This window comes from Nonomuraea sp. NPDC049129 (assembly GCF_040648495.1).
Taxonomy (GTDB): Bacteria; Actinomycetota; Actinomycetes; order Streptosporangiales; family Streptosporangiaceae; genus Nonomuraea.
The window spans coordinates 56,575-171,917 of record NZ_JBEZDU010000012.1 but is presented as its reverse complement, the minus strand read 5'-3'; the positions used below and the strand labels follow the sequence as shown (position 1 = coordinate 171,917).

Annotated in this window: 101 protein-coding genes and 1 pseudogene (2 of these 102 only partly in view); 48 read left to right on the top strand and 54 right to left on the bottom strand. The window is 70.5% G+C overall.

Features of this window, described 5'->3' with window-relative positions; all coding sequences use genetic code 11:
- Together AB0B64_RS34165 and AB0B64_RS34160 are read left to right on the top strand one after the other, a co-directional pair.
- On the top strand, positions 1–34 hold the final stretch of the coding sequence (locus tag AB0B64_RS34165) for a cupin domain-containing protein (RefSeq protein WP_357953334.1). The gene continues 407 nt to the left of window position 1, outside the view; only the last 34 of its 441 coding nucleotides appear in the window; the start codon falls outside the window, past its left edge; it ends in the stop codon at positions 32–34.
- An 11-nt stretch (positions 35–45) separates the two neighbouring features.
- The gene (locus AB0B64_RS34160; protein ID WP_357953335.1) at positions 46–357 is read left to right on the top strand and encodes a LuxR family transcriptional regulator; all 312 of its coding nucleotides are present in this window, start codon (positions 46–48) and stop codon (positions 355–357) included.
- A gap of 96 nt (positions 358–453) precedes the next feature.
- On the opposite strand, the gene AB0B64_RS34155 is transcribed toward AB0B64_RS34160, so the two are convergent.
- The 3 genes from AB0B64_RS34155 to AB0B64_RS34145 form a co-directional block, all read right to left on the bottom strand.
- On the bottom strand, positions 454–1,047 hold the full coding sequence (locus AB0B64_RS34155; RefSeq protein WP_357953337.1) for a hypothetical protein: 594 nt from the start codon (positions 1,045–1,047) through the stop codon (positions 454–456).
- Positions 1,044–1,808, bottom strand: a complete 765-nt coding sequence (locus AB0B64_RS34150) for a hypothetical protein (protein ID WP_357953338.1) — start codon at positions 1,806–1,808, stop codon at positions 1,044–1,046. Before AB0B64_RS34150 ends, AB0B64_RS34155 begins: the two co-directional genes overlap by 4 nt.
- A gap of 137 nt (positions 1,809–1,945) precedes the next feature.
- A complete protein-coding gene (locus AB0B64_RS34145) occupies positions 1,946–2,989 on the bottom strand; it encodes an alcohol dehydrogenase catalytic domain-containing protein (RefSeq protein WP_357953340.1) in 1,044 nt (347 codons plus the stop codon).
- Positions 2,990–3,278: 289 nt separating this feature from the next.
- On the opposite strand from AB0B64_RS34145, the gene AB0B64_RS34140 reads away from it, so the two are divergent.
- Positions 3,279–3,623 carry a hypothetical protein gene (locus AB0B64_RS34140; RefSeq protein ID WP_357953342.1) on the top strand — a complete coding sequence of 115 codons (345 nt, stop codon included), beginning with the start codon at positions 3,279–3,281 and terminating at the stop codon, positions 3,621–3,623.
- A gap of 64 nt (positions 3,624–3,687) precedes the next feature.
- On the opposite strand, the gene AB0B64_RS34135 is transcribed toward AB0B64_RS34140, so the two are convergent.
- Positions 3,688–4,323: an Lrp/AsnC family transcriptional regulator gene (locus AB0B64_RS34135; RefSeq protein WP_357953344.1), complete on the bottom strand. Its 636-nt coding sequence runs from the start codon at positions 4,321–4,323 to the stop codon at positions 3,688–3,690.
- Positions 4,324–4,430: 107 nt separating this feature from the next.
- Here AB0B64_RS34135 and AB0B64_RS34130 point away from each other — a divergent pair, with 107 nt between their 5' ends.
- The 7 genes from AB0B64_RS34130 (at position 4,431) to AB0B64_RS34100 (ending at position 12,308) form a co-directional block, all read left to right on the top strand.
- The gene (locus AB0B64_RS34130) at positions 4,431–6,008 is read left to right on the top strand and encodes an ABC transporter substrate-binding protein (protein WP_357953346.1); all 1,578 of its coding nucleotides are present in this window, start codon (positions 4,431–4,433) and stop codon (positions 6,006–6,008) included.
- 2 nt (positions 6,009–6,010) lie between these two features.
- Positions 6,011–7,078 (top strand): ABC transporter permease, encoded by a 1,068-nt coding sequence (locus AB0B64_RS34125; RefSeq protein WP_358182423.1) that lies wholly within the window; start codon positions 6,011–6,013, stop codon positions 7,076–7,078.
- The gene (locus AB0B64_RS34120) at positions 7,075–7,950 is read left to right on the top strand and encodes an ABC transporter permease (protein WP_358182420.1); all 876 of its coding nucleotides are present in this window, start codon (positions 7,075–7,077) and stop codon (positions 7,948–7,950) included. Before AB0B64_RS34125 ends, AB0B64_RS34120 begins: the two co-directional genes overlap by 4 nt.
- Positions 7,947–8,738 carry an ABC transporter ATP-binding protein gene (locus AB0B64_RS34115; RefSeq protein WP_358182417.1) on the top strand — a complete coding sequence of 264 codons (792 nt, stop codon included), beginning with the start codon at positions 7,947–7,949 and terminating at the stop codon, positions 8,736–8,738. The genes AB0B64_RS34120 and AB0B64_RS34115 overlap by 4 nt, the downstream gene beginning before the upstream one ends.
- A complete protein-coding gene (locus AB0B64_RS34110; RefSeq protein WP_357953355.1) occupies positions 8,735–9,643 on the top strand; it encodes an ABC transporter ATP-binding protein in 909 nt (302 codons plus the stop codon). The genes AB0B64_RS34115 and AB0B64_RS34110 overlap by 4 nt, the downstream gene beginning before the upstream one ends.
- Positions 9,644–9,654: 11 nt before the next feature.
- Positions 9,655–10,632 carry a M24 family metallopeptidase gene (locus tag AB0B64_RS34105; protein ID WP_358182414.1) on the top strand — a complete coding sequence of 326 codons (978 nt, stop codon included), beginning with the start codon at positions 9,655–9,657 and terminating at the stop codon, positions 10,630–10,632.
- Between the two features lie 89 nt (positions 10,633–10,721).
- On the top strand, positions 10,722–12,308 hold the full coding sequence (locus AB0B64_RS34100) for a Na+/H+ antiporter (RefSeq protein WP_358182411.1): 1,587 nt from the start codon (positions 10,722–10,724) through the stop codon (positions 12,306–12,308).
- Positions 12,309–12,408: 100 nt separating this feature from the next.
- On the opposite strand, the gene AB0B64_RS34095 is transcribed toward AB0B64_RS34100, so the two are convergent.
- The 4 genes from AB0B64_RS34095 to AB0B64_RS34080 form a co-directional block, all read right to left on the bottom strand.
- Entirely contained in the window at positions 12,409–12,834 is a 426-nt protein-coding gene (locus AB0B64_RS34095) for a hypothetical protein (protein ID WP_358182408.1), read from the bottom strand.
- Positions 12,831–13,109 carry a CopG family transcriptional regulator gene (locus tag AB0B64_RS34090; RefSeq protein ID WP_358182405.1) on the bottom strand — a complete coding sequence of 93 codons (279 nt, stop codon included), beginning with the start codon at positions 13,107–13,109 and terminating at the stop codon, positions 12,831–12,833. Before AB0B64_RS34090 ends, AB0B64_RS34095 begins: the two co-directional genes overlap by 4 nt.
- Entirely contained in the window at positions 13,091–13,318 is a 228-nt protein-coding gene (locus AB0B64_RS34085) for a hypothetical protein (protein ID WP_358182402.1), read from the bottom strand. The genes AB0B64_RS34090 and AB0B64_RS34085 overlap by 19 nt, the downstream gene beginning before the upstream one ends.
- A gap of 393 nt (positions 13,319–13,711) precedes the next feature.
- Entirely contained in the window at positions 13,712–13,903 is a 192-nt protein-coding gene (locus tag AB0B64_RS34080) for a hypothetical protein (protein ID WP_358182400.1), read from the bottom strand.
- Between the two features lie 691 nt (positions 13,904–14,594).
- On the opposite strand from AB0B64_RS34080, the gene AB0B64_RS34075 reads away from it, so the two are divergent.
- Positions 14,595–15,413 (top strand): helix-turn-helix domain-containing protein, encoded by an 819-nt coding sequence (locus AB0B64_RS34075; protein WP_358182397.1) that lies wholly within the window; start codon positions 14,595–14,597, stop codon positions 15,411–15,413.
- Between the two features lie 9 nt (positions 15,414–15,422).
- Here AB0B64_RS34075 and AB0B64_RS34070 read toward each other — a convergent pair whose 3' ends face one another.
- Both AB0B64_RS34070 and AB0B64_RS34065 read right to left on the bottom strand, forming a co-directional pair.
- Complete coding sequence (locus AB0B64_RS34070) at positions 15,423–15,794, bottom strand: DUF4345 family protein (protein ID WP_357953371.1); 372 nt, start codon at positions 15,792–15,794, stop codon at positions 15,423–15,425.
- A 670-nt stretch (positions 15,795–16,464) separates the two neighbouring features.
- On the bottom strand, positions 16,465–16,893 hold the full coding sequence (locus AB0B64_RS34065; protein WP_357953373.1) for a hypothetical protein: 429 nt from the start codon (positions 16,891–16,893) through the stop codon (positions 16,465–16,467).
- A 172-nt stretch (positions 16,894–17,065) separates the two neighbouring features.
- Between AB0B64_RS34065 and AB0B64_RS34060 the strand changes: the two genes are divergently transcribed.
- Genes AB0B64_RS34060 through AB0B64_RS34050 form a run of 3 tightly spaced genes read left to right on the top strand, consistent with a single transcriptional unit; the run spans position 17,066 to position 21,524 of the window.
- Positions 17,066–17,428 (top strand): hypothetical protein, encoded by a 363-nt coding sequence (locus AB0B64_RS34060; RefSeq protein ID WP_357953375.1) that lies wholly within the window; start codon positions 17,066–17,068, stop codon positions 17,426–17,428.
- An 11-nt stretch (positions 17,429–17,439) separates the two neighbouring features.
- A complete protein-coding gene (locus tag AB0B64_RS34055; RefSeq protein ID WP_357953377.1) occupies positions 17,440–18,036 on the top strand; it encodes a hypothetical protein in 597 nt (198 codons plus the stop codon).
- 5 nt (positions 18,037–18,041) lie between these two features.
- Entirely contained in the window at positions 18,042–21,524 is a 3,483-nt protein-coding gene (locus tag AB0B64_RS34050; protein ID WP_358182394.1) for a CHAT domain-containing protein, read from the top strand.
- On the opposite strand, the gene AB0B64_RS34045 is transcribed toward AB0B64_RS34050, so the two are convergent.
- The gene (locus tag AB0B64_RS34045) at positions 21,508–22,434 is read right to left on the bottom strand and encodes a helix-turn-helix domain-containing protein (protein ID WP_358182391.1); all 927 of its coding nucleotides are present in this window, start codon (positions 22,432–22,434) and stop codon (positions 21,508–21,510) included. The two genes, AB0B64_RS34050 and AB0B64_RS34045, sit on opposite strands and share 17 nt — an antisense overlap.
- A 71-nt stretch (positions 22,435–22,505) precedes the next feature.
- Between AB0B64_RS34045 and AB0B64_RS34040 the strand changes: the two genes are divergently transcribed.
- Together AB0B64_RS34040 and AB0B64_RS34035 are read left to right on the top strand one after the other, a co-directional pair.
- The gene (locus AB0B64_RS34040; RefSeq protein WP_358182388.1) at positions 22,506–23,396 is read left to right on the top strand and encodes an NAD-dependent epimerase/dehydratase family protein; all 891 of its coding nucleotides are present in this window, start codon (positions 22,506–22,508) and stop codon (positions 23,394–23,396) included.
- A gap of 63 nt (positions 23,397–23,459) precedes the next feature.
- Entirely contained in the window at positions 23,460–24,065 is a 606-nt protein-coding gene (locus AB0B64_RS34035) for a PepSY domain-containing protein (RefSeq protein WP_357953384.1), read from the top strand.
- A gap of 31 nt (positions 24,066–24,096) precedes the next feature.
- Here the strand turns inward: AB0B64_RS34035 and AB0B64_RS34030 are convergent, their stop codons facing one another.
- Complete coding sequence (locus AB0B64_RS34030) at positions 24,097–24,906, bottom strand: IclR family transcriptional regulator (RefSeq protein WP_357953386.1); 810 nt, start codon at positions 24,904–24,906, stop codon at positions 24,097–24,099.
- 293 nt (positions 24,907–25,199) lie between these two features.
- Here AB0B64_RS34030 and AB0B64_RS34025 point away from each other — a divergent pair, with 293 nt between their 5' ends.
- The gene (locus AB0B64_RS34025) at positions 25,200–25,949 is read left to right on the top strand and encodes a hypothetical protein (RefSeq protein WP_357953388.1); all 750 of its coding nucleotides are present in this window, start codon (positions 25,200–25,202) and stop codon (positions 25,947–25,949) included.
- Between the two features lie 89 nt (positions 25,950–26,038).
- Here AB0B64_RS34025 and AB0B64_RS34020 read toward each other — a convergent pair whose 3' ends face one another.
- Positions 26,039–27,385 (bottom strand): discoidin domain-containing protein, encoded by a 1,347-nt coding sequence (locus AB0B64_RS34020; protein WP_358182385.1) that lies wholly within the window; start codon positions 27,383–27,385, stop codon positions 26,039–26,041.
- A 434-nt stretch (positions 27,386–27,819) separates the two neighbouring features.
- On the opposite strand from AB0B64_RS34020, the gene AB0B64_RS34015 reads away from it, so the two are divergent.
- The 3 genes from AB0B64_RS34015 (at position 27,820) to menC (ending at position 32,390) form a co-directional block, all read left to right on the top strand.
- A complete protein-coding gene (locus tag AB0B64_RS34015; RefSeq protein WP_358182382.1) occupies positions 27,820–30,321 on the top strand; it encodes a glycoside hydrolase family 3 C-terminal domain-containing protein in 2,502 nt (833 codons plus the stop codon).
- Positions 30,322–30,528: 207 nt separating this feature from the next.
- Positions 30,529–31,293 carry a GNAT family N-acetyltransferase gene (locus AB0B64_RS34010; RefSeq protein ID WP_357953394.1) on the top strand — a complete coding sequence of 255 codons (765 nt, stop codon included), beginning with the start codon at positions 30,529–30,531 and terminating at the stop codon, positions 31,291–31,293.
- Complete coding sequence (menC, locus tag AB0B64_RS34005; RefSeq protein WP_357953395.1) at positions 31,290–32,390, top strand: o-succinylbenzoate synthase; 1,101 nt, start codon at positions 31,290–31,292, stop codon at positions 32,388–32,390. Before AB0B64_RS34010 ends, menC begins: the two co-directional genes overlap by 4 nt.
- 28 nt (positions 32,391–32,418) lie before the next feature.
- Here menC and AB0B64_RS34000 read toward each other — a convergent pair whose 3' ends face one another.
- The 10 genes from AB0B64_RS34000 to AB0B64_RS33955 form a co-directional block, all read right to left on the bottom strand.
- On the bottom strand, positions 32,419–33,099 hold the full coding sequence (locus AB0B64_RS34000; RefSeq protein WP_358182379.1) for an ATP-binding cassette domain-containing protein: 681 nt from the start codon (positions 33,097–33,099) through the stop codon (positions 32,419–32,421).
- Positions 33,096–34,907: a dipeptide/oligopeptide/nickel ABC transporter permease/ATP-binding protein gene (locus tag AB0B64_RS33995; protein WP_358182376.1), complete on the bottom strand. Its 1,812-nt coding sequence runs from the start codon at positions 34,905–34,907 to the stop codon at positions 33,096–33,098. Before AB0B64_RS33995 ends, AB0B64_RS34000 begins: the two co-directional genes overlap by 4 nt.
- A gap of 56 nt (positions 34,908–34,963) precedes the next feature.
- Entirely contained in the window at positions 34,964–35,956 is a 993-nt protein-coding gene (locus AB0B64_RS33990; protein WP_358182373.1) for an ABC transporter permease, read from the bottom strand.
- The gene (locus tag AB0B64_RS33985) at positions 35,957–37,546 is read right to left on the bottom strand and encodes an ABC transporter substrate-binding protein (protein ID WP_358182370.1); all 1,590 of its coding nucleotides are present in this window, start codon (positions 37,544–37,546) and stop codon (positions 35,957–35,959) included. It abuts the gene before it with no gap.
- Between the two features lie 99 nt (positions 37,547–37,645).
- A complete protein-coding gene (locus AB0B64_RS33980) occupies positions 37,646–39,334 on the bottom strand; it encodes a helix-turn-helix domain-containing protein (protein ID WP_358182367.1) in 1,689 nt (562 codons plus the stop codon).
- 2 nt (positions 39,335–39,336) lie between these two features.
- Positions 39,337–40,647 carry a serine hydrolase domain-containing protein gene (locus AB0B64_RS33975; RefSeq protein ID WP_357957114.1) on the bottom strand — a complete coding sequence of 437 codons (1,311 nt, stop codon included), beginning with the start codon at positions 40,645–40,647 and terminating at the stop codon, positions 39,337–39,339.
- Positions 40,611–42,575, bottom strand: a complete 1,965-nt coding sequence (locus tag AB0B64_RS33970) for a S9 family peptidase (RefSeq protein ID WP_358182364.1) — start codon at positions 42,573–42,575, stop codon at positions 40,611–40,613. Before AB0B64_RS33970 ends, AB0B64_RS33975 begins: the two co-directional genes overlap by 37 nt.
- Positions 42,576–42,696: 121 nt before the next feature.
- A complete protein-coding gene (locus AB0B64_RS33965) occupies positions 42,697–44,199 on the bottom strand; it encodes a protein kinase (protein WP_357957117.1) in 1,503 nt (500 codons plus the stop codon).
- Positions 44,199–45,698 carry a protein kinase gene (locus AB0B64_RS33960; RefSeq protein WP_358182361.1) on the bottom strand — a complete coding sequence of 500 codons (1,500 nt, stop codon included), beginning with the start codon at positions 45,696–45,698 and terminating at the stop codon, positions 44,199–44,201. Before AB0B64_RS33960 ends, AB0B64_RS33965 begins: the two co-directional genes overlap by 1 nt.
- Before the next feature lie 99 nt (positions 45,699–45,797).
- Entirely contained in the window at positions 45,798–47,081 is a 1,284-nt protein-coding gene (locus tag AB0B64_RS33955; protein ID WP_358182358.1) for a SpoIIE family protein phosphatase, read from the bottom strand.
- Between the two features lie 294 nt (positions 47,082–47,375).
- Between AB0B64_RS33955 and tuf the strand changes: the two genes are divergently transcribed.
- The 4 genes from tuf (at position 47,376) to AB0B64_RS33935 (ending at position 50,951) form a co-directional block, all read left to right on the top strand.
- Positions 47,376–48,554 (top strand): elongation factor Tu, encoded by a 1,179-nt coding sequence (gene tuf / locus AB0B64_RS33950; RefSeq protein WP_357957123.1) that lies wholly within the window; start codon positions 47,376–47,378, stop codon positions 48,552–48,554.
- Positions 48,551–48,889 carry a hypothetical protein gene (locus AB0B64_RS33945; protein ID WP_357957125.1) on the top strand — a complete coding sequence of 113 codons (339 nt, stop codon included), beginning with the start codon at positions 48,551–48,553 and terminating at the stop codon, positions 48,887–48,889. The genes tuf and AB0B64_RS33945 overlap by 4 nt, the downstream gene beginning before the upstream one ends.
- A gap of 65 nt (positions 48,890–48,954) precedes the next feature.
- Positions 48,955–50,175: an FAD-dependent monooxygenase gene (locus tag AB0B64_RS33940; RefSeq protein WP_357957127.1), complete on the top strand. Its 1,221-nt coding sequence runs from the start codon at positions 48,955–48,957 to the stop codon at positions 50,173–50,175.
- 56 nt (positions 50,176–50,231) lie between these two features.
- On the top strand, positions 50,232–50,951 hold the full coding sequence (locus tag AB0B64_RS33935) for a helix-turn-helix domain-containing protein (protein WP_357957129.1): 720 nt from the start codon (positions 50,232–50,234) through the stop codon (positions 50,949–50,951).
- A 309-nt stretch (positions 50,952–51,260) separates the two neighbouring features.
- On the opposite strand, the pseudogene AB0B64_RS33930 reads toward AB0B64_RS33935, so the two are convergent.
- The 8 genes and pseudogenes from AB0B64_RS33930 to AB0B64_RS33895 form a co-directional block, all read right to left on the bottom strand.
- A pseudogene (locus AB0B64_RS33930) lies at positions 51,261–52,090 on the bottom strand (Tn3 family transposase).
- Between the two features lie 444 nt (positions 52,091–52,534).
- Positions 52,535–53,650 carry an FAD-dependent oxidoreductase gene (locus AB0B64_RS33925; protein WP_358182355.1) on the bottom strand — a complete coding sequence of 372 codons (1,116 nt, stop codon included), beginning with the start codon at positions 53,648–53,650 and terminating at the stop codon, positions 52,535–52,537.
- Positions 53,647–54,780 carry an ABC transporter ATP-binding protein gene (locus tag AB0B64_RS33920; protein WP_358182352.1) on the bottom strand — a complete coding sequence of 378 codons (1,134 nt, stop codon included), beginning with the start codon at positions 54,778–54,780 and terminating at the stop codon, positions 53,647–53,649. The genes AB0B64_RS33925 and AB0B64_RS33920 overlap by 4 nt, the downstream gene beginning before the upstream one ends.
- Entirely contained in the window at positions 54,777–56,066 is a 1,290-nt protein-coding gene (locus tag AB0B64_RS33915) for an ABC transporter substrate-binding protein (protein ID WP_357957135.1), read from the bottom strand. Before AB0B64_RS33915 ends, AB0B64_RS33920 begins: the two co-directional genes overlap by 4 nt.
- Positions 56,067–56,092: 26 nt before the next feature.
- Positions 56,093–56,908, bottom strand: coding sequence for a carbohydrate ABC transporter permease (locus AB0B64_RS33910; protein WP_357957136.1), 816 nt, complete (start codon positions 56,906–56,908; stop codon positions 56,093–56,095).
- Positions 56,905–57,867 (bottom strand): sugar ABC transporter permease, encoded by a 963-nt coding sequence (locus AB0B64_RS33905; protein ID WP_358182349.1) that lies wholly within the window; start codon positions 57,865–57,867, stop codon positions 56,905–56,907. The genes AB0B64_RS33910 and AB0B64_RS33905 overlap by 4 nt, the downstream gene beginning before the upstream one ends.
- The gene (locus AB0B64_RS33900) at positions 57,864–58,925 is read right to left on the bottom strand and encodes an aminotransferase class I/II-fold pyridoxal phosphate-dependent enzyme (RefSeq protein ID WP_358182346.1); all 1,062 of its coding nucleotides are present in this window, start codon (positions 58,923–58,925) and stop codon (positions 57,864–57,866) included. The genes AB0B64_RS33905 and AB0B64_RS33900 overlap by 4 nt, the downstream gene beginning before the upstream one ends.
- A gap of 80 nt (positions 58,926–59,005) precedes the next feature.
- The gene (locus AB0B64_RS33895; protein ID WP_357957142.1) at positions 59,006–60,334 is read right to left on the bottom strand and encodes an alkaline phosphatase family protein; all 1,329 of its coding nucleotides are present in this window, start codon (positions 60,332–60,334) and stop codon (positions 59,006–59,008) included.
- Positions 60,335–60,503: 169 nt separating this feature from the next.
- Here AB0B64_RS33895 and AB0B64_RS33890 point away from each other — a divergent pair, with 169 nt between their 5' ends.
- The 5 genes from AB0B64_RS33890 (at position 60,504) to AB0B64_RS33870 (ending at position 65,300) form a co-directional block, all read left to right on the top strand.
- Positions 60,504–61,352, top strand: coding sequence for a MurR/RpiR family transcriptional regulator (locus tag AB0B64_RS33890; protein ID WP_357957144.1), 849 nt, complete (start codon positions 60,504–60,506; stop codon positions 61,350–61,352).
- Positions 61,349–62,029 (top strand): HAD family hydrolase, encoded by a 681-nt coding sequence (locus AB0B64_RS33885; protein ID WP_357957146.1) that lies wholly within the window; start codon positions 61,349–61,351, stop codon positions 62,027–62,029. The genes AB0B64_RS33890 and AB0B64_RS33885 overlap by 4 nt, the downstream gene beginning before the upstream one ends.
- Before the next feature lie 109 nt (positions 62,030–62,138).
- Positions 62,139–62,960, top strand: a complete 822-nt coding sequence (locus AB0B64_RS33880) for a 6-phosphogluconolactonase (RefSeq protein WP_357957148.1) — start codon at positions 62,139–62,141, stop codon at positions 62,958–62,960.
- Between the two features lie 40 nt (positions 62,961–63,000).
- Positions 63,001–64,302: a hypothetical protein gene (locus tag AB0B64_RS33875; RefSeq protein ID WP_358182343.1), complete on the top strand. Its 1,302-nt coding sequence runs from the start codon at positions 63,001–63,003 to the stop codon at positions 64,300–64,302.
- Between the two features lie 2 nt (positions 64,303–64,304).
- On the top strand, positions 64,305–65,300 hold the full coding sequence (locus AB0B64_RS33870; RefSeq protein WP_357957152.1) for a BadF/BadG/BcrA/BcrD ATPase family protein: 996 nt from the start codon (positions 64,305–64,307) through the stop codon (positions 65,298–65,300).
- A 110-nt stretch (positions 65,301–65,410) separates the two neighbouring features.
- Here the strand turns inward: AB0B64_RS33870 and AB0B64_RS33865 are convergent, their stop codons facing one another.
- Positions 65,411–66,148: a GntR family transcriptional regulator gene (locus AB0B64_RS33865; RefSeq protein ID WP_357957154.1), complete on the bottom strand. Its 738-nt coding sequence runs from the start codon at positions 66,146–66,148 to the stop codon at positions 65,411–65,413.
- Positions 66,149–66,446: 298 nt separating this feature from the next.
- On the opposite strand from AB0B64_RS33865, the gene AB0B64_RS33860 reads away from it, so the two are divergent.
- Genes AB0B64_RS33860 through manD form a run of 4 tightly spaced genes read left to right on the top strand, consistent with a single transcriptional unit; the run spans position 66,447 to position 70,757 of the window.
- Entirely contained in the window at positions 66,447–67,784 is a 1,338-nt protein-coding gene (locus AB0B64_RS33860; RefSeq protein WP_358182340.1) for an extracellular solute-binding protein, read from the top strand.
- Positions 67,785–67,791: 7 nt separating this feature from the next.
- On the top strand, positions 67,792–68,736 hold the full coding sequence (locus tag AB0B64_RS33855; RefSeq protein ID WP_358182337.1) for a sugar ABC transporter permease: 945 nt from the start codon (positions 67,792–67,794) through the stop codon (positions 68,734–68,736).
- A complete protein-coding gene (locus tag AB0B64_RS33850) occupies positions 68,733–69,545 on the top strand; it encodes a carbohydrate ABC transporter permease (protein WP_357957160.1) in 813 nt (270 codons plus the stop codon). The genes AB0B64_RS33855 and AB0B64_RS33850 overlap by 4 nt, the downstream gene beginning before the upstream one ends.
- Before the next feature lie 24 nt (positions 69,546–69,569).
- Positions 69,570–70,757, top strand: a complete 1,188-nt coding sequence (manD, locus tag AB0B64_RS33845) for a D-mannonate dehydratase ManD (RefSeq protein WP_357957162.1) — start codon at positions 69,570–69,572, stop codon at positions 70,755–70,757.
- Between the two features lie 282 nt (positions 70,758–71,039).
- Here manD and AB0B64_RS33840 read toward each other — a convergent pair whose 3' ends face one another.
- The 5 genes from AB0B64_RS33840 to AB0B64_RS33820 all read right to left on the bottom strand — a co-directional run bounded on the left by AB0B64_RS33840 (position 71,040) and on the right by AB0B64_RS33820 (position 80,817).
- The gene (locus AB0B64_RS33840) at positions 71,040–71,849 is read right to left on the bottom strand and encodes a methyltransferase domain-containing protein (protein WP_357957164.1); all 810 of its coding nucleotides are present in this window, start codon (positions 71,847–71,849) and stop codon (positions 71,040–71,042) included.
- 139 nt (positions 71,850–71,988) lie between these two features.
- Positions 71,989–74,808: a glycoside hydrolase family 2 TIM barrel-domain containing protein gene (locus tag AB0B64_RS33835; protein WP_358182334.1), complete on the bottom strand. Its 2,820-nt coding sequence runs from the start codon at positions 74,806–74,808 to the stop codon at positions 71,989–71,991.
- A gap of 129 nt (positions 74,809–74,937) precedes the next feature.
- Entirely contained in the window at positions 74,938–76,167 is a 1,230-nt protein-coding gene (locus AB0B64_RS33830) for a M20 family metallopeptidase (RefSeq protein ID WP_357957168.1), read from the bottom strand.
- Between the two features lie 52 nt (positions 76,168–76,219).
- The gene (locus tag AB0B64_RS33825) at positions 76,220–77,341 is read right to left on the bottom strand and encodes an amidohydrolase family protein (protein WP_357957170.1); all 1,122 of its coding nucleotides are present in this window, start codon (positions 77,339–77,341) and stop codon (positions 76,220–76,222) included.
- A gap of 89 nt (positions 77,342–77,430) precedes the next feature.
- On the bottom strand, positions 77,431–80,817 hold the full coding sequence (locus tag AB0B64_RS33820; RefSeq protein ID WP_358182331.1) for a phosphodiester glycosidase family protein: 3,387 nt from the start codon (positions 80,815–80,817) through the stop codon (positions 77,431–77,433).
- Between the two features lie 274 nt (positions 80,818–81,091).
- Here AB0B64_RS33820 and AB0B64_RS33815 point away from each other — a divergent pair, with 274 nt between their 5' ends.
- Positions 81,092–81,769, top strand: coding sequence for a hypothetical protein (locus AB0B64_RS33815; RefSeq protein WP_358182328.1), 678 nt, complete (start codon positions 81,092–81,094; stop codon positions 81,767–81,769).
- Between the two features lie 211 nt (positions 81,770–81,980).
- Positions 81,981–82,703 (top strand): VIT1/CCC1 transporter family protein, encoded by a 723-nt coding sequence (locus AB0B64_RS33810; RefSeq protein WP_357957176.1) that lies wholly within the window; start codon positions 81,981–81,983, stop codon positions 82,701–82,703.
- Between the two features lie 22 nt (positions 82,704–82,725).
- On the opposite strand, the gene AB0B64_RS33805 is transcribed toward AB0B64_RS33810, so the two are convergent.
- The 7 genes from AB0B64_RS33805 to AB0B64_RS33775 form a co-directional block, all read right to left on the bottom strand.
- On the bottom strand, positions 82,726–83,361 hold the full coding sequence (locus AB0B64_RS33805; protein WP_358182325.1) for a LysE family translocator: 636 nt from the start codon (positions 83,359–83,361) through the stop codon (positions 82,726–82,728).
- Positions 83,362–83,391: 30 nt separating this feature from the next.
- Positions 83,392–83,745: a spore germination protein GerW family protein gene (locus tag AB0B64_RS33800; protein WP_357957179.1), complete on the bottom strand. Its 354-nt coding sequence runs from the start codon at positions 83,743–83,745 to the stop codon at positions 83,392–83,394.
- Between the two features lie 24 nt (positions 83,746–83,769).
- Positions 83,770–85,869: an alpha-galactosidase gene (locus AB0B64_RS33795; RefSeq protein ID WP_357957181.1), complete on the bottom strand. Its 2,100-nt coding sequence runs from the start codon at positions 85,867–85,869 to the stop codon at positions 83,770–83,772.
- Between the two features lie 66 nt (positions 85,870–85,935).
- Positions 85,936–87,309: a glucose-6-phosphate dehydrogenase gene (gene zwf, locus AB0B64_RS33790; RefSeq protein ID WP_357957183.1), complete on the bottom strand. Its 1,374-nt coding sequence runs from the start codon at positions 87,307–87,309 to the stop codon at positions 85,936–85,938.
- 1 nt (position 87,310) lies between these two features.
- The gene (gene pgi, locus AB0B64_RS33785; protein ID WP_358182319.1) at positions 87,311–88,942 is read right to left on the bottom strand and encodes a glucose-6-phosphate isomerase; all 1,632 of its coding nucleotides are present in this window, start codon (positions 88,940–88,942) and stop codon (positions 87,311–87,313) included.
- 70 nt (positions 88,943–89,012) lie between these two features.
- Positions 89,013–90,719, bottom strand: coding sequence for an IlvD/Edd family dehydratase (locus tag AB0B64_RS33780; protein WP_357957187.1), 1,707 nt, complete (start codon positions 90,717–90,719; stop codon positions 89,013–89,015).
- A 162-nt stretch (positions 90,720–90,881) separates the two neighbouring features.
- Positions 90,882–92,765, bottom strand: coding sequence for a hypothetical protein (locus AB0B64_RS33775; protein ID WP_358182316.1), 1,884 nt, complete (start codon positions 92,763–92,765; stop codon positions 90,882–90,884).
- A gap of 187 nt (positions 92,766–92,952) precedes the next feature.
- Between AB0B64_RS33775 and AB0B64_RS33770 the strand changes: the two genes are divergently transcribed.
- The 4 genes from AB0B64_RS33770 (at position 92,953) to AB0B64_RS33755 (ending at position 98,686) form a co-directional block, all read left to right on the top strand.
- Positions 92,953–95,256 (top strand): phosphoketolase family protein, encoded by a 2,304-nt coding sequence (locus tag AB0B64_RS33770; RefSeq protein WP_358182313.1) that lies wholly within the window; start codon positions 92,953–92,955, stop codon positions 95,254–95,256.
- Positions 95,232–96,419 carry an acetate kinase gene (locus tag AB0B64_RS33765; RefSeq protein ID WP_358182310.1) on the top strand — a complete coding sequence of 396 codons (1,188 nt, stop codon included), beginning with the start codon at positions 95,232–95,234 and terminating at the stop codon, positions 96,417–96,419. The genes AB0B64_RS33770 and AB0B64_RS33765 overlap by 25 nt, the downstream gene beginning before the upstream one ends.
- A gap of 270 nt (positions 96,420–96,689) precedes the next feature.
- Entirely contained in the window at positions 96,690–97,634 is a 945-nt protein-coding gene (locus AB0B64_RS33760; RefSeq protein WP_357957194.1) for an acyl-CoA desaturase, read from the top strand.
- Positions 97,635–97,666: 32 nt separating this feature from the next.
- Entirely contained in the window at positions 97,667–98,686 is a 1,020-nt protein-coding gene (locus tag AB0B64_RS33755) for a hypothetical protein (protein WP_357957196.1), read from the top strand.
- 142 nt (positions 98,687–98,828) lie between these two features.
- On the opposite strand, the gene AB0B64_RS33750 is transcribed toward AB0B64_RS33755, so the two are convergent.
- From AB0B64_RS33750 to AB0B64_RS33730, 5 genes are all read right to left on the bottom strand, one after another.
- Positions 98,829–100,250: an NAD(P)/FAD-dependent oxidoreductase gene (locus tag AB0B64_RS33750; protein WP_358182307.1), complete on the bottom strand. Its 1,422-nt coding sequence runs from the start codon at positions 100,248–100,250 to the stop codon at positions 98,829–98,831.
- Positions 100,251–100,453: 203 nt separating this feature from the next.
- Complete coding sequence (locus AB0B64_RS33745) at positions 100,454–100,873, bottom strand: hypothetical protein (protein ID WP_358182304.1); 420 nt, start codon at positions 100,871–100,873, stop codon at positions 100,454–100,456.
- Positions 100,874–100,929: 56 nt separating this feature from the next.
- Complete coding sequence (locus AB0B64_RS33740; protein ID WP_357957201.1) at positions 100,930–101,274, bottom strand: nuclear transport factor 2 family protein; 345 nt, start codon at positions 101,272–101,274, stop codon at positions 100,930–100,932.
- 51 nt (positions 101,275–101,325) lie between these two features.
- A complete protein-coding gene (locus tag AB0B64_RS33735; RefSeq protein WP_358182301.1) occupies positions 101,326–101,757 on the bottom strand; it encodes a MarR family winged helix-turn-helix transcriptional regulator in 432 nt (143 codons plus the stop codon).
- A gap of 100 nt (positions 101,758–101,857) precedes the next feature.
- Entirely contained in the window at positions 101,858–102,496 is a 639-nt protein-coding gene (locus tag AB0B64_RS33730; RefSeq protein ID WP_357957205.1) for an SDR family oxidoreductase, read from the bottom strand.
- Positions 102,497–103,046: 550 nt separating this feature from the next.
- On the opposite strand from AB0B64_RS33730, the gene AB0B64_RS33725 reads away from it, so the two are divergent.
- On the top strand, positions 103,047–103,325 hold the full coding sequence (locus AB0B64_RS33725) for a hypothetical protein (protein WP_358182298.1): 279 nt from the start codon (positions 103,047–103,049) through the stop codon (positions 103,323–103,325).
- 201 nt (positions 103,326–103,526) lie between these two features.
- Here AB0B64_RS33725 and AB0B64_RS33720 read toward each other — a convergent pair whose 3' ends face one another.
- Together AB0B64_RS33720 and AB0B64_RS33715 are read right to left on the bottom strand one after the other, a co-directional pair.
- Entirely contained in the window at positions 103,527–104,147 is a 621-nt protein-coding gene (locus AB0B64_RS33720; protein WP_358182295.1) for a pentapeptide repeat-containing protein, read from the bottom strand.
- On the bottom strand, positions 104,144–104,284 hold the full coding sequence (locus tag AB0B64_RS33715; protein ID WP_357957212.1) for a hypothetical protein: 141 nt from the start codon (positions 104,282–104,284) through the stop codon (positions 104,144–104,146). The genes AB0B64_RS33720 and AB0B64_RS33715 overlap by 4 nt, the downstream gene beginning before the upstream one ends.
- A gap of 174 nt (positions 104,285–104,458) precedes the next feature.
- Here AB0B64_RS33715 and AB0B64_RS33710 point away from each other — a divergent pair, with 174 nt between their 5' ends.
- Entirely contained in the window at positions 104,459–105,211 is a 753-nt protein-coding gene (locus tag AB0B64_RS33710) for an NUDIX domain-containing protein (RefSeq protein WP_358182292.1), read from the top strand.
- A 69-nt stretch (positions 105,212–105,280) separates the two neighbouring features.
- Here AB0B64_RS33710 and AB0B64_RS33705 read toward each other — a convergent pair whose 3' ends face one another.
- A complete protein-coding gene (locus tag AB0B64_RS33705) occupies positions 105,281–105,946 on the bottom strand; it encodes a lytic polysaccharide monooxygenase (protein WP_357957216.1) in 666 nt (221 codons plus the stop codon).
- Positions 105,947–106,510: 564 nt separating this feature from the next.
- On the opposite strand from AB0B64_RS33705, the gene AB0B64_RS33700 reads away from it, so the two are divergent.
- On the top strand, positions 106,511–108,994 hold the full coding sequence (locus tag AB0B64_RS33700; RefSeq protein ID WP_358182289.1) for a glycoside hydrolase family 3 N-terminal domain-containing protein: 2,484 nt from the start codon (positions 106,511–106,513) through the stop codon (positions 108,992–108,994).
- 141 nt (positions 108,995–109,135) lie between these two features.
- A complete protein-coding gene (locus AB0B64_RS33695) occupies positions 109,136–110,206 on the top strand; it encodes a PQQ-dependent sugar dehydrogenase (protein ID WP_358182286.1) in 1,071 nt (356 codons plus the stop codon).
- A 3-nt stretch (positions 110,207–110,209) separates the two neighbouring features.
- Here AB0B64_RS33695 and AB0B64_RS33690 read toward each other — a convergent pair whose 3' ends face one another.
- Positions 110,210–110,428: a hypothetical protein gene (locus tag AB0B64_RS33690; RefSeq protein WP_357957222.1), complete on the bottom strand. Its 219-nt coding sequence runs from the start codon at positions 110,426–110,428 to the stop codon at positions 110,210–110,212.
- An 85-nt stretch (positions 110,429–110,513) separates the two neighbouring features.
- On the opposite strand from AB0B64_RS33690, the gene AB0B64_RS33685 reads away from it, so the two are divergent.
- Positions 110,514–111,080, top strand: coding sequence for a hypothetical protein (locus AB0B64_RS33685; RefSeq protein WP_358182283.1), 567 nt, complete (start codon positions 110,514–110,516; stop codon positions 111,078–111,080).
- Positions 111,059–111,706: a copper resistance protein CopC gene (locus AB0B64_RS33680; protein ID WP_358182280.1), complete on the top strand. Its 648-nt coding sequence runs from the start codon at positions 111,059–111,061 to the stop codon at positions 111,704–111,706. Before AB0B64_RS33685 ends, AB0B64_RS33680 begins: the two co-directional genes overlap by 22 nt.
- 48 nt (positions 111,707–111,754) lie before the next feature.
- On the opposite strand, the gene AB0B64_RS33675 is transcribed toward AB0B64_RS33680, so the two are convergent.
- Positions 111,755–113,401 carry an L-lactate permease gene (locus AB0B64_RS33675; RefSeq protein ID WP_358182277.1) on the bottom strand — a complete coding sequence of 549 codons (1,647 nt, stop codon included), beginning with the start codon at positions 113,399–113,401 and terminating at the stop codon, positions 111,755–111,757.
- Positions 113,402–113,488: 87 nt separating this feature from the next.
- On the opposite strand from AB0B64_RS33675, the gene kduI reads away from it, so the two are divergent.
- The 3 genes in view from kduI to AB0B64_RS33660 are tightly spaced (at most 14 nt apart) and all read left to right on the top strand, a layout consistent with a single transcriptional unit that may run on beyond the window.
- Positions 113,489–114,295, top strand: a complete 807-nt coding sequence (gene kduI, locus AB0B64_RS33670) for a 5-dehydro-4-deoxy-D-glucuronate isomerase (protein WP_358182274.1) — start codon at positions 113,489–113,491, stop codon at positions 114,293–114,295.
- 3 nt (positions 114,296–114,298) lie between these two features.
- Positions 114,299–115,030, top strand: a complete 732-nt coding sequence (locus AB0B64_RS33665) for an SDR family oxidoreductase (protein ID WP_358182271.1) — start codon at positions 114,299–114,301, stop codon at positions 115,028–115,030.
- A 14-nt stretch (positions 115,031–115,044) separates the two neighbouring features.
- A protein-coding gene (locus AB0B64_RS33660) for an IclR family transcriptional regulator (RefSeq protein WP_357957234.1) crosses the window boundary here: on the top strand, positions 115,045–115,343 show its 5' portion. Its footprint extends 469 nt past the window's final position; only the first 299 of its 768 coding nucleotides appear in the window; it begins with the start codon at positions 115,045–115,047; its stop codon lies off the right edge, out of view.

Sequence of the window (115,343 nt, the reverse complement as noted above, 5' to 3'; positions counted from 1 at the left end):
AGCTCGGCGAGACCGTCGCGCCCCACAGTCATGACCAAGGTCTCGTTGACTGCCCTCGTTCGCGATCAGCTCACGCTTGCCCGCGAGGCGGACAGCGGCCGCAGCGCCACCACTGTCCACGGGGGACACGATCGTTCGCTGCGGCAGACCGTCATGGCGTTGCGGCAGGGCGAACACCTACACGAGCACGAGCATCCTGGCGAGGTCACGGTGCACGTACTGCACGGGCGGATGCGGCTTGTCGCCGGGCCCGACTCTTGGGACGGGATGCCCGGCGATCTGCTGGTCATGCCCGAACGCCGCCACCGCGTGGAGGCCGTACAGGATTGCGCGTTCCTGTTCACCACCGCACGTTGAAAGCCAAGAAGGCGGGAACCGGTTTCGGTTCCCGCCTTCAGCGTCGCCAGACGGTTATCAGACCAGCTTGCCGATGGTGAGACCCGGGTACCGGTTTTATCTCACGGACGCGAACGCCACAGCCGTGGTGGACGCGATGGCCGTCGTGAGGACCACCATCAGGAGCACGGTGCCCAGCGGGTTCTTCCGCGGGCGCGGTGGCGGGGCGCGATGGGCGCGTACGTAGGCGACCGGGGGCTTGGGCGTCGGCTTGAGGGTCGGTGTGGGTTTCGGCGTCGGCTTGGCCGGCTTGACGCGGACGGGCTGGGGTGCGATGTGGGGCGCCCGCACCCGGTTGGGTGTCGGCCGCTGAGTCGGCTTGGGTTTCGCGGGGCGTGGGGTGATCACGACCCGCACCGTGGGCGTCACCTTCGGGGTGGCCACGGGCCGCGGCTTCGGGGTGACGACGGGGCGCGGCTTCACGATCACCACGCTCGGCGGCTTCACCACGGTCGGCGGCTGCACCGCCGGCGCCGCGCATTTCCCGATGTGTACGCTCACCAGCGGCACGTCCACACAGACGGTCGCCTCGACGCCGACCTTCACCGTCACGTCGCCCGGATCCGGATCGGCCGCGGCGGGAGCGCTCGCGGACAGCGCCAACAGCGTGCCCGCCAGGAGCAGCGGCATGCGCCAGGCCCTCACGGTCACACGCCTCCGGCTATCCGGGCGAACTCCTGCAGCGCGCCCTTGTACGCCTCAGGCCCCACGGCCAGCGGTCCGTCGAAGGCGTGGGAGATGTCCCAGGTGAGGTAGACGCCGAAGCCGAGCATCGCGGCCATCGCCAGCAGCGGCAGGACCGCCAGCCCGGTCGGCCGCGCTCCGGCCAGGAACGGGAACAGGACCACCAGCAGGCCGGTGAGGATCGTCAGGGCCAGCAAGCCGTCGGGCGGCGTCGCGGCGGCGTCGGCGGTGCGCTGGGAACGGGCGGAGGCGATCGCCGCGAGGTGGTCGAGCACCGCGGTCTTGGCCTCCTTCTGGTCGGTGGTCACCTGCAGCGCGGCGACGCGGGCCCGGAGCGCGTCGAGCCGCTCCGTGCCGACGGGATCCATCGAGCCGCGCTGCATGACGGGCCACTCGTCGCGGACGACGAACGTGATGTAGTCGCGCAGCCCGGCGCGTACGACGTCGGGGGCGGTGCCGGGCAGGCCGGACGCCGACCAGTAGGCCTCGACGGCGGCCTGGCTCTCGGTGTGCGTGTTCTGGCCGGCGGAGTCGGCGGTGGTCCACGGCACGATGATCGCGATGGCGAAGACCAGGAGGAACAGGGCGGACAGCATCGCGCCCGCGTGGCCGGCCGACGGCCCGCCGGCGTCGTTGTCGTCGCTGCCCTTCTTCGTGAGCCTGAACAGGGTGGCCGCGAGCGCCACCACACCCACCGCGGCCACGGCCGCGATTACGTATTGCAGCATAAGGATCTCCCCAATCCCCACCGAACACCGAGCGTGACATTACTATCACAGACCGCATGACTACTCAGGGGATAGATTGCGGTACGGTGTGTAACCAATCGGTAACGGTCGGGCGGAGTTTCCGCTGCGATGGTCGATCAGTTGGCGGTGGTCAAAACCATGCGGAAGCGGGCCTGGCCGGAGAGCATCTTCTGGAACGCCGCCTGAGCCTCCTCCAGGGGGACCTCCTCGGTCCACGCCCGGACACCGCTCTGGGCGGCGAACCTCATGGTGTCCTGGATGTCGACCGCGTTGCCGGAAGCGTGCCCGTACACCCGCCTGGCCGCCCCCACCAGCTGCAGGGGCGTGACCCGCAGCGGTTCCATGTCGACGCCCACGACGATGAGCTCACCGCGGGGCCCCAGGCCGTCGATCGTCGCGGACATCGCCTCGGCGTTGGTCACCGTCGCCAGCACCACCTTGGCTCCCCCGCACGCCCGCAGCGCGTCGGCCACGGGCGCGGCGGCGCTGTCGACGTAGTGGGCGGCACCGAGCTTGTGCGCCAGCGGCGCCTTGTCGGGACCGCGGGCCAGCGCGATGGTGTTGAAGCCCATCTTCGCGGCGAACTGGACGCCCAGGTGCCCCAGGCCGCCCACACCGAGGATCGCGACGGTGTCGCCCGGACGCGCGGAGCTGTGGCGCAGCGCGTTGTACACGGTGACGCCGGCGCAGGCCAGGGGCCCGGCCTCCACCGCCGTGAGCTCGTCCGGGATCGCGGCCAGGGCGACGGCCGGCACGACGACGGAGTCGGCGAACCCGCCCGCGTACGCGGCACCCGGCACCTGGAGCTCGGGGCACAGGATGCCGTCTCCCTGCCTGCAGGCGTCGCAGTGACCGCAGCTGCCTCCGTACCAGCCGACCGCCACCCGATCACCGACGGACCAGCCGGCGACGTGGTCGCCCACCGCGTCGACACGTCCCGCGATCTCGTGCCCGGCCGTGACGGGGAAGGTGGTGCCCGGGATGTGACCGGAGGTGATCAACGCGTCGGAGTGACACACCCCGCACGCCTCGACGGTGATCCGCACCTGGCCCGGGCCCGGCTCCCGGGTGTCCGCCCGGACGAGAGACAGGTCCCCGCCAGGCTCGCCGACCTGCATGGAACGGTGCGTGGCCGAAGAAGACATGGCCGGAGAAGACATGGCGTCTCCTTTCGTCTCATGGGAACCGGCGACCCGCTGGAGCGGCCGTCACAAGTTCGTCTCATGGGAGACGGCGGCCTGCGAAGCGGCCGTCACAAGTCCATCGTTCCACTCAGCTCTTTGACCGCCTGTCTGACCCCCGGTAAACCTCGACTACCAGAGCCGGATTCCTGACAAGTCCCGTTTCGCGGCCACGGCGGCTGGACAGATCGCCGAGGAGATCTCGGCGTTCGGCGAGAAACGTCCAGCCTGACGCTCCGTGTCAGGAAATATCGGGAGCATGGGCGGCGTGAACCTTCTCAACGGCCGCAGATTCGTGATGGTGAGTTCGACGGCGAGCGTGGTGGACCAGGAGCGGCCCACCGCGTTCGACTACTGGGAGGCCGACGGGGTGGTGTGGGGCAGCTACACGGGCGACACCGTCACCCACGGCCGTTTCGTCGGCACCAGGGACGGCGACCTGGTCTCCATCGCCTACGCGCACGCGCTCAAGGCCGGGGGCAAGGCGGGCGGCCAGAGCAACAGCCGCATCGAGACCGAGGCCGACGGACGGCTGCGCCTGGTGGAGGAGTTCCAGTTCGAGGGCGACGACACCCGGCACGTCAGTGTGTGCACCGAGGTCGTCACCGACTGATCCCGGCACATCAGCGTGTGCACGGGGGTCGTGACCGGCTGACCTGACCGTCCTTCCGCCTGACCTACCCGTCCTTGCGCAGGGCGGCCCTTCCCTCCGCGGCGCCGACGAAGCGCATCTTGCCGAGCGGCACGTCGCCGGGGGCCTCCTGGGCCGCCCGCCGTGCCGGACGGGCCTTGTCACGGTCGCTGGGCAGCACGTACGGCCGCCTGAGCACCTCATCCAGGATGAAGACCGTCTCAGTCGCCTTCACGGCCGGGATGTTGGCCAGCCGGTCGGTCACCATGGCGTGGACCTCGGCCACGTCCGACATCCGTACCTGGATCATCGCGTCGTGCTGGCCGGTGGTGATCGCGCAGTACTCGACCTCGGGCATCCTGGCCAGCTCGGCCCTGAACTGCTTCCACATCTGCTGCCGCACGGTCACGAAGATCAGCGCGGTGATGCCGAGCCCCGTCCTGACGTGGTCGATCTCGGCGGTGAACCGCTTGATCGCGCCGTCGGCGCGCAGCGCCTCGAAGCGGGTGTAGGCGTTGGCCCGGGAGATGCCCACCCGCTCGGCCAGCGACGAGACCGAGATCCTGCCGTTCTCCCGCAGGACCTCGAGGATCTTCAGGTGGACCGCGTCGAGCTCCAGGCCGATGCCGATCCGTCCAGGCTGACCGCTACCGCTGGCACCATTCCTGGAAATTTCACTCATAGTTACCCCCAGCCCATTTATATACGTCTCAGCGACCGCACAGTGCCTGGACGTTCTGCCCGACAATCCTCGACATCTTTCGGCCAACCGTCCAACTGGAGGACTCAATGGCGACCCGCTCGCAGACGGCGGCTGTGCTGCTCGCCGGTGCACTCGCCCTCGCCGCCTGCGGAAGCGGCGGTTCCCAGACGCCCGCCGCCCAGAGCGGCGGCGGCAAGACCCTGGTGATCGACACGTCCTTCGACCTCAAGACGGCCGACCCCGGGCGTACGTACGAGCCGACCGGCCTGACCGTCGAGAAGGCGATCTACGAGACGCTCCTCACCTTCGACGGCGCCGACGTGACCAAGCCGGTGCCGGCGCTGGCCGAGTCGTACGAGCTGTCCAAGGACGGCAAGGTGCTCACGCTCAAGCTCAAGCAGGGCGCGACGTTCGCCGACGGCTCCCCCGTCACCGCGGACGACGTGGTGTTCTCCCTGAACCGGGTGCGGGACATGAAGGGGACCCCGTCGTTCCTGCTCGACGGCGTCGAGGTGGCCAAGGAGGGCGACTCGACGATCACGCTGACCTCCAAGGCGGCCAACCCGGCGCTGCCGTTCATCCTGCCGAACCCGGCGCTCGGCATCATCAACAGCAAGCTCGCCAAGCAGCACGGCGCGACCGCGGACGCGCAGGACAAGGCCGAGCAGTACCTGAACGCCTCCTCCGCCGGCTCGGGCCCGTACACGATCGAGTCGTTCAACGTGAGCAGCCAGGTCGTACTGAAGGCGAACCCGAAGTACTACGGCACCAAGCCCGCCTACGACAAGGTCGTCATCCGCAACGTCGAGTCCGCCACGCAGAAGCTGAACGTCCAGCGCGGCGACAGCCAGGTGGCGCTCAACCTGTCGGGCGACCAGGTGACCGGCATGCCGGCGACCCTGCAGGTCAAGAAGACCGCCTCGGCCAACGTGATCTTCTTGCTGGCCAACCAGGACGACAAGGTCAGCAAGACGACGCCGAACGCCAAGTTCGTCGAGGCCGTGCGCAAGGGCGTCGACTACGCGGGCCTGCTCGAACTGGCCGGTGAGGGCTCCACGCAGGCGCCCGGCGTCATCCCGTCGCAGCTGTTGGGCGCGCTGCCCGCCGACCAGGCGGCCAAGCGCGACGTCGAGGGCGCCAAGGCGGCCCTGGCCGCGAGCGGCGTGGCCAACCCCACGGTGAAGCTGGAGTACCCGAGCGAGCTGACCGTGAACGGCCTGTCGTTCCAGCCGCTGGCCGAGCGGATCCAGGCCAACCTCAAGGAGGTCGGCATCACGGTGGACCTGCAGCCCGCGCCGGTCACCACCGCGCTGGACAACTACCGCAACGGCAAGGAGGAGATGGGCCTGTGGTACTGGGGCCCTGACTACCCGGACCCCAGCGACTACCTGGCCTTCCTGCCGGGCAAGACGGTGGGCCTGCGGGCGGGCTGGAAGGCCGGCGCGGCCAAGGAGATCGAGGCCGCCGGTGAGAAGGCCGCGGTCGCGATCGGCGACGACGCGCGCAAGCAGGCGTACGCCGACGTGCAGACGAAGCTGAACGCCTCGGGCCCGTTCATCCCGCTGATCCAGCCGAGCCAGAACATCGTGACGGCCGCCTCGGTGACCGGCCTCGAGTATCACCCGGTCTGGACCGTCGACGTCGCCGACCTCGGCGCGAAGTAGGCATGCCCGCCACGTCCGCCCCGCCCCGCCCGTCCAGGCGGCGCGGGGCGCATCCCCTCGCCCGGTTCCTGATCCGGCGGATCCTCATGGCGCTCCTGCTCGCCTGGGGCATCACGCTGGTGACGTTCGTGCTGACGAACCTGGTGCCCGGCGACCCCGTGGCCGCGAACCTGGGCCAGCGGGCCCTGGGCGACCCGGCCATCGTGGCGCAGTGGCGCAGCGAGCACGGCCTGGACAAGCCACTGTGGGAGCAGTACCTGCTGCATCTCCAGGGCGTCGTCCATGGCGACCTCGGCACCAGCCAGCAGAGTCACCGGCCGGTGAGCCAGGACCTGGCCGAGTTCGTCCCGGCGACGCTGGAGCTGGCCGGGGCGGCGATCCTGGTCTCGCTCGTGCTCGGCGTGGCGTTCGGCGTGATCGCCGCGCTGCGCAGGGACCGGCTGTCGGACCACGCGCTGCGGGTGCTGAGCCTGATCGGCATCTCGGTGCCGACGTTCTGGCTGGCGCTGGTGGCCTTCTACGTGTTCTTCTACCGGCTGCAGATCACCCCGGGCAGCGGCAGGGTCGACGCGGCGCTGGGCAACGCCCCGGCCGTGACCGGCCTGCAGACGGTGGACGCGCTGCTCGCCGGCCGGTGGGACATCTTCGGCTCGGCCGTCGGCCACCTGATCACGCCCGCCCTCGTGCTGGCCCTGTACACGATCGGGCTGCTGACCCGCTTCACCCGCTCGGCCGTGCTGGAGGTGCTCGGCCAGGACTATGTGCGGGCCGCCCGCGCCAAGGGCCTGCCGGGCCGGACGATCCTGTTCCGGTACGTGCTGCGCTCGGCGCTGGTGCCGATCATCACCGTCGCGGGCCTGGCGTTCGGCAGCCTGCTGTCCGGCACGGTACTGGTCGAGGCGATCTTCGCCTGGCCGGGCGTCGGCCAGTACGCCTACAAGAGCGCCACCACCCTCGACCTGCCCGCCGTCATGGGCGTCGGGCTGGTGGTCGGCGTCGTCTACCTCGTCATCAACCTGATCGTGGACGTGCTGTACGGCGTCATCGATCCCCGAGTGAGGTTGCAGTGAAACGGGATCCCCTGGCCCGCAAGGGCCTGACCGGGCGGCTCCCCCATGCCTGGCGGCAACCGCTGGCCATCGTGGGCGGCGTGATCGCGATCGCCTGGCTGGTGATCGCGCTGGCCGCGCCGATGCTCGCGCCGCACGACCCGCTGGCCCAGGACCTGCCGCGCCTGGCCGCCCCGGGGCCAGGCCATTGGTTCGGTACGGACCAGCTCGGCCGGGACATCCTCAGCCGGGTCATGCACGGCGCGCGGGTGTCGATCCCGCTGACGCTGATGCTGGTGGCGCTGTCGGTGCTGATCGGCGGCCTGCTCGGCGCCTGCGCCGGATATTTCGGCCGATGGGTGGATGAGACGATCATGCGGGTGGCGGACCTGGTGTTCGCGTTCCCGACGGTCATCCTGGCCATGGTGGTGGCCGCGGCGCTCGGGGCCAGCCTGACCAACGCGGTGCTGGCCGTACTCGTCGTGGCCTGGCCGGCCTACGCCCGCGTGACGCGCGGGCTGGTGCTGGGCGTGCGGGAGCGGGAGTTCGTGCTGAGCGGGCGGCTGCTGGGCTTCTCGGCCTGGCGCTCGCTGCGCGTGGACGTGCTGCCGAACGTGACGGGCCCGGTGCTCGTCCTGGCCACGCTCGACATCGGCACCGCGCTGCTTCTGCTGTCCGGATTGTCGTTCCTCGGCCTCGGGGCCAAGCCGCCGTCTCCGGAGTGGGGCGCGATGGTGGCCTCCGGCGTGGAGGTCTTCGACAGCTGGTGGGTGGCCACCTTCCCCGGCCTGGCGATCCTGACCGTGGTGCTGGCCTTCAACTTCCTCGGCGACACGCTGCGGGACGCCCTCGACCCCCGTACGGCCCGCGCCATCAAGGAGCGTGCGCTGTGACCCTGGACATCACCGACCTGAAGGTGACCATCGGCGGCAAGGAGATCCTGCGCGGCGTGGACCTGTCGCTCCAGGAGGGCAGGGTGCACGGGCTGGCGGGCGAGAGCGGGTCCGGCAAGACGATGACCGGCCTGGCCGTACTCGGGCTGCTGCCGCACGGCTCGCGGACCACCGGCAGCATCGCGCTCGGCGACCGCGAACTGCTCACGCTGCCGCCGAAGGAGCTGAACCGGGTACGCGGCGGCGAGGTGGCCATGGTCTTCCAGGACCCGGCCACGAGCCTGCACCCGATGCTCACGATCGGCAAGCAGCTCACCGAGCACATGCGCCACCACCTCGGCGTCGACAAGCGGGAGGCCCGGCGGCGGGCCGTCGAACTGCTCGGCAAGGTACGCATCCCCGGCGCCGAGGAGGCGTACGGGCGCTTCCCGCACCAGTTCTCGGGCGGCATGCGGCAGCGCGTCGCGATCGCCATCGCGCTGGCCTGCTCCCCCAAGGTGCTGATCGCGGACGAGCCGACGACCGCGCTGGACGTGACCGTGCAGGCGGGCGTGCTGCGGCTGCTGCGCGGGCTCTGCGACGAGCTGGGGCTGGCCGTGCTGCTCGTCACCCACGACCTGGGCGTCATGTCGGCGGTGGCGGACGAGGTGAGCGTGATGAAGGACGGCCTGGTGGTGGAGACGGGGGCGCGCGGCCAGGTGCTGCGCGAACCCGCCCACCCGTACACCCGCTCCCTGCTCGACTCACTGCCCGACACCGAGGCGGCTCCCCATTCGGAGGACTCATGACCCTGCTGGCGATCGACGACCTGGTCGTCGAGCACCGCTCGCCCGGGCGCCCGATCGTCAGGGCGGTCGCCGGGGCGAGCCTGTCCGTCGGGCCCGGCGAGGTCGTCGGCCTGGTCGGCGAGTCCGGCTGCGGCAAGTCGACGCTGGCCCGCGCCGTCTGCGGGCTGAACCCCGTCACCGAGGGCTCGATCACGTTCGACGGGCAGCCGGTCACACCGCTCGGGCTGCGGCGGCGCAAGCTGACGGGCATTCAGATGGTGTTCCAGGACCCGTACGCGTCACTGAACCCGCGCCGCCGCGTGGGCGACCAGATCGCCGACGGCCTCCGTACCTCAGGCGACACCGCCACCGCCCCCGCCGACCTGCTGGAACGCGTCGGACTGCCGCGCGACTTCGCGAGCCGGCACCCGCACGAGTTCTCGGGCGGCCAGCGGCAGCGCATCGCGATCGCCAGGGCGCTGGCGGCCCGGCCCCGGCTGCTGATCGGCGACGAGCCCATCTCGGCGCTGGACGCCTCGGCCCAGTCGCAGGTCGCCACCCTGATGCGCGACCTGGCCGTGGACTCGGGGGCGGGGCTGCTGTTCATCAGCCACGACCTGTCGGTGGTGCGGCTGATCGCCGACCGGATCGCGGTCATGTACCTCGGCCGGATCGTCGAGGTCGGGAACACGGCCGAGGTGTGGGCCAACCCCCGGCACCCGTACACGCAGGCGCTCCTGCGCGCCATCCCCAAGCCCGACGGGATGGGCGTGCTGCCCGCCGAACTGCCCGGCGACGTGCCTGACCCGGCCGATCCGCCGGCGGGGTGCCGGTTCAATCCGCGCTGCCCGCAGGTCATGGACGTGTGCCGGGACAAGGAGCCCGACTTCGGACCGGTCGCCTGCTGGCTGCACGAGCCCAAGTGACGGACCCTGACGTGACGGACCCGACCCTGGAGGCCGTGCGGGCGGCCATGGCCGAGGCCGAGGTCGACGCCCTGGTGCTGCGGCCCTCGCCCGACTTCAGGTTCCTGGGCGGGCAAGGCGACGGGTTTCTCGTCGTCACCCTGGACACGGCCGCCGAGACCGCCGACCCGGTCCCGCTCGTACCCCGGGCCGCGCGGCGCGTCGGCGTGGACCCGGAGATGCGGGTCCGCGAGCTGTTCGGCCTCGCGATCGAGGCCGAGCTGGTGCCCGCCACGGCCGTGCTGGCGCCGCTGCGGCTGCGCAAGCGGCCGCACGAGATCGAGGCGGTCCAGCGCGCCGTCGTGGCCGCGGAGTCGGTGCTCGGCCAGGCCCGCGAGCTGTCCTGGTTCGGCGCCACCGAGCGCGCGATGGCGGCCCGGCTGCGGTTATTGCTGCTGGAGACCGGCTGCGAGGAGGTCCTGTCGCTGCGGGTCGCCGCGGGCGAGCACACCGCGCGGCCCGCGCACCTCCCCGGCGACCGGGTGATCAACCCTGGCGACGCACTGCTGGTGTCGCTCTGCGGCCGGTGGGACGGCTACTGCGCGGAGGTGGCGCGGGTATTCGCCGTCGCCGAGCCGCCGGAGGACTACGAGGCCATGTACTCGGTGGTACTCGCCGCACGGGCCGCCGCTCTACGCTCGGCGGCCCAGCCGTCGGCTGTCGCCGAGAGCGTGGCCAAGGCGGTCGGGGACGTGATCGACGGCAGCGGGTACGGCCGTTACGCCGCCGCCCACTTCGGCCGGGGCGTGGGACTGGGCCACGACGAGGGCCCGCGCGTCCAACCCGGCGACGGCACGCCGCTGGAACCGGGGATGACCCTGTGCCTGGAGCCCGCGATCTACGTGCCGGACCTGTTCGGCGCCCGGGTGGCCGACGTGGTCGCCATCACGGCGTCGGGCCCGACCCCCCTCGGCTCCGCCCACCACACCCTGCATGTTCTAGACCGCTGACGCTGCACGATGCCTCTCCGGGGGCCGCCCCTCCGTGGCCTCGGCAAACGACCCGTCTAGGCTGATTGAGACGATCATCGGAGGGCGTCGTGGACCAGTTCGTGCTGCTCATGCTCATCCTGCTGGGCGCCCTGATCACGGTGCCGCTCGGCAACCGGCTCGGGCTGCCGCCGCCCGTCCTGATGACCCTGCTCGGCATCGTCCTGGCCCTGCTGCCATTCGTACCGAATGTAGACGTACCCCCCGACATCGTGCTGCCGCTCCTCCTCCCTCCCCTGCTGTACGCGGCGGTACGGCGTACTTCATGGCGCCAGTTCGCGGCGAACTGGCGGCCGATCTTCCTGCTCGCCGTGGCGCTGGTGTTCGTGACCACGGCGGCCGTCGCGGTGACGGCGCACGCGCTCATCCCCGGCCTGCCGATCGCGGCCGCGGCGGCGCTCGGCGCGCTGGTGGCGCCGCCCGACCCGGTGGCCGCCACCGCGGTGGCGGGCCGCCTGGGGCTGCCCAGGCGTCTGGTGTCGCTCCTGGAGGGCGAGGGCCTGTTCAACGACGTGACCGCGATCGTGCTGTACAAGGTGGCGATCACGGCGGCGGTCACCGGTGTCTTCTGGTGGCCGGGCGCGCTGGCCGAGTTCGTGCTGTCGGCGGTGGTGGCGGTCGCGGTGGGGCTGGGGCTCGGCTGGGTCGCCGGCCGACTGATGGCCCTGCTGGGCGATGCCACGCTGCAGGTGGGGCTGTCGCTGCTGGTGCCGTTCGTCAGCTACGCGGTGGCCGACAAGTGGCACGGCTCAGGGGTGCTGGCCGTACTGACCAGCGCGTTCTACCTGAGCGACCGCATGTCGGACGCCGACGACGTACACGGCAGGTTCGCGTCCGCGACGTTCTGGCAGATCGTCGACACGCTCGTGACGGGCGTGGCGTTCGGGCTGATCGGGCTGGAGCTGCACAGCCTGTTCGGTACGGTCGGCGGCCGGCTGACCGAGGTGCTCGGCTGGAGCGCCGCCGTGGTGGGCGTCGTGGTGGTGGTACGGCTGGTCTGGCTGCTGCCCGCCGCCTGGGTGGCCAGGAAGACCCGCCGGGCCGGGGACGACGACTCCGAGGTGCCGCTGAGCTGGCGCGAGACGGTTGTCATGTGGTGGGCGGGCATGCGCGGCGTCGCCTCGGTGGCACTCGCCCTGGCGCTCCCGCTGAAGACGGAGGACGGGTCGCCGTTCCCGGAGCGGGCCGTGCTGGTGTTCATCGCGTTCGCCGTCATCCTGGTCACACTGGTCCTCCAGGGCCTGACCCTGCCCTGGCTGGTGACCAAGCTGGGCGTCAAAACCGACACCGCAGCCGAACGAGACCTGGAACGCCGCCTGGCCATCAGCGCGGCCAAGGCCGCCAGGAAGCGGCTCAAGGAAATCGACGAAGCCGAGGACCTACCCGAAGAGGTGGTCGAACTACTCGCCAAACGAATGACGGACATCGGCATGCGCATCAGCGCCGAAGCCGCCGACGAGGAGCGGCGCGCGGCCTACGAGAAACGCGCCGAGCGGGTACGGACGGTCCGACGCGTCGAATCGGAAATGATGTCCGCCGCCCGCCAGGCGGTACTCGACGCACGCCGCGACTCAACCGCCGACCCCGAGGTGGTCACCCGGGTACTACGCCAACTCGACGCCCGGAGCATGCACTGACCTGCCGGCGAACACCCCAACCCGCTTACCCCGAGCATGTGGCACTTGCTGCCATCGGACCGTGACGAATGAGTTGATCAAGTACCGGCGTACCGAGCCTTCATACTTTCTTGACGACGATCGAGTCCGGGAGCAGCTTCTCCAGGTCGTCCACGTCCGAGGTGAAGACGGTGACATGCCCCCTCTGCCGTCGCGCGATGACGGCGAGCACCGCGTCAATCGCGTGCTTGTGCCCATGCAGCTTGGCATCGGCCAGAAGCCGGCGGGCCTGGCGGGCCTCGTCCTTCCCGATGTCGGCAACGTTGAGCCGGGAGAGCACCCAGTCCCAGCGCTGCTCGGTGATCCTGCCGTCGTGCGCCTCGACCACCGTCATCGGAGACGTCACCAACTCCGCCTCCCCTCGGGCCGCGATGTCGAGCCAAGCGATCATCTTCCGGTCGCCACGCACCGCCAGGGACAAGGCTTGACAGTCGAATACGAAGACCCGCAGCCGCCGCTCCCTGTGCTCACCGCTTCGCTTCCTCACGCAGCCCCGTCCGCGTCGCGCTTTCCGCCGACGCGGCGGCGCTCATGCTCAGCGTCGAGATCTTCAAGCTCCTCGATCGCCGCCGCGCGCTCGTCCTCGGTGACCGGACCGTATTCTTCCCCCAGCCAGCTCACCAGTTCCAGCAACCGGTCCCGGTCACGCTTGAAGCGCAACGCCTCGGCGACGTACGCCGACAGGCCTCGCTCAGCCGCATCCGCGCGGACCTCTTCAAGGAGATCCTCAGGGATGGTCACCGTCACCTTCTTAGTCGCCATACAACAAACCATACTTCAGGTATCGACCTCCGTACCAGCGCTTCCTCGGGACCGAGCACTTCGGCGACCACGTACAGGTCATCCGGTGTCACCGTCAGCTCGATGTCGTCGAGCTCGGGATGGACGCAGAGAAGCGCCACGTACATCGGGTACGGGCGCACCTCTTTCAGTTCCGACTTCTCGAGTTCCCGCCAGGTTCGGACGGACACGCCGGTCAGCGAGCCGGCCCGCGCCGAACCGCAGACCCCCCGCTACTGCCTGTGGCACCTGCCCGCCCGCCTGGTCTGCCACGCCCGCCAGCGGATCCTGAAGATCAGTGCCACCCCATGGAAGAACGCGTCCCTCACCTGCCGGCAGCGGCCGTGTGCTCTGCCAGTACCGCCCTGACCACCGCCACTCCGCCTCGACAATCCCAGAAGGAGCCACAACACAGCCCTCACCTGCCGGCCCCATGGAAACCGCCGCCCAGCCGAGCGCCTCGGAAGGCGCGTCACCCCGCAGGAGACCACGAAAACGATGATCAGGCGAAAACTCCACTCACGGTCCGACTCACTGAAGACGACTGCCCACTGGGTCATCGACGTCAGTGCTCGGTGATGCCCCTATCCGCTCGCGAACGCCTGCACACTCACCAACGTTTCCGGCTTGGCCAGCGACCTCTTTACTCGCTCCATAACCTGCGGGTTGTTTTCAAAATATGCAGCATCAAAAGGGTGCATGGCCAGATGGGCATTTGCAGATTCGCGAAATCCAGCGTCACTTGCGTCGGCCGATTGTCCGTAGAGATATTCCATCCGTGCCGCGTTAGAATCGTTACAGCTTCATTAAGCGCATTCCCTTTCTTTGTGGTAGTGACATCGACCACTACCGTGTTGATGACATCGATGTCTCCGTCTGCGTCGCCTTCACTGACAGCCTCAGCAACCACCTTTCCAATGCTGCGCACGTCATCAAGAACCCTTGAGTCGACTTGGAATCTCGTGGGCCCACAGCCCGATAAGAGAAGGCATGAACTCAAAAGAATGAGTGTCAGCACACTGCGCACTTCACCGTTGCATCTGTTTCGAGTCGACATTATTCTTCGAGCACCCCTTTTAATGGCACGTCCGACAGTTCGACCTGACGCATGTCCAGTACTTGGCAGCCGCCTCTCCGATCGCGCAGGCATCCTCGAGATAATATTGTCCGGCTATCGAAATATTAGCATCTGTTGTGTTGAGGGGCCCGCCTTGCATCCACGTTTGGTACTTTGGGAAACCCAGCGAGGGAAGCTTCCATTGCGCCAATTCCGCCCAGCATTTTAAGGAATTCCGACCTATTCGACAAGGCGTCCGATCATCTCAAAACGGAAAACGGAATCGTCGATCGTCTCGGCGCAGGTCGCCTCGCGTAGCGAATGAAGACGGCGGCCACGGGTGAACGAGCGCACCGTATCCTCATCGTCCCAAGGAACGTTCCGACTCGGTAAGCCTGCGGGAGACGTCGATGTCAGCGCTTTCACGGGCCCGTCGCGGTATGGCCTCACCCCAGGCGCGGGAAGCCACGGGCGGGGAAGCGGCGGTGTGGCTGTGGCCGGGCCGCGCTTTGTACGCCGGGCCGTCCCTGCGGCTGGGCCCGCACTCCGGCTCGGTGGCGTGCGTGGCCGTCGGCGTGGACGCACCCTTCACCGTACGGAGCGCACCCGGCGGCGAGCTGCGGGCGCGGACCGCTCTCATCCCGCCGCGGGTCAGGCACCAGCTCACGGCGGGCGGCGACCGCATGGTCTTCCTCTACCTCGACCCCGGGTCGGCCGAGGACCGGGCATGCCGGGCCAGGTTCACCGCCGGTGAGCATGGCGTCATGACCGCGCACGAAGCCGAGGCCGGCCTTCTGGTCCGGGCGGCGACCATCCGCGCGCACAGCCCGGACCGGCAGATCGCCGTCTGGGCGGACGAGGTCACCGGCCATGAGGCGGCATCGTTGACCGACCCCCGGATCGCCGCCGCCATGCGCCGTCTGATCGGCGCGGACGAGCCGTTGCCCGCCGCGCTGCTGGCCGCCGAGCTCGGGCTGTCGGAGTCACGCTTCCTGCGGCTGTTCCGGGAACGTACGGGCACCTCGTACCGGAGGTTCCGGCTGTGGGCGCAGATGCACCGGGCCGGCCGTGCGCTGGCCGCGGGCGAGAACCTCACCCGTGCGGCGGCCGACGGCTACTTCGCCAGTCCGTCCCACTTCAGCACCGCGTTTCACGCGATGTTCGGCCTTCCCCCAAGCGCGCTGCTCTCCGGGCATCTCACGATCCGGTGCCTGGATCCCGTCGTGTGACGGGACGGTTCACCAGGTGACGGCGGCCAGCAGCGCGCCACCGCCAACGGCCTCCACCCAGAAGTACAGCCAGGAGGGATAGAACGCCGACGGCCGCTCGACCAGCCGCGCCACCAGCCGTCCGACGGCCATGCCCAGCAGGGACACCGCGACGGTAACGGCCATGCCCGTCCGCATCCCGCCCGCGTCGGCCGCCGCTGCCAGCAACAGGCCCCCGACTGCCACGCCGAAACCGCCGTACACAGCGCGGATCTCGGTCCGCGCCTCGGCCGAGTCGGCCACGATCCGGAACGGCCTGATCAGCGCGGCGGGCGCGACAAGTCCGTAGACGCCCATCCCGAGGAAGAAGATCGCCACCACGGCGATCACGAAAGCAGACATGAAGGTACGCCCCTTTTGCAGCACAGCAGGTTGCTGGGCCAGCCTGCCGCTCGCGCACCGCATCCGGCTTTCACCGACCCGCCGCGTCGGGGCTGCAGGGGTTCTTCGGCGGCACCCTAAGATCAGAGACCTCAGCCGGGCGAGCGCTTGCCACGTTGGGCTTCTGCGTTCAACGGCTCTTCGCCGCTTTTCGCCGCGTTCGGCGGTGCTCGGTGACCCGCAGGGCGATGGCGGAGACCACCGCGACCAGGCCGAGGCCGATCAGTGCCGCTTTCCCCAGGCGGCCTGATCCGTACGTGGATCACGGACCGATGACACCGTTGTGAGGGGAAGACGGAGGACCTGCGCCGCGCACCGGCCGGCCATTGGCCGGGCTTGACCCGCGCCATAGCATCACGCCGGTAAGTGCGATCCAGACGAAGTAGCCGACGAAGGCGATGCGTTGGCCCCAGCCGGGCGGGGGCCATCCCGTGGCCTGCCACATCGCCTGCCAGACCAGGAACAGCACAAACCACGGCGTGATCCGCGCCAAGCCCGCGACGGAGGGCAGGCACGTCAACAGCTGCGAAGAGAGATCCCCGGACGATGAGCGGCCTCCTCTGTGCCCGCGACCCCTGGCCCCCGCTCGGTGTGAGGCGTTCACATGTGCAGCTAGGCGACCTGGGAGGTTTCAAGGGCCGGGCTTGGGGAGTTCCCCTCGCTGGGTGATCATCCGCATCCATCCCTCCAGGGTGGCGACGAACTCACCGAGGTCGGAAGTGGTGTACGAGGCCCGCTCATGGTCCCAGTCGGGGTCGAGGACGACGACGCGGAAGCCGTAACCGCCGTACCAGCCGGCGTCTATGTTGATCTCCCGAGCCCGCAGGCCACCCTTCTCGGCCACCTCCTGCGCGGTCAGCCACGGCGGTGGTGCGGTACGGGCCCAATACAGGTCCTCGGAGTCGTTGGCCTCGACCCTTCCATCCGGCAGGCGTCGGGCCTCCAGGGCGTTGTAGATGACGTTCCAACCGGCTGGGACGCGCAGCGGGAGCAGACCCCAGTCCTCGGAGACAGCCGCGGCCAGCGGGGAATCGGACGGAAGCTGGAAGATCGGGTCCACGTGCCGACAGCGTAGTCAGGGGTGCGTCCCCACGCACGGGTGGAGGCCCATGCGGCCCAAGCCGGCGAGACGCTCTCCACGCACGCCGCTCTACTCCTGAACATACTGATCATGCTGGAGAAGTAGCGATTTTCGCCAGATGCGTCGCCATAATCGACGGCAGGAGGTGTCCATGCCATTCTTTGTCCGGCCGGTGGAGTCGTTGCTGTTGCCGGCCCTGCGGGACCATGGCGACAGCTCGGTCGAAGCGCTGGTGGCCTACTCAGGACTGTCGCCCGAGGACGTGCGCAACGCGCTCCCCGCGTTGCAGCGCCGCGGCCTGGTCGTCGAGAGCGGTCCGGGCCGGTACACGCTGACCGATTACGGGGTCAAGACCAGCTTGAACGCCACCCCAGACAGCCCCCGCGACCGGGTGACCGGCGTCTTCCTCCTTGACGACGAGGCTGAGGAAGCGGCGAGCGGCACCTCGGAGGACGAGCTCAACAGCGCGCTGGACGACGCGCTGGGCGCCGGCGACGACGTACCCGACCATTAGGGCGGCAGACGATGCAGCATTCCGCGTGGTTCTCCGTGCTGTCGGCGGCCATCGCCGGCGGGGTGACGCTCTTCGACATGGACCAGACGTTCATCGCCGGCGACGTGTCGGGCTACCGGGTCTACCGATCCGTATGGTGGTGGGGGTTCATCGTCGTCAACAGTGTGACGGCCGTGGCGGTCTTCTTCGGGTTACGCGCGCTGACGGCCTTCCAGGGCTGGAACTCCTGGCTGTTCGCCGCCGGCATCGGTGTGACCTACCTGGCCTTCGTTCGGTTGAAGTTCGCCACCGTGTCCTACCAGAACTCCGAGATCCCCATCGGGCTGGACACCTTCTATGAGTCGGGACGGCAGTTCGTCTTCAAGAGGATCAATGAGGAGATCAAGGCCAACCGGGCGCAGCGGGCGCAGCGGCTGATCGACGACAACGACCTGAAGGCGCTGGGCAACAAGGTCCGGCTGGACATCAATCTGGACGCGTTGCTCACGCCGGAGGAGAGGAAGACGCGGCTCGCGTGGCTCCTCACGGTCCTCCAGGATCCCGGCTTCGACGAGGAACAGAAGAAGACGACCCTGGCCGTCTACCTCGCCTCGGGCACCCAGGTCTGACGACGGTGGCCATCCCCTACGCGCCGGGAGCCTTCGGGGAGCTGGTCTGCCCGCGCTGTGGAGAGCTCCTGCCCGAGGCCGTCTACTGGATGGTGCTGACCCCGGACAGCGCCCCCGAACTGCTCGAACTGCTCGACGAGGGCCGCCTGAACCTGGTGGAGTGCGCCGTCTGCGGCGACCTCGGCGACCTCAGCGCCCCGGTGCTGTGGGCCGACGATGACCGGAGCATTCTCCTCTACGACACCTTCACCGCCTCCCGCGAGGAGTCGGCGGTCCGGGCGGAGATCTTCGCGCTGCTGGAGGAGCGGGGCGGGTTCGACGTGGACGCGCTCCGCGGCAACTCTCTGTCCGTACGCAACTTCCGTGAGCTGAACGACTTCCGTGAACTCGACGACGAGTGGTTCGCCCTCGCGCTCGAAGGGATCCGGCTGCGCGAGGCCCGGATGGGCATCTTCGGACAGGCCAGGGTCGAGGCGATCTGCCGGGACATCCGAACCTCCCCGATCTTCTTCATCAGCGACTACGAACGCTCCGCCGAGTTGCTCGGACGTGCCGAGCTCTGGCGCGGGGACGAGGCGCGGAGCGTCCGTGAGGTGCTTGACGGTGCGCTCGACCCGGACGACGAGACGTTGTCGCCCGGGTCGAAGGTGAAGAGACTGCCGCCGTCCGCGCGTGAGTGGTTCCACACCGCGCTCGCCGAGGCCAGGCAGGTCATCACGGTCGAGATCGACGAGATCGGCGAACTCATCGGGGCGGAGCGGGCCATCGGCGTCCTGCTGGACAGGGAGATGTCTCTGACCCCTGAGGAGACCGAGCGCTTCGACGAGGCCGCGATCGGGTGGGCCGCGCCCCTCGGCGGGCTGACGTACCTGCTCGAACAGCTCGCCGGGGAGCCGGCCGAAGAATCTCCTGCCGCTCCTGAGAACCGCGGGGTACGCCAGGTCATGCGCACCCTCGGCGGAGGAGAGTGGCAGCCCTTCGCCTGGACCGACACCGACGTCATCGACCCGCCCGACGGGCTTGAAGAGGCCGTCGCCGCGTACGAGGACGGACGGTACGAGGAGGCATTGGAGCGGACGCTGCTGGTGGAGCGTTCCTGCCGGCCCGACCAGAGGCGGCTGTGCGCGCTCTACACCGCGATGCTGACCTTGGAGTGCGGCCGGCCCTACGGACGCGGCCTGGCCTGGGACGCGATCGAGGCGACGATCACCGACATCCAGGGCACCGGTCGGGTGGAGCTGAACGAGCTGACCGCGCTGGCGCACGCCCAGCGCGTGCTCGGCGAAGTGGAGAGGTCGATCGGGGAGTTCCAGTGGGCCCTCAACCACCAGCTCAGCGCGTTCGACCTCTATCTGAGTCTCGAGGACTGGGGCTGGCTCTCCGAAGTCGGCCCCGCCCTCGTTGTCTCCCTAGTGGCGTTCGACCGCAAAGACGAGGCGTTCGAGATCGCCGGTCGGCTGGAATCAGAGGAGATCTGGCACAGGATGCCCCGTGCGCTGCTCGCGCAGATGTTCGGCGCCCTGGCCTCCGCCATGGCCCCCGGACTGGAGATCGTCTTTGATCTGGGCACCGGGGAGTTCGGCGCCATCGACCTGGGCGGGGCCAGGTCGATGGCCGTGGTGGAGTTCCGCAGCCCTGACGCTCCCGCCGAGGCCAGCACGCTGATCATCGGGAATCGCTGCCTGAACGCGCTGGTCCGGGCGCTGGCCGACGCAGAGGATCCCGCTGACCGGCTACGGCTGCTCCTGGAGATCCTGCAGGCGGAGGCCCGCTTCCTGGCCGACGGCCGCGCGCCACGGGAAACGGTCAACGGCAGCCTGATCCGGAGCGTGCACCAGCTCGTGGCATTGGCGCTCCAGGCTGCCGGAGACGATCCCTCGCAGGACCTGGCGACGGACGTCGCCCTCGCCTTCGCGCTGGCCTGTCAGGTGGCGGTCACCGAGGCGCTGCGGGCAGACGAGATCTTCGCCCGTGGCGGCGCGACAGGCGATCTGTCGGTCCGGTTGTGGGGATCGGCGCTGCTCACCGGCAAGGTTGCCTACGCGCTCGACCGCATCCTGGACGAACGGCGCCGCAACACCATGACCGCACACGGATGGTTGACCGAGGCGGTCCTCACCGGCTACGCGCTGGCACTGGAGACCGCGGGAGAGCTCGACCAGGCCATCGACCTCTACCAGGAGCTGATACCCCGCGCCGAGAAGCGACGTTCGGTCTTCCTCAACCGGACGCTCACGCTCTGGGCCCAGGCCACGATGACCCCGCCCTACACCCGGCTCTCGCGCTGCCTTTTCGCCCGCTACCTGTCCGGTGGAGACTTCCAGGACGCCCTCCTCGCGGGCGACGCGCTCGAACGGCATCGCGCGCGGGAGCTCCGGCAACGGGGCATCGTCCTGACCGGGACAGAGCCGACCCGGTGGCTGGTCTCGCCGCTCATGTCGGCCGCGGCCACGCTGCCGGACGGGCACGCCGTCATCTGCGTCGGCGTGCATCCCCACACGGTTCGCGTCGAGGGACGGTGGATGGCGGTCGGGCTCCCCGCCGACCCGCCGGCTTCGTCGGCGGGGAGCCCGACCGCCGGCGGAGCCGGCGGGTGGGCGGAGGAGACCACCCCGCCCGAGCTGCTCTTCGAGGCCCACGTCTGGTTCTCCGACCGGATGCAGGAGGCGGCACAGGCGGTACGCGAGGCTCGGATCGCCACCATGGAGGAGTACGCAGGCATCCTCGAACGGTTCGTCCCGGCCGCGGAGGTCCACGATCGCCTCGCCTCGCTCTGGCAGGCACTGGGGGCAGGTGCCGGACGATTCGGCGTGCTGCACCTCAGCACCGAGGGCTACGCGCTCCAGCTGCCGTGGTCGGCGGCCGCCCTGGTCTCGGCGGGAGAAGCGGCCGTGGTGCGGGTCGTGGCGACCACAGCGCTGGTCGGACGGCCTCAGCGGCCGGCCGAGCCGACTCCGACGATCGTCGTCGCCGTTCAGGACGACCGGTCGGAGCGCGCGAACGCGCAACTGCTGGAGGCGGGCGGCGACCTGGCCGAGCTGATCTACTCGGAGCAGCCATCGGACGAAGCCGACGTCGGGGTCCGCCTCCAGGCGGATCTCCACCGGGTGAGCTCGGCCGACGCCCTCGTGCTCCTGGGTCACGGCCGCCGCGGCCGCGGCCTCACCCACGCGCTGCACGATTTCACCACGCAGCCACGCACGGTCGTCCTGCTGGGCTGCTGGTCGGCCCACATCGACCAGGACCTCTCCCACATGGAGGTCGAAGGCTTGGCCGTCTCGCTGCTGGCCTCCGGCGTCGAGGCGGTCGTCGCCTCCCTGTGGCCGGTGACCCTGGAAGCAGGTGCCCTGCTCACCTCCCGCTACCTCGCCGAGCTGAGCCGCGGAGTCCCACCCGGAGGCGCCTTCGCCACGGCCCGCACCGTACTCCGCTCCGACCCCCGCTTCGACCATCCGGCCGTTTGGTGCGGTTTCACCCTCTTCGGGTGAAGCTCGCGCGATAGGCCGTGGGAGTGAGCCCGGCCCGGTTCGACAGGTGCTTGCGGAGGGAGTCCGCGCTGCCCAGACCGCTCTTCCCGGCCACCTGATCCATGGGCAGTTCGGTGGTCTCCAGAAGCTCCCTGGCCCGGTCGACGCGCCGGTGCAGCAGCCACTGGAGCGGGCTCAGCCCGGTCTCCGCGTGGAAGCGCCTGGTCAGGGTACGCACGCTGATCTTGGCGTGTCCGGCCAGGTCGGCCAGGGTGAGTGGGCGATCGAGGTGCTCGAGCGCCCAGGCCCGGGTGGGAGCGAGTGAGGTGCCGCGCTCGGGAGGCAGCGGTGTCTCGATGAACTGGGACTGGCCGCCGGGCCGTACGGGAGAGACGACCGCGAGTCGCGCGGCCGCGTTGGCCACCGCCGCGCCATAGTCGAGCCGGACCAGATGCAGGCACAGGTCGATGGCGGCCGCGGCGCCCGCCGAGGTGAAGATGCCGCCGTCCTCGACGAAGAGGACGTCGGGCCGCACCTCGATCGACGGGAAGCGGGTGGCGAGGTCGTCGGCCAGCCCCCAGTGGGTGGTGGCGCGGCGCCCATCCAGCAGGCCGGCCTGGGCCAGCACGAACGCGCCCGTACACAGCGAGGCGATCCGGGCGCCGCCGGCCGCGGCTCTCCTCAAGGCGTCGAGAACCTCCGGGGGCGCCTGCTCGCCGCCGCTGCCGACGGCGAGTACCGTGTCCGCGCCGTCCAGCGCGTCCAGACCGTCCGCCACCACGACGTCGGGACCCCCGACGGTCGGCAGCGGGCCGGGCCGGGCCGTACAGACGCGCACGTCATAGTGCGGGACGCTGTTGAAGACCATGAAGGGGATCGAGATGTCGAAGCTCAGCACGGGGGGCACGACGACTGCGGCGACGCGGTGCATGGCCAGATCCTCCGGATAGTTGGCATTCCGGCCACTATGCCAGGAGGCCGCGGGGCGGCACCGTTGTGGTCATGACATTTCATGTGATCGTGGGTCGTGGGGCTACCGCGTCGAAGACCGCTCTGCTGCTGGCCGAGGACGGCGAGCGGGTACGGATGATCAGCCGCACCGGCGGCGGGCCCGAGCACCCGCTCGTCGACAAGGTCGCCGCGGACGCGACCGACACCGATCGGCTCACCGAGCTGGCCGAGGGGGCGGACACGCTGTTCACCACCGCCGCGCCGCCGTACCACACCTGGCCCGAGCTGTTCCCGATCCTGTCGGCGTCGCTGCTCACCGCGGTGAAGCGGACCGGGACCGCCTACGTCATGCTCGGCAATCTCTACGCCTACGGCCCGGTGGACGGGCCGATCACCCCGGACTTCCCGCTGGCCGCCGCCGGGCCCAAAGGGCGGGCCAGGGCGCGGGTATGGGAGGAGGCCGCCTCCTCAGGGGTGAAGGTCACCGAGGTGCGGGCCGCCCAGTTCTACGGCGCCGGAGCCTTCTCGGTGTTCAGTTTGATGGTGCAGCGGCACGTACTGGAGGGCAGGCTCGTCCTGGTGCCGCAGGAGCTCGACGTGTCGCACAGCTACACGGCGATCGGCGACGCCGCGCGCACGCTGGTCGCCGCGAGCCGCGACGATCAGGCGTACGGCAGGGCGTGGCACGCGCCCACCTCGACGCTGTCGGTACGAGAGCTGGCCGGGCGACTCGCCGAACTCGCGGGGGCGCCGGAACCACGGATGGAGGAGATGACCGAACGCGACCGGACCCTGCTCGCGTACACCGACCCCCTCTGGGGGGAAATGCACGAAGTGCTCACCAAGCCCGGCCACCCGTTCGTCATCGACTACTCCGAAACCGAGAAGATCCTCGGCGTGAGTGCCACCCCGGTCGACGACGTGCTCCGGGAAGTGATCTAGCGCTGGAGCGTGTTGCCCAGTGCCTGGGCGTGCCTTTATGGAGTTCCGGGCAGCGTCTTCAGCATGAATGGGAGAAACCGGTCAAAGACCATCATAGGCACCATCTTCGCCGGCTCGGCCTTGCTCGCGGCCGGGGCCTGCGCAGGCGCCCTCACCCAGTCCGGCACCATCAAGGCGGAGCCCGCGCGGGGCGTCATCCCCCTGCCCATGTCGACGCCGGGCGGTCCCCAGCAGGAGCCCGGAGACATGGCGAGCCTCGAGAAGGCGGCCACCGCGGCCACGAACTCCGCCGAGGGCTCCCATGTCCTCTCGGTCCAGTCAGAGAACGACGGCAAGATCTGGGAGGTCCAACTGGCCGGCCCCGACGGCACCGAGCGACTGCTGGAAGTGGACGCGTCGGGAAAGGTGGTCTCGGAAGCCAGGTCCAAGGACACCGGCAAATATGAGAAGGCCAGGGTCATGGGGCTGATCAAGGACGCCAAGGTGACCTTCAAGGACGCGCTGGAGAAGGTGTCCTCCTCGGTGTCGCACGGCAAGATCACCCACATGAGTCTGGACAAGTACAACAACGACCTTCTCGTCTGGGATGTCGATGTCCTCAGCCCGGACGGCGCCTGGCAGGGGCTCAAGATCGACGCCAAGACCGGCACCGTGACCAAGAGCCACTAGAGGAGCCGGGTCCGGCGGGCAGCCGACGCCGCTACGGTGTTCCGGGATGCCGGAGGAGTTGCAGGCTGATACCGCGCGCGGCCGCCAGGACCGGGGGTACGACGCCGGGCATGGGCAAGCCCGGCAGTGGATCGTCGGCGCGTACGACGACGGAGAGCGCGGCCACCACCTCGTCGGCCGCGTCGCTCACGGGCGCGGCCACCGACACCGCGTCGAGGGTGACCTGCCGGTCGCTGACGGCGAAGCCGGTGCGCCGCACCTCGGCCAGTACGCGCCGCAGGGCGTCCGGGTCCACGATGGTCTTGCTGGTGAAGGCCGCCAGCGGCCTGCCCAGGTAGCGCTCCTGGAACGCCCGGGGCGCGTACGCGAGCAGCACCAGCCCGACGCCGGTGGCGTGCGCGGGCCATCGTCCGCCGACCCGGCTGTGCACGCCGACGGCGTCGTGGCTGGAGATCCGCTCGATGTACACGACGTCCAGCCCGTCGAGGACGGCGAGCTGGACGTGCTGACGGGTCGCCACGAAGAGGTCCTCGAGGTAGGGCATGGCCACCTCGCGCAGCCCCAGGCCGCGAGGTGCCAGTGCCGCGACCTCCCACAGGTGCAGGCCGATCTGGTAGCGGCCGTTACGGTCGCGTTCGAGCGCGCCCCATGTGACCAGCTCGCCGACCAGGCGGTGCGCCGTCGTCAGCGGCATCCTGGTCCGCCGGCTGATGTCGGACAGGGTCAGCCGGCGGCGTTCGCCGGAGAACGCGTCCAGAACACTGAGGACCCGGCTGGCCACCGACCGTGCGGGATCCGGTTGCCTGGACGGGCTTGCCATCGTTGCTGTGGTCATGGTCATGGGCAGCGCCTCCGACCGTCGATCGCGCTTCGAGTACGCCGGGTCCCGGCCTCACCATTTCGTTGAATGTTGTTTGCGGCAACGTAATCCCGGGAGGCGAGACGGGTCTAGCCCTATTTCCGGGCTAATTTGTTGCCTTTGATAACAATCTAGAAACACGCCCGTCACGCCCGCGGGTCAGTACGACCCGCCAGCCGCTGACGCTTCCCGGCTTGAATTCCCCCGCACGGGGGAGGTTTTTCGCCCAGGAGAGGGAGATCGCCAGCGGATGGTGGGCACTACCGTCGGCGGCCATGAGATCACGTACGCGCCCGGCGCTACTGGGCGCAGGCTGGGCAGGCGCGGCGGCGCTCACGCTGGTGGCGCCGGGAAACCTGGTCATGCGGCTGGCGTTCGGCAAGCTCGGCGATCCCGCGCTCGTCTGGCAGATACTGCTGGCCGCGCTGGGGTTGCTGCTCGCGCTGACCACCACCCGCTACGGCATGCGTACCGCCCCACGCACACGCGAGCGCCGGGCCGATGGGACGATCCGTCCCGCGCTCTGGGCCAAGGTGGTGACCTGGGTGGCGGCCGGCGTGCCGGTGCTGGGCTTCTCGGTTCCGCACCTGCTGTGGGGGCTGGGCGTACCGTTTGGCGTGGCGGCGGACTCCCGCTCCCTCCTGACAGGGCTGGGCGGCTCGGCGGTGTTCTGGGGCTTGCTCGTCGCCGGACCGGCCGCCGGGGGCCTGCTCACATTGGGGCTGATCGGCCGATGGGGCCAAGTCGTCCCGGGATGGGTGCCGTTCGCGGGGCGGCGGCGGGTACCGCGTGGCCTGGCGGTCGTTCCGGCCGCGGTGGTGGGTCTGCTCGTCGGCCAGTACGGGGCGATGATGACCAAATGCCTGGCGTTCGGCATCACCCGCACGTGCGCGCCCGACGGCGGTGCCATGGTCCTCGACGGGAGCTGGGGATTCGCGGGGACCTATCCGGTCTTCCTGGCCTGGGGCGTGTTCCTGCTCGCCGCCACCGTGGGTTACCTCCACACCACTGGGCAAAGAGCCTGACAGCCGGGCATGGCGGCCGATGTCGCCATGCCCGGCTGTCGAGGCGCGCCGGGCGGACAGATATCCACGCCCGGCTCGAAGCCAACCGGTCAGAAGGGGCAGGTGTCCATCCACTGGGTCACCAGTGAGGTGTTGGTCCGGTCGGCGTCACGCTGGGTGCCGCACAGGAACGGCGTGAAGCGCGCGTCGCTACGCAGCCAGCGGCTGAAGAACGACACGATCCACTTGCCCTGCTTGGCCTTGTTGCCGTTGCCGGTCATCGGGCAGAGGTGGTCGCCAGGAACCTCGATGTACAGCTTCTCGGCCTGGGTCATGCTGTTGTACCAGGGCTTGGCGTAGGTGTTGCCGGGTGCGGCGACGTCGCTCGCGCAGGTCAGGAAGAAGGTCGGCTTGTTGACGGCGGCGAAGTTGGGGCTCTGGTGGTAGGGGGCGAGGGGTACGCCCGCCGTGAACCGGCTGTCGTCGCGCAGCGCCACCATCGTGCCGCCTCCGCCCATGGAGTGGCCGGACACGCCGAGGGTGCCGTTCAGCTTGCCCGAGAGGGGGTTGCCCGTGGCGTTGCCGAGGTTGAGCAACTGGGTGCCGGCCGCCCTGATCTCCGTGCCACGCTGGTCGGGGGTGTCGCTCAGGGTGTTGGTGTCGACGTTGATGACCACGAAGCCCCAGGACGCCAGACGCGGGCCGAGCCAGCTCAGGTTCGCCTGTGTGCCCTGGTAGCCCGGCATCAGGACGATGCCCGGATACGAGCCACTGGCCGTCGGGTACGTGACGGTGCCGGCCTTGTAGCCGCTGGGGTTCGGAACCGTGTACGTCGCGGTGGCCAACGGTCCGTTGGTCGCCTCCAGCGACTGGATCGTGGGGTCGGGGATGGTGCCGCCCGGTGGCGGCGTGGTGCCGCCCGACGTGCCGTAGACCTGGAACTCCCACAGGGAGTAGCCATAGGCGGTCCCCCGCGCCGTCCCGAGCAGCCGTACGTACCGGCCGCTTCCGGCCACGGTGAGAGATTGCAGCCCGCCGGTGCCGCTGGTGGTCGTGTAGACGGTGGTCCAGGCCGAACCGTCGGCGGAGGTCTGGATCTGGAAGGCCCGGCCGTAGGCGGCCTCCCAGTTCAGCACGACCTGGGTGATGGTGGCGGTCGCGCCGAGGTCGACCCGCAGCCATTGGGGGTCGCTGAAGGCGCTGGCCCAGCGGGTGGCGGCATTGCCGTCCACTGCCGCCGAGGCCGGCGTGGTGGCGTTCTCGGTGGATGACGCGGTCGCCGGTTTGCCCTGGGACAGCAGCTCGGCGGCGGCGACCTGGGCAGTGGCGGCGGCCCGGGCGGCGACCGCGCCACCTGCGAGCGCGGTCGCCAGGGCGACGATCACCGCGACGCACGCCGCCAACCACGGGGCGCGGCCCAGCGGTCGCCCGCCGGCTGGATTGAGGGGGAATCTCATGGTCTTACCTCTCCGGAACGAAGACGGCGGGCATGGCTCCGCCGCCACGAGGACGACACGAGGACACGACAGGAGGACAGGACAGGAGGACAGGACAGGACACGAGGCAGGAAGGGACGCGGCTCTGAGCGGAGCCGGTGGTGGGGCTGCTCCTTGGAGCACATCCATCGATGAATGCCGAGCTGCTGAAACATATGCGGCGATCTACGGCCCGGGAAGCGCTCTAACCGCTGAACGGAAGATAAATGACTTTGTCTCCGCTTTGGCGGGAGACCTCAGCGAACGTCTTCCGGACGATGGAAGTGGTCCTTGTCGCATATTCAGCCTGGCCATATGTTGTCGGGCGCAACATATATCGAAGATCCTCATTGACGCGTCCCAGCTCAGGTCGCGGTCCGCGGACCCTGGCCATTCCCTGAGAGAGGACCTGGCACATGCCCCGACGACTCCATAGAGCGACCGCCCTGGCGGCCGCCGCCCTCCTCACGCTGGCAGGTGTCGCCCAGTCGCCACCGGCGGCCGGTGCCAGCGATCCCTCGCCCCTGAGCGCCTCGTACGGGCCCGAGCAGCGTGCCGAACGCATGCTGGCCCGCATGACCCTCGACGAGAAGATCGCCATGCTGCACGGCGTCGGCTTCGAGTTCGGTAAGGGGTACGCCGGGCGGATCCCCGGCAACACCCGGCTGGGCATTCCCGCGATCTACCTGGCCGACGGCCCCAACGGGGTCGCCAACGGGAGCACGGGCATCACCGCCTTCCCCGCCGCCATCAACGGCTCGGCCACCTGGGACACCGCGCTCATGCGGCGCTACGGCGAGGCGGTCGGCGCCGAACAGGCCGGCAAGGGGCACAACGTCGCCCTGGCGCCGACGATCAACATCGTGCGCTCGCCGCGCTGGGGCCGTACCTTCGAGACCTTCAGCGAAGACCCCTACCTCACCGCGCGGATGGCCACCGAGGAGGTGAAAGGGGTCCAGAGCCAGGGCGTCATAGCGATGCCCAAGCACTTCGCGGCCAACAACCAGGAGACCGACCGTGGCAAGGTCGACGTCCGGGTCTCCGAGCGGGCGCTCAACGAGATCTACTATCCGGGCTTCCGCGCGGCCGTGCGGGACGGCGGGGCCAGGTCCGTCATGTGCGCGTACCCCAAGGTCAACGGCACCTACGCCTGCGAGAACGGCGACCTGCTGCGCGGCGCGCTCAAGGACGCGATGGCGTTCACCGGGTTCGTGGTGTCGGACTGGGGCGCCACCCACAGCACGGTCGCCTCGGCCGACGCCGGGCTGGACGTGGAGATGCCGGGATCGACGTACTTCGGCGACGCGCTGAAGCAGGCGGTGGCGGCCGGCCAGGTCACGGTCGCGGCCATCGACGACAAGGTCCGCCGCATTCTCAGCGCGATGTACCGGACCGGCCTGTTCGACCGTGACTACACGCCACGCGACGAGGTGTCCACGCCCGCGCATCGGGAGCTGGCCCGGGGCCTGGCCGAGCAGGGCATGGTGCTGCTCAAGAACGAGCGCGGCGTACTGCCGCTGAACAAGGCGAGGTCGCTGGCGGTGATCGGCGACGCGGCCGGCGACCACGCGACCTTCTACGGCGGCGGCTCGGCCGCGCTGCAGCCGTCCACCACCGTGAGCCCGCTGGCCGGTCTGACCGCGCGGGCCGGCGGCGGCGTCACCCTGAACCAGGCCCGCGGCACGCTCGGCACCGGCGCCCTGCCCGTGCTCTCCGGCGACCTGCTGCGGCCCGCGTCGGGCGACGGGCCGGGACTGACCGCCACCTACTACCCCGCTCCCGACTTCACCGGCGACCCCGTGCTCACGCGGGTCGAGCCCTCGGTGAGCTTCTCCACGGCGCCCAGCGGCGTCACCGGCACCTGGTCGGCTCGGTGGACCGGCACGCTGACTCCGCCCAAGACCGGCGGCTACCGCTTCTCCCTCAACGGCTCGGGGCAGGCCCGGCTCTACATCGATGGCAAGCTCGTCGCCGCGAACCACACCGAGTTCGGCGGCATCGCCCACGGGCTGGCCGACCTGACAGCCGGACGGACCGTCTCGATCAAGCTCGAGTACTCCACCGCGGGCTCCCTCTTCGGCGCCGCCCTGCAACTCGGCTGGGCCGCGCCCGACCCGGCGCTGCCGGCCGAGGCCGTCGCCGCCGCCCGGCGCTCCGACGTCGCGCTCGTCTTCGTCAACGACGCCATCAGCGAGGGCGCCGACCGCGACTCCCTCGCCCTGCCCGGCGACCAGGATCAGCTCATCGAGGCCGTCGCCGCGGCCAACCCGCGAACCGTGGTCGTGCTCAACACCGGCGCGCCGTCGCTGATGCCGTGGCTGAACCGGGTGGCCGGGGTGCTCCAGGCGTGGTACCCGGGCCAGGAGTACGGCAACGCGGTCGCGGCCGTGCTGTTCGGCGACGTCAACCCGTCCGGGAAGCTGCCGGTGACCTTCCCCGCCGACGACCGGCAGGGCCCGGACGTCGCGTACGGCTTCCCCGGCGACGGCACCACGGTCCGCTACGACGAGGGCCTGAACGTCGGCTACCGCTGGTACGACGCCCGGCGCCGGCGCCCGTTGTTCCCCTTCGGCCATGGCCTGTCCTACACCAGCTTCGCGTACGACAATCTGCGGGCCGACAGCCACGCCGTACGCGTCCGGGTCACCAACACCGGAGCCCGCGCCGGAGCCGAGACCGCCCAGCTCTACCTCGGCTTCCCCAGCGCGGCGGGCGAACCTCCCCAGCAGCTCAAGGGCTTCCAGAAGGTGTGGTTGCGGCCGGGGCAGAGCACCGTGGTCACCTTCCCGCTCGACAGCGCCGCGCTGTCCAGCTGGAGCCCGGCCGCGAAACGCTGGGTCGCATCCCACGGCGTCTTCACCGCCGCGGTGGGCGCGTCGTCCCGCGATCTGCGCGTGACCGGTCAGTTCCGCGGCTGACCCGCGCGACCGATCGGTTGCGCGGCTGACCCCCGCTGTCCTCAAGCCGCCGGCAGCGCGAACTCCATCGGAGCACTCGCGCTGCCGAGCCAGGCCGTAGGGCGCGGCGACGAAGAACCCTCCCGTCTTGGTGAACCGGCACGAATCGGCCGCCCTCACTGTGGCGTACGGTCGCGGGTGACATCGACTACTCGGAGGGCCGGCAGGTTGATCGCGGTCAGGGAACTACACGAGATCGCGGAGTTCGAGGAACTGTTCGCGCTGTTCGACGGCATCTGGCGGTTCGACCAGGGCGGGCAGCCGATCACGGTCGAGCTGATGCGGGCGCTGTCGCACGCGGGCGGGTACGTCGCGGGCGCCTTCGACGGCGACCGGATGGCCGGCGGGTCCGTCGGGTTCCTCGCGGCGGGCAACGCGCTGCACTCCCACATCACCGGCGCCTCCGCCGGACGCGGCATCGGGTTCGAGATCAAGCTGCACCAGCGCCGGTGGGCGCTGGAGCGCGAGCTGGGCCGGGTCACCTGGACCTACGATCCGCTGGTACGCCGCAACGCCCATTTCAACCTGGCCAAGCTGGGCGCCCGGCCGCGCGAATACCTGCCCGGCTTCTACGGCATCATGGACGACGAGATCAACCAGGGCGACGAGTCCGACCGGATGCTGGCCGTCTGGGAGCTGTCCGCGCCGCATGTCGAGGCCCTGGCCAGGCGCGAGCCGTGGCCGGTCCACGTGCCGGGCGACGCGGTGGTGGGCCTGGCCGACGACGGGGACCGGCCGGTGCCGGGCCGCACGGACGCCGCGGTGGTGCTGGTGGCCGCGCCTCCGGACATCGAGGGGTTGCGCCGGGCCGACCCGGGAACGGCCAAGGCATGGCGGCATGCCATGCGGGACGTCCTGGGCGGCCTGATCGCCGAAGGCCGCGTCATCACCGGGTTCCATCAGAAGTCCTTTTACGTAGTGGAGAAAGCGTGAAGATCACCGGAGTTGAGCTGCGGCGGATCGCGATGCCGCTGGTGGCGCCGTTCCGCACCTCGTTCGGCACCGAGACGGCCCGCGACGTGCTGCTGGTGCGGGTCGTGACGCCCGACGCCGAGGGCTGGGGCGAGTGCGTGGCCATGTCGGAGCCGCTCTACTCCCCCGAGTACGTCGACGGCGCGGCCGAGGTGATCCGGCGCTTCCTGCTGCCCGCCCTGCCCCGCACCCTCGACGCGAACGCCGTCGGCCGGGCACTGGAGCCGATCAAGGGGCACCGGATGGCCAAGGCCGCCCTGGAGACGGCCGTGCTGGACGCCCAGCTCAGGGCGGCGGGCGAGTCGTTCGGCCGGTTCCTCGGCGCGGCCCGTGACCGGGTGCCGTGCGGGGTCTCCGTCGGCATCATGGACTCGATCCCGCAGCTGCTCGACGCCGTCGAGGGCTACCTCGACGAGGGGTACGTGCGGATCAAGCTGAAGATCGAGCCCGGCTGGGACGTGGAGCCGGTCAGGGCGGTGCGCGAGCGGTTCGGCGACGACGTTCTCCTCCAGGTCGACGCGAACGCCGCCTACACCCTCGTCGACGCCCGCCAGCTGGCCAAACTGGACGACTTCGGCCTGCTGCTCATCGAGCAGCCCCTGGCCAACGACGACTTCGTCCAGCACGCCAAGCTGGCCAAGCAGCTGCGGACGCCGATCTGCCTGGACGAGTCGATCGAGTCGGTCGAGCACGCCGCCGCCGCCATCGCGCTGGGCTCGTGCTCGATCGTCAACGTCAAACCCGGCCGGATCGGCGGCTACCTGGAGGCCCGCCGCATCCACGACCTGTGCCGGGCGAACGGGATCGCGGTGTGGTGCGGCGGCATGCTGGAGACCGGGCTCGGCCGGGCCGCGAACGTGGCGCTGGCCGCGCTGCCCGGGTTCACGCTGCCGGGCGACACCTCGGCCTCGCGCCGCTACTTCGCCACCGACATCACCGAGCCGTTCGAGCTGAGCGACGGCCACCTGGCGGTGCCGACCGGGCCGGGGCTGGGCGTCGCGCCCATTCCGGCCGTGCTCGACGAGGTCACCACCGCCACCGAGTGGATCACTCTCTGAGCCCTCCGGTCAGCCCTCGGTCGAGCCTTCAGGTGAGTCGGGGCACCGCCTCCAGGAGGGCGCGCGTGTAGTCGTGGGCGGGCTCGCCGACCACCCGTTCCGTGGGCCCGGACTCGACGACGCGGCCCTGGTGCATGACCGCGACGACGTCGGAGACGTACCGGACGACCGCCAGGTTGTGCGAGATGAACAGCATCGACAGGCCCAGCTCGTCGCGGAGCGAGCGCACCAGGTTGAGCACCGCGCCCTGGACGGACACGTCGAGCGCGCTGGTGATCTCGTCGGCGACCAGCAGGTCGGGCGCGGCGCCGAGCGCCCGGGCGACGGCGACCCGCTGCCGCTGGCCGCCGGACAGCTCACGCGGGTAGCGCCCGGCCAGGTCGGCGGGCAGCGAGACGAGCCCCAGCAACCGCTCCACCTCGGCCCGCCGCCCCGCCCGGTCACGCCTTACCCCCTCCCCCACCGACTCGCCGACCGTCATGCGCGGGTCCAGGGAGGCGTACGGGTCCTGGAAGACCATCTGGACGTTGCGCGCCCCGTCGATCCGGCCCGTGTACGGCACCAACCCGCTCACCGCCCTGGCCAGCGACGACTTGCCCGACCCCGACTCGCCGACGAGCCCGACGATCCGGCCAGGGGGGATCTCCAGCGTGACCCGGTCGACCGCGGTGAACGCGCCGAAGCGCACGGTCAGGTCTTCGATGATCATTTGACCTCCCAGCAGGCCACGCGGCCCGCCTCGCCGTACGGGATGAGCGGAGGACGTTCGGCGGAGCAGCGGGCGGTCGCCAGGGCGCACCGGTCCGCGAAGGCGCAGCCATCGCCCACGTCCGATGGGGCGGGCTGGCGGCCGGGGATGCTCGCAAGGGGTTTGTCCCGGTCGGTGGCCATGTCGGGCAGGGAGGCGATGAGCGCCCGCGTGTACGGGTGCGCGGCTTCGGCGGCCAGCCGGCGGACGGGCAACTCCTCGACGACCCGGCCCGCGTACATGACCATGACCCGGTCGCACAGCTCGCCCACCACGGCGATGTCGTGCGTGATGAACAGCGCGGCCGCGCCGCTCTCCTCGGTGACCTCGCGCAGCAGCCGCAGGATCTGCCGTTGCACGGTCACGTCGAGCGCCGTGGTCGGCTCGTCGGCGATGATCAAGCGCGGCGTGGCCATCAAGCCCATCGCGATCACCGCGCGCTGCCGCATGCCGCCGGACAACTCGTGCGGGTGCTGCCGGGCGCGCGCGGCCGGGTCGGGCAGGTGGACGTGGCCGAGCCGGTCCATGGCCCGCCGGTTCGCCTCGGCCCGCCCGGCGCCCTGGTGCACCCTCGCCACCTCGGCGAGCTGCCCGCCCACCCGCAGCGCCGGGTTGAGCGAGGCCATGGGGTCCTGGAACACCATGGCCAGCGTCGTGCCGAGCTCCTTGCCCGACAGCGTGGCGAGGTCCCGGCCGCCGAGCAGCAGCCGCCCATAGGCGACCCTGCCCGGGTAGGGGACGAGCCCGCCGATCGCGGCGGCGGTCAGGCTCTTGCCGCTGCCCGACTCTCCCACCAGGCCGACGATCTCGCCGGGGGCGATGGTCAGCGACAGCCCGCGCACGGGCGTCACACCGCCGGGGAACGCAACGGTCAGGTCCCTGACCTCCAGCACCGCGCCGGGGTCCGGCTCGCCGGGATCGGCCTGTACGGCCGCGTCCGACGCCTTCCCAGCCGCGGCGGTACGGGCGGCGGCCTTGGCCATGGCGTCGCCCAGCAGGTTGAACCCGATACCGGCGAGCGCGATGGCCGCCGCCGGGCCGAGCGCGACCTCGGGCGTGACGTAGATGCGGGCGAACCCGTCGAACAGCAGCCGGCCCCAGTCGAACGACGGCGGCTGCACGCCCAGGCCGAGGAACGACATCCCGGCCAGGCCGAGCAGGGCGCCGCCGAGCGCCTGGGTGAGCTGCAGGATGAGCGGCTCGGCGATGTTGGGCAGCACGTGCCCGGTCAGGATCCGGCGGCGGGACACGCCGAGCATGCGGGCGGCCGACACGTAGTCGGATCCGGCGACGGTCGCGGCCAGCGTCTGGGTCAGCCGGGCGAATCCGGGCGCGATGGCCACCCCGATGCCCAGGACCGCGCCGCGGGCGCCCAGCCCGGAGACGACCGCGGTGAACATGGCCAGCAGCAGTCCGGGGAAGGCGACCAGGGCGTTGACCAATCCGGTGATCAGCCGGGCGGGCCGGCCCGGCAGCACGGACGGGAGGGCGCCGAGCACGATCCCGGCCAGACCGCCGATGAGCGTGGCTGCCAGCGCCAGCGCCAGGGAGAACCGGCCGGCCACGAGCACTCTGGCGAGCAGGTCGCGGCCCAGGCTGTCGGTGCCGAGCGGGTGGGCGGCGGACGCGCCCTGGAGGATGGCCGCCGCGTCGATGCGCTCGGCGCTCGCGCCCCAGACGGGCGGCCCGACGACGGCCAGCACGATCATGGCCGCGACGAGCACGGCTCCGGCGACCGCCGCGGGCGTGCGCGGCAGGCGGGGCTTCACGCGGGACTCCCTGGTCGCACGGCCTTCACTCGTGTGCGCGGCGGGCGAGGCTTCACTCACGCCTCCCTGATCTTGGAGGTGGGGTCGAGCGCGGCCAGGGCCAGGTCGACGGCGAGGTTCACGACGAGCACGATCGCGCCGTAGACGAGGATGACGCCCTGGGCGACCGGATAGTCCTTCTGCGTGATCGACTCGACGATCTTCAGGCCGAGCCCCGGCCAGGCGAAGACGTACTCGACCAGCACGCTGCCCGCGATCAGCGCCGAGAGCAGCAGGCCGCCCAGGGTGAGGGTGGCGGTGAGCGTGTTGGGCAGCACGTGCCTGAGGTAGAGGCGGGCGGCGGGCAGGCGTTTGGCGCGCGCCAGCCGTACATAGTCGGTGCCCAGCTCGCGCAGCGTCTCCGCACGGGAGATGCGGGCGATCATCGCGATCGGGCCGATCGCCAGGGCGAGGACGGGCAGCACGTACGAGACGGCGCCCGCCTTTCCAGCGGGCGGGAACGCGCCGAGGCCGACGGCGAAGACGGTCACCAGCGCGATCGAGTACAGGAACTCCGGCACGGCGACGGCGGTGCCTGTCACGGTGGTGAAGGCGTACTCGGTGCCGCGGTTGCGGCCGTTCTCGGTGCGGACGGCCGCCCACATGCCGAGCGGCACCGCCACCAGCAGCGCCACCACGGTCGCCAGCAGGGCCAGGGCCAGCGTGTTGGGGAGCCGGGCGGCGACGATCTCGACGACCGGCTCGCCCGACAGGAACGAGGTCCCGAAATTTCCGGACAACACGTGGCCCGTGTACGTGAGGAACTGCTCGGGGATCGACCGGTCGAGCCCTAGCGCCGCCGTACGCGCCCGGACGAGCTCGATCGGCGCGGCCGGCCCGAGCGACGCCCGTACCGGATCACCCGGAATGAGATGGATCATCGCGAAGGACGCGACGAGCAGCGCGGCGAGCGAGACGACGAACCGTACGACCTGCCGCACCACCCACCGCGACCCGCGCGACCGCTCCCGGCTCGGCGAGCCGGGTCCGGCCTTCTGGAGCTCGCGCACTCAGCCTCCTTGCGTGAGGCGGATCGAGGTCGGCACGACGCCCCCGGCCATCATGCGGAACGTGCCGCCCTTGCCGGCGGCCAGGACGGTGTTCTCCACGACCGGGACCAGGTCGGCGTTCTCGAACAGCGCCGACTCGGCCTCCAGCCACAGCTTGCAGCCTTCGGCCGCCGGCATTCCCGAGGCTTTCGTGATGAGCGAGGTGTAGCGGGTGTTGGTCAGGTGGGCGAAGTTGGCGCCCTTGGGCGCGGCCGGTCCCGACAGGAAGCCGACGAGCTGGCTCGGCAGGGTGACGGCGATCGGCAGCCAGATGGCGTCCCAGTCCTGGGTGACGTTGAGCGACTCCGCCAGCTTGGCGTCGATGATGCCGTTCAGCTTCACCTCGACGCCGGCCTTCTTCCAGGCGGCGCCCAGGTACTCGGCCGCCGCCTGTACTCCGGATCCCCTGGTGGTGGGGTAGACGAAGCGCAGCGTCAGCCGCTTGCCGTCCTTGACCCTGACGCCGTCGGCGCCGGCTCGCCACCCCGCCGCGTCCAGGGCGGCGGCGGCCGCGGCCGGGTCGTTGGCGGGCACGTGCCCGGTGACCGTGTCGCCCTGGCAGGGGCGCGGGTCGAGGACGAGCCCGGTGGCGGGCCGGCCGGTGCCGCTGGCGGCGATCCCGGACAGCTCCTTGAGGTTGACGGCCTGGGTGAGCGCCTTGCGTACGGCCGGGTCGTGGGCGGGCCGGTCGTCACCCTGGTGGTAGAAGAACTGGCCGTTCCCGTAGGGCAGGACGTTCTTGACGACTCCCGGGGTGGCCGCCACGCGGGCGCGGTCGGGGCCGTAGAAGGTGGCGCCGTTGAGCGTGCCGGCGACGAGCAGGTTGGCGGCGGTCTGCTCGTTGGGCACGACCTTCAGCGTGACCGTCTCGGGCAGCTCCTTGGCCGTGGCCCCGCCGGGGCCCCAGACGTACTCCCTGCGGACCTTGAAGGTGTAGTGGTCGCCCGAGACCGACTCGGTGAGCCGGTAGGGGCCGGAGCCGGAGGTGGCGTGGGCGAGCAGCGAACGGTCCTTGACGCCCTTGCCGCACACGATGTACATCTGCTCGGCACTCTCCAGGATGAAGCTGAAGGGCTCGGGCGCGGACAGGGTCACGGTGCCCGCCGCGTCGTCCGCCTTGGCCTTCATCCCGGCAGGCACGAGAACGCCGTAGATGGGCGACTTGGTGGCGGGGTCGGCGATGTGGTTGACGTTCTCGGCCACGTCGGAGGGGGTGAGCTTGGCGCCGTCGGAACAGGTCGCGTCCTTGCGCAGGGTGAAGGTCACCGAGTCGGGCTTGACCTGCCACTTCTCGGCGAGTGCCGGGACGATCCGGCCGTCGGCGCCGACACCGACGAGGGTGTCGTACGCGAACGCGAGCACCTGGTTGGTGACCGACAGCACGCCCATGGCGGGGTCGAGCACGCCGGGGTCGGCGCTGATGGCGAAGGAGAACGTGCCGCCGGTGACCGGCGCGCCCGTCCCCGAGCCGGTGCCTGTTTCTGTGCCCGCAGTGCCGCCGCAGGCCGCGGCGAGCAGGGCCAGCGCGACGAGCGCGGCTGGTTTTCTCATGTGGGGCGCTCCAGGGGAGTGGGATCTGAGGCACCACCCTGGTCGCTGACCGTAGATCGTTCTTCGTGCGCTGTAACGAAAAGCGCGGCGGGCGTGGTGCTATCGCCCGAAGATGCGCATCTGGAGCATGACGGTGAGCCGCGCGTCGGCGTCGGACAGGTCCAGCCCGCTGATCTCGGTGAGCCGCTTGAGCCGGTACCGGAAGGTGTTGGCGTGTACGTGGACCCTGGCCGAGGCGGCGTTGACGTCGCCGAACGCGTCCAGGTAGGCCCGCAGCGTGGCGACCAGGTCGCTGCCGTGCTCGGCGTCGTGGTCGAGCAGCCGCTGGTAGGGGCCGGTCGGCGCCTGGTCCTCCGCCGCCGCCACGTCGGCGACCTGGAGCAGCAGCGACTCGAAGTGCACGGCGGTGTAGCCGGCGACCTGGCCCGTCGCGCTGCGGGCGAGCAGCACGCGCAGCGCCCGGTCGGCGTCCGCGCGGGACCTGGCGACGTGGGCGAGGCTGGCGGCCAGGCGGCCGACGCCGACGCTGGCCGAGTGCCGCGGCCCCACCCTGGCCAGGAAGCTCTCCGCGACGCGTACGGCCCGCGCCTCCTCCTCACCGCCCGCCTGCAGCGGCAGCACGGCGTAGGTCACCGAGCCGACGAGCGCGGCGGCCGCCTTGGGGTGGATGGCGCCGACGTGCAGCGCGAGCGCGTCGGCGAAGCGCTGCCGGTCGCTCTCGGCGCGCGCCGGGTCGTCGTCGGCGGGGTGCGCGAGCTGCGCGGCGAGCACGCACAGCCGGGCGGTGGCGATGCCGAGCCGCGCGGCGGCCTCGGGCGCGTCGGCGCCGCCCGCGAGCACGGTGGACAGCAGGTCGCTGCGGAGCCGCCGCTGGGTGTCGGCGCCGGCACGCTCGCGCAGCAGCTGCAGGGCGACGATCTTGGCCGCGTCGGCGAGCGCGCGCTGCCGCTGGGGCGTGAGCGGCTCGCGGACGGCGGCCCAGATGGAGCCGAGGATCTCGTCACCCGTCCGCACGGCGACGGCCGCCCGGTTGATGCTGTCGCCGTCGAGTTCGAGGTAGACGGGCTCGTGGCTCTGGTAGAGCAGCTTGAAGAAGCCGTTCTCGTCGAGCATCCGCTGGTAGTGCTCGGGCACCTGGCGGCCGAGCACGGTGGCGATCCGGCCCTGGTCGGCCTCGTCCTGCCGTTCGGAGTAGGCCAGCACCCGCGCGGACCTGTCCTCGATCGTGACAGGCGCGTCGAGCAGCGCGCAGACCGCGTTGGCCAGCGAGAACAGGTCGCCCTGCGGCTCCTCCCCCGGCCCGGCCAGGTCGCCCTCCGCCAGCAGGGAGCGCAGCAGGGCGGCGACCTGGGCCCAGGAGGCGGCCCTGGTGAGTCCGAGCACGGCCACCCCGGTCTCCAGCACGGTCGCGCGCACCTGCTCGTCAGCGTCCACGGGCAGCTTGACCACCACGCCGGCCGCCGCCGGGGCCCGCGTGAGCAGCGAGCAGATCTCCGCCGTGCCCTGCACGCCGACCGCCAGCAGGATGCCGCCCGGCGGGACGAACAGCTCGTCGAGCGGATCGAAGATGTGCACCCCGGTCACCTCGGCGTCGAGGTCGCCCGGCGAGGCGGCCACGTCGATCACGGTGCTGCCGAGGTCGTTCAGGATCCGTCCTAGGCTGGCGCGCGGGCGGTCGTTCATCCACTCACCGTAGTCCGGCCCGAAGCCGTTGTTCGGTCCGGAGCCGTTGTTCGGTCCGGAGCGAGTGAGCGGGCGGCCGTCCGCCCGCTCACCGTGGTCCGTCATGTTCAGCTGATCTTCGGAGTGGCGCGCGCTCCCAGGTGGATGTACGGCGAGCCGTCCTCGAGCCGGTAGAACACGGCGGACATCCAGTCCGGGTCCTCCTCCCGGCGGCAGACGAAGGTGACCTCGTCCACGGGGACGAGCTTCATCTCCATCGGCGGCTGGAGCGCGGCCAGAGCGCCGGTGGCCTCGCCGAGGATCCACAGCTCGCCGTCGCGGACGCTCAGCGTGGCGCGGAACCCGGCCCGCTCATAGACGCCCACGTAGCCGTCGACGTCGACCTGGACGGGCGTCTCTGGCGGCCCGAGCCTGGGCGGCACGGACAGGCCGTCCAGCTCGGCGAACAGGTCGGTGGCCACGGCGTGCGTGAACGCGCCGCTGTGCCCGCCGTTGGCGGTGACGCACACGATCGTGCCGGTGTCCGGTACGGCCCAGAGCATGGCGTGCTGGCCGATGGTGTTGCCGCCGTGGGAGATGACCTGGTGACCGTCCCATTCGTCGAGGATCCAGCCGATGCCCCACTGCCTGCCCAGCGCGTACGGGTTGGGGATGTCGACCTGCGGCTCCCACATGGCGCGCGGGTCGTCCAGAAGGCCGCCTTCGAGGTGGGCGCGGGCGAACGCGACCACGTCGGCGGGCCGGGCGCAGATGAGCCCGGCGGGCCCGGCCGAGCGCATGAGGCCCCAGACGGGGGCGGTCGCGCCGTCGACGTGGCCCATGGCGGCGCGGAAGCGCAGCACGTCCTCCGGAAGGGTCCAGGTGTGGGTGAGGCCGAGCGGTTCGACGATCTGCTCGCGCAGCACGTCGTCCCAGCGCTTGCCCTCGAGCTTCTCCAGGATCCGGCCGGCGATGGTGAAGCCGGAGTTGCAGTAGGACTGGGTGGCGCCGAGCGGGTGGTTCTGGGCCAGGTCGGCGCAGGCCGCGACGTATTTCTCCACGCAGTCGTCGCCGCGCCCGGTGTCGAGGAAGAGGTCGCCGTCGATGCCGCTGGTGTGGGAGAGCAGGTGCCTGACCGTGACGGTCTTGGAGACCTCCGGATCCGCCACCCTGAACTCGGGCAGCACCTCGGCCACCGGCGTGTCGAGCGTCAGCCGGCCGCGCTCGATCTGCCGCATGAGCAGGGTCGCGGTCCACACCTTGGTGACGGAGCCGATCTGGAACAGCGAGTCGGGTGTCGCCTCGACACCGGTGTCCTTGTTGAGCGTCCCCGCCGCGAACTCGTGCACCTCACCCCGGTGCAGGTAGGCCAGCGCGGCCCCCGGAACCTCGTGCTCGGCGATCAGCTCGGCGAGCCGGTGACCCATTGCTCCAGCCACGTGATGATCCTCTCGTTGAAGTCGTACCGGTGTGAGGGGCGCCCGTTGAGAATGAACAGGTGCGAGGCGTCCGGATAGCGGACCAGCCGGACCGGCACCCCCTGCTCGCGCAGCGCGGCGAACCACTGCTCGGCCTGGCCGACCGGACAGCGGTCGTCGCTGTCGCCGTGCAGGAGCAGGGTGGGGGTGGTGACGCGGGCCACCTGGGCGATCGGTGACTGGGCCTGGAGGTCGCCCCGGCATTCGTACGCCTTGATGAGGGATCCGAGGTCGGACGTGCCCGCCATGCTGGCGAGGTCGCTGACGCAGCCGCCGGGGATGGCCGCCTTGAACCTGCCGGTCCTGGTCGACAGCCAGCACGCCATGTAGCCACCGTAGCTGTAACCGGCGACGGCCAGCCGATCAGGATCGGCGACGCCCTCCGCCACCAGGTCGTCCACGGCCGCGAGGAAGTCCTGCTCGTCGGCCAGCCCCCAGGCGCCGATGGTGGCGGTGAAGAAGTCCTCGCCGTACCCGTCGCTGGCGCGCGGGTTGACCAGCAGGATGGTCCAGCCGTCGGCGGCGAGCCGCTGGTGGTAGAGGTGGGCGCCGTCGAAGGCGGGCGACCACGCGTTGTGCGGGCCGCCGTGCACGTCGAGCAGCAGCGGGCCGGGGGTGGTACGGGTCTCGTCGCGCAGCACGAAGCCCTCGATGGTGGTGCCGTCGGGGGCGGTGAAGGTACGGGGGCGCGGGATGAAGAGGTCGACGTCCGGGAGGGCGTGGTGGGTGAGGGGCTCGCCGTCGAGATAGACGTCGCCGGCGCTGAGCGGGGAGGAGGCGACCCAGGCGACCCGGCCGGCAGCCACGGACACGCCGGACACCGTGAAGTCGTTGCCGACGATCTTCACGGCCTTCCCGGCCTCACCTGTCTCCTCTGACTTCCCGGCTTCCCCAGCCTCCCCGACCAGCGGCTCGCCCGGCAGGCGGTACAGGTGCGTGCGGCCTTGGTCGCGGGCGCAGAACAGCAGGTCGTCGCCCAGCAGCGCGGGGACAGCACCGGGATAACCGGGGGCGCCGGTCATGACGTTACGGTCGAGCCCGGTCTCCACCTCGTCGAGGGTGTCAGGGCCGAGCGTGTACAGGCGGGTGTGGCCGATGGCCTCGCGCAGCCCGGCCACCACCAGCCGGGCGCACTGGCCCTGGCCGTCGCGGTCGGAGCCGGGGTCGGGAGTGCCGTCGCCGTCGGGGGCGGTGAGCCACCAGGCGCCGGTGCAGATGACGTCCGGCCCGGTGAGGCGCTCCGGTTTGCCCGGCGTCGGCCCGGTGGCGTCCACCTCGTACACCGCGCTCTCCACCACCAGGTCACGGTCGGGCGCCATGCTCGCCGCGAACGCCAGCCGCCGCCCGTCCGGCGACCACGACGGCTCGCCCGCGTGGAACCCGCCCTCGGTCACCTGAACGGTGTCGCCCGTCGCCACCTCCACCACGAACAGCTGCGTGGTCAGGCCGCGCAGCAGCCCGGTGCCGTCGGCCTTGTACTCCAGGATGTCGGCCACGACCGGCGCGTGGGGGTCGAGGTCTCCGTACGGTCCGCTGTAGGCGATCCGGCTGCCGTCCGGCGACCACACGGGCGCACCGGCACCGAGCGGCGCCGAGGTGAGCGGGCGCGGCTCGCCGCCGTCCATCGGCAGCAGGTGGATCTGCGCGCGCCCGTCGACCGGACGCAGGAAGGCGAGCTGCCGGCCGTCGGGCGACCAGCGCGCCGCGCTCCCGGAGGCGAGCCGGCGCGGCTCGGATCCGGGGGCGGCGAGCCAGATCTCGGCCTGGTTCTGGTCGGAGTCGCGGTCGGCGGTGGTGAGCGTGTAGGCGACGGCGCCGCCATCGGGGCGCAGCCTCGGGTCGGATGGGACCGCGATGCGGTAGAGGTCGTCGAGGACGAGGCGTGGCATGACCGTACGGTAGGTCCGGCCGGGTCACGGCATCTTCGGCACATCCGACGAAGGCCACCGCTCCCGTTGTGCGAAACACCAACGACCGCGTGACGCGAACCACCGGCCCGGGGACTCTCGCCTAGGACAACCGCTCGCACACCGTGAACGACACGCTCTGCCTGTCCTTCGAGGGTGTCAGCAAGTGGAAGACGATCGTGTGCCGACCTGGCTCGAAGGCGCCGAAGGGGTTGCGCCGGTTCTTGGTCGTACCGGTCACCCAGTCCGTCTTCCATCCCTCGTCCTGGCCGTCCACGACCCAGCGGTAGCCGTACTCGATCTGCTTGCCCGACGGGCCCTTGAGCAAGGCGACGGGGAAGAGGCTGGGCGAGTAGCAGTTCGGTCCGGTCTGCTGCCCGTCCAGGGTCAGCGACGCCAGGCGTACAGTCCCCGCGGCCGCGGTCTTGGTCGGAGTTGTGGTTCTCCGCGGGGAGGTCGTGGGTTTGGGCGTCGGCTGCCTCGAGACGGAGCTGGTGGGCTTCGAGTCGCCGGTCCGGGTGGGGCGCGACTTCTTGACCGGCGGGCTGGGTGTCTTGTCGGTGCCCTGTTTCTTGGCCGACGGACTGGGAAGCGTGGTGGCCTGCTGTTCCGTGGCTGACGGGAGGGGGGCGGCCGTCGGCGTCGTCGTGCCGGGCAGCAACATGATCGCCCCGGCCACCAGCGCGCCGGACACCGCCAGTGCCCCGGCGCCCGCCAGCAGCGCCTTCCAGCGCGGGCTGCTCACGGGAGGACCCGCCGTACCGGCTCGACGGCCCGTCAGGTCGCCCGCCGTACCGCCTCGATGGCCCGTCAGGTGGCCCGCCGTACCGGTGGGCGGGGCGCCGATGAGCCGGAGCAGGACGTCCTGCATGGCGGGCCGGGCGGCGGGGTCCTTGGCCAGGCAGGACAGTACGATCGGGCGCAGCGGACCCGGCAGGTCCCCCAGATACGGCTCGTCGTGGAGGATGCGGCGGAACACCGCGGGCAGCGAGTCGTTGCCGAACGGCGGGCTTCCTGTCGCGGCGAACACGATCACCGACGCCCACGCGAAGACGTCCACCGCGGGACCGAGCGGGGCGCCCGCGAGCTGCTCGGGCGCCATGTACGCGGGCGTGCCGACGATGCTGCTCGTCACCGTCAGCGAATGGCCGGCCGCGCGGGCGATCCCGAAGTCGATGACCCGCGGCCCGTCCCTGCCGAGCAGCACGTTGGCGGGCTTGAAATCGCGATGCACCACCCCGGCCCGGTGGATCGCCGCCAGCGCGGTCGCGGTCGCCACCGCGAGCCGCTGCAGGTCGGCGCCGACATGGCGGCCGGCCTCCTGCAGCGAAGGGCCCTCGACATACTCGGTCACGATGTACGGCCGGCCGCCCAGCGAGGCATCGAGCACCTGAGCGACGCAGAACGGCTCCACCCGGCGCGCCGCGTCGATCTCCTTGGCGAAGCGGTGATCACCGGCCAGGCCGTCCGCCAGCAGCTTGACCGCGACCGGCCGCCCGTCGGGACCCTGGCCGAGGTAGACCACCCCCTGACCGCCCGCGCCCAGACGCCCGGACAGCCGGTACGGCCCCACGACCTGGGGATCTTCTGGCAGCAGCGGGGTCATCAGTCGTCGCTCGGGCAGATGGTGAAGGAGAAGGCCTTCGACACCGCCTGGGGGGAGGTGAGGCGGAGGGTGACCCGGTGGGTGCCGTCCGTCTGCACGAGCGGGCCGATGACCGTCTGGGTGTGGGATTCGGCGATGACGCTCTCAGAGCGCGACACCACCCGCCCGTCCAGGACCCATTCGTAGCGGAAGTCGGTGGCCAGTTTGGTCCCCTCGACCAGGCCGGAGATGTTGCCATGGTTGTACACGCAGTCCGGGGAGTCGGCGTGACTGGGACCGATGACTCGCACCCACACGATCCGGAAGGAACCGCTGCCCGATGACGATTTCGACGACGAGGTCGTGGGTTTGGGGGCGGTCTTTGTTGGTTTCACGGTCTGTGTCGGTTTCACGGTCCGCGTCGGCTTCGGGGTCTGTTTCACGGTCGGCTTCGTCGTGTTCGCCGGGCTCTTGGTCTTCGGGTGCTGGCGCGTTTTCGTCTTCGCCGGGGTGGGCGTCCCGGTGGCGGTGAACGCCAGTGACCGCGTACTCGGCCCCGATTCCCGGAGATCCCAGACGCTCGTGGCGCCCCAGGCGACGGCGCCCGCGACTGCCAGCGCCCCCACGCCCGAGACGCCCGCGACGAGCGCCGTCCTGGTCCCGTGCCGCCGCCCGGGCACCGTGGCCGGACCGCGGCCGTCGGGACCGTCCAGACGCCCAGGACCGTCCGGGGGCCTGGGGGCGGCTCCGCCCAGGAGCTGCAGCAACACGTCCCGCATGGCCGGCCGGCGCGCCGGATCCTTGGCCAGGCACCCCAGCACGATCGCGCGCAACGGTTGCGGAAGATCGCCGAGCTGCGGCTCGTTGTGCAGGATCCGGTTGATCACCGCGGGCAGTGAATCCTCACCGAACGGAGGCGCCCCGGTGGCGGCGAACACGATCACCGACGCCCACGCGAACACGTCGACCGCCGGCCCGATCCCCTCGCCGGCGAGCTGCTCGGGCGCCATGTACGCGGGCGTCCCCACGATGCTGCTGGTAGCCGTCAGCCCCGACTCGACGGACCGGGCGATCCCGAAGTCGATCACCCGGGGGCCACCCTGCCCGAGCAGCACGTTGGCGGGCTTGAAATCGCGATGAACGATGCCCGCCTGATGAATGGCCGCCAGCGCGGTCGCGGTCGCCACGGCGAGCCGCTGCAGGTCGGCGCCGACGTGGCGGCCCGCCTGCTGGAGTGAAGGGCCCTCGACATACTCGGTCACGATGTACGGCCGGGCGCCCAGCGAGGCATCGAGCACCTGGGCGATGCAGAACGGCTCCACCCGGCGCGCCGCGTCGATCTCCTTGGCGAAGCGCTCGTTGGCGAGTCCCTCGCGCAGCACTTTGACCGCGACCGGCCGGCCATCGGGCCCCTGGCCCAGATAGACCACACCTTGACCGCCCGCGCCCAGACGCCCGAACAGCTGGTAGGGACCCATGGCAGTGGGGTCGCCCTCCCGGAGGGGTTCGACGTGCGCCATGGAGCTCCTGTGACAAGGGTAGGGATCTTCGGCACCATAGCGGGAAATGTCAGATCAAGTGAGCCAGTCGGGTAAACCGGATCTTCCGGGATGCGCCCTTTACAGGCGGACGACGAGCAGGGCGATGTCGTCGCGGGCGCCGCTGCTGACGTCCATGCCCGCCAGGAGGGCGTCGGCGAGGAGTCCTGGGTCGAGCCCACCGGATCGGGCGAGTACGTCGGTCAGCCGGGCCAAGCCGACGTCGATGTCCCGGTCGCGGCGTTCGATGAGACCGTCGGTGTACAGGACGAGGGTGTCGCCGGGTGCGTAGGACAGCTCGGCCTGGGGGCGGGTGACGTGTTCGGGGCGAGCGCCCAGCGGCGGGTCGGTGGCCTGGTCCAGCAGCGTACAGGCGTTGCCCAGATGGCACAGGACGGGTGGCGGATGGCCGGCGCTGCTGTAGGTGATGCGGCGCCTCCTGGTGTCGATCACGGCCTTGACCGCCGTGGTGGCCAGCGCCCCTTCGAGCGAACGGGCGTACAAGCCGAGCACTTCCAGCGCCGGGGCCGGCTCCTTCACGGCGCGGATCGAGGCGCTGAGCGCGCTGCGCAGCATCCCCATGGAGGTGGCCGCTTCCAGGCCGTGCCCGACGACGTCACCGACCGCGACGGCGAAGCAGCCGTCCGGCAGGTCGACGACGTCGTACCAGTCGCCGCAGACGTTCAGCGTCTCCACCGCGGGCAGGTAGCGCACCTCGATCTCGGGGTGCAGGTCGAGGTCGGGGCAGCGCAGCATGGCCTCCTGCAAGGCGAGCGCGACGTGGTGTTCACGGGTGTGGGCCAGGCGGAGTTCCTCGTTCAGCCGCTGGAGTTCCTGTGCCCTGCCGTACAGTTCGGCCTCCATCTCGGCACGCCCCGGTGAGCGGCGGGTGGTGGGCCGCCGCGGGCCGAAGGAGCGGACGAACTCCGTCACGTCCTCGACCCGGTGGATGATCCACGACAGCGTCCCGTCCGGTGCCAGGACGGGGGTGTTGATCGGAGACCACCAGCGCTCCTCGAACGCTCCAGGACAGCCGGCGAGGGGAATGTCGTACTTCTGCAGCGCCATCGTGTCCGGCACCCGGTAGGCCAGCACCCGGTGCAGCGAGGCGCTCAGGTTCTTCACGCCGCTGGCGTGGGGATCCTCGGGGTTGTCGGGGAAAGCGGTGAAGATGTGCTTCCCGATCAGGTCCTCGGCGGTGCGGCCGGTCGCGCGCAGGTAGGCGCCGTTCACATCGACGATCATCAGATCCGGGTCCAGCACCAGGCATGGGGCCGGCGTCACGGCGAACAGCGCCGCGTAGTCGACCCGCGGTGTGGCCGGCCTTCGCGTGCCCGGCCGGCGAGAGCTGGTCAGCCTGCTCACGCCACCCACTCTATGAGGTGTTTTACCTGGTCACCACAGGTGAGGCCGCCTTACGGCATACCGCCCTGCCGCCTCCCGGGAATATTGCGTTGCGTGGCGGTGCTGAGCGCCTCACTATGGTCCTCATGTTCAGGCACGATCACCTCGCGACGCCCGCCAACGCGGGCGCGTTCGAGCGTGCCTGCGACGGCCTGGAGCGCTGACCTCTTCCCGTAAGTCCTGAAGTGACCCGGCGGGGGGAGGTAGTCGGCCCGTGCGGGTCACAGCACATCCAGGACTCAAGAGGAAAGAATCATGGCCAAGCAGGCCTATATCCGTAACAAGCCGCATCTCAACATCGGCACGATGGGCCACGTCGACCACGGCAAGACCACGCTGACCGCCGCGATCACCAAGGTGCTCGCGCAGCGGGGCCAGGCGACGTACACGCCGTTCGAGCGGATCGACCGCACGCCCGAGGAGGCCGTGCGCGGCATCACGATCAACATCTCGCACGTCGAGTACGAGACCGACACCAGGCACTACGCCCACGTGGACATGCCGGGCCACGCCGACTACGTGAAGAACATGATCACGGGGGCGGCGCAGCTCGACGGCGCGATCCTCGTCGTGTCCGCGCAGGACGGCATCATGCCGCAGACCAGGGAGCACGTGCTGCTCGCCCGGCGGGTCGGCGTCGAGCACCTGGTCGTCGCGGTCAACAAGGCCGACGGCGCCGACCCGGAGCTGACCGACCTGGTCGAACTGGAGCTGCACGACCTGCTCGCCGAGCACGGCTACCGGGACGTCCCGATGGTCCGGGTCTCCGGTTTGCGGGCGCTGGAGGGCGACCCCGAGTGGACGGCGTCCATCGGCGCGCTGCTCCAGGCGGTCGACGACCACATCCCGGTGCCGGTCCGGTACGTGGACGCGCCGTTCCTGATGCCGGTGGAGAACGTGCTCACGGTCACCGGCCGGGGCACGGTCGTCACGGGCGCCATCGAGCGTGGCGCGGTCCGGGTGGGCGACTCGGTGGGCGTCGTCGGGTTCGAGTCCGCTGCCGACGCCGGCTTCACCGCCGTAGTGACCGGGGTGGAGACGTTCGGGAAGACGATGGAGCGGGGTGAGGCGGGTGACAACGCCGCCGTGCTGCTGCGCGGTGTCCGCCGCGACCAGGTGCGGCGGGGCATGGTCCTGGCCGCGCCCGGCAGCCAGCGGGCCCGCCGGTCGTTCACCGCCCGGATCTACCTCCTCACGCCGGAGGAGGGCGGACGGCGCCGGCCGATCGCGTCCGGCTACCGGCCGCAGTTCTACCTGCGCACCACCGACGTACCCGGCCGGCTCCTCCTGGACGACCCCGCCCAGCCGGGCGACACGGTCGAGGTACGGGTCGAGCTGGGCAAGGCCGTCGCTCTGGAGCCGGGCCTCGGCTTCGCGATCCGCGAGGGCGGCCTGACGGTCGGCGCGGGCACGGTACTCGACGTACCTGCTTGACGACGGTCGCGAGCACGGTCCACGCAGTCGGGGCGGGCACGGTCACCGTGCCCCGCCCCGACGACTGTGCTGATCTCGACGAAGGTCCGCACTCGGGGGCAGACGGCGGCAGCAACTCGGCGTTCGCCTTCGGGGTGTCCTCCCGGGCACACACAGAAGGGGGTGAACAATTCCGGGTGCCCCACAACTGCGTCCCGCCCAGCCTGGACCGCGGCCTCGATGATCATCTGCTCGTACCGCCGCCGAGTGGTGCCGGAACCCGGTGCGGCCACGTCGACGGGATCGCCGGCGGCCGGCTTCGCCATCGGCACCACCACGGCCTGTTGACGTACTGACCAAAAGAACCGATATGGTCAGTACGTCGGCTAACATGATCTGGAAGCCTACAAAGGGAGTCGTCATGACCAACCACGGCAAAGCCGGCCGGGCGCTGGTGGTCGGGCTGGGGATCGCCGGCATCGCGACCGCATTGCGGCTGCACCAGATCGGCTGGGAGCCGGTAGTAGTGGAACGGGCGCCCGCCCGCCGCGCCGGCGGATACTTCATCGCGCTGTTCGGGTCCGGCATCGCCTCGGCCCGGCGGCTGGGCGTGCTGGAGGCCATCGGCGACCGCAGCGGTCCCCATGTCACCAGCTACGAGGTGGACCGCGCGGGGCACCGCCGTCCCGGCATGAACCCCTTCGCCATGGCCGCTGGCCCCCGGCCGCTGCTGCGCGGCGATGTGGAGCGAGGTTTGTTCACAGCGCTGCCGGACGATGTGGAGATCCGCTACTCCACCGTACCCACCCGCATCACCCAGGACGACGCCGCAGCCGAGGTGACGCTGCACGACATCGCCTCCGACACCACCGTGACCGAGCGCTTCGACCTGGTGATCGGCACCGATGGCATGCGCTCGACGGTGCGCAGGCTCGTCTTCGGCCCCGAGGAGGAGTACCTGCACCCGCTGAACTACATGGTCGGCGCCACCGTGCTGGACGGCCCGGTCGACGGCTTCGGCCTGCACGAGGGCCTGGTCCTGGCCGAGCCGGGCCGCTCGGTGTGGGCCTTCCCGTTCGCCGATCACGCCCCAAGCCTGCTGTTCTCCTACCGTACCGGCGACATCGACGCCGAATTCCGCCGCCCGCCGATCGAGTCCATCCGCGCCGCCTATGGCCCCGAACCCACCGGCCCCCTGCTGGAAGGGCTGCTGACGCGTTACGAGCAGGCAGCCGACGCGCTATTCGACTCGGTACAGCAGGTCAAGATGCCCCTCTGGCACCGTGGCCGTGTCGTCCTGATCGGCGACTCCGCCTGGTGCGTCACTCTGTACGCGGGCATGGGCGCCTCCAGCGGCATGGCCGGCGGCGAACTGCTGGGCACCATGCTCCAACGCCACCCCGGAGACCTGCCCGCGGCGTTGCGAGCCTGGGAGGAACGGATGAGGCCGTTCATCCACCTGCAGCAGGAAAGCGCCTTGCCCGGACGGCGTATCTTCACCCCGCATGATCGTAAGGAGCAGCTCCTGAGAGCTGGGATGATGCGCCTGATGCGGATGCCGGGCGTCGGCAAGGCCATGGGCAGGAGAATGTTCAACAACAAGGACATGCGGGCCAAGAACCTCGACGTCGCCGCCCTCTGATCGGTCCCGCACATACTGCAGCGGAAACTCGACAGCACGAAACGGAGGACAGCACGGTGAGCCAGCTGATCGAACACCACTCGCACAAAGCCGCCCGCATTCTGGACAGCGCCCGCGAGCTGGTGACCGATCACGGCGTGCGCAAGGTCACCGTCAGCGAGATCGCCGCGGCGGCAGGGGTCGGCAAGGGCACCGTCTACCTGTACTGGCCCACCAAAGAAGACCTCATCCTTGGCCTGTTCGCCCGCGAACTGCTGGCCTTCCTGGAGGCGATCATCGCCCGCATCACCGCCGACCCCACCGCCGTACAACCGCGCCACCTGGCCCCGCTACTGATCCGCACCGGGCTTCGCTCCCCACTGGCACGCCGCCTCACCACCAAGGACGCCGACCTGCTGCGGCTGCTCATCGAGCAGGCCGGCGACCGCGATCTGTTCGAGCGCACTCAGCCCAGCGCGATGTGCCAGGCGGTCATGCCGATCCTGCGCCGGCATGGACTGCTCCGCCAGGACCGCCCACTGGCCGACCAGTCCTACGCCATGCACGCCGTGCTCATCGGCTTCAACACCACCATGTCCGACTCCGGGTCCGCCCCGCCCAGCGCCGGCGACCCCGGCGAAGTCCTCGCCGACACCGTGGCCCTGCTCCTCGAACCCGCGGTCGCACCCGCCGACCAAGCCGTCACCGCTGCTGCCGACGACACCACCGCCGCCTTCCGCCAGATCAGGAACGCCGTCCTGGACATCATCGGCCGCAGCCAGACCCTCCAGCGATAAACCCGGCAGGCAAGGCCGACCACATTAGGGAAACCACGACGTCATCAGCCGCGGCGGCAACGAGGCGCTGTATCGGGGGCGACCGCGACAGCGTCGCCCGCATCCTCGTCGACCTGCAGGACTACCTGAAGATCTGCTGCTGACCGACACTGCACAGTCCCGCCGCAGGTCCCGCGCACGCCGCGGTGAGTCCCACTGCGGATCTCGCAGAACGGCCTGTAGGAGCTGGGTGTTAATGAACACCAGCGAGGACTGCAGCAGGTGCAAGGTGGGCATGGACACCTCGGCGTGCTCACGGTCGGGCCCCGGTCAGAACGCCCTCGCGGCCGTAGAAGATCTTGTCGTTGGCGCTGTTCCAATTCTCCACGACCGGCAACCCGCTGTTGATCTCCGGCGCAGCTGCTCATCGGCGAGATAGTCGCAGGCGAAGATCGTGCGCACGACCCGGCCGAGCTCTTCCAGCGCCAGGCAGACCGGATGCTTGGGACCGTTGCCCTTCGTGAAACAGCGCAGCACCTGCTCGGTTTCCGCCGTGCGCAGTTGCAGCGCCGTCCCGTACTTGATCATCTGGTCATCATCGCGGGCGATGAGGTCCCAGTCGATCGGCCGTTTCTTGAGGATCTTGTCCATCTTTGGCCACGCGGCCGGAGCGGCTTCGGGCCTGTACAACTCGATCGCGCCGATGTTCTTCATCCGGGGCAGCAGCTTGCAGCCCAGCAGTTCGGTGAAGGCGAACCCGACGGTGGTGGCGCCGTGGGTGTCGGTGTGGTTCGCCTCGATCTCGGCGTTGGTGCGGTGCGCAGCAGGCCCTCGATCATCGCCGCGACCTCGGAGGAGGAACACGACTTCAGTTGCGAGTAGCTGCACAACCGGCCCTTGTCGACGTGCCAGTAGATCATGACGCCGTGACCGCCGTACCGGGCGTGGAACTCGGTCATCAGATTGGAGTCCCAGGAGGCGAACCGCTTGGAGTCCGAGGCGGTGCTGGTCGCCTCGCCCCACCAGCTCGGCTCGCGGGCCTCCAGGGTGGCGTTGACCACCGCGACGATCGCCGCCCGCAGGTTCTGACGGGTGAGGTAGGTCGCGCGCACGTGCCGCAGCGCGGCCTCGTCCTGGCCGTGGTCGCCGGTCGCGGCCATCTGCCGGATTCCCATGTTCGTGCGAGCGCGAAGCGTACGAGCAGCAGTCGGCGGTTCAGCGTCTGCTTGTCCAGCACCTCCCGGGTTGCCACCGATGTGAAGGCGTCGATGAGGAAGGCGGTGTCCTTGAGGACGTCGAGCAGGTCGATGGTGCCCCACCGGCGCTGGACTTCGGCCTTCAGTTTGCCGAGGTTCTTCGGCTCGGGCAGCTTGTCGAGCTTGGACCCACGGTTTACCGCCCCGGGTGATGATCCGCACTCCGCCGGCGCTGCCCTGGGTCAGGCCGGTGTTCAGCTTGCCCAGGGCTACATACTGAAACTGATAGCTAACTCTTCGCATATCGCCCGATTGGTTTGCAGGACTGGTCAGGGTGGCGGCTCACCGAAGCCATAGGAGGTCCAGGCCGGGTAGATCGGCTGGCGCGGGTCTCCAACATGGGATGATCTACCTTGCTCCATCCACGCTTCGGGTGACATTTCCGGACAGGCCCCAGTCTGGCCGGAATGGGGAGAGGATGGGGTCACGGAACTCGGTGAGGATCTCCGTGGCGAGCAGTCGGCCCAGGAGCGGGGCGAGGGTGATCCCGCTGTGCGCGGAGAGTTCGTAGTAGCCGGGGAGAATCGCGCTTTCGCCTACGGCGGGCTTGCCGTCGGCTGGTGTCGGTCGTGGGCCTCGGGTGATTCGTCGTGGTGTGATGTGACCGGCGTCCGGGAACATGCGTCGGGCTCGGTCGAGGAGGGTTTCGGCGGCGAGTTCGGCCGTGGTCCGGTCGTGGTCGAAGAGGCGATCAATCTCGTGGCTGTGCAGAAGGGCACGACGGGGCCCATCAGGGCGGATGCCGAGCTGCGGGGTGCGGACGACGGTGGTCACAAGATCTCTGTCGGTGTCCGTTGCCACGACGAACCCGGACGTGACGTGAAGGGGCGGACGCGATACGGGGAGTTCGATGTCGGCGGCTCCGGCGCCCGTGGCGTCGACGACGCGGTCGGTGTCGGTTCGGTCTCCGTCAGCGAAGGTGATCTGAAGGCGGCCTGATCCGCTTGGGCTGATCGCGATGGCTTTGCGGTGCTGCATGGTGAGGCCGGTGAGGAAGTGCGCGCGGAGGGCTTCCGGGTCAGCCCATCCGTCGGCGGGGAACCACGCGACCGCGAGTGGTGGCGTGTCCAGGCGCAGGTGGGGTTCGCGTTCGCGGAACGCGCCGACGGGGAGGATCTCTCCGCCGTATCCGCGGGAGCAGGCGGCGTTGACTCGCCGCTCGGCGATGCGCAGGGAGTCTGGGCCGGTGGCGACGAAGTGCTGGCCGGTGAATCGGACGGCGGCTGCTCCGAGGGTGTGGGCGATGCGGCGGTACTCTTCGACGGCGCGGTCGTTGAGGGCGCAGAGGTCAGGGTCGCTCTTCGCGCTGCCGTTCACACACGCGAAAGACGCCGTCGTCGACCGAGCATCGCGCGTGTCCGCGTCGATGAGGGTGACGTGCGCGCCCTGGCGAGCCAGATGGTGTGCGGTGGCGGCTCCGAGGATGCCGGCGCCGAGGACGGTGACACGGGCGGGTGCGGTCATGAGAGGTCTGCTCGCTTGCCTTCGTCGTCGGGCAGGAAGATGTGGATGTCGTCTGGTCGCGCGTGGACGGTGGCGCTCTCACCCGCGCGGGGGCCATATCGCTCTCGTACGCGCAGCGGTGCGGAGAGCCCGCCGATGTGGACCATGTGATCGTGGCCGAGCATCTCGCTGAGCGCCACGCGGCCTGTCACGGTGAGGGCGTCCGGTCCTCCGTCGCCACGCGTGAGCGACTCGGGGCGGATGCCGAGCGTGATGCGCTGCCCTTCGAACGATCGCAGCCGCTGTGGCAAGGCCACGGTGTTGTCACCGGAGCGGAACCGGCCTTCCTCGACGTGTCCGTCGATGAGGTTCATTCCGCCGAGGAATGATGCGACGAACGCGTTCTCGGGCCGGTTGTAGACCTGGTCGGGGGTTCCGTTCTGGGCGATCCTTCCGCCGTTCATGACGACGACTCTGCAGCCGAGGGTGAGTGCTTCGACTTGATCGTGGGTGACATAGACCATGGTGGTGCCCAGATCCCGCTGCAGGGCGAGGAGCTCCGCTCGCATGTCGACGCGTAGTTGCGCGTCCAGGTTGCTCAGCGGTTCGTCCATGAGGAGGACCCGCGGGCCGCGCACCAGGGCCCGGCCGATGCCGACTCGTTGGCGCTGTCCCCCGGAGAGCTCGGCCGGTTTCCGCTCGAGGAGCGCCTCGAGGCGCAGCAGCCGCGCGACCGCCTCGACCCGGCCGCGGCGTTCTTGTTTCGGCACGCGTGCCATCTTCAGCGGGAAGGCGATGTTGTCATGGGCGGTCTTGTCCGGGTAGAGCGCGTAGTTCTGAAAGACCATCGCCACGCCCCGACGTTGCGGTTCCATCGTGGTGACGTCTCGTCCGGCGACGTGGATGGAACCGCCTGTGGGTTGTTCGAGCCCGGCGATGCCACGCAGCAGGGTGGTCTTTCCGCAACCGGAGGGGCCGACGAGGACGGTGATCTCCCCGGGCAGGCAGTCGAGGTCGATCCGGTGGAGCGCGAGCGTACCGGATCCGTAGCGTTTGCTGACCTGGCGGATGGTGACACCGGCCGGCTCGGCCACAGCCGGCTCCTCCCGCATGGCGTCGGCCGCGGGCGGGTAATCGCCGAGGGTGGTCATGACAGGAGTCCCTTCGCGGCGTCGGCGGCCTCGTTCAGCGCGTCCTGGGGAGACTTTTCACCGGTGACCGCCCGGTAGATGCCGTTCTGGAGCTCCTTGGCGATCTCCGGACCGCGCTTCCCGGGCCAGCTGAACCAGCGGACCAGGTCCGTGCTCTGCTTGAGCGCCGCGGTGCGGGTGGGGCTGCTCTTCAAGAATTTCGCGAGGTACTCGTCGCTTTCGGCGGCGTAGTGGTTGACGGGCAGGTAACCGGTCGCTTTCGTGGTGGTCGTGGATCCCGCCGGGCCGACGAAGGCCTTGAGCGCCTTCCACGCCAGCTTCTGACGTTCGGGGGCGGTCGCGGTGATCACTAGAGCGTTCCCGCCGCCGGGCGCCTGCCGGTCCCCGCTGGTCGGAATGGGCAGTTCGGCGGTGCGCAGGTCGAACCCGGAGGTGCGTTCGTAGTTCGCGACCTGCGCGCTCGAATCGATCGCCATCGCGACGTCACCCCGGAAGAACGCCTCCCGCCCGTCGTCGGTGCCGTACGCGGGCATGAGGCCCGCTTCGACCATCCCCCGCCAGAACTCGAGCACCTTGACGCCCGGGTCCTTGTTGAAGGTGACGGCCGTCTCGGCGTCGTTCATCATGGAGCCGCCGTTGGAGCGGAGGAAGTTCTCGAACGACCACACGCTCTCGAAGTCCGACCAGTGACCGTATTTGGCGGTATGGGAGTCGACGATCGCGCGAGCGGCGGTCTTGACCTCGTCCCATGTCCGCGGCGGCTTGCCGGGGTCGAGGCCGGCCGCGGTGAACAGATCGGCGTTGTAGTACATCACCAGCATCGAGACCGCGTTCGGCATGCCGTAGAGCTTGCCGCCGACGGTGGTGAGGTCGAGCATCTCGTCGCTGTACTGCCGCAGGTCGAACTCCCTGTCACCGCTGGTGAACTGACCGAGAGGGACGGCGGCACCGGCTTCGACGAGCATGCGGACCTGATTGAGCCCGATCATGGTGATGTCCGGCGGGGTTCCCGCCGTCCGGTCGTTCTGCAAGCGGGCGAGGCTGTCTTCGTAGGAGTTTCCAGCCAGTTGAAGATCGACGGTGAGGCCGGTGCGTTCTTTCACGCTGCCGGCGATCTCGCCGAACGGCTTGGTGAACAGGCCGTCGAAGGCGTAGACGAGCGTGACCTTGTCCCCTGCCGCGTCGGGAGCCGAAGCGGTGGTGTCCGCGGAGCAGGAGGCAAGGAGGGAGATGGAAGCCGCCGCGGCGGCCACGGTCGCGCCGATCCGGCGGAGGGAGGTTCTCATGGGTCTTCTTTCTGTGCTGGTTGGAGTCAGTCGGAGGTGAGGCTGAAGCCGGCGATGAACTGTCGCTGGGCGATGAGGAAGCCGATCAGCAGGGGCACGATCGCCAGGAGCGAGACAGCCATCTGCGCGCCGTAACTGGTTCCGGATTCGAAGCTGACGAACCGCACGATCCCGAAGGGAACGGTCGCGTTGTCGGTGCTTCGCAGGACCACGGAGGGCCAGAAGTAGTCATTCCAGTGCGAGACGAAGCTGAAGACACCGAAGGACACCAGTGCGGGTTTGACGAGAGGGAACACCACTCGGGTGAGGGTCGCCCAGCCTCGTGCCCCGTCGAGGCGGGCGGCGTCGAACACCGACTGCGGGATGGTGAGGATGAACTGGCGGAGCAGGAAGATCCCGAACGCGGAGCTGACGAACGGCAGCACCAGACTCGGCATCGTGTCAAGGATCCCTAGCCTGCTGAACAGCAGGTAGATCGGGACGGCGACGATCTGTGTGGGGATCATCAGGCAGGTCAGCACGATCCACAAGCTCAGACTCCGGCCCCGGAACCGCAGCCGAGCCAGCGCGTACGCCGCCGGCAGGCACACCGTCACCTGGAGGCCGAAGATCATCGTGGCGGTGATGAAGCTGTTGATGTAGTAGCGGAGCATCGGGACTTCGCGGAACACCTCCGCGAAGTTCGCGAGGGTGAGTTCGGTCGGCAGAAACCCGTCGCGGAAGACTTGATTCTGTGGGGTGAAGGCGGTCAGCACCATCCACACGAACGGGGCGAGGATCGCGACCGCGCCGACCGCGAGGGCCAGATGGATGCCCGCCTGCGCTAGGGGGCGCGCTTTCATCGCGATCCCGCTTTCTCCAGGCGGGTGCCGAATCCGCGCATCTGCCAGGCCGTGACCAGCAGGCACAGCAGGAACAGGACGACAGTGGTGACGGCGGCCGAGCCGAAGTCGACGTTGCGGATGCCCTGTTGCCAGAGCAGGTGCGCGAGTGTGGTGGTGTTCTCGCCTGGGCCGCCGCGGGTCATCACCTGGGCTGTCTCGAACATCCGCAAGGCCGACGTTGTGGAGATGACGATGGTGAACACCGTCGCGGGGGCGATCGCCGGCCAGGAGACGTGCCAGAACCGGTGCCAAGCTCCAGCACCGTCGAGCAGGGCGGCTTCCTGGAGGTCTTTGCGGACGCCGGTGAGGCCGGCGAGGAAGATGACGGCATTGTAGCCGATGTTCTGCCAGTTGCCGACGATGGCCAGACCGGCGAGGGCGAGGTCGCTGGAACTGAGCCAACCGGTGCGTCCGATGAGCCCACCGAAGACGTGGTCGAACAGGCCCGACTCGGGGTAGAAGATCCACCGCCACGCCGCGGCCATCGCCACCAGCACCGCCGCGGTCGGGAGGAAATAGATGGCCCGCCAGATCGCCTGACCACGGGTGAGCGCGTTGATCCCGACGGCGACGAGCAGGCCCCCCGCCACCGAGGTCGGCACGGTCATCAGCGTGTACAGCAGCGTGTTGCCGAGCGCGTTGAGCAGTGCTGGGCTGGTGAGGACGCGGGCGTAGTTGTCGATGCCGACGAAGGTGATCTGCCCGCTGAGCGGGCTCCAGTCGAACAACGCGATCGCGAAGGCCAGAACAGCCGGCAGGGCGACGAACAGCAGCAGCAGGCCGGTAGCCGGGCTCAGCAGCGCGGCCGGTTCGAGCCGGTTCGGCAGCCGTACCCGGGGAGCCGGGAAATCGACGGGTCGCAGCCGCGCACGTGCCTGTTCGATGTCGGCGGTTCTGGCGGGAAGGGTCATGGTCATCGGCCGGCTCCGAGGGCGGCGGCAAGCCGTCGCACCCCGTCCGTGACGGTCTCGGGTGCCCCCGCATAGCTCACGCGTACGTGTCCCGGCGCCCCGAACGCGGCGCCGGGGACGACCGCGACGCCCGAGTCCTCGAGTAGCCGGCCGGCCAGCTCCGTGTCATCGAGCCCCCCGTGCGCGGATGTGGGCGGGAACAGGTAGAACGCTCCCTCGGGGGCCGGAAAGGAGATTCCCGCGGCAGAGAAGACGCCCATCAGCTCGTCGCGCAGGCAACGCAGTTCGCGGCGGGTCTCGGTCGCGACATCGGGCCCGGTGAGCGCGGCCAGAGCGGCGGCTTGTGCGACCCGGCTGACGTTCGAGCTGGTGTGTGACTGGATCGCGATCGCCGTCGCGGTGATCTCCGGCGGGGCGATGAGCCAACCGGTCCGCCAACCGGTCATCGCGTGGCTCTTACTGGTGCTGCCGATCGACACCACGTCGCACCCGGCGTCCAGAGCGGCCCGTGGGGTGGGGCGGATATCGGCGAAGCGCAGGTCGCGATAGGTGTCGTCGGAGATCACCCAGATGCGGTGGCCGGCCGCCCACCGCACGATCTGTTCGAGTTCGGTGTCGTCGTGGACGGCCCCAGTGGGGTTGTGGGGCGAGCATATGATCACCGCACGCGTCGCCGGAGTGCGCACGGCGTCCAGGTCCGCCGCACCGGGAAGGACATGCCCCTCGCGCGGGTACGCGAACACCGGCGTGGCGCCGGCGAGACGGATCGCCTCGGGGAAGGTGACCCAGTACGGCGCCGGAACGATCACCTCGTCACCAGGGCCCGCCAGGCTGCGAAGCGCGTTGTGGAGAGCCTGCTTCGCCCCGTTGGTCACGGCGACCTGGGCACGATCAGCGCGGATGCCGAGGCTCCGCGCCGCCCACCCGCTGATCGCGTCGCGGAGCTCGGGGTCGCCCGCCGTGTTGCCGTACCCGTGGCGAGAAGGGTCCTGAGCTGCGGCGATCGCCGCGTCGACGATGTGCCGCGGCGTGGGCATGGACAGCTCTCCCGCAGTGAGGTTCACGACGTCGCGTCCCTGCGCTTGCAACGTGCGGGCGAGCTCGCGCAACGATCCTGTAGGGGAAACGCTCACCTGGTGAGCAGTCATCGATAGGGCCTTTCAGCGAGAGTCGGAAGGCCGGCGAGGGCCTCAAGGATGGGGGTGCCGTCCACCTCATGCATGAGCGGGACGCCGAGGATCTCCAGCACGGTCGGGAGAACGTCGGGCAAGCCGACGGGCCGGCTGACAGTGAGCGCCCGCGCGATATGAGGGCCGTGGAGGATGAGCGGGATGCCGACATCGTCAGGCAGGAGGGTTCCGTGGGTGGCTGCGACCGTGCCGTGCGGATCGACCGGTAGCGCGTACGGGTCCACGGTGACCAGGACCGCGGGGCCGAGAAGCGGATGATCGCACCCGGCCTCGGCCATCGGCCGCACTCCGGGAACCCCGTACTCCGCGTCGGCGTACACGCAATCGGCCCACGCCTGCTCACGACACCACCGCACGAGATCACGACGCAGCGATGGACGCGCGTCCGCTGCGAGGTGGAGAGCGAAGGCCGCACCGCTGACACAGATCGTCACCAGTTCGGCCAGCGCCGCGGGCAGGTGGTCGAACAGCTCCTGCCCGAGCAGCGCACCTGGTGGAAGAGCGACCATGCCGTGGTCAGCGGTCACGATGGCGTCGACCGATCGGTTCCTGAGGCGCACAGAGGCGAGCAGCCGGTCCAGCTCCGCGTCGATATGACCAAGCATCGTGGCGGCCGCGCCCAGTCCCGCGGCGTGCCGGGTCTCGTCCGGTTCGCCGCACCAGAACACCAGCACGTCCGGATCGATCCGGTCGAGCAACGGCCCGGACGCGGCGTCCACCGCCCAGGAGAGCATCACATCCGCATCCGACGGCGGAGCGCCATGATCGCGCTCGAGAAGGGGACGGAGCGACGCCGGCAACACAGGCCCGACGACCGGATCGGCGGAGGCCATCACCACCGCTCCCCCGGCCGAGTCCACTTCGGGGTGGAGCAGATACGCGCACCCGGCACTGCCGGTGCCGACGACCATCACCCGCAGGCCCACCGCGGCGAGAATCTCCCCGAGCGTGGGCACCTCCACCGCCCGCCCGCGCACGGACCGCATCGTGAGGACCTCTCGGACCGCACCGGTGTTCAGGACACCCTCAGGGGTCCAGATCCGGTTCCCGATCACCCCGGTTCGACGCGGTAGACAGCCCGTCACCAGCGAAGCCGCCGCGGCACGGGTCACGGACGGCAGCACGGTACGCGCGGCCGTGCACCGCACACCGTCTTGGGCGAGACCCGACAGCGCGGGCATCACCCGCCCGGTGATGTCATCCGCACGCAGCCCGTCAACGACGAACAGCACGACCCTGGGTCGCTTCGCGGAACGTTCACGCGCCTGGCCTTCAACGTTCATCGTCCGCAGCCCCTCCCATCCGTATGGCACCGAACCCTTGCGAGTAGACTTTCTAACGTAGGGCTCTGAACGGAAAGTAAACTCCAAGCAAGCGGTCAGGTAGTTCTGGAAAGGACACAGCGCAGCGATGCCGTCACACTCCCCCGAGCCACGCCCCGCACAAGATCCGATGAGAGAGGTCCTCGCTCGCAGCAGGAGCAGCTACCCGTCACTGTCCAGCGCCGAGCGCCGCGTCGCCGACGCGCTCGAAGCAGCACCCCAGGAGCTGCTCCGGCTCCCGCTCAAGGCGTTCGCGGAACGGGTCGGCGTCGGCGAGGCGACCGTCGTCCGCTTCTGCCAGTCCATCGGCTACGACGGTTTCCGCGGACTGCGGATCGAATTGGCCACCCGCGCGCTCGTCACGACCAGCGACCCCCTGTCCCCGGTATCCCCGAGCGACGACGTCGCGACCATCACCGACAAGGTCCTGCGCTCCGGCATCGACGTGCTCACCGACACCCTCGCCACCATCGACAAGAGCGCCGTGTCCGCCGCCGTCGACGCGATCGCCGAAGCCTCGCGCGTGGAATGCTTCGCTGTCGGCAGCTCCGTCCCGATCGCTCTCGACCTCTACTACCGGCTGCTGCGACTCGGCGTGCCGACCAGCGTCGCGACCGACCCGCACATGCAAGCCACCTCCGCCGCCCATCTGACGGACACGGCCGTCGCGCTCGGGATCTCGCATACCGGGCGCTCGTTCGAGACGCACGCGACCTTCCGATACGCGAAAGCCGCCGGCGCCAAGCGGATCCTCATCACCAGCTACCGCGGCACACCGATCGGGGAGCTCGCCGACATCGAAATCGTCGTCGCCTCCCCCGAACCCACCCTCCGCCCGGACGCCGTCTCCAGCCGGCTGGCGCACCTCGCCGTCGTCGACGCCATCAGCGTCGCGCTCGCCATGAAAGACCCGGAACGCGCGGACGAAGCACTTCTGAGAGACGACGCCATCATCGCCGAGCGAGAGGTCACCAAATGACCCCCATCACCCTCGCCGTCCTCGACCTGGCAGGCACGACAGCCCAGGACAACGGCATCGTCGAAAAGGCCGTGCGCACCGCCGTACACACCATTACCGACGGAAACACCCCGCCCCACCTCGCCGAACGCTTCCACGCCATGCGCGGCGGCTCCAAGATCGACATGTTCCGGCACATCCTTGACGGCGACGCGCACCTCGCCGACCGAGCACACGACCTCTTCGAACAAGACCTCCTCGAACGCATCCGCGCCGGGCAGGTGCGGCCCATCCCCGGCGCCGCCGACACGCTCGCGCACCTCCGCGACCGCGGCATCCGTACCGCGCTGACCACCGGCTTCTCCCCGGCAGTGCGCGACGAGCTGCTCGACGTCCTCGGGTGGCGACCCCTGATCGACCTCGCGCTCTCGCCGCGGGACGCCGGACGCGGCCGCCCGCACCCCGACCTGATCTGGACCGCGGCGCTCCGGCTCCACGCCGGCAGTTGTACGAGCATCGCCGTGGCCGGCGACACCAGCAACGACCTCCACGCGGGAACACGAGCCGGCGCTGGAATCGTCGCAGGCGTCCTCACCGGCGCGCACGGGCGCGAACGGCTCGAACTCGCCCCTCACACCCACATCCTCGACACCGTCAACGGCCTGCTCCCCCTCATCGACGGCGCCCGCGGCGAGTAGCCGATCGCGGCGCCCGGACCGCTCAGCTTCCGACATCCTCGCCATTGCGAGAACCAGGCAGACCAAGCTAGAGTGACTGGTATAACTGGTCCACTGAGGAGTTGAGTCCGTGCGCGTGCCGCCAACCGTGTTCCCCGATCCCGAGGCTCTGGGACGCGCCCTCGCCGCGGAGATCGCGACGGAGCTCGAAGACGCCGCCCGCCGCGGCCGGCCGTACGTTCTCGGCTGTCCCGGCGGGCGCAGCGCGCACAGCACCTACTCGGCGCTGGCGGACGAGGTCGCGGCCCGGAGGCTGGACCTGGGCCACGTGGTGATCGCCATGATGGACGAGTACGTCGTCCGCGCCGAGGACTCCGGCCTGTTCCGCCGGATCGCCCCGGGCCTGCCGCACAGCTGCGTGCGTTTCGGCCACGCCGAGATCGTCGAGCCGCTCAACGCGGCGGCCGGCGCCGGGCGCGGCATCACCCACGACAGGCTCTGGGTGCCCGATCCCGCCGACCCCGACGAGTACGACCGCCGGATCGCCGGCATCGGCGGCGTCGACCTGTTCATCCTGGCCTCCGGCGCGAGCGACGGCCACATCGCCTTCAACCCCGCCGGCACCGGCGCGAACACCCGCACCCGCGTGGTGGAACTGGCCGAGCGGACCCGCCGCGACAACCTCGTCACCTTCCCGACGTTCGGCGGGCTGGAGGAGGTCCCCGCGTACGGCGTGACCGTGGGCGTCGGGACCATCCGGGACCTGTCGAAGCGCGTCGTGATGGTGGTGCACGGCGCGGACAAGGCCGAGGCGGCGCGCCGGCTCGCCGCGGCCGAGGGCTACGACCCCGGCTGGCCCGCCACCGTTCTGAGCGACTGCGCCCGGCCCCGCCTGCTCGCCGACGCGGCGACCGGCCTGGTGGCCGCGCAGCCCGCGTTCGACCGTCCCTGACCTGCACCTAGCCTCTATTGACACCCTTGAGGAGACAGTTATGGCCCGCATCAAGCTCGCGTATCTCGGCGGAGGTTCGTCGCGCGCTCCCGGGACGATGGCGTCGTTCATGCATCACGGCGCGGAGTTCGACGGCTCGGAGTTCGTGCTGATCGATCTCGACCCCGCACATCTGGAGAACGTCAAGACGATCACCGAGAAGATGGCCCGCAACGCCGGTCTCGACATCACGGTGACCGCGACCACCGACCAGCGGGAGGGACTTCGCGACGTCGACGCGGTGTTGTCCAGCTTCCGGCCGGGCGGATTCGCGGCGCGGGCGATCGACGAGCGGATCCCGCTGAAGTACGGCGTCATCGGCCAGGAGACGCAAGGACCCGGTGGCATGATGATGGCGCTGCGCTCCGTGCACGTCATCAAGGAACTGTGCGCGAACCTCGCCGAGGTCGCGCCGGGGGCGCGGATCTTCAACTACACCAACCCGGTCAACATCGTCTCTCAGGCCGTGGCCGACAACACCGACATTCCGATCGTGTCGTTCTGTGAGGGGCCGATCGTCTTCCCGCCGGTCGTGGCCAAGGCGGCGGGGCTCGACCCGGACAAGCTGGCCGCCAACATGACCGGGGTCAACCACAACTGCTGGTCGAACGAGGCCACCTACGACGGCCAGGACGCTTTCCCGATCCTGCGCGAGCGCTGGGAGGCGCTACGGGACCGGCCGACCGACGACGTCAACGGCATGCGCGCGCTGCACCTCGCCGTGGCCATGGAGTCGATTCCGTCGGATTACTTCAACTACTACTACTTCAAGGACGAGATCCTCCGCGAGCGGCAGCTGGCGCCGCTGACCCGGTCGGAGGTCATCATGGCCTCGCTCGACGGCTACTGGGCGCACTACCGCGAGCAGGCCGAGTCTGACGCGCCGCACCTCGACCCGGCGCGTTCGCGCGGCGGCATCCATGAGCTGGAGCTGGCGATCGACGCGATCAGCGCGTTCTACAACGACACCGGCGCGCGACTGCCGTTCAACATCCCCAACGCCGGCGGCGCGCTTCCCGGGTTCGACGAGCGCACGGTGGTCGAACTGTGGGGCACCGTCGACGCGAAGGGCTTCCACCCCGAGCCGCAGAAGCCGCTGCCCCGCTCCGTACTCGGCATCACCCGCCAGCTCGCCGATTACCAGATCCTCACGGCCAAGGCGGCCTGGGACGGCACGGTCGCCGATGCGGTACGCGCCCTGACGGCCAACCCGCTGGTCCCCTCGCTCACGGTCGCCGAGGCGCTGTACGGCGAGCTCGCCACCGCCCAGGCCGCTTGGCTGCCCGAGCGGCTGATCCCCTGATCATGAGCACGCTCTACCTCGGCGTCGACGCCGGCAACAGCAAGACCGCCGCGCTGGTCTGCGACGCGACCGGGATGATCGCCGGGGCGGGCCGGTCGGGCTGCGGCGACATCTACGGCGCGGCCGGTCCGGAGGCGGCGGTGAGCGAGGTGCTGGCGGCGATCGGCACCGCCCTCGCCCAGGCGGGGGCGCGCCGTGCCGACGTCGCCGGCGCGGCCTTCCGGCTGGCCGGGGTCGACTGGCCCGAGGACCGGACCTACTGGGAGCACGCCCTCGGCGAGAGGTACCCCTCCAGGTCGATACTCAACGACGGGTACGCCGCGATCCGGTGCGGCGAGCCGTCCGGTGTCGGCGTCGCGGTCGCGGCCGGCACCGCCGCGGCTATCGCGGCGCGCGGCCCCGACGGAACCCTGTGGGACATGGGCTGGCGGGGCCAGCACGCGATGGGCGCGCTCGGCCTGGCGATCGAGGCGTTCCGCGCCGTGAACCTGGCCGAACTCGGTCTCGGCCCGCGAACGGAGCTGACGGCGGCGCTGCTGGCGCACTACGACCGGCCCTCGGTGGATGAGCTGAACCACTGGTTCACCCGTCGTGAGGGAGCCGCCACCCACCCGCAGAAGGCCGGGTGCGCGCGGGCGGTCACCGCCGCGGCGGTCGCCGGCGATCCGGTCGCGGTGGAGATCGTCCAGGCGCAGGGCCGTCACCTCGCCATGTACGCCGGCGTGGCCGCGCGGCGTACCGGCCTGATCGCCGCCGGCGGGCCGGTGAGCGTGGTGCTGTCCGGGTCGGTGCTCATGGCGGACGCCTCCCCGGTCACCCGGGCGATGCTGGCGGAGTTGCCCGCGCACGTCCCCGGCGCGGTGCCGCACCGCGGCGCGCTCCCCCCTGTCGCCGGGGCGACGCTGGACGCTCTGGGCGAGGGTGGCGTGCCCCTGAGGGAAGCGGTTCTGGACCGACTGGCGGGCACGCTCCCGCCGAAGGCGTTCCTCGAAACCTGACAGGACTCCACCTCCTGAGAGGAGCGCCATGAGCGCGCCCATCGAGCCGGACGAACCGCCCGTCGGCCGTCATGTCCGACGGGCCGGCCGGCGTACGCGGCCTGACGCCGTCAGATGGGGCGGAACAGGTCGGCCTGGAAGCGGTAGGCGTCGCTGCGGTAGATCATGCGGCCGGCGAGAATGGGAGTGCCGTCGTCGGCGTAGGTGACCTCCTCGCCGACCAGCACCGGGGCGCCGCGATCGACCTGGAGCAGCCGCGCGATCTCCGCGTCGGCGGCGTCCGCGCGCACGGTGTAGGAACTACGTGCGATGCGGATGCCGCACTCGCGCTCAAGCGTCTCGTACAGGGAGCGGTCGGTGAGGTCGACGTCGGCCAGTGCCGCCGCCTGGGACAACACCACCACGCTCGAGTCGAGACAGACGGGCACCCCGTCGAGACTGCGCAGCCGGCGCAGCTCCAGGACGCGCGCGGCCGGGGCGATGCCGAGCTGCTCGGCCTCCTCGAAGCTCGCCGGTCGCTCACTCCGCAGCAGGATCTCCGCGGTCGCGGTGAGGCCGCGGGCTCTGGCCATCTCCGAGAAGCTCTGCAGGGTGCTCGGCGGCTCGCCGACGACGTTGCGGGCGACGAACCAGCCGCGCTGCGCGGAGCGCTCCAGCTTGCCCTCGTCAGCGAGGCGAGCCAGGGCATGACGTAGAGTCGAACGGCTGACGCCGAGGCTTTCGGCCAGGTCACGCTCCCCGGGAAGCCGGCTGCCCGCCGCGAACACTCCCCGCCGGAGGGCGTCACCGAGCCTCCGGTAGGTCTCCATAACGGCGCTGCCCGCCTCCGTGTCCACACCGGTGCTCATGGCGGTCACGGTAGCACGCGGGAGCGGACCAGACATACCGAATTCTCGCACGGGATCGCCGGACGGCAATGGCGGACACTCCCCTTACCGCTGGAACGCCAAGCAAACCATTTGATGACATCTGGACTAACTGGTCTGGTCACCCTATGCTCGTCGATACCCGGGAGCCCGTCGGCTCGCCGATGAGGCGGCTGCCGACGTCACCGTCCGGCGGAGCCCGTTCCTCCCCTCGAAGACAGGAGACACCGTGGTCACGCTCGGAAGAACCACGCTCGGAAGAACAAGGCGACTCGCCGCCGTGGCGACATCACTCGCGGCGGCGGGGCTGCTCACGGCTTGCGTGCCCGGCGCCTCCGGCGGGGCCGTGACCGAGACCTCGACGGCCGGACCGGTCATCACCGACCCGGCGAAGATGGGCAAGGCCAGCCTCCGGGTGCTCGACTACTTCACCGGCGGCACCGACCTCGCCTGGATCAACGACGTCGTCTCGGCATTCGAGAAGAGGTACCCCAACATCAAGGTCGAGCGGACCTCCATGCCGTGGGACGACGTGATGAAGGCGCTGCCGCTGAGGCTGCGGTCCGGGAACCCACCCGACATCGTGCCCGCCAACAACGGCTGGCAGTCGCTCGGCACCCTGGTCCAGGGCGGGCTCGTCCGCAACCTCGACGACTACGCCGACGCGTACGGCTGGCGCACGAAGTTCCCGGCGTCGATCCTGCGCCAGCACCAGTTCTCCACCGACGGCAAGCAGATGGGCACCGGGTCGGTGTTCGGCGCCCCGGTGGCACGGGCGTCGGTCGTCGAGGTGTACTACAACCGCTCGCTGCTCAGCCGGATCGGCGCGACCGTGCCGAAAACCTTCGCCGACTTCGACAGCGCCCTGGCCAAGGCCAAGTCAGCCGGACTCACGCCGATCTCCCTGGGCAATCTGGAGCAGGTGGGCATCACCGGCCCGCTGTTCGCCACGATGGACGCCCTCGGGCAGCAGAACCGGATCTCCGACTTCATCTACTCCCAGAACGCCGTCCAGATGGCCGACACGGGCTTCCCCGAGGCCGCCGCCAAAGTGAAGCAGTGGGCGGACAAGGGCTATCTCACCAAGGACTTCGCCGCCGTCCCGAGCCAGGACGCGGCACAGGCGTTCGTCGACGGCAAGGCGCTCTTCCGGTTCGACTACTCCGGCTCTCTGCCGCTGAAGAAGGGCCAGAGCAAGGACTTCGGATCGTTCCTGATGCCCCGCGCGGACGGCGGCCACGCGGTCGCGACCGCGTCGTCGGCCAGCAACCTCTCCGTATCCGCCAAGAGCGCGCACCCGGACGCCGCCGCGGCGTTCCTGAACTTCGCGGCCAGCCCCGAGGCCGCGCGGATCGCCGTGGAGCACACCACGATGCCGCTGCTCGCCACCGTCGAACCGGCCGGTGACGACCCGCTGTTCGCCGACGACGTCGCCGCGGCGGCCCAGCTCTCGGCCGACGATGCCTCCGTCCCGTACCTCGACTGGGCCACGCCGACCCTGCTCACCACGATCCAGACGCAGATGCAGGACCTGCTCGCCGGCAAGGTCCAGCCGGAGGCGGTCGTCCGATCGGCGCAGGCCGACTACGACAAGTTCCAGCGGACGCTGGGGAAGTAGCCGCGCCATGGTGACCGTGAAGCAACTCCCGGCGCGCAGCGCGTCCGCGCGGACCACGCAGCATGCGCAGGCACCCTCCAGCCACCGCCGCAGGCGCCGGTGGCTGGGGCTGGCCTACCTGGCGCCCGCCCTGCTCGTGTACGGGATCGTCGTGCTCGTTCCCGCGGTCCAGGGCGTGTGGCTGTCGTTCTACCACTGGAACGGCATCACCGCGGCGACGTGGGCGGGCCTGGCCAACTACCTCGGCTTCCTCCAGGACCCGGCGCTGCGGCAGGCGATCGAGCACACCCTGTTCTTCATCGTGTTCTTCTCGGTCCTGCCCATCACGCTCGGCCTGACCAGCGCCGCGCTCACCGCCCGCAAGGACGTCAGGGGCGCGGCGGTCTACCGCTGGATCATCTTCCTGCCACAGGTCCTCACCCCGGCGGTCACCGCGGTCATGTGGAAGCGCGTTTACGCACCCGACGGGCCGATCAACTCGGTGCTGCGCGCCTTCGGCCTCGACTCCCTGGCCCACGGCTGGCTGGGCGACTACGACTGGGCGCTGCCCGCGATCGGCCTCGCCGGCACGTGGGCGGCCTTCGGCCTGTGCATGGTGCTGTTCATCGCCGGCACGCAGTCCATCCCGTCAGAGCTGTACGACGCGGCGCGGGTGGACGGCGCGGGCCCCCTGCGCGAGTTCCGAACGGTGACCCTCCCCGGGCTGCGCGGGCAGCTCGCGATCGCCGTGACCCTCACGGTGCTGGGCGCGATCCGGGTGTTCGACATCGTGTGGCTCACCACCCGCGGCGGCCCCGGCACCTCGACCATCACCCCCACCATCGTCATGTACCAGCGCGCCTTCGCCAATCCCGATGTCGGGTCGGCCTCCGCCATCGGTGTCGTCCTGGCGCTGGTCTCCCTTCTCATCGCGCTCGTCGTGGTACGGCTCACCGAGGACGGAACCCGATGATCTCCACCCGGGAAAAGCTCTTCAACTACGCGTTCCTGACGCTCCTGGCCGCCAGCGTGCTGTTCCCGATCGTGTACATCCTCGGCGTGGCCCTCAGCCCCAGCACCAGCGGCACGCTCGACCTCGCCCATCCGCAGTGGTCCAACTTCGCCGCCGCGTGGCAGCAGGCCGGCTTCGCGCACTACCTGCGCTCCAGTGTGATCATCACCGGGATCGTCGTGCTCGTCTCCACCGTGCTGGCGGTGATGAGCGGGTACGCGTTCGGCGTGCTCGGCGTGGTCGGGGAGAAGGCCATCTTCCCGCTCATGCTCCTCGGCATCATGATCCCGATGGAGTCGATCATCGTGCCGCTGTACTACGACTTCCTGTCCTTCGGCCTCACCGACGGCTACCAGGGCATCATCCTCGCGCACGTCGGCATGGGCGTGAGCTTCGGCGCATTCTGGATGCGCGCGGCGTTCCGTACGGTGCCGGCCGGCATCGCCGAGTCCGCCGAACTCGACGGAGCCGGCTCCTGGACGCGCCTGTGGCGGATCTACCTGCCGATCTCCCGGCCGGCCATCCTGACGTTCGTCGTGCTCAGCTTCATGTGGACCTGGAACGACTACTTCCTGTCCCTGATCCTCGTGGCCGACTCCGGCCACCAGCCCCTGACGCTGGGGCTCGGCACGTTCTCGGGCCGCTACCTCGTGCAGGTCAACCTGCTGGCCGCCGCGGCGGTGCTCATGTCGCTGCCCATCGTCGGCCTCTACCTGTTCTTCCAGCGGCAGTTCATCCGCGGCATGCTCTCCGGCGCCCTCAAGGGCTGATCCCCGTTCTCAGAAAGGTCGCTCATGAAGATCGTCGACGCCACTGTGGTCCTGACCAGCCCGGGCCGCAACTTCGTCACTCTGAAGGTGGAGACCGACGAGGGCGTCACCGGCCTCGGCGACGCGACTCTCAACGGACGTGAGCTCGCCGCGGCCGCCTACCTGCGTGACCACGTCGTCCCCCTGCTCCTGGGGACCGACCCCCACCGCATCGAGGACACCTGGCAGTCCCTCTACCGGGGCGCGTACTGGCGGCGCGGGCCGGTGACGATGGCCGCCATCGCCGCCGTCGACACGGCGCTGTGGGACATCAAGGCGAAGGTCGCGGGCCTGCCGCTCTACCAGCTGCTGGGCGGCGCGAGCCGAGAGCGGGTCGGCACCTACGGCCACGCCGGCGGGCGCGACATTCCGGAACTGCTCGACTCCGTCCGCGCCCGGCTCGCCGACGGCTATCCGGCGATCCGGGTGCAGGCGGGCGTCCCGGGCCTCAAACGGGTGTACGGCGTCACCTCCGCCACCGGGCGCCGCCCCGTCGTGGAGGACTGGGACACCGCCGCCTACCTGCGCACCATCCCCAAGGTGTTCGACGCGGTACGCCAGGAGTTCGGCCCCGACCTGCCGCTGCTCCACGACGCCCACCACCGCCTCACCCCGAATCAGGCGGCCCGGCTGGGGAAAGATCTTGAGCCGTACGACCTGTTCTGGCTGGAGGACTGCACCCCCGCCGAGAACCAGGAAGGGCTGCGCCTCGTCCGCCGGCACACCACCACACCCCTGGCCATCGGCGAGGTCTTCAACACCGTCTTCGACTACCAGACACTGGTGACCGAGCAGCTCATCGACTACGTGCGCTCCGCCGTCACCCACTTCGGCGGGGTGTCCCCGCTGAAGAAACTGTTCGACTTCGCCGCCCAGTACCAGATCAAGAGCGCCGTCCACGGACCCGAGGACATCTCCCCCGTCGGCATGGCCGCCGCCATCCACCTCGGCCTGGCGATCCACAACTTCGGCATCCAGGAGTACGCCGGACACACCGACCTGACCCACTCCGTCTTCCCCCACGCCTACACCTTCACCGACGGCCACCTGCATCCGGGACAAGCGCCGGGGCTCGGCGTCGACCTCGATGAGGAACTGGCGGCCGCGCACCCGTACGAGCCGTCCTACCTGCCGGTCAACCGGCTCCAGGACGGCACCGTCCACGACTGGTAATGCCTCTTCGAGAAGCCCAGCTCGCCTGGGGAGCGGGTACGAACTCAGCGGCGAGCACGTCCACGCGCGTACCACCGGTCCCGCCGACGCGCAGCCGTCCCGTGCGGATGAGGCCGCCGGATGACCGGCACCCCGTTCCCCCTGTGGAATTTCCTGCGCGGGCTGCGTCGCCCACGATGAGGACACGGTGAGGACCGGCGACCGCCTGGTGACCCTCGCGAGGACGGTCTGAGGCGGACACCGGTCGTCGTACCCGCCCCGGCTCTCACGGCCGGGTCCCCGTCAGGCGCGGGTCCCGGTGGCGAATCGCACCGTGCGGGGGAGCACGAACGTCTCGTACGCCAGGGCGTCTTCCAGGGCCGCCCTGGCCTCCGGGTGCAGGTATTCGGGGATGGTCTCCAGGGAGGCGCGGCGGGCGGCCGACCACAGCCAGTCCCATACCTGTCCGGCCTCGACGACCACCTCGAACACCACGTCCTCGCAGCGAACCCCCTCCAGTCCGCCCGCCACGAGCAGCTCGGTCAGCTCCTCGGCCGTGTTGAGGGTGCGGTGGAAGGGGGCGGTGCCCGCGTCGGCGGTGTACGGGGCCAGGGCCCGCGCCACGAGGCCGAGCAGGTCGGCCTCGGCCGGGCTCGCCTGGGCCAGCAGGCTGGCGGCCAGCCGTCCGCCGGGCCGGAGGAGGCCGGTCATGGAGCGTACGGCGGCCAGCGGGTCGGGCAGGAAGTACAGCATCATCCCGGCCAGCACGACGTCGAACCGCTCGCCGGGCAGCAACTCCTCGGCCCGTTCCGCGTCACCCTGGAGGACCGTCGCGTGCGTCAGGCCGTGCCGCTCGATCTCGGCCGTGGTGGCGGCGACCATCCCCGGCGCGAGGTCCAGCCCGACCACCCGGCCCGTCGGCCCCACCGCCCCTGCCGCTGGGACCAGTGAGGCGCCGGTCCCGCATCCGACGTCCAGCACCCGGTCGCCCGGCTCCGGCGCGGCCTGCCGTACCAGCTCGGCGGCCACCGGGCCGAAGAACGGCACGCCGACCTGTTCGTAGGTGCCGGACGCGCGGTCGAACACACCGGCCATGTACTGCTTGGCATCCATGACGACTCCTTTGCGACAGAGGGGGGGAGGAGAGGGTGGAGTTGCGGTGGGAAAGGCAATCACAGCGGGCACTGGGCACTGGGCATCAGGCCGTCAGACCCGAGGCCGTGAGGCCCCGGGCCGTCAGAACAGCAGGGCGTCAGGCGCCTTCCGTCGGGGTGAAGCGGAGACGGAAGGTGGCAGGCCGGGCGTGGAGTTCGTACTGCGGCAGCGTGGCCGGACCGCACGACGCGGTGCCGACGCCGTGCTGAGCGAAGTCCAGGTTGACGTGCACCCGGTCGCCCGGCGTCAGGTCCGGCCGGTGGCGGGCCGCCTCCAGCTCCGCCGTGGTCCAGCGGCGGGCGGTGAGGCCGAACACCGGAGCGCCCGTCACCCGGAGGCCGCCGGACTGGCCGGTCAGCTCGGCCCAGCGGACATCCGCTCGGTGCCCGTTCTCCTGCGGGTAGACGTACGGCGTCTGCAGGTCCTCGACGGTGGCGGACCATCGGCCTACCCTGGCGGCCATGCCGGTGTCGGGGTACGCCTCCCCCGGACCCCTGCCGAACCAGGTGACGTCGCCGAACGCCGCGGGCAGCGCCATCACGACGCCGAGCCTCGGAAGGGGCAGGCTCCACTCCCCGTCCGGCTCGACGTCCACGGTCAGTTCCAGCCCGCCGTCCGTGGCGGTCCACCGGTAGACCACGTGCAGGCCCAGGTCGGTGGCCGCCGGTGCGACCCTGGCGCGTACGGTCAGCCCGTCGCCGGTCTCCACGGCGTCCACTCGGTGGGTGAGCCGATGCAGGCCGAGCTGCCGCCAGCGATCCGCCAGCCCGCCGTAGGTGTCGTTGTCGATCGGCGCCCGCCAGAGCTCCAGCCGTGGCCCCTCGACCTCGATCCCGAACAGGCGGGTGAGCCGCCCGGTGCCGGGGTCGAACTCCAGGTCCGCCTCAGAACCGACGCCCCGGCCACCAGACGCCGCCCGGGCTGCGGAGGTCAGGCCGCCCTGGGCGCCAGATGACAGTCCGGCTTCGGTGGACAGGCGGGTCTGGCCCCACGCCACCTCGTGACCGGCGGCGGCCCACGGCTGGTCGGTGGCGAGCACCGCCCGTACCGTCAGCCAGCGCTCCCCCTCCCCACCGGGCAGGTCGGGCAGCTTGACCTCGCCACCCGTCGCGGGCACGTCGAGCGGGAACTCGGCGACCGCCACCCCCTCCTCCTCGACCACCGCGACGAACCCCAGGTGCGACAGGTCGCGATAGCCGTGGTGGTTGGCCACCCGCACGACCTGGGCCTGGTCGTCGAAGGCGAACCGGACCGGCTCGAACACCTTCTTCAGGTCCAGCAGTCCCGGCGAGGGCGTCCGGTCGGGGAAGACCAGCCCGTCGATCACGAAGTTCCCGTCGTGCACCGGCTCGTCGTAGTCACCGCCATAGGCGTACTCGAACTCCGGGTGTGCCAGACCGTGATCGATCCACTCCCAGATGAACCCGCCGGCCAGCCGTGGATAGCGCTCGAACAGCTCCTGGTAGTCGGCCAGGCCGCCGGGCCCGTTGCCCATCGCGTGGGCGTACTCGCACTGCACGAACGGCATCGCCCGCCGCCTGGCGTCGAGCTCGGGGTCGGCCAGCGGGTCCTCCACCCCCTGCCCGATGGCCTCGACCTCGGCGTGCGAGGCGTACATCCGCGAGTACACGTCGGTGTCGGCGCACGAGCGGTCGCCCTCGTAGTGGATCGGCCGTGACGGGTCGCGCTGCCGGGTCCAGTCGGCCATGAGGCTCAGGTTCTGGCCGACTCCGGCCTCGTTGCCGAGGGACCACATGATCACGCTCGGGTGGTTCTTGTCCCGTTCGACCGTGCGGCGCATCCGGTCCACGCACGCCTCGGCCCAGCGCGGGTCGTCCGTGGGGTTGCCGCGCCAGCCGACGTGGCCGAAGCCGTGCGTCTCCAGGTCGCACTCGTCGATCACCCAGAGGCCCAGCTCGTCGCAGAGGTCGAGGAAGCCGGGGTGCGGCGGGTAGTGGCTGGTCCTGACGGCGTTGACGTTGTGGCGCTTCATCAGCAGCACGTCGGCGCGCATGGTCTCGTACGGTACGGCGCGGCCGTGCTCCGGGTGGAACTCGTGCCGGTTCACGCCCTTGAGCAGCAGCGGACGGCCGTTGGCCAGGAGCACCCCGTCCTCGATGGAGATCGTGCGGAACCCGACACGCACCCGTACGGTCTCCTCGGGCAGCGTGACCACGGCCTCGTACAGACGGGGCGTCTCGGCGGTCCACGGCTCGGCGTCGACGACGATCTCGGTGCCGGGCGCCAGGTCGGCGACGCCGAGCTCGGCGATGGCCAGCCGTCCGGGGCCGTCGAAGCTCAGCGTGCCGCGACCGTCGGCATAGGCGGCGTGGACGAAGACGTCGGCGGCCGAGCGGGTCAGTGACACGTCCCGGAAGATGCCGGGCAGCCACCACATGTCCTGGTCTTCCAGGTAGCTGGCGGCCGACCACTGGTGGACGCGGACGGCGAGCACGTTGCGGCCCGGCACCAGCCACGGTCCGGCGTCGAACTCGACGGGCAGGCGGCTGCCGGTCGAGTGGCCCAGCTCGTGGCCGTTCAGCCAGACCCGGGCGAAGGACTCCACGCCCTCGAACCGCAGCCGCCCGCCGGTCCAGCCCTCGGGCAGGTCGAACACGCGGCGGTGGTCACCGGTCGGGTTCTCGTTCGGCACGTGCGGCGGGTCGACGGGGAAGGGGTACAGGTCGTTGGTGTACGCGGGCGAGCCGTGCCCGTGCAGCTGCCAGTGCGACGGCACCGGCAGGGTGTCCCAGGCGGAGTCGTCGTAGCCGGGATCGGCGAAGTCGTCCGGCAGGACAGCGGACGGAGAGAGGCGGAAGCGCCAGTCGCCGTTCAGGTCGAGGGAAGGGGCGTCAGAACGTAGTGCGGCCCTGGGTTCGAGGCGGCCCGAACCGGGTGCGAAGTTTTCGAGATCCATCGCCGCCGAGCCTAAAGGTTCTGGGCGGTTTCGTCATTGATGAGTATTGGTGAGTATTGGTGAGTTTCTTGTCCGTCCTGGTGCAACCGGCCGGCGTCTTGTCCGTCCCGGTGCAGTCGGACAGCGGCGTCATCTCGCGCGGGCCGGACGGCCCCCCGCCGTGAGATATCCGGCCAGCAGCGCCTCCGCCGTGGCCGCCACCCCGTCGTCTCCCGGCAGGAAGTCCGGGCTGTGCAGCCCGGCGGCCGTGTCGACGCCGACGAACATCATCAGCGACGGCATCACCGACGCGTAGGCCGCGAAGTCGTCCGCGCCGCACGAGCGCAGCTCCTCGGTGACCGTCCATCCCTGGTGCCGCAGCAGTTCCCCGGTCTGTACGGCCAGCGCCGGGTCGTTGGCCAGCACCGGCTCCCCCGGCAGGACCCGCACCTCGCCGTGGCAGCCGTGCGCCCTGGCCACGTCCTCGACCAGCTGGGTGAACCGGTCGTGCAGGCCGCGGCGCCACGACTCGGACATGGTCCGCAGCGTCCCCCTGGCCACGGCCTCGCCGGGGATGGCGTTCGGCGCGGTGCCCGCGTTGACCATGCCGAACGTGACCACGGTGGGCACCATGGGGTCGGCGGCGCGGCTGACCATCTGCTGGGCGGCCACGATGATCTGGGACATGGCCACGACGGGGTCGCGGGCCAGGTGGGGGTAGGCGGCGTGACCCTCGGCGCCCCTGACGGTCAGCTCGAACTCGTCGGCCGAGGCGTTGACCGCCCCTGGCGTGCAGGAGACCACGCCGGCGGTGAGTACGGGCTGGACGTGCGCGCCGATCATGGCGCGTACCTGGTGCCGATCGAGCACGCCGGACTCGACCACGTCGAAGGCGCCGGAGGGGTAGGTCTCCTCGCGCGGCTGCAGCACCACGACCAGCGGCGCGATCTCGTCCCAGCTCCAGGCGGACAGTCCCGTCGATCCCGGATCCCCTGCCTCCTCCACCCCGGCGTCCACGACGGCGCGGACCTTCGCCACCGCGCGGGCCAGGGCGACGACGGCGGCCAGGTGCACGTCATGACCGCAGGCGTGCATGGCGCCGTTGGTGGCGGCCCACGGGACGCGGGTGCGCTCGGCGATGGGCAGTGCGTCGAGCTCGCCGCGCACGCCGACCGCGGGGCCGGGAGAGCCGATCCTGATCACGGCGCCGGTGCCCGCCACGTACTCCACGAGGCCGCCCGACAGCGCGTCGAGCACGCGTTTGAGTGTCGGCCCCTCCTCCCCGGACACGCACGGCTGCGCGTGCAGCTCCCGCCTGAGCTTCACGGCGGCGGGCAGTTCGTCAAGTAGCGCCTCGCGCAGCAGTTCCCCCGGGCTCACCCAGATGCTCCTTTCGTCACTCCTTCCCCCGGTGCCCATTTCGCCGCCGTCCTCACCCGTCCGGGCCCAGGTCGTACACGCGGCGGGCGTTCTCAGCCCCCACCATGGCCGCCACGCGCACCGCCTGGGCGGCCGACCACTCGCCGTCGGCCACGAGGCCGCCGAGCACCCGCGCCATCGCCCGTCGCCACAGCTCGGCCCCGAGATGGTGCAGCTCAGCGGGCCCCCAGGCGTCCGACGAGAAGAGGATCTTGGCGAACGGCGCCAGCTCCAGGCTCTCCGCGACCACCTCGGCGCCGCGCGCACCCGTGTAGGTGACGCCCAGGCCCACGTCGAAGTAGACGTTCGGATAGGCGTGGGCGAGGAACCCGGCGTGACGCTGGTACGGGTAGCAGTGCAGCAACAGCAGCGGCACCCCCGTCGGCTCGGCCAGTTCGATCAGCCCGCGCAGCAGCAGCGGGTCGGATCGGCGCAGGTCGAGGTCGGGATCGCCGAACCCGGTGTGGAACTGCAGGGGCAGCCCGCGCTCGATACCGGCCCAGATGACGTGGCGCAGCAGCACCGGGTCACGGAGTCGCCCGCCCTCCTCCTGCCACCGGCCCGCCGCCTCGGCGACCTCGGCCGGGCCGGGCCGGGCGGGGTCGAAGTCGAGGCCGTGGCGGTAGGCGGCGATGGTCTTCAGGCCGCGGGCCGTACGGGTGCGCTCGTGGAGCGCCTCGCCGAACCGGTCGGCGAACCCGGCCGCGTCACCCTCGGCGACCTGCTCGGCCACCGACTCCAGGCGGACGATCTCGTCGGCGGGCCGGCCGCTGACCTCGGCCATGCCCGCCGGGCTGAGGATCTCCTCGCCCCGGTAGCCGGTCTCGACGAGGAAGTGACCCACCCCGGAGGCCGCCAGCAGCCGCCCGTTGACCTCGGCCGCGCCCAGCCTGGCCCTTCTGGCCAGGTATTCCTCGGGCGTGGGGTGCGGGTCGAGGCCGAGCACGGGCGCGCAGTGGCGCAGGATCGCGTGGCCGACCTGGGAGTCGAACTGGGTCATCCAGTGCGGCACCGGCCGGTCCGACTCGGTGATCAGCTCCTCGAACGCGGTACGCGTCAGGTCGTGCGCGGTGGCTCCGTGGACATGGTGGTCGACCAGCTCGAGCCGTTCGATGGTCTCGACGAGGTCCGTCATGACGTCCATTGTGTCCGGCGGTGGGGGCCGGGTGTGGTGACCCCCACCGCCGTGTGTCAGGCGCCTGTTACGTCAGGCGGCCGCTTTTGTCAGGCGGCCGCGTTGGCCGTCAGCGCGATCGTCGCCTGGCGGGTGACGCCGCTGACCGTCAGCGCGACGGTCACCTGGCCCTTACGCAGCGCCGTGAGCGTCCCCGTCGCGGGGTCGAGCACGGCGACGTCCCAGGGCTTGGCGCTCTGCCGCGACCCGATGTGCAGGTTCGGCGAGCCCGACCACGCCACGGACACCGGGTAGGCGGCGGGCACCACCCGGGTGCCCTGCTTGACCGTCGCCGACACGGCCGCGGTCTTGCCGACCTGCACGGTCGCGGGGGCCGCGAGAGCGAGGTCGTCCACGTGCGGCCGTACCTGGGCGCCGAGCCAGCTGGGCGCGTCGGCGAACCAGTTGCGCTTGACGTGCTCCGCCTCCTGCGCGGTGACCGGGTCCACGCCCCACAGCGACCAGCCGGTGAAGCCGCCGTCGTCGGCCGCGGTGGCCGGGTTCTTGCCGGAGTTGCCGTTGATGAAGTACGGCACCGCGTCGACGTGCGAGGCGTTGAACGTGCCGACGTGGGCCCCGATGTAGGCGGCGCCCTTGCCGGTGGTCCGCTGGAAGTCCGCCAGCCAGCCCTCGACCAGCGCGGCCTCCTTGCGGTCGCCGAGCTGACTGCCCTTGCCGGGCGTGGGGTCGCGCGGCGGCACGTGGAACAGCACCGCCACCGAGCCGACGGACGCGTCCCGAGCCGCCGCGTCGAGCTGGGCCCGGAGCAGGGCGACCTGGTCGAAGCCGCCGCCCCGCAGGTTCAGCCGCGAGGTGTCCAGCGTGACGAACCGGGTGCCCTTGTGGTCGAAGGTCTGGTACGTGTCGCCGAAGACGGCCTTGAAGTTGTCGATCTTGCCGCCCATCACCTCGTGGTTGCCCGGGATGTAGTGGTACGGCAGCGTCCCGCCGAGCTCCTCGTCGAGGATCTTCTTGGCCAGCGCGAAGTCCTCGGGCGACGCCTCGTCCACCAGGTCACCGTTGATCAGCAGGAAGTCGGGCTTGGCGGCCTTGATCTCCTGAAGCGTACGGCGGGCGTTCTTGACGATGTCGCTGTCCGGGTCGCGGGCCACGAACTGGGCGTCCGACATGACGGCGAACCGCCACGGCATCTTGGCCACCTCGGGCTTGACGACCGGGTCGGCGACCTTCTGGGCGGGCGGCGCCGTCACCGACGGCGGCACCTTGGCCACCAGTCCGTCGATGAGGATGTCGTTGGTGTACTTCGCGTCGGTCTTGGTCTCAGCCACGTAGAAGCGCCGCAGCTTGAGCGGGTAGGTGACGCCGGACGGCACGGCGAACTCGACGTACTTCCAGCCGGTCCAGGTCATGTACGGGCCGCGCAGGATCTGCGACTGCCCCTGGCCGTCGTAGAACTCCAGGCTGGGCCACTCGCCCTTGCCGGTGGAGTTGATCCACAGGCCGAACGCCTGCGGCTGCCCCGCCACCTCGATCTGCTGCGGCGGGCTGGCGTAGGCGGCGCGGGTCGCGGTGGACTGGGTGAAGTCGTACGACAGCTTGAGGCCGCCCCCGCTCTGGCCGGGCGCGGCCGACAGCGAGCCGGTGGCCCGGGCGGCGGCGAAGCTCCACTGGGCCGCGTTCTCGAAGTCGGCGACCGGCTTGTCCTCGAAGCCCACGGTGACGGGCACGGCGGTGCTGATCTTGCCCACCTTGGCGGTGATCAGGCCGGACGTGGTCGCCTTCTTGGACTTGACGGTGAAGTAGCCCTGGTCGGCGGGCGTCACCTCGAAGGCGTCGTGGTCGTAGTCGAGCGTGAGGTCGTCCGGTTCGATGGGCGCGGTGTTGCCGTTGTGGTCGTAGCCGACGACGCCGAAGGTGGCCGTGGCGTCCGCGCCGGCCAGGCCGACCCGGTCCACGGTGGCGCCGAGCCGCTGGAGCGGCTGGAGCACGGTCAGCTGCAGCGTGCCCTTGGCGGCGCCACGGGAGGCGGTGACCGTCGTCTGGCCGGGGACCAGGGCGTGGAACTTGCCGTCACGGATGACGCCGTGCACCATCGGCTCGGCGCGCCAGGACGGGGTGCCGGCCGCCGGGCCGTACGTCTCGTCGTATCCGGCGGCGGTCAGCCGCCGCGTGAGGCCGGGGAAGACCCGGTCGGGGCGGCCACCGGCGACGGGAGAAGCACCGGGCGCCTTGGCGGGGTCGCCGGCCGTCTCCAGCCAGAAGCCCTTGAGTTTGCCGCTGCCCTCGGGGGCGAACAGGGCCAGGCCGTTCGGCACGTGACGCTCGCCGCCGTCGGACGGGCTGTTCTCGACCTGGACGTCGGCGGAGCCCGGCTCGCGGGCGAGCATCGTGGAGGAGCCGCCGCCGTCGAGGTTGAGCGCGTTGGCGGCGCCGAGCTCGACCATCATCGCGGCCAGCTCGTTGAGCGTGACGCCACGGCTGTCGGCCTGGCGGCCGTCGACGGTCAGCAGGTACATCTTCCTGCCGTCGGCCGAGAAGCCGACCGCGGTGCGCGGGTGCGCGGCCGGGTCGGTGGAGCTCTGCACGGCGCCGTCCTTGACCAGGACGTAGTTGCCGCCGACCGCCGCCTTGACGGCGTCGCCGTCCGACGACTTCGGCTGGTACTTCACGTCGATCTTGTCGCCTTGCTTGAGCCCGGCCAGCGTGGCGGCCGCGGCGTCACGGCCGAGCAGGATCGTGGTGCCCGCCGGGATCGGGCCGGTTCCCGGCGCCTGGCGTACCGCCGAGACCACGCCGTCGACCAGCTCGACCTCGGTCACGGCGGTGGCGCCCTCGACGGCGCGGGCCCGATTGTAGGAGCCCCACAGCGGCGTGAACAGGCCGACCCCGCCCGCCTGGACGATCTGGTTGAACTGGGTCAGGGTGATCGGCGCGCCGCCTGCGGGGGTGGCGGTGCCCTCGAAGTACATCCTCAGCACCCGCCCGATGCCGTCGCCGGTGATCGCGACGGCCTTGTCGTGGCCGGAGGCGGGCGACTGGATGAGCGTGCCGTTCTGGACGCCGATGCCCAGGGCGGCGCCCGAGCTGTTGATGTCGAAGAAGTCGCCGTTGACGGCCGCGACGGCGTGGGCGCGCTTGGCGGGCCCGGACAGCGGCTCGGTCTTGGACACCTCGCCGGAGTAGACGTAGTCGGCCTTCGCGGCGCCCAGGTCGGCGGTGACGGCGTCGGCCCGCAGCCAGCCGAGCTCGTCGTAGCGGTCGAACGAGGTCAGCGAGATGCCGGGGGCCACCGGCCGGGTCTTCTTGGCCGTCTCCAGCTGCTTGCCGGTGACGGCCTGGGTCAGCAGCGTGGAGGGCGGCGGATAGGACGACGCCTTCAGCGCGTCTTCGGCGGGGGGTTGGGGATCGGCCTGCGCGGGGGCGGCGATCCCTAAGACGAGCGCGGCCGCGACGGCCGCGTAGCGGAGGGTCTGCACGACCGAACTCAATCGTTCGCGGTTATAACTTTCAAGGCTTGACGATGAACTAAAGAATAATTTCAGCGGCTTCCGGCGACCGAACTGATCCACAAAGGTGGCATCCCTCTTACCCCAGGTGTGCGTGCGCGCCCACCGGGCAGGCTGCAGGGGAGGCAAAATCCCCCATCACTGGCGTTGTTGCTGTTATCAGCGCAGACTGGAAAGACGGCGATCCCGTAGAGCAGCATCCCGTGGAGCAGTGGAGCACCCCGTGGACAATCAGCTTGATCACATGCCGGTTCTGTCACGCGGCAGGCATCGCAACCCGAAGCGCGGCGCCTGCTTCATGGAGCTGGCGTCCTACCTAGCCGGAGAGCGGTGGAGCGACCACCCGGCCTGCACGCACCCGCTGCTGGCCGCACTCGCCCGCTTGGTCAACGACAACACCAGCGACGCGAACCGGGCCCGCCTCGTGGGCCTCGTTCCATCGATCATCGACCTGAACGCCGACGACCTCCGGGTGGACGCCCGGATCGCGCTGCGGTGCGCGACGACCGCGCTCCCGGTCTCGGCGGCCGAGCGTCAACTGGCACTCGCGGTGTCGGTGCTGGCGGCCGAGGAGATGCTGGCCAGACTCGACGGCGTCCCGTCCGGCCAGCCGGCCTCGGGCCGGTTCAGCACGGTCCCGCTGAGCGAGGAGAGCCAGCGGGCGATGGCGCTGGTCCCGCACGCGGCGGAGCAGGCCAGGCGCTTCAGCCGCGCGGCCCGGATCACGGAGAAGGGCTTCCGCCGGTACGCGGCGCCGAACGCGGTGCAGCTCTCGGTGGTGGGCATCGTCCAGGCCTGCATCCCGGACCCGGACACCCTGCTGCGCGACCTGCTGACCGGCGCCATAGCGGACTGCGAGGCCCTGATCCGCGGCACCAACACCCAGACCGCCCCGGAGCCGGTCACCCCTGCTCGCATCTGACCCGGCCCGGGCCTCTGTCCGACCCGGCTCCTGGGGGAGGCGCCGCGCCTCCCTCCGGGTCTCGCGCGCCCACCCGACCCCCGAGCCACACCCGCACACACGTTCGCGACCCGCGCCTTGTCGCAGGTCAGGGAAGCCTCCCCTTCGTTGCGGATCATCATGACATCTGCCTAAATTTCGTCTTAAGGCGTTATTGAGGCGGAGGATGTTCATGACCATCGAGCTCGACCGGCCGTACTCTCCCGAGAGGCACCACAGCCACCGCGACGTGACCGGTGGCTGGTTGCGGCCGGCGGTGTTCGGGGCGATGGATGGACTGGTGTCCAATTTCGCATTGATCGCCGGAGTCGTCGGGGCGGCGGGTGCGGGCCGTGGGGCGGTGCTCGCCGGGTTCGCCGGATTGATCGCGGGCGCGTGCTCGATGGCGGCGGGCGAGTACACCTCCGTGAAGTCGCAGACGGAGCTGATGCGGGCCGAGATCGCCGTGGAGCGCCGTGAGCTGGCCCGCGACCCCGAAGGCGAGCTGGCCGAGCTGACCGCGATCTACCGTGCCCGCGGCCTGGACGCCGACCTGGCGGCGCGGGTGGCGGCCGGGCTGTCGGCGGATCCCGAGCAGGCGTTGCGGGTGCATGTACGTGAGGAGCTGGGCGTCGATCCCGACGATCTGCCGTCGCCGTACGTCGCGGCCGGGTCGTCGTTCTGCGCGTTCGCGGCCGGGGCGGTGGTGCCGCTGGCGCCGTTCCTGTTCGGGGCCTCGGGGCTGGCGGTGGCGCTGGTGCTGAGCCTGGTGGCGCTGTTCGTGTTCGGCGCGGCGGTGGCGCGGATGACGGCCCGCCCGTGGTGGCTGGGCGGCCTGCGCCAGCTCGCGCTGGGCGCCGGGGCCGCCGCCGTGACGTTCGGCCTGGGCCACCTGCTGGGCGTCACCGTCTCATAGACCAACTGCCCCGGACAGAGAGCTATGGGCGGCTGGCGGCGGCCAGGTTGACGCCGAGGGCGATGAGGGCCGCGCCCGTCAGCCCGTCGACCGCCTTCCGTACCGCCGGCCTGGCGAAGACCTTGCGCAGCGCTCCCACGATGTTGGCCACCAGGAGGAACCACAGCACCGTCAGTGCCAGCGCGATGACCGACAGCGTGAGCGTGTCGCCCGGGGACGCGCCCTCGCTGACGAACTGCGGCACGAGCGCCACGAAGAACAGCGCCGCCTTGGGGTTGAGCGCGTTCGTCAGCAGTCCCTCGACGAAGGCCGCCCACGCGCTCCGCTTCCCCGGGTCCGGCGCCTCCAGTTCCAGCGCGCCGCCCTTGCGCAGGGCGGCGCGCCACGCCTTGACGCCCAGGAACAGCAGGTAGGCGGCCCCGACGACCTTGACCACGGTGAACGCCATCGCCGAGGCCGCCAGCAGCGCGGCGACGCCAGTCGCCGCGGCCACCACCCAGGCGAACACGCCGATCGAGATGCCCAGCGCCGCCGCCATGCCGTACAGGCGACCGGAGATCGCCGAGCGCCGTACCACGACGGCGAAATCGGGCCCTGGGGACATGGCCCCGAGCATCACCACACCGCCGAAAGCCAGCACTTGCGTCACAGAGGTCATGACGCTCACGGTACTAAAAACAGGCAAAAATCAGCGCTTGCGGCTTTTCTTGAGGATCGATCGGATGGTCAGCAGCAGCACGATGGCCACGATCTGGCCGCCGATGACGATGCGGTTGACGTCGACCGCCGGCTGCCAGCGGACGTCGCCGTCCTTCACCACGAACACCCCGGCGGGAGTGGCGCTGAGGCCGAATCCGCCGCCGCTGCCTTCGCCGCCGGGCGCGGCGTCCGGATCCACGGAGGCTTCCTGCCTGCCCATGCCCCCGCCGCCGCCCTGGACGACCCGGGCGACGGGGATGACCGTGACGCCGTCCTGCTGGATCGGGTCGCCGAAGACCCGCTTGACGGTGGCGGAGTCCTTCGCGCGTTCGACTAATTCCATGATGTCCATCCCCACATGCTGGCCCTAGACCCGGCGCAGCACCACCATCTCGCTGCGGTAGTCGGCGCCGGAGTGGAACCAGGTGGGCAGGGTGAGGCCGTGGTGCATCAGCGTGGCCCCGTACCAGGAGCCGCCGGGCCCCTCGTAGACGGCCGACGGGTCGAGCCCGGCCAGGCGGAGCCGCCGGGGCGGCTGCTTGTCCAGCGCGAAGGGGTTGTAGGCGAGCACGACCACCTGGTCGCCGAGCGTGTACTGGACGGCGGAGGCGCTCTCACCGGGCCGGCCGGCCAGCCGGTGCAGCGCGCCGTGCTGGATCACCGGGCGGACGGCCTTGTAGTCGGCGATGAGCTGCCTGGCCTCCTCGAGCTCCGCGGCGCTCCACCGGGTGAGGTCGCCGCCGATGCCGAGCGTGCCCGCCATGGCCACGTGGAAGCGGTAGCGCAGCGGCACCTCCCGGTGGGTGATCGGGTTGGGGCTGTCGGTCACCCAGCACGACATGGCGCCGGCGGGATAGAGGTAGGAGAAGCCCCGCTGGATCACCTGCCGGTCGCGGGCGTCGGTGTTGTCGGAGGTCCACACCTGGTCCGTACGGCGGAGCATGCCGAAGTCGGCCCGGCCGCCACCGCCCGAGCACGACTCGATGCGGAGCCCCGGATGGCGCCCGCGCAGCTCGTCCATGATCGTGTAGACGCCCCTGGTGTGCTCGATCCAGAGCAGGTCGCCGCCCTCGGCCCAGCCTGCCTGGCTGAAGCTGCGGTTCATGTCCCATTTGAGGTAGGCCAGGCCGTACTCGCGGACGAGCTGGTCGAGCCAGCCGAGCGCCCACTCGCGCACGTCGTCGCGGGCGTAGTTGAGCACGAGCTGGTTGCGCATGGTGTCGCGGCGGCGTTCCGGGTAGTGCAGCACCCAGTCGGGGTTCTTCCGGTACAGGTCGCTGTCGGGGTTGACCATCTCGGGCTCGACCCAGAGCCCGGCGAGCAGGCCGAGGTCGCGTACGCCCTGGAAGAGCGGGCGCAGGCCGTGCGGGAAGCGCTCGGGGTTGGGCCACCAGTCGCCGAGCCCGCGCGTGTCGTCGGTGCGGGCGCCGAACCAGCCGTCGTCCACCACGAACAGCTCCACGCCGAGGTCGGCGGCCCGGCGGGCCAGGTCCAGCTGGCCGGCCTCGGTGACGTCGAACCCGGTGGCCTCCCACGAGTTGTACAGGACGGGCCGTTCCTCGCCGGGTCTGGGCAGGACGTGCTTGCGGGCGTAGTCGTGCCAGGCCCGGCTGGCCGCGCCGTAACCGCCGGCGGTGTGCAGGCCGAGCGCGGAGGGGGTGCGCAGCGACTGGCCGGAACCGAGGGGCCAGGTCAGGCCCTCGTGGCCGAATCCGGCGCTGACCGCGACGTCGCCCTCGGGGCGGCGCTGCGTGGTGAGCCGCCAGGAGCCGCTCCAGGCGAGCGCGACTGTCCAGAGGTCGCCGGTGTCCTCGGTGGCGTCGCCGAGCATGATCCACGGGTTGGCCTTGTGCGAGGTGGTGCCGGTCCTGCTGCCGAATGTGGTCTCCCCCGCCGGCAGTTCGCCGCTCTGGAGCTGAGTCTCGCGGCCCCAGCCCCCGGCGGCGCTGGTGTAGCGGAAGCCCGCCTGTTCGGGGATCACCCAGCTGCCCGAGTCGAGCCGCCGCAGCCGCAGGGGCGCGGCCGACTCGTTGGTGACGTTCACCCAGCGCTCGATGACGTCGCAGTCGTCGAAGACCCGTACGTGCAGGCCCACCCGGAGGCCGTAGGCGTGGTCGCGCAGGACCACCTCCACCTCGTTCTCACCGAGGACGGCGTCCTCGAAGCCGAGCTCGACGGAGCGGACCCCGCCCTCGTAGACGGCCTGGAGCGAGGGCACGCCCCAGCGGCGGCCGCCGTCGACGGGCAGCATCTCCGTCGCGTCGTCGGGGTCGAGGAAGCCGGTGACGATCCAGCCGGGGGCGTGCTCGGCGACCTGGCCGAGGGCCCCGGCGGGTAACCGGGGCCCCCAGTACCACTGCACGACCCGAGTATCGCCGTCGGCTTCCTCGAACCCGAAGACATAGGAGGTATCGCGGGTGAGTGCAGCCCATGTGTGCGCGTGGGCGGGAACAGGGATGAGGGGCATGCCTGCGATCGTCGGACCTATCGGCCCCGCCGTCAATGCCACTCATCGCTGCCCGCCCGCGCGGGATCAGTCGAAGGTGGTCGAGATCTCGTGCCACCCGCCGGGCGCGATCTTCTCGGCCGCCTTGGGCCCCCAGGTGCCCTTCGCGTACGGCAGCGGCGGGTCCGGCAGGTCGAGGATCGGCTGGACGATCCGCCACGACTCGTCCACCAGGTCGAACCTGGCGAACCGCAGCGGATCGCCGCTCACCGCGTCGGCCAGGATCCGTTCGTAGGCGGCCTCCATCGGCCCGAGCACCTTGGTGAAGTCGACGCTCACCGGCACCTGCCGGGTGCGCTGCTTACCGGGCTCCTTGGCCAGCACGTCGAAGGTCACCCCGGCGTCGGGCTGCAGCCGGAACCTGATCAGGTTGGGGTTCAGGTGCGGGTCGTGCGGGAACAGCGAGATCGGCGGCTTGCGCAGCTCCGCGACGATCTCCAGGTCGGTCATCGGCAGCGCCTTGCCGGCGCGGATGCAGAACGGCACCCCGGCCCATCGCCAGTTCTCGATGTAGGCGCGCAGCGCGACGAACGTCTCGGTGGTCGAACCCTTCTTGACGCCTTCGGTGTCGAGGTAGCCCTCGTACTGGCCGCGGACCACGTCGACGGGCTTGATGGCCTCGACGGCGCGCAGCACCCGCCACTTCTCGTCCAGCTGGGCGCGGGCGTCCTTGGACGGCGGCGGGTCCATGGCCAAGATGGCGAGGAGTTGCAGCAGGTGGTTCTGGACGACGTCGCGGATGGCGCCGTTGGCGTCGTAGAAGGCGCCCCGGTCGGCCACGTCGAAGTCCTCGGCCATGGTGATCTGCACGCTGCGGACGTAGTTGCGGTTCCAGAGGGGCTCGACCAGCATGTTGGCGAACCGGAACACCATGAGGTCCTCGACCGGCTCCTTGCCCAGGAAGTGGTCGACCCGGCGCAGGTGATCCTCGTCGAAATACTTCAGCAGCTCAGCGTTGAGCCCCCGGGCCGAGTCCAGGTCGCTGCCGAACGGCTTCTCCACGACGAGCCTGGCGTCCCTGTTGAGGCCCTCCGCGGCCAGCCCCTCGGCCACGACCGAGAACAGCGCGGGCGGCACGGCCAGGTAGTGGACCAGGAAACCCTTGCCCTCCAGCTCCTCGCGGAGCCGGGTGTAGGTGCCGGAGTCGCGGTAGTCGCCCGCCACCAGCCGCAGGTTGCCCGCCAGCTTCTCGAACGCCGCGTCGCGCACGCCGCCGCAGGCCGCGCGGGCGTGCTCGCGCAGCCCGTCGAGGTCCAGGTCGGTCTTGGCCACGCCGATGATCGGCAGATCGAGCTCGCCCTTGGCGGTGAGCTGGTAGAGGGCGGGCAGGACCATCTTGCGCGCGAGGTCGCCGGTGATGCCGAACAGAACGAGCGCGCCCGCGGCCTTGGTCGCCCCCACCTCAGACCCGCCTTCCGCGCAGCTCGCGGTAGCGCCGGACGAGCCCTTCGGTGGAGGCGTCCGGGAAGTCTGTCGGTGGCTCCTCCGAGGTGAGCGCGGGCGCCAGGTCGAGCGCCATCTTCTTGCCCAGCTCGACGCCCCACTGGTCGAAGGAGTCGATGCCCCAGATGGTGCCCTCGACGAACGTCGCGTGCTCGTACAGGGCCACGAGCTGGCCGAGCGTGGACGGGGTGAGCTTGGTGGCCAGGATCGTGGAGGTGGGCCGGTTGCCGGGCATCACCTTGTGCGGCACGATGTCGGGCGGCGTGCCCTCGCCGGCGATCTCCTCGGCCGTCTTGCCGAACGCCAGCGCGGACGTCTGCGCGAACAGGTTCGCGTTGAGCAGGTCGTGCATGCCCTCGCGGTCCTCGAACGGCTCGGCGAACCCGATGAAGTCGGCGGGCACCAGCCGGGTGCCCTGGTGCAGCAGCTGGTAGAAGGCATGCTGGCCGTTGGTGCCCGGCTCGCCCCAGAAGATCTCGCCCGTGTCGGTCGTGACGGGTGTGCCGTCGGCGCGTACGGACTTGCCGTTGGACTCCATGGTGAGCTGCTGCAGGTAGGCGGGGAAGCGGTGCAGCCGCTGGCTGTAGGGCAGCACGGCCCGGGTCTGGGCGCCGAAGAAGTCGTTGTACCAGATGCCGAGCAGGCCGAGCAGCACCGGCATGTTGGCCTTGAACGGCGCGGTGCGGAAGTGCTGGTCCATGGCACGGAACCCGGCCAGCATCTCGCGGAACCGCTCGGGCCCGATCGCGATCATCAGGGACAGGCCGATGGCGCCGTCGTAGGAGTAGCGGCCGCCGACCCAGTCCCAGAAGCCGAACATGTTCGCGGTGTCGATGCCGAACGCGGCGACCTTCTCGGCGTTGGTCGAGACGGCCACGAAGTGCTGCGACACGGCGTCCTCGCCGAGCGCGTCAACCAGCCATTGGCGGGCGACCTTGGCGTTGGTCAGCGTCTCCATCGTGGTGAACGTCTTGGAGCTGACCACGACCAGCGTGCTCGCCGGGTCCAGACCGGCCAGGTTGCCGGTGATGTCGGCCGGGTCGATGTTGGAGACGAACCTGGCCGCGATGCCGGCGTCGGCGTAGTCGCGCAGCGCCTCGTACGCCATGGCCGGGCCGAGGTCGGAGCCGCCGATGCCGATGTTGACCACGGTGGTGATCGGCTGCCCGGTGGCGCCCGTCCACTCGCGCGAGCGGACCCGGTCGGCGAAGGCGCTCATCTTGTCGAGCACGGCGTGCACGTCGGCGATGACGTCCTGGCCGTCGACCTCCAGCTTGGCCTCCCGGCTCATGCGCAGCGCGACGTGCAGGACGGCCCGGTCCTCGCTGACGTTGATGTGCTCGCCCCGGAACATCGCGGCGATCCGGTCGCGCAGCCCGGCCCGCTCGGCCAGCTGGACGAGCAGGTCGATCGTCTCGTCCGTGGCACGGTGCTTGGCGTAGTCGAGGTAAAGATCACCGGCGGTCAGCGTCATCCGCTCGGCGCGGCCCGGATCCTCCGCGAACAGCTCGCGCAGCTGCTTGCCCGCCAGCTCCCCGTGGTGCTTGTCCAGTGCCGCCCACTCCTGGCTCTGGGTGATGTCGCCGCCCACTCGTCCTCCTCGTGCCGTCAAACGATCACACTAATCCCGTACCGGGCAAGATATCGCGCGGGACTCCAGGTCAGTGGGATTCCCTGCCCACGGCATCGCCGCTCGAACCTGTGAGGAAGTCGAGGTCCGCCCCCTTGTCGGCCTGCATGACGTGGTCGACGTACAGGCGCTCCCAGCCGCGGGGCGGGGCGGCGTGCCCGTTGACGACCGGCTCCCTGGCGGCCAGCTCGGCGTCGGGGATGTCGACGTAGAGCCGCCTGGCCGCGACGTCCAGCACGATGGGGTCGCCGGTCCGCACCCGCGCGAGCGGCCCGCCGGCCGCCGCCTCGGGCGCGGTGTGCAGCACGACCGTGCCGTACGCGGTGCCGCTCATCCGGGCGTCGCTGATGCGGACCATGTCGCGTACGCCCTTGGCCAGCAGTTTCGCGGGCAGCGGCAGGTTGCCCAGCTCGGGCATGCCGGGGTAGCCCTTGGGCCCGCAGCCGCGCAGCACCAGGACCGAGGTCTCGTCGACGTCCAGGTCCGGCGAGTCGAGCCGGGCGTTGAGGTCCTCGACGCTGTCGAACACGACGGCCCGGCCCCGGTGGCTCAGCAGCTCGGGCGAGGCGGCGGCGGGCTTGATCACCGCGCCGTCCGGCGCGAGGTTGCCGCGCAGCACCGCGATCCCGGCCTCGGGCAGCAGCGGGTCGGCGCGGCGGCGGATGACGCTCTCGTCCCAGATCTCCGCGTCGGCGAGGTGTTCCACGAGCGGCCGGCCGCTGACGGTGACCGCCGCCGGGTCGAGCAGGTCCTCGACCTCCTTCAGTACGGCCGTCAGCCCGCCCGCCCTGAACAGGTCGTCCATCAGGTGCCGGCCAGCGGGCTGGAGGTCGACCAGCAGCGGCACTCCCCTGCCGGTCCGGTCGAAGTCGTCCAGCTCCAGCTCGACGCCGAGGCGCCCGGCGATGGCCAGCAGGTGGACGACGGCGTTGGTGGAGCCGCCGATCGCGGCCAGCGTCACGATCGCGTTGAGGAACGATCCCCTGGTCATCACCCGACTCGGCCGCAGTTCGCGCCGTACCAGCTCGACGGCGAGCCGGCCGCTCTCGTGGGAGCGTTCGAGCAGCCTGCTGTCGGGTGCGGGGGTACCCGCCGTGCCGGGCAGGGTCATGCCGAGGGCCTCGGCCATGCAGGCCATGGTCGAGGCGGTGCCCATCGTGTTGCAGTGGCCGCGGCTGCGGATCATGGACGACTCGGAGCGGAGGAACGCCTCGCGGGAGAGCGTCCCCGCGCGTACCTCCTCGCTCAGCCGCCACACGTCGGTGCCGCAGCCGAGCGGGACGCCGCGGAAGTGGCCGGTCAGCATCGGGCCGCCGGGCACCACCAGGGCGGGCAGGTCCACCGAGGCGGCGGCCATCAGCAGCGACGGGATGGTCTTGTCGCAGCCGCCGAGCAGCACCACGCCGTCGATCGGGTTGGCGCGCAGCATCTCCTCGGTGGCCATGGCGGCCAGGTTGCGCCAGAGCATCGCGGTCGGCCGGACGTTCGTCTCGCCGAGGGACACGACGGGCAGGTTGAGCGGGACGCCGCCGGCCGCCCACACGCCCTGCTTGACGCTGTCGGCCACCTCGTCGAGGTGGGAGTTGCACGGGGTGAGGTCGGAGGCGGTGTTGGCGATCGCGATGTGCGGCCGGTCCCCGTCGAACGCGGCCTCCGGCAGGCCGCGGCGCATCCAGGCGCGATGGATGTAGGAGTTGCGGTCTTGACCTGAGTACCAGCGGGAGCTGCGGAGCGGCATGCCCTCATCCTGACATCCCGCCATTTTGGGGATGAAACCGGCGGCCCGCACAGGGACACGGGCCGCCGGGGGGCGTGATCTCACTGGCCGCCTAAGCGTGAGATCACGGTCCAGGGTGGATACACCTGTTAGGCGTTCCATCCCGTTCCACGCCGTTCCACGTCACACCGGGTGATAGCTGCATCGCACCCCCATCTGTACGGCTGACCGCAGCCGCTCCGCGATGACCGGGTCCGCCTCGCCGATGCGCACCAGGGCCCGCCTGATGGCCTTGCCCACGGCGATCCTGGCCCGCTCCTCGCTGCCGGCGAACTGGCGCGCCCGCCCGGCCAGCCCGGTGGCGGCGGCCAGCTCGTCGATCAGCCAGTCGCGCTCGGCCCGCAGCGTGGCGGCCCGCTGCAGGTCGTGCATCGCCTCCAGCTCCTCGATCTCGGCCTGCAGCCCGGACAGCCGCCGCTTGTAGGTCTGCCTGGCCTGCTCGTCCAGCACCGGCTGGGCCGACTCGGCGGCCTCGCCGGCCGCCGCCCCCGCGGCCAGGTCCACGGCCGGGATCTCGCGACCGGGGTTGGCCAGCAGGGTCGCCAGGTGGGCCATGCCCACGATGTGGTCGACGAGCACGGTCCGGCCGGCCAGCTCGATCCGCCACTTGCGGCCCTGGCGCACGCAGACGACCTCGGCCGGGGCCGCCGGACCGTCGTCGGGCAGCGCCATACCCATCGACGCGGCCTCCTGCCGGGCCAGCGCCAGGACCCTGCGCGACTCCTCGGTCCCGTGCAGGGCCTGGCCGAGCCGCAGGCGGGAGAGCGCGACGGCGGGCCAGTGCCCCAAGGCGAGGTTGTCGTGCACGGCGGCCCGCAGGTAGGCGATCGCCTTGTCCGTCTCGCCGCAGGTCAGCATGGCCACGCCGAGAGAATGGCGGACCGAGCCGAGGCAGGTGACACCCAGGCTGACGACGACGGGCAGCCGCTCGAACGGGCGGAGCACGGCATGAACCTCGGCCGCCGTGTCCGCGTCGCCGAGCAGGTACGCCGCCTCCGCCGCGCCGTACATCGAGATGAGCCAGGTGCTGGAGTGGGGCAACGCCCCCAGGTCCCGGACGCGCAGCCGGGCCAGCGCCCCCTCCGCCAGCCGCCGGTCCCCCGCGGTGGCCGCCGACACCGCGAGCACCGCCCACAACGAGCTGTCCACCGCGCTGAGATCCGGCGAGTTGACCAGGTCCGCCAGCATGGGGACGAGCTCGGCGGTGCGTCCCTGGTACCAGCGGATGGCCGCGAGCTGGCCGGCGTACCAGCCCGCGCTGTCGATGTCACCCGCCGCCGCGCCCCGGTCGGCGCAGGCTCCGGCCATCGCCTCAGCCTCCGCCAGCCGGCCGCTCCTGATGCCGAGCATGACCTCCATCGCGTCCACGACGAACCCGACCGCCAGGTGGTCCTCCCTGGACAGCAGGCCGCGCAGCTCCACCAGCGCCCGCTCGGCGTGGGGGTCGGCGTCCAGCACCAGGTCGACGGTCCGCCAGAGCAGCCCCATCAGCAGGTCGCCGCGGCGCCCGGTCCGCGGCGCCTGCTCGATCAGCTCCTCGGCCAGCGCCAGGCGCAGGGCGCCGTGCTCGGGTCCCAGAACGCAGTGGTGGGCCAGGCTCAGCGCCTCGGCCAGCGCGACGGGGTCACCGGCCTGCCTGGCCTCTTCGACCATGGCCAGGATCGCCTCGTGCCCTCCACCGCGGTAGTCGTCCTCCCCGGCCAGGCGTACCCGCAGCCGTAACCCCAGCGAGGAGCGCGGTTCGACCAGCGCCAGAGCCTGGCGCTGGCGCGCGCGCACCGCGGCCGCCTCGGCGGCCGTGCGGTGCTCGTGCACCCACAACCCACCCAGCCCGAGCGCCGCCCGCGCCATCCCGTCCGCGTCGCCGTGCCGTTCTGCCTCCCGATGTGCGGTCTCGAACCAGCGCCGCGCCGCCCGCAGGCTGCCTTCCCCATACAGTGCGTGCTCTCCCGACAGCAACGACATCTCTATGTCGTCGTGTACGGCCAATCCCCGCGATCCACCCACCGGCGTCCTCCGCACCCCGTTTTTGGCAGTGCGCGTTCGCGCGTACTGCCAGTGACTGCGGCCCCCCACCGATATGACGGATGTTAACCGAATGCGGTTCAGCTAGGTCGGATCAAAGTGCATCAAATTGGATCAGGATGACCGCTGCCTAAGGTTGAGCTGCGTTTCTGGAGGAATCAGCAGAGACATGGAGCGAATCGATGCGTACTGGCGCGCGGCGAACTATCTGTCGGTGGGCCAGATCTATCTACTGGACAATCCACTACTAAAGACTCCATTGACCCCAGAGCACATCAAACCTCGCCTGCTAGGTCATTGGGGCACCACACCGGGACTGAACTTCTGCTTCGCCCACCTCAACCGGGTGATCCGCGAACGCGACCAGGACATGATCTACATCGCCGGGCCCGGCCACGGCGGTCCCGGGACGGTGGCGCACGCCTGGCTGGAGGGCACCTACTCCGAGCGCTATCCGGACGTCTCCCAGGACGCGGCCGGGATGCAGCGGCTGTTCCGGCAGTTCTCCTTCCCCGGCGGCATCCCGAGCCACGCCGCGCCGGAGACGCCCGGCTCCATCCACGAGGGCGGCGAGCTGGGCTACTCGCTCGCGCACGCCTACGGCGCCGCCTTCGACAACCCCGAACTGGTCGTGGCCTGCGTCATCGGCGACGGCGAGGCCGAGACCGGGCCGCTGGCCGGGAGCTGGCATTCCAACAAGTTCCTCGACCCGGCCCATGACGGCGTGGTGCTGCCGATCCTCCACCTGAACGGCTACAAGATCGCCAACCCGACCGTGCTGGCCCGCATCCCCACGGAGACGCTGGTCGCGCTCATGGAGGGCTATGGCTACCGGCCGCATATCGTCGGCCCCGACCACCAGGAGATGGCCGACACCCTCGACACCGTCTTCGACCAGATCGCCGAGTACAAACAGCGCCGTTCCGACCGGCTCCCCATGATCATCCTGCGCACGCCGAAGGGCTGGACCGGGCCCCGCGTCGTGGACGGGCTGCCGGTGGAGGGCACCTGGCGGGCCCATCAGGTGCCGCTGGCCAAGGTACGGGAGAACCCCGAGCACCTGGCGATGCTGGAGGAGTGGATGCGCTCCTATCGGCCCGAGGAGCTGTTCGACGACGACGGCCGGCCGGTGGCCTCGATCCGGGAGACGGTGCCGCCGGGCGACCGCAGGATGAGCGCCAACCCGCACACCAACGGCGGCGAACTGCTCCAGCCCCTGCGACTGCCCGACTTCCGCGAGCACGCCGTCGAGGTCAAGACGCCCGCCACCCAGTCCAGCGAGCCGACCCGGGTGCTCGGCGCCCTGCTGCGCGACGTGATCGCCGCCAACCCGCGCGCCTTCCGGCTGATGGGCCCCGACGAGACCGACTCCAACCGGCTCTCGGCCGTGTTCGAGGTCACCGGCCGGGCCTGGAACGCCCGCCTCGAATCCACCGACGTGAACCTGGCCCCCGGCGGCCGGGTGATGGAGGTGCTGAGCGAGCACCTGTGCCAGGGCTGGCTGGAGGGCTACCTGCTGACCGGGCGGCACGGGCTGTTCAACTGCTACGAGGCGTTCATCCACATCATCGACGCCATGTTCAACCAGCACGCCAAGTGGCTGGAGTCCTCCCAGAAGATCCCCTGGCGGCGGCCGGTCGCCTCGCTCACGTACCTGCTGTCCTCGCACGTCTGGCGGCAGGACCACAACGGCTTCTCCCACCAGGATCCGGGCTTCCTGGACGTCGTGGTCAACAAGAAGGCCAGCGTCGTACGGGTCTACCTGCCGCCCGACGCCAACACCCTGCTGTCGGTCGGCGACCACTGCCTGCGCTCGCGCGACTACGTCAACGTCATCGTGGCCGGCAAGCAGCCGATCCTCGACCTGTTCACCATGGACCAGGCCATCGCCCACTGCACCCGCGGCCTGGGCATCCTGCCGTGGGCCTCCACCGACGAGGGAGGCGACCCCGACGTGGTGCTGGCCTGCGCCGGCGACATCCCCACCCTGGAAACCCTGGCCGCCACCGCCCTGCTCCGCGAGCACCTGCCCGAGCTACGCGTACGCGTGATCAACGTGGTCGACCTGATGCGCCTGCAACCGCCCTCGGAACACCCGCACGGCCTGCCGGACAACGAGTACGACGCCCTGTTCACCACCGACAAGCCGGTCATCTTCAACTTCCACGGCTACCCCGCCCTCATCCACCGCCTCACCTACCGCCGCCACGGCCACGCTCACATGCACGTACGCGGCTACAAGGAGGAAGGCACCACCACCACACCCTTCGATATGGTCATGCTCAACGACATCGACCGCTATCACCTGGTCATGGATGTCATCGACCGCACCCCGGGCCTCGGTTCCTCCCAGGCTCACCTGCGCCAGCGGATGACCGACGCCCGCCTGCGCGCCCGCGCCCACACCCGTGAGCACGGCGAGGACGCGCCCGAGATCCGGGAGTGGACATGGCCGGACAGATTCTCGTCCTGAACACCGGCTCCTCCTCCATCAAGTACGAGCTGGTGGACGTGGAGTCGCGCGAGCGGCCGGCCAGGGGGCTGGTGGAGCGGATCGGCGACAAGGAGGGGCGGTTGACCCACCACGCCGGCGACGACCCGCCGTACGAGCGGAAGGAGCGGTTCGGCGACCACGCGGCGGGGCTGGCCGCCATGCTGGCCGCCTTCGACGAGGCGGGGCCCGCGCTGAAACCGGTGGCGGTGGGGCATCGGGTGGTGCACGGCGGGACCCGCTTCCAGGAGGCGGTGCTGGTGGACGACGACGTGATCAGCGCCATCGGGAACCTCTCGGCGCTCGCACCCCTGCACAACCCGGTGAACCTCACCGGCATCCGGGTGGCCCGCGAAGCCTTTCCCGGCGTGCCGCAGGTGGCCGTGTTCGACACCGCCTTCCATCGGACGCTGCCGCCCGAGGCGTACACCTACGCCGTGCCCCGCGACTGGCACGACCGGCTGGGCGTGCGGCGCTACGGCTTCCACGGCACGTCCTGCGCGTACGTGTCGGCGCGGGCGGCCGAGCTGCTGGACCGCGATCCGGCGCGGACGAACCTGATCGTGCTGCACCTCGGCAACGGCGCGAGCGCGACCGCGATCGAGGGCGGCCGCAGCGTCGACACCTCCATGGGGCTCACGCCGCTGGAGGGGCTGGTCATGGGCACCCGTTCAGGGGACGTGGACCCGGCGCTGACCGGCTACCTGGCCCGCGCGGGCGGCATGGACATCGTGCGGACGGAGAAGGAGCTGTCGTACCGCAGCGGCCTGCTCGCGCTCGCCGGCACCGGCGACATGCGGGAGGTACGGCGACGGGCCCGTGAAGGCGACGAGCGGGCGCGGCTGGCGCTGGACATCTACGGCCGCCGGATCAAGAAGTACGTCGGGGCCTACTACGCGCTGCTCGGCCGGGTGGACGCGATCGTCTTCACGGGCGGCGTCGGCGAGCACGACCCGGCCACCCGGGCCGCCGCGCTGACCGGGCTGGACCGCCTCGGCATCGCCCTCGACCCCACGCGCAACGAGGCCGACGAGACGGGCGAGCGGCGGGTGTCCACGCCGGAGTCGGAGGTGGCCGTGCTGGTCGTGCCCACCGACGAGGAATGGGAGATCGCCCGTCAGACACTCGCGCTGATCCGCGTGTGACCGGCTGCGCGGAGCGTATCCTCTGACCTCGACCGGTCCCAGAGGTAGGGCCAGCCCTACCCCGAAGACGGGTGACAGCAGGACTTCGCGATCACGGTTATCCCGAAATGCTGATGGTGAACGATCGGGAATCGAGTCTGGAGCATCGGAGAATCTGTGACTGACGTGAGCACTACTCGCGCCGCCACGGCCTCGGCATCGGCACCGGCATCGGAAGAGAGGGGGAGCGACTTCGCCCGCCTGTCACGCCGGGTGGCCCAGGCAGGCCTCATGGAACGGCGACCCGTCTACTACGCCACGCGGATCAGCGTGGTGACGGGCCTCTTCGCGGCGGGCTGGCTGGCGTTCGCCCTGGTCGGCGACTCGTGGTGGCAGATTCTGGTCGCGGTGTTCCAGGCGGCGACGTTCGGCCAGGTGGCCCTGCTCGCCCACGACCTGGCCCACGGGCAGGTGTTCCCGTCCCGGCGCACCAGCGCGATCGCGGGCCTGCTCGTCGGCAACCTCGGCATCGGGCTCAGCTACGGGTGGTGGCAGGACAAGCACACGCGCCACCACGCCAACCCCAACCACGAGGACCACGACCCCGACGTCGCGCCCGACGTCCTGCTCTGGTCGGTCAAGCAGGCCGAGGCCAGCCGGGGACTGCCCAGACTCATCGGCCGCTATCAGGCGTTCCTGTTCTTCCCGCTGCTGACGCTGGAGGGCCTCAACCTGCACATCTCCAGCGTCCGGGCGCTGCGCCGCGACTCTCTCAAGAACCGGATGGCCGAAGGGCTGCTGCTGCTCGCGCACTTCGTCATCTACCTGGGTGGCGTGTTCGCGGTCCTGCCGGTGGGCAAGGCCGTGGTCTTCCTGCTGGTGCACCAGGCGTTCTTCGGCGTCTACCTGGGGTGCACGTTCGCCCCCAACCACAAGGGCATGCCGGTCCTCACCGCCGAGGACGAGCTGGACTTCCTGCGCCGCCAGGTGCTCACCTCCCGGAACGTACGCGGCGGACACGTGATCAACACGGCGCTGGGCGGCCTCAACTACCAGATCGAGCACCACCTGTTCCCCGGCATGCCGACCCCCAACCTGCGCAAGGTGCAACCGCTGGTGCGGGAGCACTGTGAGTCGCTGGGAGTGGCTTACGTGGAGTGCGGGCTGCTGGCCTCCTGGGGCCAGGCGATGAAGCACCTCCACGAGGTGGGCGCGCCGCTGCGCGCCCGCCGGTAGGACTCGACGCGAGCGGTGTGCCGGGTGACGCGGTGACGCGGGTCCTGGAGGCCAGGGAGATCGCGCGGCGGTGGGTGGCCGAGGTGGGCTCCGGGCTGCCCGGGTTCGGCGGGGCGTTCCTGACCGGCTCGGCGTTGTGGTCGCCGGCGGACGCGGTCCTGGCCACCAGCTCCGATGTGGACGTGATGGTGGTGCTGGACGTCCCGGAGCCGCCCATCAAGCCCGGCAAGCTGCGCTACGACGGCGTTTTGCTGGAAATTTCGTATATGTCGGGCGAGCGGTTGGCGTCGGCGGAGGACGTCCTGGGCGACTACCACCTGGCGGGCAGCTTCCACCTGCCCGGGGTGCTGGCCGATCCGGGCGGGCGGCTGACCGCGCTGCACGAGGTGGTGGCCCGCGAGTTCGCCGACCGGCGGCGGGTGCTGCGGCGGTGCGGCGCGGCGATGGACGTGGTGCGCCGCGGGATCGCCGGTATGGACGAGGCGGCGGCGCCGGTCGACCAGGTGATGTCGTGGCTGTTCGGCACCGGGGTCACGACTCATGTGCTGCTCGTCGCCGGGCTGCGCAACCCCACCGTCCGCCGCCGTTATGAGGCCGTACGGGAGCTGCTGGCCGGACACGGGATGCTGGACCGGCACGAGGCGCTGCTGGAGCTGCTCGGCTGCGATGGGCTGGGGGCGGCGCGGGTGGCCGGGCATCTGGAGGTGCTGGAGCGGGTGTTCGACGCGGCCAAGGACGTCCAGGCGGCGTCATACCCGTTCTCGTCGGACATCAGCGAGGCGGCCCGGCCGCTGTCGATCGACGGCAGCCGGGAGCTCATCGCGGGCGGCCTGCACCGGGAGGCGGTGTTCTGGCTGGTGGCGACATACGCGCGGTGCCTGAAGAAGCTGTCACTGGCCGGGGCGCCCACCGGGCCCTACGAGGAGGGGTTCCGCGCTTTGCTGGCGGACCTCGACGCCGAGACGTTCGCGGACCGGCGGCGGCGCGGGCAGCGCGTACTGGACGCGCTACCCGACCTGTGGCACACCGCCGAAACCCTCGCCCCCGTCTGACGCTTTGCCCGGCTGACGTTTTTGTCCGGCTGAGCCCTCAGCGGCGCACTCGCGGCCGGCCGGGCGGCGGCGCCTGGGTCCTCGCTCACCGCTCGCTCGTGTCCGGCCGCGCCGCACCTGACCCCGTACCGGCCCGCTCGCGTCAGAGGCCGTACTCCTCCAGGAGGCGCAGCCAGATCTCGCTGACCGTGGGGAAGGACGGGACGGCGTGCCAGAGCCGGTCGAGCGGCACCTCGCCGGTGACCGCGATGGTCGCCGCGTGCAGCAGCTCGGCCACCCCGGACCCGGCGAACGTGACGCCCAGCAGCACCCGCCGCTCCTCGTCCACGACCGCCTTGGCCCGGCCGCGATAGCCGTCGCCGAGGAGGTAGGCCCCCGTGACGTTGCCCAGATCGTATTCGACCACCCGCACCGCGAATCCGGCCTTGCGGGCGGCCGCCTCGGTGCGGCCGGCCGCGCAGATCTGCGGGTCGGTGAACACCACCTGCGGCGCCCCGAACTCGTCCGCGATGTCGCGCATCGCGGGGAGCGTGTCGTTGCCCCCGTTGGCGCGCGCCGCGATGACGTCGCCGCAGACCCGCGCCTGGTACTTGCCCATGTGCGTGAGCAGCGCGCGGCCGTTGACGTCGCCGATCGCGTACAGCCAGCCGCCCTCGACGTCCGTCGCCCGCATGCTGTCGTCCACCTCGACCGAACGGCCCCCGGCCAGGCCGACCGTCTCGAGCCCCAGCCCGGCCGTGGCGGGCACCCGGCCGGTGGCCACCAGCAGCTCGTCGGCCTCCAGCGGCGGACCGTCGGACAGGTGCACGGTCACCTTGCCGCCGGGCTCCGGCCGCTCGACGCGTACGACGTCCGTGTGGGTCCGCACGTCGATCCCGGCGTCGGCGAACGACTCGGCCAGCAACTCGCCGGCGAACGGCTCCATCTTGGCCAGCAGCGACCCGCCGCGTACGAGGACCGTGGTCTGCCGCGCGCCGAGCCCGTGCATGGCCTGTGCCATCTCACAGGCGACCACTCCGCCACCGATCACGGCCAGCCGCTCCGGCACCGCCTGGGCGGCCGTGACCTCGTGACTCGTCCAGGGCTTCGCCTCGGCCAGCCCCGGCACCGGCGGGACCAGCGCGGTGCTCCCGGTGGCCAGCACGACGGCGTGCCGCGCGGTCAGCACGCGTTCGGTGGTCCCCTGTCCGTCTCGCGTGGTCACCAGCACTCGCTTGACCCCATCGAGCCGCCCCCGGCCCCGGACGAACTCGATGGGCACGTTCTTGATCCACTCGACCTGCCCCGAGTCGTTGTAGTGCGACACGGCCTCGTCGCGCCGGGCGAGCACCTTGCTCACCTCGAGCGGACCGAGCGACATACCGGGCACTCGCCCCACCTCGGCCGCCAGGTCTATCGGGCGCAGCAGCGCCTTGCTCGGGATGCAGGCCCAGTAGGAGCATTCGCCACCGGCCAGGCGGTCCTCCACGATGGCGGCGGTCAGACCACCGCGCACGGCTCTGGCCGCGGCGTTCTCGCCGGTGGGGCCGGCGCCGATCACTATGACGTCGAACTCGTCGGTCATGCCTACCTCTCCCGTAACGCTCGCCCCGCGACTGCGGCTCTCACCAGCAGTCTCCCACCGGTCCTTTCGCCCTTCGCCAAGGGGAGGCACTGACGGGCAGGTTTCGCCTGGCTGTTCGGGCCGGGCACGCTTGGAGACGGCCGGTAATTTGGCGGACCGGTAGTTGGGGCCGCCGGTCCTGCGTGGGCGCCGGGCGCGCTGGGTCAGTTCTGTCCCGGCACCGGCTTGCTCGGCCGGTTCCGCTCGGGTACCGGTCCGGGCGGCCAGTGGTCCTCGGGCGTCGTACCGAGAGGGTCGGCGATCACGAGCATCTCGTTGCCGCCGAAGTCGCCGACCACCTGGAATCCGGCCTGCGCCAGGATCGTGCGCAGGGCGAGCTGTACGGCGGTGCGGATGGTCTCGTACTTCACCATGTCGGCCTTGGCGAGATCGGGAGATGCCTCCCACGAGACGACCACACCGCGACCGGGCTCGCGCCGGAGGCTGAGACCGCCTTCACCCGACGACCCGGACGGCCCATTCGACCTGGGCGGCTTCGGGGGCTCCACGGTGAACCCCGCGTTGGTTAACTCTTGGCGGATGAGATGTTCCAGGTCGGCGGGGTCGTACCGTGCGGGGTTCACCTCATCCTGCTGCCCCAAGACCGCCCTCTCATGCGGGTATCCCGTCGTGTGGCGGATCACCTCAGCGCGGACAGGCCCCACAGTTCGGCGATGCGTCCGTCTCGCACCCGGAAGATCTCCAGCATCGTCGGCGGCTGCTCGACGACATCGGCCGGGAGCCCGTGCAGGGTCGTGCGGACGGCGACCTTGTCCCCGTCGATGAGCATGTCCTCGACGATCACCCGAATATCGGGGAACCTCTCGTGAAACCGCGTCCACGAGCGGACGACGCTCTCGGCTCCAGTCGTGCCCAACGGGTGGCTGACGAAATCCGGAGTGAAGATCGTCTCGGCGGCCCCGAAGTCATGGGCGTTGAACGCCTCGTACATGCGCTGCCCGACAGCTCGCACGTCATCGGTCATCTGTCTGCTCTTTCCTGGGTTATCACGGGTTCCTGGGGATATAACGGGCCATCAGCCGACTGGGTCGATGCGTGCCATATTGGCGCGCAGGCGCTCCAGAGCGCGCAGCACGATCTCCCGCTCTTGCGTGCTGATCCCGTCGAGCAGCCGCACCTGGTATGCCTGGTGAGACCGCTCAAGATCGGCGGCCACTCGTTCGCCGGTGGATGTCAGGCTGGCCAGGGTGTAGCGGTTGTCCGCCGGATCGATGCGACGGCTGACCAGTCCCTCGGCCTCGAACTCCTTGATCAGCCGGGTGACGCTCGCCCCGTCGAGGGACAGGCCCTGACGCAGGTCGCTGTGGCTGGTCTCCCCGTTCCTCCACAGCCGCATCAGCAGCTGCAGTCTGGATGAGCTCATCCCCACATGCCGCGCGAACGCCTGACGCGTCTCACCGCAGGCACCGCCCAACTCGCGGAAGAACCTGTCTTCGGGAGTCTCCACACGCGATCTCTCTGCTGTCGGCGCCCCCATCCCCGCTGGAAGAGCGATCACCTCTACTCTTTCTATCAACAACTCTTGATTCAATCAAGAGTATGCGTCGTCAAGAGGCCACCGAAACGGCGTGGCGCACGGACATGGGATCCGCGGCCAGCGCGAGCAGGCAGTGGGCCGTGTCGGCGCGGGTCGTACTGAGGCCGCCCTTGATGTTGGTGTCCCACGCCGTGCGGTACCGGCCCGTCAGCCCGCGGTCGGTCAGGCGGCTCGGCCGCACGATGGTCCAGTCGAGGTTCGTCGCGCGCAGTCGCCGCTCGGCCTCCCGGAGGTCGGCGTAGGAGTGCTTCAAGAGCCGTTGCACGATGAGCGGCTTGAGCACGTAGCGGGTGAACACGCCGTCGCCCGCGTCGGCCACCAGGCCGCTGGCGCTGGTCATGAGCAGGCGCCGCGTACGGCCGCGGGCCATGGCCGTGGCGATGGCGCTGATGCTGTCGGAGCACACCGTGGTGGGCCCCCGGCCGCCGGGACCCATCGCGGACAGTACGGCGTCGCGGTCCCTGACGGCGGGCGCGATGGCGTCCGGGTCCATCAGGTCGGCCTGGACGATGTCGAGGCCGGACGGCAGGTCGGCGGGCAGCCGCCGGGGATCGCGGACCACCGCGGTCACCTCATGCCCGGCGGCGAGCGCTTGGCGAAGCAGCTCGATTCCAGTGCCTCCGGTAGCTCCGAAGATCGTCAGTTTCATGGGTCCTCCCAACTCCCGTCCATAGTGAGTGAACGCCCACTCACCCGTCAAATCGGAGGGGGGTGTGAGGATGCGTACGGCACTCGCGTCAGCCGATGAAGCTCTTGGGCGAGGTCCGGCCGCGGCGGGCGCCGATCAGGACTACCGTGCTCGACCGCCTGGAATGCGGCGGTCGAGCAGGCCCCGACATCATGGCCAAGACCGGGCGCGCACTCGCCACATGGGCCTATACCAGGAGTACGGGTTCACCAACGCCGACGGCACACAACCGCACTTCGCCGCATACCGGACCGTAGGTTTGGAAGCCGAATACGACACCGACTCGTCGGCGGCCACCGCCCGCTCACGCCGGTGGAAGCGAGGCAGCGCACAGCCAATGCCGGACCGTCCACCACCTCAATGTCGAGAGCGGACATTGTCCGGCTGTCTGCTCGGCCGGCAACCTGGCGAGCAGTCGTGCGACCGCACCGCTCGCGCTGTGCAGAATCCACGCCTCACGATGGCAAACCGCATCTAGGCCACCTGCGCAGGTGGCTTCTACGTTCAGAGCATGCTCCTCAAACGCCTCGCCGCCACAGCCGGCGCCGCCCTGCTGGTCGTGGCCCTGATCGCCGCCCCTGCCCACGCGGACGGATCACACGAGTGCTTTTCCGGCGCCCGGACTTCGAACGGCGACTCCTACAAGTTGAGCGGCTGGACGTGCAGCGGCTCCGGCTACTACCAGGTCACCGTCCTCATCAGGTTCGGTGACGCCAAGGGCACCTACTCCTGCCCCAGCGTCTTCTCGTGGAACGGGGATCTGTCCGGGGACAACTGCCGCTTAACCTAAGCGACATTCCCTGTCAGGCCGGCCCCACCACCCGGTGTCGCACACGGCGAGGGTGGCGTTGATCAGGATGCGGATCCCTCGCGCAGGTCGTCGCGGTTGGTGAACAGCCCGTGGGTGCGGCGCAGCGCCGCGTCGGTGACAGTGCACGAGGCAGTCCCTGAGGCACGGGCGAGAATCCTCAGGATGCATCCCGGGAGCGCGTCAAGCGCGGACGTCGAAGCCCAGCGCGGTGGCCACGACGGTCGCCTGGAAGGAGTCGATGATCGCCTTCTTCAGTGTGACCGTCGACGGGTCCAGGTCGGACAGGTCGCTGCCCCGCAGATCGCAGCCCGTCAGGTCCGCCCCGCTGAGCCAAGCCCCGGAAAGATCGCTCCGTAGCACCTCGGCCTTCTCCAGCCGGGCGCCCGTCAGGTCGGCCTCGCGCAGCCGCACCCCATGAAAGGCACTCCCCCGCAGGTCGGCGCCGGGCAGGCCGGTGAACGACCAGTCGCCGCCCTCGACCTTCAGTAGCCCGTAGGAGCAGCCGTCGAACATGCTGCCCGTCAGCTTGCATCCCTTGAACGTCGTGTCGAAGAACGAGCACCGCGAGAACGTGCAGTTGAGGAACATCGCGTCCTCGTGCACGGACACGTTGAAACGGACGCTGCTGAACGTGCACTCCTCGAAGACGCACCCGGTGTTGGTCAGCTCCGTCATGTCCACGTCGACGAACAGCACCTGATGGTAGGTCTCCTGGGTCAGCTCGCGACCGTCCCAGTCGGCCGAGCGGACCGTCGTGGTGGTCGGCGGCGCTGGCCGGCCGTGCTTGCGGCCGGCCGTCATCCGGCGGCCTCCGTCGGCTCGACGACGACCACGGGCGACTCCACACGTCTCTGGGCCGGCCCGACGAGAAGTCGCCGCCGACCTACCTCGGCCTGCTCGGCCATCCAGCCCATCGGACCGTCTGCGCGGGTGTCCACGTAAGCCCTCCTTCCGCGTCCCCGCGAGCCTCCCACGCGTCACCGACAGAATCCGCCGCACCGGGCCCGCGCAGCAAGACACCGCCGACCCGCGTAGCAAGACACCGCTGGCCCGGGGGTTTCTTCGCGCCCGATCCGCCGTTGGTGTCGGTCGTGATGTGCCAGCATGAGTCGGTGACCGAGCCATTGCCACGGCCTCGCGAGGTCAGCCTTCTGGAAGTCGGCCGGCTCCGCCTGATCGAGGACGCCGCGCCGCGGGTGCCGCCTGCTGAGCGGGTGGCCATGGATCGCCTGTGGGAGGAGGCGGTCCAGGCCAACCCCTGTCTCTTCGATGGGCCGGTGGTAGCGTGCGCGGGCCTGGATCGGGATGGGCCGCACAGCTTGGTTCTCACCTGGGCGAGGACGACCTACCGGCACCGCGCTCTGGGGCGGGTTCCGGGGGCCACCTCGTGGCTGCCGTCTCTTTTCGTCACTGTCGCGCAACCGGCAACTGATGACGGGAGCCTGCTGGTGGGGCGGATGTCGGCGTCGACGGCCACTCCTGGTCGCTGGCAGCTACCTGGTGGAGCGGTCGAACCGCCCGCCGAGGGTGAGAGCCTCGATACGGCCGCCCTCCGCCGGCACGCCGCTCGGGAACTGGCCGAGGAGACCGGCCTCGGCACAGCGCCGAGCGAGCTGTCCCTGTGGCTGGTCACACGCGGCGAGAACGGGAGCGTGGGCGTGGTGTTCCTGGCCCCGCACCGGCCGGCGTCGCTGCTGCGCGAGCGGTTCGCCGCTCTGACGTCCGCCGAGACGGCACAGGGACGCGATCCGGAACTGGAGCAGATCGCCTTCGTCCGCTCCCCGGCCGAGGTGGCCGGACTCAAGGGCGCTTGCGTGGACTACCTAGGGCCGCTCATCCGCCACTACGTCAACTTGGGCTCCTAGAAGCGGACGAACCGGGAGGCCACGGGCCGTTGCCGGCGCATTCCGCCTGAGTCCGGGCCGCGCCCAAGCTCAGGTGAAGTTGACGTCGCTGCAGAAGTAGTACGTCTGATCCATGTGCGAAGCCTTCCAGATCGTGTAGATGACGTGGCGGCCCGTGCGTCCGGCCGAGGTCAGGTTATTGATCATGTACGTCTGGCTGGGCGCGTACTTGGCGGTCTCGCGGACCAGTTCCAGGTGGTTCCAGCCCAGGGCGGTGGTCGTGGCGTTGTAGCCCTGGCGGGTGATGTAGACCCTGATGTAGTCGGCGCCATGGCTGGCCTGATCGTTCAGGCGGATGTTGAAGGTGCTGCCGAGGTTCGTCATGGTCCAGGCGCCTGGTGTGTCCATGGACCGGTAGCGGCCGCCTTGGGTCTGGCCCGCGCTGCACAGTTGGCCGTTGGGGATGACCGCCTGGTGGTTGCCGCCGACGTTGTCGCGGTAGAGCCCGTTCCAGTTCCACATGGCGTTCGTGTTGTCCTGCCATGCCTGCCAGCACATGGGGTCTCGCTGCTGCATGGTGGGGTTCTGGAAGTCGCTGCCCCAGCGCAGCCAGCAACCGTAGTTGCGGGATGCCGGGTCGACCACGGATCCATGCGCTGACGCGGTGCCGGCCAGCGGGAGGGCGTAGAGCGTCGCCGCGAACAGCAGCAGAGCCAGGGCGCGGAGCGCCCAGCGCGGTGTACGGGTGTAGGGCATGGTGCGGTCTCCGTGTTCCGGTGGGGGTCTCGGTTATTGGGAGCGCTCCTGCATGGCGGCGACGGTAGATGACTGCATAAGTGAAGACAATGACAAGCGAAAGTCAACACGCTCGCCGCCGCATGCGGGCCGCCGTCGATTCGGGGGGCGAGCAGCGGAAAGGCGGTTCCGTGGCCGAGCCGGTGATGTTACGGGGTGGGGGAAACTTTCAGCCGCTGACCGACGCCCTCGTCGTGGCCCTGAAACCGCTCGCTGGTGCCCGGGATCGGGCAGGTGAAAGCAACGGGAGTTGTTCGCGCCGTGGCAAAAGGCCTGCGCCGCGCATCGGGCCGCGGGAAATGCCCGGTGAAAGTTTCACCCGGTCTCGGCCGTTTCCGCTGGTGTCGCAGGCGGGCCTGGGTGAGGCTGTGGACGGCCAAGGGAATGGCGGAGCGGTGGCCTAGAGTCGATATTGGGAGCGCTCCCAATATCGATCTCGACGCACTGACCGAGAGACGCACTGACCGAGAGACGCACGGGCCAGACGCACGGGCCAAGCGACGCACCGACCAAGAATGGCGGGCCATGAGAAACGCGAGCATGAAATGGACGGCGCGGGCGGCCGTGACGCTGCTGGTCGCCGCCGTGCTGGGCGTTCCCGGGGGTCCCGGCACCGGCGCCGGGCAGGCCGTTTTCGCGTCGGCCGCGTACCCGTACCAGGATCCGAGCCTGCCCGTGCCCACCCGGGTGGCCGACCTGATGGGCCGGATGTCGCTGGATGAGAAGCTCGGCCAGATGACGCAGGCCGAGCGCGGCTCGGTCAGCGCCGGCGACGTCACGACGTACCGGCTCGGCTCGGTGCTGTCGGGCGGCGGCTCCGGGCCGTCCCCGAACACGGCCGCGTCCTGGGCGGATATGTACGACAATTTCCAGAACGCGGCCTTGGCCACGCCGCTGGGCATCCCCATCCTGTACGGCGTCGACGCCGTACACGGCCACAACAACGTCGTCGGCGCCACGATCTTCCCGCACAACATCGGGCTCGGCGCGACCAGGGACCCCGCGCTGGCGCAGCGGGTCGGCCGGGCCGTGGCCGAAGAGGTCTCCGGCACCGGCGTGGACTGGGATTTCGCGCCCTGCCTGTGCGTGGCCCGCAACGACCGGTGGGGCCGCACGTACGAGTCCTTCGGCGAGACGCCCGAGCTGCCTTCGTCCATGGCCACGATCGTGACCGGCCTGCAGGGCACCGTGCTGAACGGCCCCGCCTCCGTGCTGGCCACGGCCAAGCACTACCTCGGCGACGGCGGCACCACGGGCGGCGTGGACCAGGGCGACACCCAGTTGTCCGAGGCCGACCTGCGGGCGATCCACCTGCCGCCGTTCAAGGCCGCGGTGGAGCGCGGGGTGGGCTCGGTGATGATCTCCTTCAGCAGCTGGAACGGCGCCAAGCTGCACGGGCACCAATACCTGATCACCACCGTGCTCAAGGGCGAGCTGGGCTTCTCCGGCTTCGTGGTCTCCGACTGGGACGGCATCGACCAGATCGACGGCGCCGCCGGCACCTCCGCCCTCGACGTGCGCACGGCCGTGAACGCCGGCATCGACATGGTGATGGTTCCCACGGCCTGGCGGCGGTTCATCGACCTGCTGCGGGCCGAGGTGCAGGCGGGCCGGGTGACCACGGCCCGGGTCGACGACGCGGTCCGGCGCGTTCTGACGAAGAAGTTCGAGCTCGGCCTGTTCGAGAAACCGCTGACCGACCGGTCCTACACCGCGACCGTCGGCAGCTCGGCGCACCGCGCCCTGGCCCGCGAGGCGGTGGCCAAGTCGCAGGTCGTGCTGAAGAACGGCGGGAACATCCTGCCGCTCGCCCGGGGTGGCAAGATCTTCGTGGCGGGCAAGAGCGCGGACGACATCGGCAACCAGAGCGGCGGCTGGACGATCTCCTGGCAGGGCTCGTCCGGCGCCATCACCCCCGGCACCACCATCCTGCAGGGCATCAGGAACAGCGCGGGCTCGGCCACGACCGTCACCTACAGCCGCGACGGCAGCGGTATCGACGGCTCCTATCGCGTGGCGATCGCCGTGGTCGGCGAAACGCCGTACGCCGAGGGCCAGGGTGACCGCCCAGGCGGTCTGGGCCTGGACACCACCGACCTGAACACCATCGCCACGCTGCGCGCGGCCGGGGTGCCCGTCGTGGTCGTGCTGGTCTCGGGGCGCCCCCTCGACATCGCGGCCCAGCTGCCCGGCTGGAACGCCCTGGTGGCCGCCTGGCTGCCGGGCACCGAGGGCCAGGGCGTGGCCGACGTACTGTTCGGCACGGTGCAGCCCACCGGCAAGCTGCCCGTGACCTGGATGAGCAGCGCCTCCCAGGAGCCGATCAACGCGGGCGACGGCAAGACGCCGCTGTTCGCGTACGGCTTCGGCCTGACGTACGGGCAGGCGCAGGACGACACCAGCCCGCCCACCGCGCCCGGCACGCCGGTCGCGTCCGAGATCACCTCCTCTTCCACGCGCCTGTCGTGGTCCGCCTCGTCCGACAACGTGGGCGTGACCGGCTACGACGTGGTCCGAGTGCAGCCGACGGGCGAGACGACGGTGGCCACGGCCGCGACCACCACGGCCACCGTCACCGGCCTGGCCGCGAGCACGGCCCACACCTTCGCCGTCTACGCCAAGGACGCCGCCGGCAACCGCTCGCCGCGCTCGGGGACGGTCACCGTGACCACGCGCGCCGACGGAGGAACGGGCGGCTGCACGGTCACCGCGACGACGCAGAGCCAGTGGAGCACCGGGTACGTCATCCAGGTGGCGGTGACCAACACCGGCACGAGCGCCGCGAACGGCTGGGGCGTCACCTTCACCTTGCCGTCCGGCCATCAGATCACCGGGTCGTGGAACGCCGCCCTGACGGTAAGCGGCCAGGCCGTCACGGTGGGCAACGCCGCGCACAACGGGACGCTGGCGCCCGGCGCGAGCACGTCCTTCGGCTTCCAGGCCAGTCGCCCGGCCGGCGACACCCACCTGCCATCCGGCTACGCCTGCGCGTTGAAAATTACATCGTAGGAGGCGGCCGAACGCGCAGCTCGCGGGGCCGGCGCCGCGACAGGTGACGGATCAGATCATTGTTGACGCGTCGAAAACTGCGTAGCGTACGAGTCCCCCGTCATTGACGATGATCTCGACAGATCGGTCAAGGAGCCCGCCATGCGCGCGCGAACGACCCCGTCCCTGATCATGATTCTCTTGGCCGCCGTGGTGCTCGTGGTCACGAGCCCCACCGCCGCGCAGGCGATCGGCGGCTTCGACTACTCCCGGGCGCAGGTGTCCGCCACCGGCCTGCAGGTGCCGTGGGGGCTGGCCTTCCTGCCCGACGGCAGCGCGCTGGTCTCCGAGCGCGGCACCGCCAGGATTCTCCAGGTACGCCCGGGACAGACCCCGGTTCGGGTGGCGACCGTCAACGGGGTCGCCGCCTCCGGCGAGGGCGGGCTGCTCGGCATCGCCGTGTCGCCGACGTACGCCCAGGACCAGTGGGTCTACGCCTACTTCTCCACGAGCAACGACAACCGGCTGGTACGGTTCCGGCTGAACGCGCCGCAGACCCAGAACGTCCTGTTGTCCGGCGTGCCGCGGGCCTCCATCCACAACGGTGGCCGCATCGCCTTCGGCCCCGACGGACAGCTGTACGTGTCCACCGGCGACGCCGGCAACACCGCCAACGCACAGAACCTGAACACCCCGGCGGGCAAGATCCTGCGTATGACGCCGAGCGGCGGCGTCCCGGCGGACAATCCCTTCGCTGGCTCCCGGGTCTACAGCTACGGCCACCGCAACGTGCAGGGCCTGGCCTGGGACGCGCAGGGCAGGATGTACGCCAGCGAGTTCGGCCAGAACACCCGGGACGAGATCAACCGGATCGTCGCCGGCGGCAACTACGGCTGGCCCACCTGCGAGGGCGTCTGCGGCAACCCGTCCTTCCGCGACCCGATCGTCACGTGGTCGACGGCCGAGGCGTCGCCGAGCGGGCTCGCGTACGCCAACGGCACGCTGTTCGCCGCCGCCTTGGGCGGGACCCGGCTGTGGACCGTCCCTCTGACGAGCGCAGGCGGGGCCGGGACCCCGGTCGCCGAGCTGCGGGGCACCTACGGGCGGCTGCGCGCGGCCGCGGTGGGGCCGGACGGATGGCTGTGGGTGACGACGAGCAACCGTGACGGGCGCGGCGCCCCGGTGGCCCAGGACGACCGCATCATCCGCATTCCCCCCACTGGCACGCCCTGAGCGTCAGTGTCCGGCGTGCTCCTGGGGCTTGGCCACCACCCAGGCCCGCGCGGAGCCCACCTGGCGCTCCAGATCGGAGAGGAGGGCGGCCAGGTTCTCGTGGTCCATGTACGCGGTCTGCTCGATGCTCGATCGGTGTGTCTCCACCTGCCCCGCCAGGCTGTTGATCTTGCTCAGGGTGTCGCTGAGGTCCCGACTTTCCTGCTGACTCAGATCGCACATGCCCTCACAGTAGATACCGCCCCTCCGGCCGTACATATGTCCGGCAAGTAGATTGTCCGTGCCTGAAGGCTGCGAGGATGGGCGTATGCGCTTCGCCCGGGCTCTGGTCTTCGCGGTGGTGTGTGCCGCCGTGACGGCGGCCGGGCATGCCTTCGCGGGCGGCGCGGCGGTCGCGCCCGGCGTCATGGTCCTGGGCGGGCTGGGCGCGCTCGGCCTGGCGTACGGCCTGGGCGGGCACGAGCGCGGCCCCGAGGTGGTGTTCGGCGCCACGGTGGGCACGCAGGCAGTGCTGCATCAGCTGTTCGGGGTGACCGCGCCCAGCAGCGGGCACGCGCATCTGACCGTGGGCATGCCGCTGGCGCACCTGACGATCGCCGTGCTGACGGGCTGGTGGCTGCATCGGGGTGAGAGCGCGTTCTGGCTCATGGTGCGTCTGGCGGGCCGTCCCCGGCTCGCCCTGCCGCGCCCGCTTCGCCCGGTTCCCGCCCTCGCTCCGCTACGCCGGGCGCCGGCGCGGGCGCCGCTGAGGCCGTCGATCACGGTCCAGATCGCGACCGCGGAGCCACGCAGAGGACCTCCCACGAGGGGAGTCACCGAATCGCCAACACTTCCCTCGTTATGGAGTCCACCTTGCCTTTCCTTCTTCGCCTAACGCTCCTTCGCAGAACCCTGGTGGCGGTGATCGGGTGCGGGCTGTTCCTGTCCGCCACCGCGCCCGCCGCCCTCGCCCACGACAGCCTCAAGAGCAGCTCACCGGCCAGGAACGCCACCGTCTCCAGCGTCCAGACGATCGAGCTGGAGTACTCGTCACGCGTCCGCTTCCCGCTGGTGGTGCTGCGCACCGCCGGCGGCAAGACGATCCAGCTCGGCGAGCCGCAGGCCGACGGCCCCAAGGTGCGGACCGCCGTGCCCACCAAGCTGGCGGGCGGGTCATACGTCATCGCCTGGCGGGTGGTCTCGTCCGACGGCCACCCGATCGAGGGCGAGATCCCCTTCACCGTGAAGGGCGCCGCCGCTAGCACGACGGCGTCCGCCACCCAAGCCGCCTCGGCCGCACCCGCCACGTCGGCGGAGAGCACCCGACCTGCCGCTGCGGCGCAGGGCGGGGGCATCCCGGGCTGGCTCTGGGGCGGACTCGCCGCGCTGGTGGTGGCCGGCCTGGCGGTCTGGCTGCTGTCCAGACGAAGCAGCGGCCCCAGCGGCCCTGACAGCCCCGACGGCCCAGCCGATCGGCCGACCGCACCGACGGAGCAACCGGACGTATCAGCGGGGCCGTAGACGTACCAGCCGGACGTACCGGCGGGGCCATAGCCGACCCACCCGGTGTCAGGGCACCATCCAGCCCAGCACCGGCGTCGACTGCAGGAACACCAGCACGCAGAGGATGAGCAGCAGCACGGCGCTCCAGCCGATCACCCGGCGGAACAGGTTGCCCTCCTCCCCCACCAGGCCGACCGCGGCCGTGCCGATGGCCAGGTTCTGGGGCGAGATCATCTTGCCCATGACGCCGCCGGAGCTGTTGGCCGCGCCGAAGAGCTCCGGCGGGATGTTCAGCTGGCCCGCCGCGGTGGTCTGGAGCTTGGCGAACAGGGCGTTGGCGCCCGCGTCCGTACCGGTGATCGCGACGCCGAACCAGCCGACGAGCGGTGACAGGAAGGCGAAGAACGCGCCCGCGCCCGCCAGGAACAGCCCGAGCGTCTGGATCTGCCCCGAGAACTGCATGACGAAGGCCAGGGCGAAGACCGACAGGATGGTGACGATGGCCCAGCCGAACTGCCGGATCGTGGCCCCGTAGGTGGCCAGCGCCGAGGCCGGGCTGATCCGCAGCACGAGGAGCGTGAGCAGCCCGGAGACGAACAGCAGCGTCCCCGGGTGCGCGGCCCACGGCAGCTCGTAGACGACGGGCACGGCCTTGCCCGCCGGGTTCACCATGTCGAACCCGGGCCAGGCGGGCTTGACGGTGAAGCCGGCGAGGTAGGTCTTGATCGCGGGGATCTGCGCGATGGAGAACAGCGCGATGATGATCGCGTACGGGGCGAAGGCCGCGATCTTGTCGCCGGTGGTGTCGCCGCCGGGGCGGCCGTGGGTGCGGACGAACGCCGGATCGTCCACGGACCCGCCCGCGATCGGCGTCGGGCTCGGCGTGAACCCGACCGTCTCGGCCGGCTTCCAGATCTTGCCGAACGCGACCAGCACGATCGCCGAGACCAGGGCCGCCGCGATGTCCGTGAGCAGGTAGTTGACCTGGGACATGAGGATCTGCGTGACGCCGAAGCTGAGCCCGGCGACCAGCGCGGCGGGCCACGCCTGGCGCAGGCCGCGCCGCCCGTCGGCGACGAAGATCAGGATGAACGGCACGAGCAGCGCGATGAACGCGGTCTGCCGGCCCGCCATCGCGCCGAACGGCTCGGGCGGCAGCTCGGTGACGCTGCCCAGGATGGTGATCGGGTTGCCCATGCCGCCGAAGGCGACGGGCGCGGTGTTGGCGATGAGCGCGATGACCGCGGCCCGCATCGGCTCGAAGCCGAGCGCGATGAGCATGACCGCGCAGATGGCGATCGGTGAGCCGCCGCCGGCCAGGGCCTCGATGAGCGCGCCGAAGGAGAACGCGATGACGATGGCGGTGATCCGCTTGTCGTCGCTGATGCCCTGGAAGGCCCGGCGCAGCACCGCGAAGTGGCCGCTGCGCTCGGTCATCTTGTAGATCCAGATGGCGTTGAAGGTGATCCACAGGATCAGCAGCACCGCCCTGGCCGCGCCGTACAGGGCGGAGTCGAGCGCCTGGGTGACCGGCATGCCGTACGCGAAGGGCAGGATCGCGATCAGGAAGCCGACGACCAGGCCGGAGATGCCCGCCCAGTGCGCCTTCCACTTGAAGACGCCCAGCAGCACCAGCACCGCGAGCAGGGGCAGGGCGGCCAGAAGGGCGGACAACCATAGGGAGCCGGTGGGGTTGAAGTTCTGCTGGTACACCGCGCGCCTCCGGGGGTAGGCGTTCCATTGGATAGAACAGTGTTCCGTGTCTAGGATCGTAGGACGCCGAACAACCGGAGGGAAGAGATGGAAATACGGCATGCCACCGCTCCCGACCAGATCCGCCATTTCGGCACCGCGGAACTCCGCGCCCGTTACCTCGTCGAGGGCCTGTTCGGGCCGGAGGTGGACGGTGTCTACACCCACCAGGACCGGATGGTCGTCGCCGGGGTCAGGCCGAGCAGGAAGGCCCGGCTGGGGGCGTTCGACCCGCTGCGGTCGGAGCACTTCCTGGAGCGCCGCGAGCTGGGTGTGATCAACATCGGGGAGCCGGGCACCGTGGAGGTCGACGGCGTGCCGTACGAGCTGGACCCCAAGGACTGCCTGTACGTCGGCAGGGGCGCGCGCGAGGTGACGTTCGAGCGCGGCACGTTCTACCTGGTCTCCGCCCCGGCGCACGAGACGTTCCCGACCACGCACGCGCGGCTGAAGGACGTTGATCCGGTACGGCTCGGCGGCGCCGACGGCTCCAACGACCGGACCATCTACAAGTACATCCACCTCGACGGCATCCGCAGCTGCCAGCTCGTCATGGGCGTGACCGTGCTGGAGCCCGGCAGCATGTGGAACACCATGCCGTGCCACACCCACGACCGCCGCACGGAGGTCTACCTGTACTTCGACCTGCCGCGCGATGAGCGCGTCGTGCACCTGATGGGCCGCCCCGACGAGACCCGCAACCTGATCGTGGCCAACGAGCAGGCGGTGATCTCGCCGAGCTGGTCGGTGCACTGCGGGTTCGGCACGCGCAGCTACGCGTTCGTGTGGGCGATGGCCGGGGAGAACCAGGCGTTCGACGACATGGACCAGGTCGCGATCACGGAGATGCGGTGACGGATGGAGCTGTTCTCGCTCACCGGCCGGACGGCGCTGGTCACCGGGGCGCGGTCGGGGATCGGCCGGGCCATCGCGGTCGGCCTCGCGCGGGCCGGGGCCGACCTCATCCTGCACGGCCATCGCGACGACCTCGACGAGACCGAGCGCCAGGTGAAGCCGCTCGGCGCAGACGTACGCAAGCTCGTGCTCGACCTGGGCGACCCGGCCGCGATCAGGCCCGCGCTGGAGCCGGTGCTGGCCCAGGGCGACGTGGACATCCTGGTCAACAACGCGGGCACGATCAGCCGGGGCTCGACCAGCCTGGACGACTGGCGGCGGGTGATGGCCGTCGACGTGGACGCCGTGTACGTGCTCAGCCAGGCGCTGCTGGAGCACGGCGCCACGAAGGTCATCTCGATCGCGTCGCTGCTGTCGTTCCAGGGCGGGATCAACGTGGCGTCCTACGCGGCGGCCAAGCACGCGGTGGCCGGGCTGACCAAGGCGCTGTCCAACGAGTGGGCGCCACGGGGCGCCCAGGTCAACGCCATCGCCCCCGGCTACATCGCCACCGACGTCACCACGGCCCTGCGGGAGGACTCGGGGCGCGAGCGGGAGATCAGGGCGCGGATCCCGGCCGGGCGCTGGGGCGAGCCCGCGGACCTGGAGGGGGCGGCCGTGTTCCTCGCCTCGCGCGCCTCCGACTACGTCACCGGCCACGTGCTCGTCGTGGACGGCGGCTGGCTGGCCCGCTGAGTATGCTTGATCGGGTGGAACCCAGGCCGAGCACCGCCATCGACAAGGCGCTTTGGGTGTTGGAGGCCCTCGCCGAGCACGAGAGCGTCACCAAGATCGCGACGGCCACGGGTCTGCCCAAGTCGACGACCCACCGCATCCTGCAGTCGCTGGCCGAGCACGGTTTCGCCCGGCCCGACGGCGGCGGCGGCTACCTGCCGGGTCCCAAGATCCTCACGCTGGCCGGCCGGATGCTGGCCCGCTTCGATCCCGTACGCCAGGCCTCGCCGGTGCTGCAGCGCCTGCACGACCAGACCGGCTACACCGTGCACCT

Bases quoted from the DNA above. Each gene is read 5' to 3' on its own strand.
- AB0B64_RS33770 (WP_358182313.1), top strand. From the start codon at position 92,953: ATGGAGCGAATCGATGCGTACTGGCGCGCGGCGAACTATCTGTCGGTG.
- AB0B64_RS33725 (WP_358182298.1), top strand. From the start codon at position 103,047: ATGCTCCTCAAACGCCTCGCCGCCACAGCCGGCGCCGCCCTGCTGGTC.
- AB0B64_RS33920 (WP_358182352.1), bottom strand. From the start codon at position 54,780: ATGACCACCCTCGGCGATTACCCGCCCGCGGCCGACGCCATGCGGGAG.
- AB0B64_RS34070 (WP_357953371.1), bottom strand. From the start codon at position 15,794: ATGTCTGCTTTCGTGATCGCCGTGGTGGCGATCTTCTTCCTCGGGATG.
- AB0B64_RS33750 (WP_358182307.1), bottom strand. From the start codon at position 100,250: ATGACCGACGAGTTCGACGTCATAGTGATCGGCGCCGGCCCCACCGGC.
- AB0B64_RS34030 (WP_357953386.1), bottom strand. From the start codon at position 24,906: ATGACCATGACCACAGCAACGATGGCAAGCCCGTCCAGGCAACCGGAT.
- AB0B64_RS33890 (WP_357957144.1), top strand. From the start codon at position 60,504: ATGAGAGAGGTCCTCGCTCGCAGCAGGAGCAGCTACCCGTCACTGTCC.
- AB0B64_RS33835 (WP_358182334.1), bottom strand. From the start codon at position 74,808: ATGGATCTCGAAAACTTCGCACCCGGTTCGGGCCGCCTCGAACCCAGG.
- AB0B64_RS33730 (WP_357957205.1), bottom strand. From the start codon at position 102,496: ATGAAACTGACGATCTTCGGAGCTACCGGAGGCACTGGAATCGAGCTG.
- AB0B64_RS34025 (WP_357953388.1), top strand. From the start codon at position 25,200: ATGAGATCACGTACGCGCCCGGCGCTACTGGGCGCAGGCTGGGCAGGC.
- AB0B64_RS33985 (WP_358182370.1), bottom strand. From the start codon at position 37,546: ATGAGAAAACCAGCCGCGCTCGTCGCGCTGGCCCTGCTCGCCGCGGCC.
- AB0B64_RS33720 (WP_358182295.1), bottom strand. From the start codon at position 104,147: ATGACGGCCGGCCGCAAGCACGGCCGGCCAGCGCCGCCGACCACCACG.
- AB0B64_RS33690 (WP_357957222.1), bottom strand. From the start codon at position 110,428: ATGTGCGATCTGAGTCAGCAGGAAAGTCGGGACCTCAGCGACACCCTG.
- AB0B64_RS34125 (WP_358182423.1), top strand. From the start codon at position 6,011: ATGCCCGCCACGTCCGCCCCGCCCCGCCCGTCCAGGCGGCGCGGGGCG.
- AB0B64_RS33855 (WP_358182337.1), top strand. From the start codon at position 67,792: ATGGTGACCGTGAAGCAACTCCCGGCGCGCAGCGCGTCCGCGCGGACC.
- AB0B64_RS34035 (WP_357953384.1), top strand. From the start codon at position 23,460: ATGAATGGGAGAAACCGGTCAAAGACCATCATAGGCACCATCTTCGCC.
- AB0B64_RS33965 (WP_357957117.1), bottom strand. From the start codon at position 44,199: ATGACCCCGCTGCTGCCAGAAGATCCCCAGGTCGTGGGGCCGTACCGG.
- AB0B64_RS34075 (WP_358182397.1), top strand. From the start codon at position 14,595: ATGTCAGCGCTTTCACGGGCCCGTCGCGGTATGGCCTCACCCCAGGCG.
- AB0B64_RS33970 (WP_358182364.1), bottom strand. From the start codon at position 42,575: ATGCCACGCCTCGTCCTCGACGACCTCTACCGCATCGCGGTCCCATCC.
- AB0B64_RS33805 (WP_358182325.1), bottom strand. From the start codon at position 83,361: ATGACCTCTGTGACGCAAGTGCTGGCTTTCGGCGGTGTGGTGATGCTC.
- AB0B64_RS34135 (WP_357953344.1), bottom strand. From the start codon at position 4,323: ATGAGTGAAATTTCCAGGAATGGTGCCAGCGGTAGCGGTCAGCCTGGA.
- AB0B64_RS33765 (WP_358182310.1), top strand. From the start codon at position 95,232: ATGGCCGGACAGATTCTCGTCCTGAACACCGGCTCCTCCTCCATCAAG.
- AB0B64_RS33925 (WP_358182355.1), bottom strand. From the start codon at position 53,650: ATGACCGCACCCGCCCGTGTCACCGTCCTCGGCGCCGGCATCCTCGGA.
- AB0B64_RS33885 (WP_357957146.1), top strand. From the start codon at position 61,349: ATGACCCCCATCACCCTCGCCGTCCTCGACCTGGCAGGCACGACAGCC.
- tuf (WP_357957123.1), top strand. From the start codon at position 47,376: ATGGCCAAGCAGGCCTATATCCGTAACAAGCCGCATCTCAACATCGGC.
- AB0B64_RS33875 (WP_358182343.1), top strand. From the start codon at position 63,001: ATGGCCCGCATCAAGCTCGCGTATCTCGGCGGAGGTTCGTCGCGCGCT.
- AB0B64_RS34055 (WP_357953377.1), top strand. From the start codon at position 17,440: ATGCAGCATTCCGCGTGGTTCTCCGTGCTGTCGGCGGCCATCGCCGGC.
- AB0B64_RS33780 (WP_357957187.1), bottom strand. From the start codon at position 90,719: ATGCCGCTCCGCAGCTCCCGCTGGTACTCAGGTCAAGACCGCAACTCC.
- AB0B64_RS33760 (WP_357957194.1), top strand. From the start codon at position 96,690: ATGGAACGGCGACCCGTCTACTACGCCACGCGGATCAGCGTGGTGACG.
- AB0B64_RS33905 (WP_358182349.1), bottom strand. From the start codon at position 57,867: ATGACCATGACCCTTCCCGCCAGAACCGCCGACATCGAACAGGCACGT.
- AB0B64_RS34000 (WP_358182379.1), bottom strand. From the start codon at position 33,099: ATGATCATCGAAGACCTGACCGTGCGCTTCGGCGCGTTCACCGCGGTC.
- AB0B64_RS34020 (WP_358182385.1), bottom strand. From the start codon at position 27,385: ATGAGATTCCCCCTCAATCCAGCCGGCGGGCGACCGCTGGGCCGCGCC.
- AB0B64_RS34015 (WP_358182382.1), top strand. From the start codon at position 27,820: ATGCCCCGACGACTCCATAGAGCGACCGCCCTGGCGGCCGCCGCCCTC.
- AB0B64_RS33705 (WP_357957216.1), bottom strand. From the start codon at position 105,946: ATGCCCTACACCCGTACACCGCGCTGGGCGCTCCGCGCCCTGGCTCTG.
- AB0B64_RS33695 (WP_358182286.1), top strand. From the start codon at position 109,136: ATGCGCGCGCGAACGACCCCGTCCCTGATCATGATTCTCTTGGCCGCC.
- AB0B64_RS34090 (WP_358182405.1), bottom strand. From the start codon at position 13,109: ATGGCGACTAAGAAGGTGACGGTGACCATCCCTGAGGATCTCCTTGAA.
- AB0B64_RS33810 (WP_357957176.1), top strand. From the start codon at position 81,981: ATGACCATCGAGCTCGACCGGCCGTACTCTCCCGAGAGGCACCACAGC.
- AB0B64_RS33940 (WP_357957127.1), top strand. From the start codon at position 48,955: ATGACCAACCACGGCAAAGCCGGCCGGGCGCTGGTGGTCGGGCTGGGG.
- AB0B64_RS33825 (WP_357957170.1), bottom strand. From the start codon at position 77,341: ATGACGGACCTCGTCGAGACCATCGAACGGCTCGAGCTGGTCGACCAC.
- AB0B64_RS34150 (WP_357953338.1), bottom strand. From the start codon at position 1,808: ATGCTGCAATACGTAATCGCGGCCGTGGCCGCGGTGGGTGTGGTGGCG.
- AB0B64_RS33740 (WP_357957201.1), bottom strand. From the start codon at position 101,274: ATGACCGATGACGTGCGAGCTGTCGGGCAGCGCATGTACGAGGCGTTC.
- AB0B64_RS34045 (WP_358182391.1), bottom strand. From the start codon at position 22,434: ATGCACCGCGTCGCCGCAGTCGTCGTGCCCCCCGTGCTGAGCTTCGAC.
- AB0B64_RS33795 (WP_357957181.1), bottom strand. From the start codon at position 85,869: ATGCCCCTCATCCCTGTTCCCGCCCACGCGCACACATGGGCTGCACTC.
- AB0B64_RS33870 (WP_357957152.1), top strand. From the start codon at position 64,305: ATGAGCACGCTCTACCTCGGCGTCGACGCCGGCAACAGCAAGACCGCC.
- AB0B64_RS34060 (WP_357953375.1), top strand. From the start codon at position 17,066: ATGCCATTCTTTGTCCGGCCGGTGGAGTCGTTGCTGTTGCCGGCCCTG.
- AB0B64_RS33850 (WP_357957160.1), top strand. From the start codon at position 68,733: ATGATCTCCACCCGGGAAAAGCTCTTCAACTACGCGTTCCTGACGCTC.
- AB0B64_RS33980 (WP_358182367.1), bottom strand. From the start codon at position 39,334: ATGACGGACCACGGTGAGCGGGCGGACGGCCGCCCGCTCACTCGCTCC.
- AB0B64_RS34145 (WP_357953340.1), bottom strand. From the start codon at position 2,989: ATGTCTTCTCCGGCCATGTCTTCTTCGGCCACGCACCGTTCCATGCAG.
- AB0B64_RS33700 (WP_358182289.1), top strand. From the start codon at position 106,511: ATGAGAAACGCGAGCATGAAATGGACGGCGCGGGCGGCCGTGACGCTG.
- AB0B64_RS33800 (WP_357957179.1), bottom strand. From the start codon at position 83,745: ATGGAATTAGTCGAACGCGCGAAGGACTCCGCCACCGTCAAGCGGGTC.
- AB0B64_RS33915 (WP_357957135.1), bottom strand. From the start codon at position 56,066: ATGAGAACCTCCCTCCGCCGGATCGGCGCGACCGTGGCCGCCGCGGCG.
- AB0B64_RS33685 (WP_358182283.1), top strand. From the start codon at position 110,514: ATGCGCTTCGCCCGGGCTCTGGTCTTCGCGGTGGTGTGTGCCGCCGTG.
- AB0B64_RS33665 (WP_358182271.1), top strand. From the start codon at position 114,299: ATGGAGCTGTTCTCGCTCACCGGCCGGACGGCGCTGGTCACCGGGGCG.
- AB0B64_RS34040 (WP_358182388.1), top strand. From the start codon at position 22,506: ATGACATTTCATGTGATCGTGGGTCGTGGGGCTACCGCGTCGAAGACC.
- AB0B64_RS33840 (WP_357957164.1), bottom strand. From the start codon at position 71,849: ATGGATGCCAAGCAGTACATGGCCGGTGTGTTCGACCGCGCGTCCGGC.
- AB0B64_RS33960 (WP_358182361.1), bottom strand. From the start codon at position 45,698: ATGGCGCACGTCGAACCCCTCCGGGAGGGCGACCCCACTGCCATGGGT.
- AB0B64_RS34080 (WP_358182400.1), bottom strand. From the start codon at position 13,903: ATGGAATATCTCTACGGACAATCGGCCGACGCAAGTGACGCTGGATTT.
- AB0B64_RS33895 (WP_357957142.1), bottom strand. From the start codon at position 60,334: ATGAACGTTGAAGGCCAGGCGCGTGAACGTTCCGCGAAGCGACCCAGG.
- manD (WP_357957162.1), top strand. From the start codon at position 69,570: ATGAAGATCGTCGACGCCACTGTGGTCCTGACCAGCCCGGGCCGCAAC.
- AB0B64_RS33865 (WP_357957154.1), bottom strand. From the start codon at position 66,148: ATGAGCACCGGTGTGGACACGGAGGCGGGCAGCGCCGTTATGGAGACC.
- AB0B64_RS34130 (WP_357953346.1), top strand. From the start codon at position 4,431: ATGGCGACCCGCTCGCAGACGGCGGCTGTGCTGCTCGCCGGTGCACTC.
- AB0B64_RS33815 (WP_358182328.1), top strand. From the start codon at position 81,092: ATGCCGGTTCTGTCACGCGGCAGGCATCGCAACCCGAAGCGCGGCGCC.
- AB0B64_RS34110 (WP_357953355.1), top strand. From the start codon at position 8,735: ATGACCCTGCTGGCGATCGACGACCTGGTCGTCGAGCACCGCTCGCCC.
- kduI (WP_358182274.1), top strand. From the start codon at position 113,489: ATGGAAATACGGCATGCCACCGCTCCCGACCAGATCCGCCATTTCGGC.
- AB0B64_RS33910 (WP_357957136.1), bottom strand. From the start codon at position 56,908: ATGAAAGCGCGCCCCCTAGCGCAGGCGGGCATCCATCTGGCCCTCGCG.